Genomic DNA, 115,343 nt, shown 5'->3' on the forward strand with positions numbered 1-115,343 from the left:
GTAAACGCAGTTTTTGTTCATCAGTAACTAATGAAGACGCATTAATATCCCAATAACCCTCCACCATGGTCTCCACCTTATTTACATTCTGACCACCCTTTCCACCACTTCTGGCAGTTTTAAATCTTATTTCTAACGAGATATCCATAACCAAATTTAGCAATATTCGCTATTTCAGTGCGTTAAAAGCCTGATGTTTAGTATCTTTAATTTTAATAAAAGCAAAAAAAGCCACATTTTTGCAAGGACGTTAATAAGTATTGATGACAAAAGGTATATACAATTCATTAGTAGAGCGGAAAAGAACAGGCAAAAAATCGTTTGCCGTACTAATTGACCCCGATAAGGTGAACAGTACCAATATGGAACAACTGATCGATCTGTCTGTTTCAGCGAAGGTCGATTACTTTTTGGTAGGCGGTAGCTTGGTTATCTCTACTTATTTAGATGAATGTTTACAATTGATCAAACGCAGTTGTAATATCCCAACAATATTATTTCCCGGAAGCCCGTCGCAGGTAAGTAAGTATGCAGATGCATTATTGTACCTGTCGCTTATCAGCGGACGTAACCCTGAATTACTCATCGGTCAGCATGTAGTATCAGCGCCATTTGTAAAAAAGAGCGGACTGGAAATTATGCCAACCGGTTATATGGTGGTAGATGGCGGAGCACCAACAACCGTTTCTTACATTTCTAATGCAAGCCCTTTACCTGCCGACAAAAATGATATAGCTATGTGTACAGCCATGGCCGGCGAAATGCTGGGCATGAAATTAATTTATATGGATGCCGGTAGCGGAGCCAAACGAGCTATCCCCGAAAGCATGATACAAAAAGTAGCACAGTCTATAGAAGTGCCTTTAATTATTGGTGGTGGTATCATCGAACCCGAAAAAGCTTACCTCAATTGCAAGGCCGGTGCCGATGTAATTGTTGTTGGTAACGCTATTGAAAAAGATGCTTCTCTTATTAAAGAAATGGCTGCTGCGGTACATAGTGTACCGGTGAACGTTGGGTAGATTTTTTTGAATACCAGCTTCAGTTTTTCATGGCGTCATCGTTGCGTCGCAATCCTTTCATCTTTAGTACTACTATTTAACTTTTCTCTAAACGTATAAGGTGTATAAGAAGTGTCGCCTATATTTGTGTTATACATAATTGAGATACAATATGTCAATTTTCAAAAAATTATTTGGAAAAAAATCGATTGAGTTGAGCAACTTTATTGATAATAATGAATCTGAGCAAGCAGTTATTATTTACTTCGACTATAAAAAAGATAATTTAGAACCACTCCATTCATTGGAAAAACAGTTGGAGAAAATAATCAATGATACTATGGTTGGGGAATATGATGGGCACGAAATCCGCACAGATTATAATGATGGAATACTTTATATGTATGGACCCAATGCGGAAGTTCTATATAAAACAATAAAACCGATATTGGAAGCAACAGATTTTATGATCGGCGCTACTGCAAATATTCGTTTCGGTCCGCCAAGTGCAGGGGTAAAAGAAATAGAAGTTAGAATAGGAGAAGATTAATCATATCCTTCTGCATGTTCGGTGAAGACACCAACCTCGAGGGAAATATTCAATCTACAATATTCCATATTAAATACCTACAAACTCATCATCTCTTTAAACTTCACCGCCTGTCTTCTACTCACTTCAACTTTTTCACCGCCTTGTAAGTCTAAAAGAAGTCCGCCATTAAAATAAGGTTCGATCTTTTCGATCATTCGCATATTCACAATATGCTTACGGTTGGCACGGAAAAATATTTTTTCATCCAAACGTTCTTCCAAAGCGTTTAAAGATTTTAAGATGAGCGGTTTGTTACCTGCAAAGAAAACTTTTGCGTAGTTACCAACGCTTTCGAATAAACGCACTTCAGATAGTTTTACAAACCAGCAACGTTCGCCATCTTTCACAAAAACCTGATCGTTTTCGCTCAGCATACCACGACCAAAAGCTTGTTGTGCAGCCAGTTCTTTTTCTTCTGCCAGTTTTAATTTATGTAGAGCATCACCCAATCTTTTAGGTTCAATGGGTTTCATTAAATAATCCAACGCATTTACTTCAAAAGCTTTTAAAGCATATTCATCATAGGCCGTAGTAAAGATCACATGCGGAGCTTTATCCAATTCCATCAGCATATCAAAGCCGGTCTTACCGGGCATTTGAATATCCAGGAAAATAAGATCCGGGTTTAGGTTGTCTATCTTTTCAATACCCTCAGCAGCATTTGCAGCTTCGTCTATCACTTCAATTTCAGGAAAATCCTGCAATAGTTTTCTTAATTCATTTCTTGCAAGTCTTTCGTCATCGATAATAATTGCTTTTGGCATAACACTATATTTTATAAAATATTTTTTGGCATAATGATCCTCGATTCAACAGTATCTGCATCTAAATTCTTAATATCAAAAGTAGCTTTACCCTGGTATAAAAGATTCAATCTGTTTTGAGTGCTCTTTACACCAAATCCGTCTTCACTTATCAAAGTACTCAATTGTCCGGAGTTTTGCACTACCAATTCGTGGTGATCATTTACAAAATCGGAGATCACTTTTATTTTTCCACCGTTTATTTTTTTGCTGATGCCGTGTTTGATCGCATTCTCAACCAGTGTTTGCAACATCATCGGGGGTACAGGTTGCTCCAATGTGTTTTCGTCAATATCTAATTCAATGGTGAGTCTTTCTTCAAAACGCATTTTTTCCAGCGCAAGATAATCTTTCACAATATTCAACTCTCTCACCAAAGGAACGGTCTCCAATTTCTCCGCATGCATGCTGCTGCGTAAAATATTACTTAACTCAGTAATGGCATTTCTGGCACGTTGAGGATTTTCATCTACCAATGCCCTGATACTATTTAATGCATTAAAAATAAAATGCGGATTGATATGCGATTTGATCGTCTTCAATTCCAGTTCTTTTACCAGCGATTGAAGTTTCAACGTATCTACCTGCTGTTTGCGGTTACGTTCCACATAATGGTAAGTATAGTAAATGAGGTTCCAGATAAACAAAATAAAAAAACTGTTAATAATACTTCTTATCAGTTCATTCAACAAAGAGATACTTGGATCCACATATCCTCTCAAGCCAAACAATTTTTCAGCTCCTACATCAGCACAGGCATAGATGATCGAAAAAACGATGGTGATCAGAATAAATGAAATGATCTGATTACGGATGGGTTTTTCTAAAAATTTATAATGTTTGATCACAATTCTCATAAGGTGAGTTGAAAGCAAACCCAGCACAACACTGATGAGTATGATCAGGTAAAAATGCTCTACTTTACGAATAGAGAGGGTAAGATAGAAGAATACGGTAATAGCGGCATTTAGCCCCCATCCGCCCAATTGGCACATCCAGTATCTCGATAATTGCTTAAACATTGTACACAAATTTACAGTTAGCCAACTTAAATGCAACCCTTGCATATGATTAGTGGCGAAATGCTGTGCTGGGAGGCGATATATCAGATTTTTTTTGTCCGTGCAACCATTATTGTCACGAATCAATCTTAATATAATCCTGATAAGCTATTATATAACTAACAATCAAAATTTACGAGGATGTCATTCAATTTATTAGATGCTGCAAAAGGGTTAATTACCAACGATTTGATAAGTAAAGCAAGTGCTTTTTTAGGTGAAAGTGAAACTGGAATAGCAAAAGCATTTAGCGGTATTTTGCCTGCATTGATAACAGGCATTACAGAAAAAGCTTCAAATAACGGCGGTGCCAATACTGTTTCTAATTTGGCATTGCAAGCGAATAGTGCCGATTTTGTTGGAAATATAAACGGCTTTTTTGAGAATGATAGTGGAGGCGGATTACTGAATAAAGGAGCCCGATTATTGGCTGGATTGTTTGATGAACATAAAACCAATACGCTTACGAATATCATTGCAAATTTCTCTGGAATAAAAAAATCTTCATCAACTTCTTTACTAAGTATGGTTACTCCTGTAGTTTTGGGGCTTTTGGGTAAGCAAGCTGCAGCAGATCATTTGAACGGAAGTGGACTGGCATCTCTTTTGAAAGAACAAAAAGGAAACCTGCTAAAAGCCTTGCCTTCCGGGTTGAACTTGGGAGATCTTTTCAGCGGAGCAACTAGTAACTTAAATCATTCGACCGATCGTGTAAAATATGCTGCTTTAGAAACCCACGAAAAAACTGAGACCGGATTAAAATGGTTGCTTCCTTTATTATTGTTGGCATTGGCACTTCTGACGGCGTTGTTTTTTTTAGGAAAAGGATCTAATAAGGGGAGCGAAGCGGCCAATGAACTTGATTCAGTAAGGTCTAGAACAGAAGACTCTGCTGACGCTTATAAAAATAGCACTTCCGGAAGACTAGATACACTAACGCAGGAGTGGTTATATGATTCAGGTAAACAAATAACGATCGACCTTCCTAATAACACAGGCAAGTTGCTGGTTGGTGAAAACTCTACCGAAAATAAATTGTTTAAATTTTTGATGAACACCAATGCAAAAATTGATACAATAAAAGGTAATTGGTTTGAGTTAACGAATGTTCATTTTAAATCAGGCGGAACTCAATTAGATTCGACCTCGATGGCACAACTTGGAAATATTGTTGCCATTATAAAAGCTTTTCCGACAGCAGAATTTAAGCTGGGAGGTTATACAGATAATTCAGGAGATTCTCTAGCAAATGTTCAATTGTCTCAAAAAAGAGCAGATGCCGTAGCTACTCAGCTAAAAAAAATGGGAACATCGGCTACAGCTATTACAGGGGCTGAAGGCTATGGCCCTCAGATACCCATAGCAGATAATACAACACCAGAAGGCAGGGCACAAAACCGTCGTGTGGCTGTAAGGGTTAAAGCAAAATAGTTTTAGTTTTTAGGTTGGAATTGTTACTTCCCCTCACTTAGTGAGGGGATTTTTGTAAACAACATATTTAAAGATTAATGTTTAGTTTTACAGGGTTGATAAAAATCATTCATGCCCAATCCAAATTTAAATACGGAAGGATCTTCTTTAAGTGCTGCGGATAAAGAATTCGAGAACAATATTCGGCCAAGCGAAATGGCCGACTTTACAGGTCAGGCACAAACCATAGAAAATCTGAGGGTTTTTATCAAAGCTGCTAAGATCAGAGGAGAGGCGTTGGATCATACTTTGTTTCATGGTCCGCCGGGGTTGGGTAAAACAACACTCAGCAGAATCATTGCAAATGAATTAGGTGTTAATATCAAAGAAACCAGCGGGCCGGTAATTGAAAAGCCCGGTGATCTTGCAGGCCTACTTACTAATTTAGAGCCGAATGATGTATTGTTTATTGATGAGATACATCGGTTGAGCAATGTGGTGGAAGAATATCTATATGCGGCTATGGAAGATTTCAGGATCGATATTATGATCGATAGCGGACCTAATGCAAGAAGTGTGCAGATCAATTTAAACCCTTTTACCTTGGTTGGTGCAACAACAAGAAGTGGTTTATTAACTGCACCGTTACTTTCCAGATTCGGAATAAAATCAAGATTAGAATATTACAATGCAGAAACATTACAGAAAATTATTTTGCGTTCTGCTGGTATATTGAATACTTCTATAACGGTAGATGCAGCTAAAGAAATTGCCGGACGTAGCAGGGGTACACCACGTATTGCAAATGGACTGTTGCGTAGGGTAAGGGATTTTGCTCAGGTATTGAACGATGGGGCAATAGATATAGGCATTACCCAACATTCTTTAAAAGCATTGAATGTAGATGAGCATGGGCTCGATGATATGGATAACAGAATTCTTTCTACGATCATTGATAAATTCAAAGGTGGCCCAGTAGGTATTACAACCATTGCAACGGCAGTAGGCGAAGAAGCAGGTACATTGGAAGAAGTATATGAGCCTTTTTTAATTCAGGAAGGATTTATACAACGCACTGCCCGAGGAAGAGAAGCTACCGAAAAAGCGTATACGCATTTGGGTAAGACAATGCCAAAGTTTGGCGGGCCGGGTAATTTATTTTCATAGAATTTAGAAACGCTGATTTAGCTGATAAAAAAATGCCGCAGATTTTATCTGCGGCATTTGTATAAATTCTTTTGAACTATATTACTATTTTACGAAGCAACCAATCTAAATCCATTGCCATGAATATTTACAATTTCAATAGCAGGATCTTCTTTTAAATATTTACGAAGCTTAGCAATATATACATCCATGCTTCTTCCATTAAAGTAGGTGTCGCTACCCCATATTTTTTTCAACGCAACTTCTCTTGGCAATAGGTCATTTTTGTATTCGCAAAGCATTTTAAGTAATTCGCTTTCTTTGGGAGAAAGCGTGATCAGTTTCCCGTCAAAACCCAATTCACGTAGGCGTGGATTGAAATGATATTTACCCATATCAAATTCTGCGTTCACTTCTTCTTTATGCAATTCTTCATTGCGTTTTAAGATAGCTTTTATTTTATGCAATAAAACTTCACTATCGAATGGCTTGGTGATATAATCATCCGCACCCAATTTGTATCCCTGAATAATATCTTCCTTCATTGTTTTTGCACTAAGGAAAAATAAAGGAACATCCGGATTGATATCACGAATTTCTTCTGCCAATGTAAACCCATCCATATTTGGCATCATCACATCCAAAAGGCAAAGATCGAATTTCTCTCTTTGAAAGGCAGCCAAACCAAGTCTGCCATCTCTTTCTAATGTAATGTCATAATCATTTAATTCAAGATAATTTTTTAAGACCATGCCAAGATTTGCATCATCTTCGCATAAGAGTACCTTGGGTTTTATCGGTTCCATGTTGTTATAGTTTAAAGGCAAATAAAGTAAATGTTATTTGCTACCACGAATATAATGCCTAATTTTTTTATAAAATCGATTTAACGAAATTGTAACGTTTTATCAATACTTCAATATTGTTAAATTTTACACAGTTAATTTCAGCAAGCTTTGTACCTTTCAGTAAATAAATTTTACAATGGCAAATCAGGAACTTTTTTTACAAGTAATAAAAGACGGATATACTTTTAAAGGAGAATCTGTTAAAATAGGTGCGGCGGTATTGGATGGAGTTGTGGTGGCTGATGCAGGTATTTATCTTCCACTCAAAACCATGAACAGGCATGGTCTGATTGCCGGGGCTACAGGTACAGGTAAAACCAAAACACTACAAATGATCAGCGAATACCTGAGTGATGCAAGTGTACCGGTTTTATTGATGGATATAAAAGGTGACCTGAGTGGTATCGCTGCAATGGGGTCAAGTAATGATAAAGTAGTTGACAGATACCAAAAGTTGAATATTGAGTATAAACCAACACAATTTCCGGCAGAACTTTTAACGCTCAGCGATCAGAAAGGTGTTCGATTAAGGGCAACCGTTAGTGAGTTTGGTCCGGTTTTATTAAGTAAGATATTAGGGCTGAATGATACACAAGGTGGGGTAGTGGCAATGATATTTAAATATTGCGATGATACAAAGCTGCCACTGTTGGATCTGAAAGATTTTATAAAGGTATTACAGTATGTTGGCGAAGAAGGAAAAGACGAACTTGAAAAGTCATATGGCAAGATATCCACCACAAGTACGGGCACCATTTTGAGAAAGGTGATTGAATTGCAGCAGCAAGGCGCTGATATATTTTTTGGCGAAAAAAGTTTTGAAGTAGAAGACCTGATGAGAATTGATGATAAAGGCTGTGGTATCATCAATGTTTTAAGGGTTACTGACCTTCAGGACAGACCTAAATTATTCTCTACATTTATGTTGCAACTATTGGCAGAATTATACGCCAGTTGCCCTGAAGAAGGTGATCTCGATAAACCTAAACTGGTAATGTTTATTGATGAGGCTCACTTGATCTTTAATGAGGCAAGCGATGCACTATTACAACAAATTGAAACCATTATTAAACTAATACGAAGCAAGGGTATTGGTATTTTCTTTTGCACACAAAATCCAATGGATGTGCCGGCAAGTATTCTCGGACAACTTGGTTTAAAAGTACAACATGCGCTTAGGGCTTTTACGGCAGCAGATAGAAAAGTGATCAAACAAACAGCAGAGAATTATCCAGAAACAGATTTTTATAAAACCGAAGATCTTATTACACAATTGGGAATTGGAGAAGCTTTGGTTACCATGTTAAATGAAAAAGGTATACCAACACCATTGGCGCATGTCATGCTTTGCTCACCCCGTAGCCGTATGGATGTATTAACTGACAGCGAGATCGATGCAATTGTCGGCAAGTCTAAACTTGTTGCTAAATACAACCAGATAATTGATTCTGAAAGTGCGTATGAAATATTAACAGCTAAACTGGAAGAAGCTGCTGAAAGATCAAAAGCTGAAGAAGAAGAAAAGCCGGGTAAAAAAGAAGAAAAATCCACTTTGGAAAAAGTAGCCAATAATACTATTGTTAAAAGTATGGTTAGAACTGCCGGCACAACCATTGTACGCTCTTTGCTAGGTGCTCTGGGACTAGGCGGCAGAAGCAGATCAAAAAAAAGCAGCTGGTTTTAGCCTGTAGTACTACTAATGACTTTTACGAAGCCTGTATCGTAAATAACTAATTGATTTTTATAAGATTGTCTGATGCAGACAGAAAAAAGCCGTATTCAATTATCATTTGACCACCTATTGACAAATATCAAATAGTTCAGAATATTTCAGCCATACTAAATTGTTGTTAAATTAATAATTTAGTAAACCGTACATAGCTTATAATCAATAAGATAATAAAAATTAATGTGTAAAAAATACACACTTAAATAAAAAAATGTAAAATATTTCATAAAAAACTTGCACGATAGTATTTTCCGTATTATCTTCGTCTTGGTTTTTCATAGGATATTGGATTTTAAAGCGGGACTAGATTTCTATCTTGGTCCCTTTTTTTTGTCCTTACTTTATTAGTGTTTAAACATTAAGTATCAACACTTTCTATATAGATATATTTCCTTCCTTGGTAATTATGAGTTTGTTTTCAGATTGCAGAAAGTCGATCACCTTCCAAATCTTTTCCTTTTTGGTCGGAGCTAAATGCTGTATCAATGTCTTTAACGCAATCGATTGCGTAGAAATAATATTGGTAATTTTTTCAGTGATCTGTTCAAACTCTTCCTTTGTAATGACTAACTCTTTTTGATTAATGCAATTGTCGCAGATCCCACATTTTTTTACGGAAGGGTCATTAAAGTAATGAGCAATTTCTTTGGAGCGACAGTTAATGGTATTGTTGATATAATTGATCATTGCTTTTACACGAATGTCGAACTGTTTTTTTCTTAGCAAATGATTGTCCAAATTGATCAAGAAACTATCTGCATACATTCTGTTTAGCAACAATGTAATTTGTGGTTTATCTTTTTGTTGTACGTAATCAACAATGCCCAAATATTTTAATTGCAATAATTCTTTTTCTATATCTTCTCTTTTCCTCTGAATGAATCTGGCCAACTGGTTCTCATAAATAGTAGCCGGATAATCGAAGATGCCTTCATAACTGCGTAGTAAACCTTTTATAATAGCTGAATATTGCGGATTGTGAATCTCGAAGTCATTCAATGTTTCTTTACTGCAGTTAAAAACCAATGTTGACGGTTTAAAGAACACTTCATTAAAGCTTAGTATGCTTTCCTGTTCCAATGTTTTAATAGCATAGGTTGCTGTAAGAATATTTTGTTTGAAAGCGGAGCTGAAAATTGCAATGTCAAAATCGTAGCTACTATATGCTCCGCTACCCGCCGGAATTTGCAAATGGTTCATTAGATCGATATAAACTTTTTTTATTTCTTCCTGACTAGGGTAGCGAATATTGCTTTGCTTTTGCAGGTCATCCAGTTCCCTGTCGTTATACAACAATACAGCATACGATCTCTTTCCGTCCCGACCGGCTCTACCTGCTTCCTGATAATAATTCTCCAAACAATCCGGTACCTCATAATGTACTACAACTCTTACATCGGGTTTATCTATTCCCATACCAAATGCATTGGTGCAAACAATAACAGTAGTTTGATTATTGATCCAGCTTTCCTGCTTTATATTTCTTTCATCATTACTTAATCCTGCATGATAAAAATCTGCATTGATCTTATTCAATTTTAAAAGATCGGAAATGTCTTTTGTGTGTTTTCTGCTTTTGCAATAAACAATAGCACTGCCTTTTACATTGTTTAATATCTCTAATAATTTATTTTGTTTGGATGATACGTTGAAAGCGCTATATGATAAGTTTGGTCTGTCGAATGATTGCTGAAAACGTTCGCTTGTTTTTTTGAATAACAATTTTTCACAAATGTCATCCTGCACTTCTTTAGTGGCCGATGCTGTTAAAGCCAATACGGGCACAGAAGGGATGTATTCTCGTAAAGCAGCAATACGTAAGTAAGATGGTCTGAAATCATAGCCCCACTGACTGATACAATGCGATTCATCAACAGCAATCAAATTAATATGCATTGCCGGTAAAAACTCCAGAAATAAATTTGTTTCTAATCGTTCAGGCGATACGTATAAGAATTTATAATTGCCGTGTACAGCATTTTGTAAAGTTTTTTTTACTTCAATAAAACTCATGCCGGAGTAAATGGATAATGCAGGTATGCCTTTATTCTTTAAATTTTGAACTTGATCTTTTATTAATGCAATGAGTGGACTAATAACAAGACATATACCATTTGATGCCATTGCCGGTACCTGAAAACAAATGGATTTGCCGCCACCGGTGGGTAACAGAGCTAGTACATCTTTTTTATCTAATACAGCATTAATGATATCTTCCTGTAAAGGACGGAAAACATCATAGCCCCAATATTCTTTTAGTATTTCCTGAGTTGTCAAAAGAATGAAATTATCGACCTGAAATTAAACTACTTTCCTGTAATTTAAACGAATAGAATTAATGGCCAGCACCACATCACTGAATCCCATTGCCAATGCAGCAATGCCGGGTTGAAGAAAACCCATGGCAGCAATAGGAATGGCAACAACATTATAAATAAATGCCCAAAAGAGATTTCCTTTTATAGTAGAAAAAGTATGTTTCCCTAAACCCAAAGCCATTGGAAGATGTTGAATACCGTTATTCATTAAAACAACCTGTGCTGTTTGCATTGCCAGATGTGATGCATCACTCATGGAGATGCCGATGGTAGCTTTTGCCAAAGCAGGTGCATCGTTAATGCCATCACCTACCATTGCCACAGGAGATTTTTTATTTAATTCTTCTATGATGGCCAACTTTTCTTCCGGAGATTTTTCGGCATACACTTCTTCAATGCCAATTTCGGCAGCAACCTTTTTTGCTTTATCAATATTATCGCCGCTTAATAAAATAGTATGAATATTTTTTGAATGTAAATAAGCAACAACTGCTTTTGCTTCTTCTCTTATTTCATCTTCCATATCAAACCAACCGATCAAAGAGTCATTTTTTAGAAGATAAGCAGTATGTGTATTGTCTTCAGTAAGTTTAGGGGCTACTTTATAAGATCCGAGCAAATAAATATTTCCTTCATTGTCTTCTGCTTTTATTCCAAGACCTTTTATTTCCTCTATTTTTTTCCAGTTAATGGCATTGCTAATTTTTAATTCGCTAACGATCGCCTTTGCAATTGGGTGATTAGAATATTTTTCTAAAGAAAAAATAATTTGCTTGAATTCATCTTCATGAATGGTGCTGTAAATTTTGCTTATTACAAATTGCCCTTTTGTAAGCGTACCTGTTTTATCGAATACAACTGTAGAAATATTTTTAAATAGCTCAAGGCTTTTTGCATTGCGAAAAAGTATTCCCTTTTTTGCTGCTCTTCCCAGTCCTACTGCAATAGCTGCAGGTGTTGCAAGTCCCATGGCGCAAGGACAACTAATTACTAATACAGCAATGCTTCTCATTAAAGATGATGTGCCGGAAATATTGAAAGCAAAATAGTTGACTAAAAAAGTAAGGATTGAAATAGCTATTACTACAGGTACAAATACAGCACTGATTTTATCTGCCATTTGCTGTATAGGTGGTTTCTCACTTTGTGCTTGTTTTACAAGATTCAAAATATTACTCAACACTGTGTCTTTACCTACAGAGGTAACCTGAGCTTTTACAGTACCGTCAATAACAAGACTACCGCCTATCAATCCATCTTTCTTTTGTTTGTGAATGGGTTTACTCTCACCCGTCAATAACGCTTCATTCACTTGTACATCACCCCATAAAATTTTGCAGTCTGTTGGAACCTGCTCACCGGTTTTTATAAGGATAAGATCACCAACTCGTAATTGTGTGTTCTCAACAGGAAATATTTGCTCTTTATGTTCGTCATCAAAAGCGATCATATTGGCCATTACTTTTTGCTGAGCCGATAATTTGTTCAGTTCTTTTTGTGTAATGGTTACCGATTTATGTTCAACCCATTCACCTAAAAAAACCAATGTGATAATGGTTGCGGCTGTTTCATAAAAAATATAATCCATACCGAAATTTCCCAATGTTCCTATCAGACTATATACAAAGGCAGCAGTGGCACCGATTGCGATCAAGACATTCATGTTGGGGATACCACGACGTAAACTTTTAAATGCACTTACGCCAAAATATCCCATTCCAACTATGTAAACAGGCAAACAGATCGCAAACTGTATCCATGGGTTCATCAAAAAATGAATATGCCAGGGAAGCATGTGTAGCATCAATACTAACGTAAATGGTAAGCAGAAGAGAAAGCGTTGAAGATGATTGTTGAATGACCATCGCCTATGGACCATGATCCATGGCCGATGATTATGAGTAGTACTTCCGTGGTCCATTGTTTGTTGCCAGTTGTCCGAAACAACCTTATACCCTAAGTCCTTAATGCCTGCTGCTAATGTTTCCTTCGATTTATTTCCGGTTAGTTCAAAACTCACATCCCCGCCTATGAAATTAACTTTCACATCTTGCTGCCCTTCTTTTTGAAGATACTTTGTAATGGTAAGGGCACAATTGGTGCAATCCATTCCTTCTACTTTCCAGTCAATCTTTTCCATAATACAAAATTAGTTTATAGGAGTTTGCACACTTTACCATTTGAGTAAAATATCTTTGCAACATGGAGGTAATTTTTTCATTAAATGACATAGGTATTGCTGCCCAAAAGATCATTGATATGGGCTTGAACAATAAGGTTGTTGCTTTGCATGGAGATATGGGTGCAGGCAAGACAACACTTGTGCATACTATTTGTGAACGATTGGGTGTGCAAGGCAATACTTCTAGTCCTACATTTTCAATTATAAATCAATATAAAACGGATAAGGGTAGTTCAATTTATCATATTGATCTATACCGTTTGAAAGGTGAGGCAGAAGCAATACAAGCCGGAGTAGAAGACTGTCTTTTTTCAGGAGATATTTGCTTTGTCGAATGGCCCGATCGGGCACCGGGGATCTTGCCGGATGAAACATTGCATCTGAAAATTTCTATTGGGGAAAATAATAGCAGAAAAATTGAATGGTAAATGCTGCGTATTCATTTTTAATTATTAATTTTTCATTCTCAATCATTATATGGCAACTTCAAAACCGTTCATATCTCCATCATTTACTTACGAAACACTGGAAGAAACACTGGATGTAAAACCAAAGGGGGCGGTATTATTTATTGGAATACCAAGAGAGAGTTCCTATAACGAAAACAGGATCACCCTAACTCCTGAAGCAATCGGCGTATTGGTAGCCAATGGTCATAGAGTGATCATGGAAACAAAGGCCGGTAACGGTGCCAGCTATAGCGATAAAGATTACAGTGAAGCCGGTGCTCAGATAGCATACGATAAGAAAGCGGTTTTTGAATGCGATATTCTTGTAAAAAGCGCACCTGTAAGTGAAGAAGAATGCGAATTGTTGAAACCGAATCAATACATCATTTCTCCTATACACATTACCGTAATGAAGAGGGAGATATTGCAAAAAATGATGGAAAAGAAGATCACTGCGTTGAGCTTTGAGAATTTGAAAGATGCAAGCGGTCATAACCCAATTGTACGTAGTATGAGTGAGATAGCCGGAAGTGCTGTTATGCTGATCGCAGGACAATATCTAAGCAATGCCAATCAGGGTAAAGGCGTATTGGTAGGAGGTATCAGCGGTATTCCGCCAACTAAAGTAATTATCATTGGCGCTGGTATTGTTGGCGAATATGCTGCTCGTACAGCTTTGGCAATGGGAGCCAGTGTAAAAATATTTGATAATAGCATCTACAAATTAAAACGTTTGCAAAACAATATCGGTGGTCGTTTGTGGACCTCCGTTATAGAGCCAAAAATTCTTGCTAAACAATTAAAGACTTGTGATGTGGCCGTAGGTGCATTAAATAGCTCGGGAGGAAGAACGCCACTTGTTGTTACTGAAGAAATGGTAAGTAATATGCGGCCGGGAACAGTGATTGTTGATGTTAGCATCGATCGTGGAGGTTGTTTTGAAACCAGCGATGTAACTACGCATGAAAAGCCCGTCTTCAGAAAATATGATGTCATACATTATTGCGTTCCGAATATACCAAGTGGCTTTGCCCGTACGGCGAGCCAGGCTATCAGCAATGTATTGATGCCTTTGCTCCTGGAAACTGCGGAAAATGGTGGCATTGAAAATCTTATATGGCGGAAAGAGAATATACGAGCCGGTATATATATGTTCAAAGGGGCATTGACCAACTACTACTTAAGCGAAAGATTTAATTTGAAATACACTGATCTGGCTTTGCTTGTAGCCAGTAAGCGCTAAGACAGCATGAATATATTAGATTTGGAAAAAATACTTGCTTTTTAACAATAGCTATATTACCTTAGTAGTCAATCCCAAGAATACCTGTTCATCCGACCCTACCTAATACCTCTACAATTGTTCTTTTTATAGTGTTGCACTTGCGTAACATTTAGTTGGTACGTCAATATCCTTCCGAAACATACCGCATTCGTCCATATCAGAAATGCCGAAACCCCTTTTTCGTTAACTACAAATTTAAGTTATGAGAACTTTTTCCCTTACACGGACTCCCTTACACAAGAGTTATTTAAAAAATCCGTGGTTATTGCCGTATTTTAAAAGCATACGAAATTCGATATTGCTTTTTTTGCTAACCTTTTTTTCTTTTAGTTCTTTTAGTCAGGGCATAGCGCCTGTATTGACACCGACCGGTGGTTTTCATATAGATGGAAACTTAGTTGCCAATAGTCCTGCTGCCAATGTTGGTGACTGGGTTGCTGGTGCAGGTGGTACCGGTGGCTTCGTTATCAATAACGATGGGTCGGTTTTAAATTCAGCTACTACGTTCAATATTTTTGATCCGTATGATGATAAAACAAATGATGTCATTTTTACGGAAGGTAGTAAGGGTTATATGAGTCCAGCCGAATGGTCATGGGTTGAAGGATCTCCACCAAATAAAAATGAGATCAACCGTGCATTATTACATATTGCCCAAGCTGCTAATGGTGATGTGTGGTTAATGATGGGAGGAGATAGGAGTGATGTAGAAGGAACGGCTTATATAGATTTTGAATTATTACAAAATACTGTAACAAGAGCGCCGGGAGGTGGTTTTACTACAGCCGGTCCTCATGGAGGCAGAACAATAAATGATCTATTGATCACTATTGAATACAATAATGGCGGCGGTGTAAGTAGTATTATTTATTTTAGATGGTTACCGGATGGTAATAATAAATATTCTTATCATGAAATCACTCCGGGGCCGCTTGGGTTTGCTGTTACAAATAACTTAGATGGCGTAAGTGTGCCTTTTTTGGCTTTTGGTAATCCTACTTACGACGGCCTTCAATTTGTTGAAGCTGGTGTTAATGTAAGTCAGGTGATTAACTTCCAAAATGAAGATCCTTGTATAGGCTTTAATGTAAAAACGGTTTTTATAAAAACAAAAGCATCCTCTTCACTATCAGCTGCTTTGAAAGATCTGGTAGAACCAATACAGGTTGGTTTCAATATTAATGAAGCAACACTTGATGCTGTTGGACCTTTGTGTGCAAGTGGCGGAGCTGTTTCACTTTTGGGTAGCCCCGCCGGTGGTACATATAGCGGTGTCGGGGTTAGCGGAAATTCTTTCGATCCTTCAATTGCAGGCCCGGGAGATCACGTTGTTACATATACAAAACAATTTAGTGAGCTATGTTCTAAACAGGCTCAGATCACAATACATGTAGATGCATCTTCAGTAGCCGGAACGGTTAACGGTGCTGCAACCGTGTGCTCAGGATCTAACGGAGGCTCAGTGTCTGTAACCGGTAAAACGGGTAATGTGGTCCGATGGGAAATTATGTCGCAGGGTGGAAACTGGACAACCATTCCTAATGCTGCAGGTCTATCATCAATTAATTACAGTAATCTTACTACAACAACTTCTTACAGAGTAGTTGTAAAAAGCGGTGTATGTCCGGAAGCTACTTCAGCTCCTGCTACCATTACGGTAACGGCTCCATCTGTAGCGGGTGTAGTTGCCGGCGCTGCAACTGTATGTTCCGGATCGAATGGAGGGTCGGTTTCAGTAAGCGATAAAACGGGTGATGTAGTTAGATGGGAAATGATGCCGCAAGGCGGTAGCTGGTCAACTGTTCCAAATTCCGCAGGACTTATATCTATTAATTATAGTAATCTCACAGCAACGACATCATACAGAGTAGTTGTAAAAAATGGCGTATGCCCTGAAGCTACTTCTGCTCCTGCTGTAATTACAGTAAATGCAGCTTCAGTTGCAGGTACTGTTGGTGATGCAGCAACAGTTTGTACAGGTTCTAACGGTGGTTCAATATCTGTGACCGGTAAAGTAGGCGATGTGGTTAGATGGGAAATGATGCCGCAAGGTGGAAGTTGGTCAACGGTAACAAACTCGGCTGGTCTGACATCTATCAATTATAGTAATCTTACAATAACAACCTCGTACAGGGTAGTTGTAAAAAGCGGAGTATGTCCGGAAGCAACTTCAGCTCCGGTTACTATTACTGTAAATGCAGGTTCTGTTGCTGGTACAGTAGGTAACGCCGCAACAGTTTGTTCCGGTTCTAATGGTGGTTCAGTTTCTGTAACCGGTAAAGTAGGCGATGTGGTTAGATGGGAAATGATGCCGCAAGGTGGTAGCTGGTCAACTGTTCCTGGTTCAGCCGGATTGACTTCTATCAATTATAGCAATTTAACAATAACAACCTCATATAGAGTAGTAGTTAAGAGTGGTACTTGTCCTGAAGTGACTTCTGCTCCTGTTACAATAACAATCACTACTCCTACTGTAGCCGGTACCGTTAGTGGCGCCGCATCTGTATGCTCAGGATCAAATAGTGGTTCGGTATCTGTAAGTGGTCAGGTAGGTAGTATAGTTAAATGGCAGAGAATGCCGCAGGGAGGCAGCTGGACAGATATTGCTGGTTCAGCCGGTCTTACTTCTATCAGCTATAGCAATCTTGCAGTTACAACATCGTACAGAGTAGTAGTTAAAAACGGGGTTTGTCCTGAAGCTACTTCTGCTCCAGTTACAATTACTGTTACGCCTCCTGCTGTTGGCGGTAGTGTTACGGGAAGAACATTACAATGTGATAATAATACAGGAGGAACGTTAACGTTGACAGGTTATTCCGGAACAATAGTACGGTGGGAAAAATCTTCCAATAATGGTGCTACCTGGATTCCGATCGCTAATACAACCAATACACTTACGTATGGTTTACTGACTCAAAAAACCATATTCAGAGCAGTTGTACAACAAGGAGATTGCCCTATCGTTTATTCTAACCCACTAACGGTAGTGGTTATATCCTGCGGACCGGTTGGTAATCATTGCACCTATACCCAAGGATTCTATGGTAATGTTGGTGGCTTAGGATGTAGCGGAGGTTTGGAAACAGGTAATGTGATGGAAGCTGCATTACCAAAAATGATCAAAGCATTTGATTATATCGGGCAAACCAAATTTGTGTTTGGTCGTGCCGACATTGGAGGTGTATCAACAGACGATAGAGCTTTTACTTTGTTTAAAGAAGATGTAACGAATATGAATATCTTCAAAATGTTGCCTGGTGGTGGTACAGCGGGTGCATTGGGTAGCAAGCCGGGAGGTACAACATATGGTGATACTTATGAAGGTTCAACTTATAGCGTTGCAAGTACCTGGGATGGTGTTCCTATCTCACCAAACGGATCTACCAAAGGCAAGATCAGAAATGTATTGCTGGCACAAACCATTACTTTGTTCTTCAATATGAATAATGGCACCAATCTTTCAGCATTCGCATTGCATGACACATTATATGTGCAAAATTTTGATTGCTTATCAGGTAATGCAATTGAAACAGCTCCGGTGCTGCAATTTGGAATACCACATAATGTCATTACTTATTTGACTTATAACGGTGGTACTTATTCGAAAGATGTTGCCGGTTTATTCAAATTAGCTAACGACATTTTAGGAGGTGTAACCATTAGCGGCATAACCGCAGCTGATGTAAATAAAGCTGTTGATCAAATCAATAATGCATTTGATGGTTGTCGTTCAATGGTGGGTTTTTATGATATACCTATTCCGCCAACACAAGTGAATGGAAGAACAATGCCTGTTACTTACAATAGCATGATAGATTCAAAATCAACATTGAAAGTTGCAGCGTATCCTAATCCATACAGAGATCGTGTGAAGTTTACAGTGAGATCTGCTGTAGCGGGTAATGCTACTTTGGATGTCTATAATATGCTGGGACAAAAAGTTGCAAATCTTTATAAAGGATATGTGTTTGCCGATAAATATTTGTACATCGATTACGAGGTATTACCAAGTAATAGAGAAAACCTGATTTATATTTTCAAAGTGGGAAACCAACAGATCAGCGGTAAATTAATAAATCCGCAATAATAAAGTGTTTCATCGCTTTATAAAGGTTGTTTCATATTATTTGAAACAACCTTTTTTATTGTTTATAATTTGAGATATTGATCACTTCGTCACAAAAGTCATACTCGTGTTTATCATTACTGCTAATGATAACGAGTTTGTCTGTTGTGTAATTGTCGATTAAAGATCGATAGAGCGATATACCTTCCGCATCTAAGTTTGTGGTGGGTTCATCTAAAAGAAGAATAGGTGCTTTAGTAAAGAAAGCCTGCGCCAGTTTTAATCGTTGTTTCATGCCGCTACTGAAATAGCGTATTTGTTTGTTGGCGGCATGCTTTAACCCGATAATCTCAAGAATTGCTATTTCGTTCAAACTTAATTGTTTAAAGCTATGGTGGAATTTTAAAAATTCAACAGCCGTCATTTCTTCAATGAGTTCAAGATAAGGAGCAGCAATAGACACGTAATTGTATTCTTCAGCAGTTGCTATTATTTTGCCGTTGAGCGAATATTGAATTTTACCCTGATTGTATGAAACCGCTCCGCTGATGACTTGCAATAAAGTCGATTTTCCGGAACCATTAGGGCCTGTGATCGCATACTTTTTGCCGAGATCAAATTGAAGATTGATTTGCCTGAAGATCCATTCTCTGTTAAAGCGTTTGCCTGTATTGGTAAGTTGTATTTGCATCTGTCAGCGATAATGAATTTTAAAACTATTCATCATCTAAACTACCTTTTGTGAATTTTTTGATGATGCCTCTGCCGCTTTCACGAATAAAAGTTACAATTTCATCTCTTTCGTCGGTTGCAGTAATTTCTTCTTCGATGAAATTAAGGGCCTGAGATGTATTCATACCCTTGTTGAAGATGATTCTGTATATATCCAATATCTGGTTGATACTGTCCAAAGAAAATCCACGACGTTTCAGTCCGATAGAATTTACGCCGGCATAACTTAATGGCGTACGACCGGCTTTTATATAAGGTGGTACATCTTTACTCACCAACGATCCCCCACTGATAAAAGTGTGTTGGCCGATTGCAACAAACTGGTGTATGGCACACATGCCGCCAATGATAGCAAAATCGCCAACTACAACATGGCCTGCAACTTGTGTATTGTTACTCATGATACAGTTGTTGCCGATCAAACAATCGTGAGCTATATGGCTATAAGCCATGATCAAACAATTGTTCCCAACTTTCGTTGTCCACCTGTCTTTACTACCACGATTAATGGTTACAAATTCACGTATAGTTGTATTGTCACCAATTTCAACAGTAGTACTTTCTCCGTCAAACTTAAGGTCTTGTGGAATAGCGGCTATAACAGCACCCGGAAATATTCTGCAATTTTTACCGATTCTTGCACCCTCCATAATGGTAACATTACTGCCGATCCAAGTGCCTTCACCAATTTCTACATTTTGATGAATTACACTGAACGGATCAACTTTTACATTGGGGGCAAGTTTAGCGTTCGGGTGAATGTACGTGTGTGGGTGAATCATTTATACCAGGTTAAATTTTATTGCATCTGCAAAAATAGGCGAATCTCTTTATTAGAATCAATGTTTTATATAAAAGTCAAATAAGTTGGATGAGTTGCTGCATTTGAGGATATTTTTTTTGATAAAAGGCTTGTCTTACTCAACCATTATCTTTTTTGCCGCTTCGGCACTTAAATACACTTCTTTTTTGCCTTTCAGTTCTACCAGCAATGATTTGTCGAAATCCTGCACTTCTTTTACTGTAATATGATCTGCCAATGCAATGCCTTGTTTGTCCAAATATTTTAAAAAAGAAGCCGTATTGTCTCCAACCTTTACCACTTTTACTTTTTTCCCGATGGCAGTTTCTGAAAGTAGCCTGCTTTTAATAACGGGCATTTTCCCTTTTTTATCAGGAATTGGGTCGCCATGAGGATCAAAACCCGGGTTGCCTAAAAAGGTTGCCAGCTCATCGAGTAATTTGTCAGATTGTATATGTTCCAATTGTTCAGCTACTTCATGCACTTCATCCCAGGTAAAATTCAAGTGATCTACAAGAAAGGTTTCCCAGAGCCTGTGCTTACGTATAACTTTTACGGCTGCCATCCAGCCATCCTTTGTAAGCTTTGCTCCATTGGTACGATTGTATTCAATCAGTTTTTTTTCATCCAGCTTTCTGAGCATTTCGGTAACAGAGGCAGGGTTAATAGCCAGACTTTCAGCTATTAATTGATTACCGACCCTGTTTTCTGATTGGTAGGTGGCTGAAAAAATAGCTTTGAGGTAATTTTCTTCTGTAACTGATATGTTCATACTTACCGCAAAAATAACCTTCTTAGCGTAAGTAAAACACATCATAGCTAATTTTTTATATAATATTATCCTAATAAATTAAATTTGGGTACCCTAAATTATTGAGTATATTTGCCGGGTACAAATTTTGGCATACATGAAGAAGAGTTTTTTTGTCATTGCATGTATTGCAGCAGTGGTAATTGTTTCCTGTTCAAAATTGGAACCCGGAACTCCTGCTGATGATACATTGCTGGATGGTCCAGTTGATGGTTTAACAACTGCACAGTCGGCACAATTCCTTTCAGGAGATATTGCATTCAATGATGAGGTTTTTACAAAAGAAACAGGGCTTGGTTCTATATTCGTAGCAACCAGTTGTGGCAGTTGCCATGCCGGCGATGGTAAAGGGCACCCTTTTACAACACTGATCAGATTCGGACAAGTTGATAGTACAGGTAACAAGTTTTTACATTTAGGTGGGCCACAGTTGCAGAATAGGTCTTTACCGGGCTTTGTGCCTGAGCAAATTCCTGCAGGAGCCACTTCATCAAGGTTTATGCCGCCGGCCAATACAGGGTTAGGTTTTATAGAACTGGTGTCTGATGCCGATATCATTGCAATGAGTGATCCGAACGATTTGAACGGAGATGGGATAAAAGGAGTGCCGAACTGGAATGAATTGCCGGCATTCATAACACCCGGGCCTGATGCAGCAACAAGAAACGGAAAATATATTTGCCGTTTTGGTAAGAAAGCGAGTGCCTTCAATTTGTTGCACCAAACTGTGAATGCATACAATCAGGATATAGGTATCACTTCTTCTTTTTCTCCAAAAGATGTTTACTCCGGTTTGGATGTTGATCCTGAGGTTGCTAACAAAACAGTGCATGATGTGGTGTTTTATCTGCAAACACTGAAAGCGCCAATTCAACGAAATCAAAATGATGCAGATGTAATTGCAGGTAAACAGCTTTTTATCAGCAGTAATTGTTCAGGCTGTCATAAAACTGAATTAAAAACAGGCTATTCGCCGATTGCTGCCTTGAGTAATAAAACATTTGCGCCTTATACCGATCTGCTGGTGCATGATATGGGCCCTGGTTTGGATGATGGTTATACAGAAGGTACAGCCAAAACAAGTGAGTGGAGAACCCCGCCATTGTGGGGTTTGGGTCTTTCACCAAATTCGCAGGGAGGGCAATATTTTTTAATGCACGATGGCAGAGCAAAATCTATTGAAGAAGCCATTCAGTTGCATGGTGGAGAAGCAACCAATTCTAAAAATAGTTTTAACGCACTTACAGAACTTGAAAAACAGCAATTGATCAAATTTTTAAAAAGTTTATAATGGACAGAAGAAAATTTATTAAAACTGGTTGTATCAGTTGTATCAGCGGCGGATTGATATTGGGTATGCTGGAAAGTTGTAGCAGTACAAAAATTGCCAATGCAAAAATTTTAGGTTCTGATATGATCGTACCATTAACCGATTTTGAAATAAGAAAAGGAAATAAAAAGGAATTCAAAAAATATCTTGTCGTGCAAAATGAAATATTGCAGTATCCTATTTGCGTTTATCGTTTTGATGAAAATAACTACGAAGCCTTGTTGATGAAATGCACACACCAGGGAGCAGAGCTGCAGGTATTTGGAGATAAGCTGCAATGCCCTGCACATGGCAGCGAATTCAATAATCATGGTTTGGCTGAAACAGGCCCGGCCAATACAGCATTGAGAACATTCCCCATCACTATTGTAGATAATCAATTAAAAATATCTTTGAAATGAGATTGAACATATTTGCATTTATTCTTTTTACCCTTGTTGGTTTTTCTTCGCAGGCTCAGATAGATCCTACACTTTTAAGAAGAGCACCTAAAGACACATCCAAGCCTTTAATGAATATGGATGCCATGTATAACCGACCGGCTTTACAGGTAGGCAAACTGCCTGTTTCTTTGGGCGGTTATGTAGAAACGAATTGGCAACATTTGGGTACAGATGGTATTTCTGAAGGGCATCAATTTCAATTCAGGAGATTGACACTTTTTGTATCATCAACCATTACTAAAAGAATTAAATTTTTATCGGAGATAGAATTCGAACCTGCTGAAAAAGAAATTGCTGTTGAATTTGCAGCGGTGGACGTAGAGTTTCATCCTTTGTTGAATTTAAGAGGAGGGATGATCGTTAATCCGATCGGCGCATTCAATCAAAATCACGATGGCCCTAAATGGGAATTTATAGATAGGCCAATTGCTGCTACACAAATGCTGCCGGCTACCTGGAGCAATGCTGGCTTTGGTTTATATGGAAAGTACTATAAAAAGAACTGGATGTTTGGCTATGAATTGTATGCAACAAGTGGTTTTGATAATTCCATCATTGAAAACAATCTCAATAAAACATATTTACCGGCAGCTAAGAACAACGCAGAACGTTTTGAAGAATCTGCCAGCGGTGAACCTTTACTAACGGGTAAGCTTGCCCTAAGAAATACAAAAGTCGGAGAGATCGGGTTATCGTATATGGGTGGTATTTATAATAAATGGAAAGATGATGGACTGATCATAGACACAAAAAGAAGATGCGATGTATTGGCTGTTGATCTCAATACAACCATTAAAAAAACAAATACAACTATTATTGGTGAATGGGCATGGATCTTCGTTGATGTGCCATCAACCTATTCGCAACAATTCGGTAATAAGCAGCGTGGTGGTTTTATAGATATAGTGCAACCGCTTATTAAAAAAAGAATGTTGGGATGGAATGATGCAGTATTGAATCTTTCCTGCAGAGCAGAATATGTAGATTGGAATGTTGGAAAATTTAAAGAAACCGATACCAATATTGCAGATGAGCTATGGAGTATAATGCCTGCCGTTAGTTTCAGGCCCGGATCGCAAACAGTATTTCGGATAAACTATCGTTTTCAAAAACAAAATGACCTGCTGGGAAATCCTGCAGCAAAGACTGCAGGATTTAGTTTTGGAATTGCTACCTATTTTTAATGCTTATTTCTTTTTATCAAATATTGCATAAGACGCATAAAATAAAAAGTTTTTACTTTTTATATAAGCACCGTTTGATATCCTATCTTTTGGGATAAGGTTAACCACACCAATGTTATACTGTATGCCAAGGTTTAGTTTTTTTGCTCTTACAGAAGCTTTAAAAGTAAGCCCGGCATCCATACTTTTTCTGTTGTCTTCAGTGCCATTACCAAAACTCATTTTCTTAAAGTCATCAATGGCCAATACTTTAAATTTACCCGATGCAGCAATGCCTACAAATGGTCCTGCTCCAAATGCTAAGCCCATTTCATCCCTTGAGCCGGGTGAATGAACTACTATTGATAAAGGCGCAGCAAGCGTAAGGTAATTAACAATTACTTTGCCTCCGGTAGTGGATTCATAGCCTGTTTTTAAATAAGATAAAACAGGATTCACTGCAAGTTCAACTTCATCTTTATGTTGTATATGAAGGTAAGTTTCGAGCCCTATACCAAAAGCAAAATTACCATTGCCTTTACCGTTATTGGTTTTTACATTGCTGGAGCCAAAATCTAACTTGGCATATATCGGACTGTTTTGTGCGGTTGCAAAAACAGTAGTAAAGGTCAGGAAAAGTAGAAGTGTTGTTTTCATTGTTTAAATTTTTGTAAACTTAAACAAGGTGTTGAATGAATGGTGTACCCAATGAAGGGTATTTTGTGTGGAGTGTTTAACTAATAGTTACGTTGAGTCCCTTTCTTAAAGTATTGTGTATCTCTGCAACTTTGTCTGTGTGTTCGATCAACGCTTTAATTTCTTCAGTTGTTGCATCTGCTATCACATTTGCTTTGTATTGAAAATTTGAACCGGGTTCACCTTCTCCACCAAAATCACCCGTTACAATAACTTCCACATCGGAAACAACCATATTTCTCTTTGCCGCCTCACGGTAAATGTCATTGCAAAAACAAGTTGCTAACGAGAGCAGTAAGAGCTCCCCACCATTTATAGATGAGCCATAACCTGAAGACTTCGGCGCAATGGCTATTTCTTTTATTGAATCATTTGTTTGAACAGTTGTTTCCAGTTGATTCAATTTACTTTTAATGCTTGCTGAAATTTTCATTGTTTTATAATTGAAATTCGAAAGTGGTTGATGGAAAGAACGAACAGGGCTTGCTGCTGTGCTGGAATTTTATAACGTCCAGCACGGAACTGAAGCCCAATAAAATTACTGATGATGAAGATAGCAACAAAAGCTGATAGAATTACGTCTGACCAAACCGCTGCTGATACTGAACAAAAGATGAGGAGTTATTCTTCAGCCAGCATAGCAGCAAACCGATTGTTGTGCGTTCGTGTTGTCAGTCAATGAACTTAAAACTTGATATTAGTCTGGCTATAACTTTGTCATCAAGAGCCCGTCCATTAGTTTGAATTTCAACAGTCCTGTCTGCTTTGCAGAAATAGAAAAATTGGCATTCACCTGCTGCTGCATGAAAACCATTTTCCTTACAACTAATACCACAGATATTGTCGTGCCGAATACCTTTCCAATTTTTCCCTTTGATAAATTTAACTGGAACGTCATGCCTTACTCTGTCACTCGTCACGTAGTCGTCACCATTTTTGTCGAATTGCTGAAATAAAAGTGTGTCCAAGCCATAGTTGTCAAAGTCCATTCTAAACACAATTCCTTCAAAGCAATCCCTGTAAATGTCCTTTTGAACTTTTGTCGTCGGAATGCAAATAAACCCTTCTTGTTCTTTGCTGTACTTAATTGTCCAATATGTTGGTATGTCAAATGAAATTTTGTGAGCTGTGTCTCTGTACGTCTTGAATGCAATGGTCTGCCCGAAAGAGTTTGTACAAAAGGCAAGCAATATCCAGATAAAATGTGTCAGTTTAACCATGTAAGTTTTGAAGTTGAGAGCTGCTCGAACATGACGCACAACGGCCCGGGTATTTACGAAGGCCGGGAATTAGTATTCCGTCCGCCCATAACCGATGCTGATTGAAAATATTTTGTTGAAGTTAAGAATTGCTGTTCAACGTTGCTCGTCAAGCCCGAACTGAAATTGATCAGTGATTCGCTGCTGATTGTAATTCCGTCTGCCCGGCTTTCGTAATATACCCATGTTGGTGGCAGTTTTTATGAACTCCAACCAAAATGCAGTATGAAGTAAGATTCATTTCCTTCAATTAGGATGTCGTCATTTACATGGTCTTGACCAAAACAGTAGTGAGTGTCAACGCCACTTAGCAAATAAATATTGACCAAACCAATTTTGTCCAAAAAGCAAGTTAGGTTTAGTTTAAACTGACTTTCAAGTGGTTTATACAATTCAGTTACTTGTTCTCGTATGTCCAAACTTGTTTTATGGTTACTCCAGTAATTAAGCTTTTCTTCTAAAATAAATTCAAAATCATCAACAAGTTTTAGAACTAAATTTTCAGGGTCTCGGTCGGTAACATAAATTTCTTTTTTTTGGCTTTCACTAAAAAAATAGGGGTGCTTGTATTTTTCATATTGTCGCAGATAGCTTTTCAATTTATCTACGATACTGCTGCCTGAGGGCAATTCTATTTTTGTAAAATGATATTGCCCACCGCAATTCGATGTTTCGCCTTGCAGTTGTTGCAGTAATAAGTTCAATCGTTCTTCGTCTGTCATAGTAGAGGGTTTCAAAATTGCCACCAACACATAAATATATGACACTATAACCTATTATCAAAAATTGCAGCTAATTAAAAATCAATGGTTTAATGTTATACATTTTGTATTGTTCATTACGCCAATGACATTAGCTCAAAAAATGAAAACAAATTAATGCAACAACAACTCACAAGGTTTAATACCTGTGTGCTTTTTAAAAGCAGTGCTAAAGTGGGAGATAGATGAGTAGCCAAGCATTGCAGAAACCTCGGTTACGCTCAGGCCTTTATCGTACAATAAATATTTAGCATGTTCCATTCTTTGGCTTTGGTAAAAATCAAAGATGGTAGTACCAAACATTTCTTTAAATCCTTTTTTAAGATAACATTCGTTGATAGCCACTTTACGGCTTAATGCTTTAATCGTTAAAGGCTCACCGATATGTTGTAGTAAAACTTCTCTTGCTTTGGTGATCTTGTCTCTATCAGCTTCGTTGGCAAGGAATTTACAATTGAATACTTCTATTTTTTCACCCATCATACAATCCATACTGTACAACAACAGGATCTGCGTTTGAGCATTCACGAAAATATTTTCTAAAGTATCGGTGTAGGTATGATTCAATAAAGCTTCAATGGCCAGTCTGGTTTTACCACATAAAGGCAATTGCTTACTGAAAGAAGTAGTATGTTTAAAAGCCAATACATCGTCCGATATATCCATTTGCTTTTTACCTTTTACAAACTGAGTAAGGTAAGATGGTTTAAAGGTGAAACTTAAAACATCCACACTATTTACCTTTTCAATACAGGTTTTAGATTCACTGTGTTTACAAAAATCACACTCTGTTTGTTTTTCTCTGCAATACACATTGCCGGTAACACAAAATTTTAGCTCGAGGTAATTGGCCTCAGGGTTATTTTTCTCGTAATGATATACCAGCATACCCATATCGTCCACATTCCAGTCAGACATCTGCCTGTAACGTCTGATAGAATACTGAACCGATCCCGGAACGGTACGGTCAATATCCTGCAAAACGTCCAGTTCGTCTAAAGCGAAAGGCTGTTTTTGAGCCAAGGTTAATATGTCTTTGTATTGATACATTGATAAACTTCGATGCAAATATACGTACAAATAGTCAAAAATTTTGTCACATTCACGTAAACGTTATCGATCGATAAGTTATTAGAACACGGAAGACATGGATTGGTATAGATTAGCACTGATTTCTTAGTAAAATTCGTAAACGGTTATTCTAGCCGTAAGCATAAAAATATCCGTTTCTATCCATCTGATCAGTGTCATCCGTGTTCTAATATCCACCGTGTTCCGCATGTGGAAATCTTTGTAAAAAACAGCCTAAATAAGACCATTTAAATTCCCTCAAACACTTGTTTTTACTTATATTTGCAGGAATACAGATTTTGAAAATTTCAAAGAGAATTTACCTTAAATATGAGTACAGAAATTGATGAAGTAATAGCTCCTTCCAATGGCAGCTATGGTGCAGATAGTATCCAGGTTTTAGAAGGTTTAGAAGCAGTCCGTAAACGTCCCGCCATGTACATTGGTGATATCGGCGTAAAAGGCCTGCATCACCTTGTTTATGAAGTGGTCGATAACTCAATTGATGAGGCGTTGGCCGGTCATTGTAAAACCATTTCAGTAACCATTAACGAAGACAATTCTATCACCGTTGAAGATGATGGTCGTGGTATTCCTACCGCCATGCACACAAAAGAAAAACGTAGTGCACTGGAAGTAGTTATGACCGTGTTACACGCCGGTGGTAAATTCGATAAGGATTCTTATAAGGTTTCCGGTGGTTTACATGGTGTGGGGGTGAGTTGTGTGAATGCGTTAAGTACCAAATTACATGTAACGGTTAACAGAGATGGTAAGATATTTGAACAGGAATATGCCATCGGTGTTCCAAAATATCCGGTAAGGGAAATAGGTACTTCCGATAAGCATGGTACCAGGGTGCAATTCTGGCCCGATCTAACCATTTTCACATCTGGCATTTACAATAGAGAAATTCTTGAAGGTCGTTTACGTGAATTGGCTTTCCTGAACAGAAAGATCAGCATTACGATCACCGATCTTAGAGAAAAAGATGATGACGGCAATACATACACGAAGAATTTTTACAGCGAAGGCGGTATTGTTGAGTTTGTAGAAATGCTTGATAAAAATGCCAATCGTCAAACATTATTGCCAACCGTTATTTATTGCGAAGGAAGAGATGAAGCTACGAATGTGGCGGTGGAAGTAGCCATGTTATATAATACAGGTTATCAGGAACATTTGTTCAGTTATGTAAATAACATCAATACCATTGAAGGTGGTACACATGTGGCAGGTTTCCGTCGTTCTATTACAAGAGTATTTAAAAGCTATGGCGAAAAAGAAGGAATGTTCGAAAAAGCCAAAGTAGAAATTGAAGGAGATGATTTCAGAGAAGGGTTGAGTGCGATCATTTCTGTGAAAGTACCTGAGCCGCAATTTGAAGGTCAGACAAAAACTAAATTAGGAAACAGTGAAGTGATGGGTGTTGTAGATACAACGTTGAGTCGTGTGTTATCTGCATTTTTAGAGGAAAATCCTAAAGATGCAAAAACCATCATTCAAAAAGTAATATTAGCAGCACAGGCAAGAGCCGCAGCAAAAAAAGCCCGTGAAATGGTACAACGTAAGAGTGTACTAACGGGTGGTGGTTTGCCGGGTAAACTGGCCGACTGTTCCGATAAAGATCCTCATCGTTGTGAGTTATACCTGGTGGAAGGGGACTCGGCAGGTGGTACGGCCAAACAAGGTCGTGACAGAAGTTATCAGGCTATCTTACCATTAAGAGGTAAAATATTGAACGTAGAAAAAGCTATGGAGCATAAGATCTACGACAATGAAGAGATCAGAAATATCTTCACTGCATTGGGTGTAAAAATTGGTACGCCAGAAGATCCCAAAGCATTGGACGTTTCTAAACTGCGTTATCATAAATTGATCATTATGACCGATGCCGATGTGGACGGAAGTCATATTGCTACATTGATATTGACTTTTATTTTCAGGTATATGGCACCGTTAGTTGAACAAGGATTTGTTTACATTGCTCAACCACCTTTATATCTTGTTAAGAAAGGGAAAGATCAGGATTATGCTTGGACGGATGAAGAACGCAAGGGCTTGATCCAATTATTCGGACAAGGAAAAGATGACAGCGTAACAACACAACGTTATAAAGGTTTGGGAGAAATGAATGCAGAGCAATTATGGGAAACAACTATGAACCCTGCTACACGTACTTTAAAACAAGTAACCATTGAAAGTGCTGCAGAAGCGGATCGTGTGTTTAGTATGTTAATGGGAGATGAAGTGCCTCCACGTAGAGAATTCATCGAGTCTCATGCTAAGTATGCTAAGATCGATGTGTAATTGATTGTTTCTGAATAATAATAATTTAAAAGGGTTAGCTTAGCTAGCCCTTTTTTGTTAAACCACTCATCAAACAAAATAATCTAGGTAACTTACATGATGTATTTTTATTGATCGTTTTATTGTTCAATATAAGCGACTTACCAAAATATCTTTCTGTGTCTGTAATCGGGAAAAATACCATTCGATCTTTTTTGCTGATAATTTTTGTTGTTATCACCTTCAATTGTTTTTCTCAGGCAAAAGAGTTTTTTATTAAACATGGTAATAATATTACCAGCCTAAGTTGTGGCGAAATGATATTTGCACCCATTACAACTGCAGAAAACAGAAAGACACAAGGAGCTGGATCGATATGGATAAAAAATCCGATCGACCTCACTCAGCCTTTTGATATAAGCTTTGTTGTAAATTTTAATAGATTGATCGGAGCCGATGGAGGCGCTTTTGTTTTAACTGCCGATACGGCAAGTGTTGGTAACAGTAATGATGGACTTGGTTTTGAAGGAATCGATCGATCGCTTGCAGTAACCATCGATCCTGTAAATAATGGTGAAGATGCTGATCCCGGGTTTAGTCATATTGCCATTCAATCTAACGGAGATGTAAACCACAGTACAGCCAATAATTTGGCAGGACCGGTTTCTATAGAAAATTTATACATTGCCGGTTCGAGACCACTAACGTTTAGCCGTATTGTAAAAGTTAAGTGGGAACCAATAGCAAAAAAACTTTCAGTATTTATTGACGGCAATCTATATCTAAGTATTACTGAAGATATTGTTCAAAAAATATTCATGGGTAAGCCAATCGTTTATTTTGGTTTTACGGCATCCAATACTCAATTGCAATATTTTCCGCCAAGAACTGAAATTGAATTCGGGTTTATGCGTTTCTCTTTTGGAACAGTAGTGCCACGTTATAGTACCTCACCCGACTTAGACACCTGCTTTTCAAAACCAATTCTTTTTACAGATAACTCTCGTTATTTTTCAGAAAATATTTATGACAATACAGATATGTTTAAATGGTATTGGGATTTTGGAGATGGTACAAGGTCATCTTTACAGAATCCACCACCGCATACTTATCCCGGTCCCGGTTCATACAAATTTCAATATACCGTTACCAATCAAATAGGTTGTACTGCAGATACCTTTCGTAGGCTAATTACACTGGGATCTATGCCCGTGGTTGATTTTAGTACTTCGCCGGCCTGTTCTAAGGCAGTAACAAGTTTTATAGATATGTCTACCTCTACAGTTGGTGCACCCGTTGTATGGGAATGGGATTTTGATAACGGAATAAAAGGGAATAAAAAAAATGATCAGACAATTTACAACAGCACCGGAGCCAGATCGGTTAGTGTAAAGATCCGAACAGAGTATGGTTGTGAAGCAACCGTTACCAAACAGATCAATATTGCGGAAAGGCCTTCATTGAATTTCAGTTATCAAAAAGATTGCGTTGGTAATGTGCAGTATCTTCCGGCAGTTCAGAACAATACACTGATCGATACATGGGCATGGAATTTTGGCGATCACAGATCATCGGATAAAAAAGAACCCACACATTTCTTTGCTGCAAACGGCGTATATCTGTCATCGTTATATGCTGTGTCTGATAAAGGATGTGTATCCGACACAATTACCAAACCCGTTGCTATTAATACGCTTTATCCGTTTGCCGGTAATGATACTGCTGTTGCTATAGGGCAACCGCTGCGTTTGCAGGGCCGGGGCGGATCTTCTTTTTCATGGGCTCCGTCAACAGGGTTGAGTAATTCAACAATTGCTGATCCTGTAGTTACGATCAATAGAGATCAAACCTATTATCTCACTGTAAAAAATGATATTGGCTGTACTGCAACAGATACCATTAATATTAAAGTGTATGATAGCGTTGCTGTTTTTGTGCCAAGCGCATTCAGTCCGAACAATGATGGATTGAATGATGTGTTACGTGCAGTAACACCCGGTTATACAGTGAACTATTTTGCAGTGTACGACAGGCATGGCAAAATGGTTTTTCAAACCAATAATGCTTCTAAAGGTTGGGATGGAACATTCAATGGAACTCCCCAATACGTAGGAGCCTATGTGTGGATCGTAAGAGCAACCAATTACCGAGGTATAACATTGGTAAAAAAAGGAACGGTGGTATTGGTGAGATGATCTTATCAAAATAAATATTCCCGATCAATTTATGCAAAAAAACCAAAGGCTGCATCAGGTATAAATATTGCTCACCTTAAATGCAGTTTATGACCCACACAATACTCAAAAACATCCGAATACAAAGGACTTTTATCGGAGCCCTTTTTTCAGCATTCATAATGCTGTTGTCTTTCACCAGTCCAACAGAATATAAAGTAACGGTAAAAGGAAAAGTGATTGATGAAAAAGGAGAGGCCTTAGTTGGAGTAAGCGTATTCTCCAAGGATCGTAAAATAGGTACACGTACCGATGAAAATGGAACCTTTGTACTAAAGCTAGAATCTGCTCCTTCAAAGATGATGTTTTCAAAAGTTGGATATCAAACACTTGAAAAAAAAGTCAGTAAAAAAGATCTGAAGGATTCGGTAATTGTAATGAATGTAACATTAAAAACGGCCGTAGCTAAACTGGAAGAAGTGGTTGTAGTTGGTTATGCTGCTACAAAAGCGAAAAAGAATACCACTAAGTCAGTGGCGGTGATGGATGCTGCAACTTATTTGGCAGGAAAGCCGGCGGGGAGCGTAACATTTGCAACAGACAAGGAGGTAGGCGTGAAAGTAAGAGGCGCTTCGTCTGTAGCCGAAGTATACGACGCCATCGATATACCAACAACCAAAAAACCGGAAGTATCTGTAAAAGAAAAAGATCCGGTTAAGCAAAGCAGTTTACTTACGGCCGGAGAAGTGAATGATTTTAAAAAATGGAAAATGTGGGAAGACTATAATGAATCGGAATTTAAAACACACAGTGAAAGATGGGGGTTGTATGCAACAGATCGGTACAGCGTTCAGTTACAGAATAAGGCATTTAAGGCGGTAGTTGGACAAGCCATTTACCTGATCAACCGAACAAACGGAGATACTTTGTGGACAGCTGTTTCAGACAATACCGGTAAAGCTGAATTGTGGAATGGATTTGACAAAAAGACAAAAGAAAAAGATCTTTTTATTGCATTACAAAATGAAAAAACGGAATACCCTGCGGTACCGTTCGAACAAGGGGTTAATCGTATTGTAATAGACAGGCCATGTGCTGTATCCAACAAAGTTGAAATTGCTTTTTTGGTAGATGCTACAGGAAGTATGTCTGATGAAATTTCTTATTTGAAAGAAGAGCTGGAAGATATTATTACAAAAATATCGACCAAAAATAAATTGATCGATCTGCATACGGGATCCGTTTTTTACAGAGATAACGGAGATGCGTATGTTACAAAGAAGCAAGCATTTTCAAAAGGTATTTCAAGTACAATTGATTTTATCAGAGAACAGTCTGCCGGTGGTGGTGGCGATTATCCGGAAGCACTAAAAGAAGGATTGGAAGAAACCATTGAAAAAATGAACTGGAGTGCAGATGCAAGAACGAAAATTATTTTTTTGCTGATGGATGCCCCACCGCATGACGAAGCAAAAACAGCCATGACAAAATTGACCGCAGACGCTGCTGCAAAAGGTATACGCATTGTGCCCGTTGCTTGCAGTGGAACCGATAAAGGAACAGAATTCATCATGCGTTCGATGGCATTAGCAACCAACGGTACTTATTTGTTTTTAACCGACGATAGTGGCATTGGCGATACACATATTAAACCTACTACCGATGAATTTAAAGTAGAGTTGCTAAACGACTTGCTGCAACGTGTAATTGAGCAAATGTGTTATGTAAATACCTGCGATGCAAAATCTGAATCACCTGCACCAATGGCGATCATCACCAATACTGAAAAAGTAAAAGTATATCCTAACCCAACCAATGGGCCTGTTACATTAGAAACGAATAAAGCATTGAAAGAAGTTTTTGTGACTGATTTTACAGGAAAGATATTGATACATAAAGATGCAAAAGCGATAAAAGGAAATATCAGTTTTGATCTTACGGGATTTCCCTCTGCAACTTATCTCATCAAATATGTAACAACAGAAGGAAAACAGGGAGCAGAAAAAGTTGTGTTGATTAGGTAGATGCCTTGGTAGTGTGTTTGACTTAGATAAATTCCTGGCGCAGGTCTCTGACCTGTGCTTTTCCTTTACTTGATTTCAAATTTGTAAAACGTTGATTATTTATTGGAAAGCGACGTATCGGCACAGGCCCGGAGGCCTCTGCCAGATGGGCAACATTGAGCAACTGGCAGTGTGCATGTGAAAGAATTAAAAACACGCCATTGCCTATGAATTATCAATATTTCACCAAACTTTTTCTATATGTTTTTATCTTTGTTTTGCCCAATTGTTTAATTGGCGATTTCGCAAAACTGAATATTTCTGTTTTGGTTATTCTCGTGAGTTTTATTATTTGTTTTGTGTTTGCAGTAATGAACAGAGTAGGGGAAATCAATGAAAATCCGTTTGAAAATCAAACCTCCGATATTCCTATGACGGCACTTTGTAATACAATAGAACGTGATTTAAAAGAAATGTTGAACGAAACCTTGCCTCAAAGATCAGAACCACAAGATGGTTATTTACTATAACGATTAAAACAAATTATACATGAACATTGCAATAATAGGAACCGGAAATGTTGGTGGAGCATTAGCCACCAACTGGTCAAAAAAAGGACACAACATCAATTTAGGTGTGCAAGATGTAAACCGTTTCAAAGGTCAGGAACTTTTGAAAAATGAAAACACAAAAGTTTTTTCAATTAAAGAAGCTGTTGAAAGATCGGAAGTTATTTTGATTGCGACGCCACCAACTGCCATTTTTGAAATTTTAGAACAAATGGGTGATGTAACAAACAAAATAATTATTGATGCTAGCAATGCAATCATGAAAAGTCCTGAGCCATACAAAACAGTGTATCATGCATTAGCAGATAAGACCCGTGCAGAAATTGTTAAGTGTTTCAACAGCACAGGTTTTGAAAATATGCTAGACCCAAATTACAACGGCGAGGCAATAGATATGTTTATGGCAGGTGAAAGTGAAAAGGCTAAGACTGTCGCCAAACAATTAGCATTAGATTGTGGTTTTGGTTCTTGTATTGATTTTGGCAAGTCAGACAAGGTAGAACTGTTAGAAAAATTTGCATTGTCATGGATAAATTTGGCAATTATGCAAGGTCATGGTAGAAATATGGCATTTAAAGTTGTTCGTAGATAGTTGTGCCGCTAATGCCATACTTGGCTAGTAGCTGCAGTTAGCCACATCATGTGTTCAAGTACCCCTGAATGATCTGTTCTTTTTGGTCCATTTTTGGTTGTTTTTTAGACAACCTATTTCAGGACGAGACAATATGAAGATGAAAATATATTCTAAAGCTGGGCTTTATTCGTTAGTTGGATATGTCGCTGAGTAGTGTTATATCGATCAGGATATATTCGTTAAGCCGCCATGACGCCAAACCCCATGTTATAGGCAGGCTTTCAAATAGTTTTCAAGTCTCTTTGAAGCTCTGTTAGTAATTCCAAAATCAATAATACCTTTTAAAGCCGACGAATCTCCCCCCATAACATTAAACAAAATTTTATCTTCACCCAAATAGACTCTTAGATCTACAATCATGAAATATTTGTTTCTATATCGGTAGCTATAATAATTTTTGTCTTTAGATCGAAATAAAACCTTAACATTCGATAAATATTCCTCAATTACCTCGCTTTTCCTATCAATAGTGGCGTTACTGTATACTACCTTAACTATGTAATCTTGCCTAATCCTCCAGATTCCATAACTGCCAATTAGAATCGGAATTGCCGGAGCTAAAATATGCCATACTGTCCCAGAACTCTGATTGCCATTGTATCTGTCTTGGAAGACCTTAAACAGAAAAAACAGTCCTCCAAGAATGACGATAATACATGTCACATAATTAGCGACATTATCGGTCTTGTAGAAACCATTTATTTTATTTCGAAACGATTGTTGTGTCACGATTAAGCTTGCCTATAACGAACAGGTATTGCCGATGGTGGGGAATTTTATATTCGTCCGCCGGAACCGCTGCCTGGCTTTTTGATAAAGTTAAATATTAAGAACTAAAGCTGGGCTTTATTCGTCGAGCCCCGAACCTCAGTACAGCAGAATTACCGCTGCTGATTGTTTCAATGTCAAGCCCCACTATTGGCAATACCAATGTTGTGTGTAGTGCTTTAAAAACCATCAGCTATTAGTTTGTCCTTTGTACCGATAAACATTTTTCTTTTTGAAAGAAGTTCTTCGATTTCTGTTTCCGAACAGTTTATTTTTAGAATGTCGATTACTTCCTTTATTTCACTTTCTTCTTTTAATAGTATAACAGATATTTCAGGTATTTTAAAAGTTAGTCTATATTCTTCCTGATGAAAATGTGGTTTTTTTTGTTTTATCCAATGTTGAAATTCATCACTATCTTCAACATGAAAATCTAAATCTAAAAACGTTTTTCGCCATTCTCTATCATTGTAGGCGACTTTTTGCTCGCCCTCCTTATTCAATACTAAATAGGGTTTAGTCAAAAATATTATTGGTTTTGAAGCCTGATAAATTGAATTAGCATAGCTAGATAAGTGTTCAACTAATTCTTCGTTGTATTTCAGGCTTACATAGTCGGCCAGAGCTAATGCTTCCTTGGAAGTATTTGTTAAAGATATTGATGATGAAAATGTACCACATTTGCATTCTGTCCATTTCTTGAAATATTCTTTAAAATGGCTCAACCTACTTACGAAAACAGAATTGTCTAGGTAGCTGCTTAAAGAAACTTGGGCTTCCCCTTTTTCATATGTATATATAACAGGATTAATATTCTTTGAGATAGCCCAATTTCTTGAAAATCCAACTCCATATTCGCCATATGAGATAACTTCATTTTCACCAATATCCCGAAGTAGAATATTGCTAAATGAAACCATTGGTATGAGTACCTTTCGTTGACCCAAATATTCTACAGCATAAGAAGGTTTGAACCCTTCTTTTAAAATGATTTTTAAATCATCAAAGTTTGTGATATGATATAATGTGTCAATTTGATTCATGTGACTGTAGTAATTAACAAGTCGTTTTATTATTCTAGTCGTTTGACTAAATTTTTTAAGTTAGTCAAGAGCTCATCGTATAGGATTATTTCAATGTTTTTATGTGAATTGGCAAGTAATCTAAAATCATTCTGCTTTTTTTCTTCAGCCAACTGATTACTGTGTCCTACAATGATGTAACCTCTGGGGCGAACTACCTTAATTTCAATTCCCTTTTCCTTTAAATCGTCTTTAAAAGAGGTTGCATTTTTGGTTAATTGATGTATATAATTTTCTGTCTGAGAAATTGCCTTTGAAACTTCTTTATGCCAATAATAGTTATTTCGACTGTCATCATACTCTAATAGTTCGGTATAAGGCTTTTTAATTTCATAAATGTCAATAAAGTTGTAGATGTCAATAAGCATGAAATCAGGGTATTTTCCCGCAAGACTTACACTCATTTTTTCAAGCACTTTTACATACGAAGTATTGAATAATAATATAAATTGGGATAAAAATGTTTGCCAATGGCTTTCAGAGAGTGTCTTTTTAGTTATGTCTTCCTCAAATTTTTCTATAACTTTTTGAAGATATAGCTTTTCATTTTGGTCTTTTGTTTTACCGATTACTTTTAAATCCTGTGGTTTACTGCTCAATTTATTTTTTGTAAGCAATTGATGATATAGTTCTGCTATTGAAGTAATGTCATTTTTGCTTAAGGTATCAATAAGGTTAGGGTTTACATGAATGATTTTAGAAATTCTATCTTCTTGATAATTATTTGTGTCGTCAAAAGGCTTCGTAGGTTTTTCATAATATTCAGTCAATAGCGTACCAAGCTTGTAAGTAACAAAATTTCTTAGCACATCATTTTTTTCTTTTCGTATATCTTTCAGCCCTTCTTGAATTTGTAAGTAATCGGAATATTTAAGTACTACCTTGAAGCCTCTTCCAATTTTTTTTATACTTGTTGGTTGGTCTTTATTAATCTCAAATTGGAATTTTATATTTATCGTATCCCTTAATGAATTGACAAGAAAAGTCCCCGCTGGCGCATCTAAGCCAGCCCCTTTTTTATAGAAACCTTTTGGCAATTCAGTAAAACCAACAATTTTTATTGATTGAAATACTTTGTGCTGAGCTGAATCTTTATCGATATTATAAATTATCGTTTTGGCTTTCTTGTCAATAACAAGAGTTTTGGGCTTAGCCGTTCGTGTCGTTGCCATTTTGTTGATTTATCGAAATTAAAGTTAGTTCCTCCAGAAGAAATGAGGATTCAGTTGGAATTAGAGCAGTCGGTCTTTCGTCACCGTTTAAGTCTTTGTCTAAGAGATAATAAACACAAATAGCGTAATCTCCTTCTATGTCTATAACTTTTAAGGCTCCAAATAGCCTGTCAATTTTATTTTTTGATTTAACAGCGTCGCCAATTTGAATTTTCATCTTTTGAAGTTTGGGGTGTCTCGTAGCATTACACACAACACGTAAATTTATGATATTCTACACTACTCTCAAAAAATCTACTTAATTACAAATCAATACTTTAGTATTATACATTTTGTATTGTTTGTTGCGCCAATGACATTTTACGTAAACCGATTTTGTAAAGGGCTACCAATTCCTGTCGATAAATTTATTTCTACCGCAAGTCTTCCACCCATGCTTTTCCGTTACTTAATTTCAAATTTTAAAAAAGTTATTTTTTTGTAGCACAAAACCTATTCCCAATACGTCCGGGATAGATGCGATTAGGTTGTGCAAGGCATTCGCTATAAGTACACTAACCTAATAGTTACTGGTTGCCCAACCTATTCAGTACAGGTCTTTTATAAGGTACCATTAGGTATACTAACCTAATCGTTACCACTTCGCTAACCTATAACTATCAATTACCCAACCTATTCTGCATAGGTCTTTTACGTGGTAACAATAGGTGTACCAACCTAATGCCCACCACTATAATAACGTATTCGAATAGGTTGCCCTACCTATTCAGATAGGTTATTTAAACTCTAAGTGGGAAAAGTATTCTATTATTCTTGCCAAATTGGTAATTAAGTGGGAAACTATATAGAAATGCATTTAAGTGAGTGGTAAGCCGCAATCTTTGTTGATCAATATTCTATCGCCGATGGGCTGAGGGATGGCAGCGGTAGCTCTCGCCTTTGGCGAGACTACAAGCGTACAGCCCTGTCCAAAGCTCAATATTGGTATACAGTTCACAGCCCCCAATCATCAAATCTCCAAATCATCATATCTTCAAATCAACCTGTTACTATCATTTTTTTGACAAAACCAATAATTTTAGTAGCTTGTACTATGAAGCAGAGCTTCAGACCCATTATTTACTAACCATAAATTCAACAACGATGTCACAAATGCTTACAGCTTATTGCATGAAAACAAAGGAAAAAAATGTTCCGATGCAGGATGCAGTAATTACTAAAACAGCCCGTGGAGGCTACATGGCTCAAGGCCACGACGGGAAAGGGAATAAAATGACCACTATGCTGGGTGAAGCAACAGCTTTAGAAGCTGTGAAAAACGGTGTAGCTAAAAAAGCCTGGTAATATGTAAATGTATTAAAGCAGAAGCCCCGCTCTAATAGGCGGGGCTTCTGCTTTTTGCTCAATAATACTACCACACATTCTTCGGACAGGTATCGTCTGAATATTTATTGCCGAGAATGAAACCTACTATTACCTCATGCGTACCATTGCTCACCGTATGTATAGCGGTGGTTGAATAATCGTATGAATAGGAAACAGTGAATCTGTTCAATACATTTAATCCTGCCATAGCTGCAAAACCATATTTGCCACGGTAACTGGCACCCAACCAGTAAGCATTTCTAAACATAGCTTTTACATTCAGATCAACCTGTGTTGGTACCGGCGAAACACTTTTTACCATTACCGACGGCAATACATTGATATCTTCATTTAACATAAACCTGTAGCCGGCAGTCATAAAAAAGTGCGGTACTTTTTTTCCTTGTTCTAATGTATCCAATGCTCCATCTGAAAAATCTATTTTCTGTCCGGTTAATTGTGCGGCTGATGCACCAACAAAATATCTGTCGGAGTACAACCAAAGTCCGGCACTCATATCCAGCTTAGCGGTTCCAATATCATCGGTTGTATTGAGTATAGATGGATCGACAGGGTTATCGGGTCCCCAGAATAATTTAGTTGGGTCGATGGAATATTTATTCATACCAACACCAATACCGGCAGATAAATTTGTTTTATCGTTGATACCGATATGGTAGGCATAAGTACCCATTATTGAAAATGAATTGAATGGTCCGGCCTTGTCATTAACGATCTGCAAGCCAATACCGTGGTGTGGTGCAGAGGCACCGTAATTATCCCAATACCCTTTGCCAATAGGGTTTTCGCCATCCATTTCAAATAGAGTAGTGGCATTCGTCTTATAATCTTTTTTACCTAACGGCCCCTGAATAGAAAGATAAGTTGTAACCGGGGCATCGTTAATGCCTACCCATTGGTGTCGGTGACTGATTTTTACATCTGTATAGTTTTCTATACCCGACAATGCAGGGTTTAGAATATAATTGTTGAGAATGTATTGTGTGTAATGTGGCTTTTGCTGGGCAAATAAATTTGTTACAATGCATAGCATTGCAACAAACGGTACTATTTTTTTTGTACCCGGCAGCAAACCTTTGTGCGTCCGCATTGGCGTCGCACTCTTGTACAGTAGTAATTTTATTGAACTTCTTATAATCATAAAAACTTATTTCAAAAATAACATCTATTCATTTTCAAATCTCCAAATCTCCAAATCAAAACTATCTAACAACAGAGATCGTTCCACTCATCGGCTTACTTTCCGGTCTTAATTTAATGATCCAGTAATACGGCCCAACCGGTACCGGCTGACCTTTAAATTTACCATCCCATCTAATTGTATATCCAACCGAACCAAAAATAAATTGTCCGTATCTGTTGAATACTTCCACCGAAGCATTCGGATAATCTTCTATGTTAGTGATCTTCCAGGTGTCGTTGGTGCCATCGCCATTTGGAGAGAACACATTTGGTATGATCACATCTTTTAAAAATCTCACAGTCACATTGTCGGTAGCAGTACAGCCGTCAATAGAACGTACGGTCATAGTATACACCTGATCCTGTGTAGGCGAAACGATCGGGTTCTCAGTAGTAGCACCTGTGATATTACTATTGGGTGTCCATTGAATGGTGATATTGTCTCCAGTAGCTACACCATCTAATTGAACTGATTCTCCCATGGCCACAACTTTATCAGATCCTGCATTGGCGGTAGGGGCTTTCGGTTGTGCTTTGATCGTTCCCACGGTTGCCGGAGAAATACAACCGGCACTGTTTTTTGCAGTAATGCTGTATGCACTACCTGCACTGATGCTATTAAATATGCCTGTTGTGTTTGAATAATCGGTTCCATCATTACTGAAACTCAATCCAGTGGTTGATGAACTAACGGAAACGGTAACAGTAGCAATGTTACAAGTAGGCTGTGTTGTAACAACCGTAGGTGCAGCTGGTATTGCCGGTTGTGCAGGAACTGTTCCGGTATTAGGCGATGAGATGCAACCTGCAGCATCTTTCAATGTAATGCTATAGTTGGAATTTGCCGGTACATTGTTGAATACGCCTGTTGTATTTGTATAATTAACACCATCATTACTAAATGTAACACCTGTTGTTGACGATGTTACTGTTATGGTTGCTGTAGCAACGGTACAGGTTGGCGGAGTAACGGTAACGGTTGGTCCTGCCGGAGCTCCCGGTACAGTGCCTACTGTTCCTGTTGCTGCTTGAGAGATACAGCCGTTACTGTTCTTAGCAGTAATACTGTACGACGAGCCTGCAACGATACCGGTAAAAATGCCTGTGGTATTGGTATAGTTAACACCATCGTTGCTGAATGTCAATCCTGTTCGTGTACTTGTTACTGTTATGGTTGCAGTAGGCGATGTACAGGTTGGGGTTGTTACATTTACTGTTGGTGTTGCCGGAAGATCAACAATTGTTATTGTAGTTGAACTACTTTTAGCTACAGAGCAACTTGTTGCTGCTACACTATATGTAATGGTATATACATTTGGTAAACTGCCGGCAATAGTAATGGCTCCCGTACTTGCATTGATATTAAGACCGGCTGGTGTAGCCGAGTAAGTGCCGCCAGTTGCAAAACCTGCTGCTGTTGTTAATGTTGGGTTTGTTCCGTTTACACAAATTGTATTTGGTGTATAACTGAAATCGGTAACAGGTGTTGTAAGTCCTGTTATGGAGAGATTAGTTGTACTGCTACCAGCAGGCGAACAACCTGATGCCGCAACAGTATAAGTAACAGTATAAGTATTTGATACACTTCCTCCAAGATTAATGACTCCGGTATTTGCATCAACGCTAAGACCTGCCGGTGTTGCAGTGAATATACCTCCGGTTGTAAATCCTGCAGCCGGAACAAAAGTAGGGGCTGTGCCATTTAAGCAAACAGTATTGGGAGAATAACTAAAACCTGTAACCGGTGTGATAGCAGGATTAATAGATACAACTGCTGAACTACTTACCGCTTGTGTACAAACAGTTGGCCCTGCAGTAGCAACACTCACTAATGCATAAGTAGTAGGGCTGTTTAAGGAGGGTGTTGTTAGAGATGCAGCACCTGTAGCATCTAATGTGATCGTTTGATTTGCTCCTCCATTCACAGTGTATGTAACAATTGCATTAGCTGTTCCGGTAAATGTGATGTTTGTTGTTGTGTTCGGACAAATAGAAGTTGTTCCTGAAATAGAAGCTGTTGGCATTGGAATAATATTTACCAATGCATTCCCTGATGAAGTTCCTGTACAAGTTGCATCTGATACTGATGTTACAACATATGTACCTGCTACATCTGTTTGGAATGTGTAAGGCGATGTAAGAATATTATTTACAGGAGTAGAGGTCGTTCCATTTGTATAAACAATATTCCACGGTGCAGTGCCGGATAATGCAATGCTTACTGTCAACTTGGTACCGTCTGCACAAGCAGATCCACCACCACTTACAACTGCTTTAGCAGGGCAGGTACAATCCGGAGCTGTACCGGCTACGGTTACGGTATTGCAAGCATTTACATCTTGCACATTAATAGAATAATTTGCTCCTGCTGCAATGATGCCGCTTGTCCATGTATTACCCACCCATATACCCGGAGCGCCTGAGCCTGTAGCAGTGTATGCAGCATTACCGGCAGTGGCAGTGAAGCTGACTCTATAACCAACATTGCCGGGTTCACAGGTTTTTGTTTCGGCACTTAGCGCTAATAATGGATTTACAGTAATGGTTCTTGTTGCAGAGGCATCACTACAACCACCCGTTCCCGTTATAGTGTAGGTTATGGTAGCAGAACTAACAGTGTTTCCGGTTATTACACCGGTTGTAGAGTTGATAGATGCTTTTGTAATATCTGAAGAACTCCATACTCCTCCCGGAATTGTTGAGCTGAAAGTAGTATTGCCACCTACACAAACGTTCTGATTGCCGCTCAATGTTCCTGCAGTTGGGGTAGAGGCGATAATAACATTTCTTGTTGCCGTAGCATTACTACAACCGCCTGTTCCAACAACGGTGTATGTCATTGCAATTGTTCCTGCTGCTATGGCCGTTACTAAACCGGTCGATGGATTGATGGTTGCTTTGGTAATATCTGCACTGGTCCAAGTACCTCCGGCAACAGTAGAACTGAATGTCGTCGTTCCTGAAATACAAATATTTTGATTGCCACTTAAGGTTCCTGCAATTGGTGCGGCTGTAACTGTTACACTTCTGGTTGCTGTTGCATTGCTGCAACCACCTGAACCTGTTATCGTATATGTCATGGTAACCGTACCTGCAGCTATAGCATTTATTACACCTGTTGAAGCATTGATGGTTGCTTTTGTAATGTCGCTGCTGCTCCATGTACCACCAGAAACAGTAGAGCTGAATGTTGAAGAACCACCAACACAAATATTCTGGTTGCCGCTTAATGTTCCGGCAGTAGGGATTGCTGATATGATAACATCTCTTGTTGCGTCCACATTGCTGCAACCACCTGTTCCGGTTACTGTATACGTCATAGTAACGGTACCGGTTGCAAGCGGTGTTATTGTTCCTGTGGAAGCATTGATAGTTGCTTTGGTAATATCCCCGCTTGTCCATATACCACCGGCAACAGTGGAACTAAATGTTGTTGTTCCGGTGATACAAATATTCTGGTTGCCGCTAAGCGTGCCTGCAACAGGCGCAGCTGTAACAGTCACATCTCTTGTCGCTGTTGCATTGCTGCACCCACCCGTACCTGTTACTGTGTAAGTCATTGTTACATTACCTGCTGCAATACCAGTAATTGCACCTGTTGATGAGTTGATGGTAGCTTTTGTAATATCGCTGCTGCTCCATGAACCACCAGCGACGGTAGAATTAAATGTTGTGTTTCCACCAACACAAATAGATTGATTGCCACTTAACGTTCCTGCTATCGGCGCAGCTGTAACGGTTACATCTCTTGTTGCCGTTGCATTACTGCACCCACCCGTACCTGTTACTGTATAAGTCATTGTAACAGTACCAGCTGCAATACCCGTAATTGCACCTGTTGATGAGTTGATGGTAGCTTTGGTGATATCGGCACTGCTCCATGTTCCGCCTGCAATGGTAGAACTAAATGTTGTGTTTCCACCAACACAAATAGATTGATTGCCACTTAACGTTCCTGCTATCGGTGCAGTTGTAACGGTTACATCTCTTGTTGCTGTTGCATTACTGCAGCCACCCGTTCCTGTTACTGTATAAGTCATTGTAACAGTACCTGCTGCAATACCCGTAATTGCACCTGTTGATGAGTTGATGGTAGCTTTGGTGATATCGGCACTGCTCCATGTTCCGCCTGCAATGGTAGAACTAAATGTTGTACTTCCACCCACACAAATAGATTGGTTGCCACTTAATGTTCCTGCAACAGGTGCAGCTGTAACGGTTACATCTCTTGTTGCCGTTGCATTACTGCAGCCACCCGTTCCTGTTACTGTATAAGTCATTGTAACAGTACCTGCTGCAATACCTGTAATTGCACCTGTTGATGAGTTGATGGTAGCTTTGGTGATATCGGCACTGCTCCATGTTCCGCCTGCAACGGTGGAACTGAATGTTGTATTTCCACCCACACAAATATTTTGATTGCCACTTAATGTACCTGCAACAGGCGCAGGATTGATGGTAATGTTTGCCGTACTGCTTGCTAATGGATTACATCCGGATGCCGCATAAGTATAAGTAACGGTATAAGTATTTGGTGTACTTGTTGCAAGATCAATAACTCCTGTTGAAGCGTTAATTGATAAACCTGCTGTTGAAGAGAATACACCTCCGTTAGAAAATCCCGGATCTTTTGTTGGAGAAGGATTGGTGCCATTCTTACAAACCGGAGATGCGTATGAAAAACCTGTTACAGGAGTTCCGGCAGGGTTTACAGTTATTTTTATACTGTCTGTCAGCGGACAAATAGAAGTTGTATAGAAAGAAAGGTCATCTAATGCAAAATCGTTGCCTGCCGCAGCAGTGTTTCTGTCTATCAGCGCAATAGTTGCTAATGATGCAGCACCGGAGTTCCATGTATAGGTTACATTACTCCAGTTACATGCGGTAGCAACTGACGTAAATCTGCTTGTAACTGCTACGCCGGTAATAGGGCTTCCATTTATCTGTGTTTCTATTTGTGCAGGACTACTGCCTGATACGGTCTGTACATAATAAGAAAACGTGTAAGTAGTGCCCGGTGTTACCGGTACTGTTTGTGACCATACCTTATCGTTTGCAACTGTAGAGCCATCTACCACCATTTGATTACCGCTTCCGGTTGTATGATCGGGGCAAAGCGAAAAACCTGATTCGAATGTTTTTGGATTTACCTGAATGCCAAATGCTTTTTGAACTTTGTTGGCATCATTATTCGGAATATTAGCATAATCGGAATTAAAACCAAGATTTGTACTATTGTCAAAATGACCATTATAAATTAATTCTTTTATGGTGGTATGATTGGTAGTAACGTAGTAAGTTGTAGTTGTTGTTGGATTTGCAGTTGGATTAGAACCTGTGGCACCTAAAGTAGGGTCAACCGGGCTGGATGTCCAATTGTAGATACCGGATGAACCTCCATTTGCAGACAGATTTGCCGATGCACCTGCACAGATCGGTGTATTACCGGTAACTGTTAATGGATCTGTCGGATTTGTTAGTGTGATGCCTGAAACGGTTTTTGTAGCAGGGGTAGAAGCAGCATCAGTTACTACTATTGTATTTCCTGTAGAAGCTGATAATCCTGTAAATACACCATTGCTATTCGTTGTTGTTCCATTAAGTGTATAGCTATATGGAGGAACACCGCCTGCAGGATAAGCAGTAATAAAACCATCAGAACCATTCGGACAAGTTGGATTTACTGCTGCATACGTTACCGTTAGTGGGTCAGGAACTTTGGTTAAAGAAAGGTTATCCAGCGCAAAATCATTTCCGGTTCCGGATGTTTGTTTATCAAATAGCCATATCTGTGCAAAACCACTGGGTGCTACAAATGTATACGTAACCTGTGTCCAACCGCAAAGTGTAGCAGGGCAAACTGTACTTCCACTGGTTGGTGTAAGTACGGTATTATTTAATCTTACTTCAATGTCTGCTAAATTTCCCGGAGCATTGGTAACAGAGATAGATTGTATCCAGTAACTGAAAATATATGTTGCACCGGTAATGATGGGTATACCTCCTCCGGGTTGTTGTTCCCATACTTTATCGGAAGCAGAAGTTCCTCCATCAACCACCATCATCTTTCCGCTACCTCCCATGCCTGTACAGGAGCTGCTGAAATTTGGGTTGATCGTAGCAGGGTTGCTTACCACTGCATATTCTCTTTGATTGCTGTTTGGTCCGGCGGTAATGAAATAATTTGAAGTAAATCCACCGGAGGTTTCAAAATCGCCATTTGTGATCAGGTTTTGTGCGTAACCTTTATCACAAGCAACAAGAATGATGAATAAGACAAAACAGTTTTTTGCCCATATTGGAAACAGAGAAAACTGTCGGATAAATTTTTTCATGAACAAGCTATTATGCATATTATTTCTATGTTCGATTTTTCAGATTTGTTTTAAACGCTTATGTAAAAAATACACATTGTTGAAAATTAAAGACTTTGGATACACAACAGATCCTTTAATCAAGATTTATTCAGGTAACAAAAAAATCATCTTTTCCAACCAATTGAGAAAAGAGATCATATCAACCGATTATCGTTCTGACCTATCCAAAGGGTCTACAAAATACACATTAATCAACAATCCGACACATTCTCAAACAAAAAAACACCCCTATCAGATGCGCTTTATTGGCGAAATGCTGTTTACTGATTTGATCAATTTAACAAATAACAGCAGTGGTTTGATCTTTAAGAACGTTACTGCTGTTACAGTATTTTATATTAATTACTTCTCTTAATAATTACTTTTCCGTTTTCAGTGCGATTATCCTTATAGATCACTGCATATACATATACTCCCGATGAAAGGTTACTAAGGTTTATTCTTCTTGAATTATTTATTTCTTCTTTTGCAGCATATATTTTTCTTCCGATAGCGTCGTATACTATGAATGCTTTTATTGGTTGTCCGTTCGACAAATAAATAATACCTGTTGTAGGATTTGGTGAAATAGTGATACGTCCGATGTTTGGATTTCTTTTGATCGAAACAACACGACTGTAAGAGATATTTCCGTTAACATCTACTTCTTTCAATCTATAATAAAAAATAGTTGACAGGGTTGAAAGATCATTGTCTGTTAGTTTGTAATTCAAAGCTGTATTGCTATTGCCTGCTCCGGCCTGTGTTCCTGCATTAGTAAAATGAATCCCATCTGTACTTCTTTCAACAACAAAATAACTGGTGCCGATCTCTGTAACGGTTTGCCATCTTACAATAGCATTGGTTTGGCTATTGTCTTGCCATTCTGCTGACAGACTAACTAATTCAACAGGTGCAATATCATTCACTGTTACTACAACAGATCTTGATAAACTACAGGCTACCGGCTTACTGAAAACAATATCATCTATTGCAAAATCATTGCCTGTTGCATCGGTTGTAAAATCATTCATGCTGATTACAGCAGTAGTGCTAGAGCCTGAGTTCCAATTATAACTTATCTGGCTCCAACCGGTTGGTGTAGCAGTTGCTGTAGCAATGCTTGTAAATAGATTGCCTGTGATGGGAGCTCCATTTATTAGTGTTTGTATCTGTGCCGGATTAGGTGTAGCAACGGTTTGCAACCAATAGCTAAATGTGTAATCTGTATTTTGTGTAACTGGAATAGTTTGCGACCAGAATATATCATTGCCACTGTTTTGTGTAGATCCATCAATCACCATCATATTACCTGTACCGCTATGATCTGTTGTTGACACAAAGAAATTATCGAATAATTGAGGATCGGTTGTTATGCCATATGCTTTTTGATTGGTTGTATTGGTATAGAATGTATAGCTGCTCGTAAAACCAACATTGCCACTTTCAAAACCCGGGTTGGCAATAAAATTTTGTACACTTGTATTTGGTGTAGTAACAGTATACGTTGTGGTTACTAAAGGGTTTACTGTAGGATTAGCAGTATTAGGCGATGTAAGTGTTGCATCTGCAGGTACGGCTACCCATGCATAACTGCCATTACTCCCTGTAGCATTTAAAATTACTGTGGCGCCTGCATCAATCGTTGTATCTGATCTAACGGTTAATGGATTGGTTGGTGCAACTACATTGATGGTGGCGCTACTGTTGACAGAAGTTGGTGTAGGGGAGGACGCATCTCTTACTGCAACAAAATTCCCTGTAGATGCTGCAAGCCCTGTAAATACTGAGTTTGAAGAAAAAACCCCATTGTTTAAACTATATGTATAGGGAGGCACTCCACCTGTTGCATAAACAGAAATTACACCATCGCTGCTATTAGGGCAAGATGGGTCGATAACAGCATAACTTACCGCTAAAGGGGGTGGTGTCGCAACAAGAGATAGATCATCTAATGCAAAATCATTACCTGTTGCAACAGTTGTTTTATCATACAACCATATTTGTGCAAAGCCCGATGTGGCTGTCCATTTATAGGTCACCTTTGTCCATCCGCATAATGTTTCAGGACAAATAGTACTTCCCGTAGTTGGTGTCATTACAGTATTATTAACCCTTACCTCTATGTTAGCCAGGTTAGCAGTTGCGTTTGTTGTAGAGATAGATTGTATCCAGTAACTGAATGTATATTCTGTACCGGATGTAACCGGAATACCGCCACCGGGTTGTTGTTCCCATATTTTGTCACCCGAACTTGAAGCTCCATCAACCACCATCATTTTGCCTGTTCCCGATGTATGATCTACACAAGCGCTGCTCCATACCGGATTAATTGTATTAGGATTACTTACAATGGCATAATTTCTTTGTACCGATGGACCAGATGTAAGAAAATAATTTGTGGTAAATCCTGTACCGGCTCCGCCACTTTCAAAATCACCATTGGTAATTAAATTTTGTGCCGAAACGGATACGGCGATCAAAGAAAAAAGTAAGGAAAGAAGTGGTAATGTTTTTTTCATTGTAGGTGGCTTTATATTTAAGTTTCTGAATATATATGGAATCATTTCCGGTTTTCTATTCAGGATATTTATTGTGTAAATAATACACTTTAATAGTAGGTCTCAAATTATCTCTTCTTTGTACGATCAAAAACATCAATTCGTTAAAACACAGTAGTAGAGATAGTTTCAGGGATCCTTAAAAACTATTTTATCATTCTGTCAATGAAAAAAATTTCGGAGAAATTTTCATTCAAGCAATCGTCGCAATCAAAATACTGTGTCTAAAATACACATTAAAAATTGATTTCCTGATTTTTTTTTGAAAAAATTTTCTGTAACAAATGGTTGTTATTTCTTATTTGAAAATGGAGCAGCCATTTAGAGATACATCAAAACACAAAAACTATTTTAGACTTAGAGCGTTTTTATATGAAGGATCATCTTGCTTAAAAAACTGAACAACGCATTCATGTCAGTAATGTCATCAACGGTTAAAATTCCATTTTTGCCAACCTGTTTTAATTTGGCTTTATTGGTTCCTTTTTGAAGAAATTGGAGAAGGCCCATAAAAACTTCGCTCTGGAAATAAGGGCTATCGGGGTTGCTGACAAAGAAACATTTGAGTGCATCGTTTTTCAGCAGCATTTTTTCAAAACCTAACTCTATTGCAATTTTTCTGCATCTTACAGTTGTAAAAAGGTCTTCTACCTGGGTAGGAATGGGGCCGAATCTATCCTGCATTTCTTTGTGGAATTTTTCAAGATCTTCTTCTGTTTCACAATTATCCAATCTTGAATAAAGACTTAATCTCTCGGTAATGCTTTCAACATAACTGTCGGGGATCAGAATTTCCAGGTCAGTATCAATGGTACAATCGCTCACAAAGTCATCTTGCTGAGCAATTTCTTCTTTATAGAGATCTCTGAATTCACTGCGTTTTAATTCTCTGATGGCTTCGTCCAGAATTTTCTGATACATTTCAAAGCCTATTTCTGCAATGAATCCGCTTTGCTCACCTCCGAGCATATTGCCGGCACCACGAATGTCGAGATCTCTCATAGCTATTTGAAAGCCACTGCCCAGTTCGCTATGTTGCTCTAAAGTTGAAAGACGTTTTCTGCTGTCGGCAGGTAGTGTGCTCATTGGTGGTGCCAGTAAATAACAAAACGCTTTTTTATTACTTCGTCCAACTCGCCCTCTTAGCTGATGCAGGTCACTTAATCCGAACTGATGTGCATTGTTTACAATAATAGTATTTACATTAGGTATGTCTACACCACTTTCTACAATATTGGTACAAACCAATACATCATATTTTTTATCCATGAAATCGAGGATGGTATCTTCCAATTGATCGCCATCCATTTGGCCATGTGCAAATGCAATACTCAGATCGGGGCACAGCGATTGAATCAAAGCCTTCATTTCGGGCAAACCGTTTACCCTGTTGTGTATGAAGAAAACCTGTCCGCCTCTTTCTGTTTCATAATATATGGTATCTCTAATGGTATCTTCATTAAATACCATTACTTCGGTCTGTATCGGTTGTCTGTTCGGTGGTGGTGTATTAATGATGCTCAGGTCTCTTGCGCCCATCAAACTGAATTGTAATGTTCTTGGTATAGGCGTTGCCGTAAGTGTCAAAGAATCGACAGTGGCTCTTATCTGTTTTAATTTTTCTTTTGCAGCAACTCCAAACTTTTGTTCTTCATCAATGATCATTACACCAAGATCTTTGAACTTAACATCTTTACTTAGTAAGGCATGTGTGCCAATGATGATATCAATCTTTCCTTCGGCCAATTTTTGCAAGGTTTCCTTTTTTTCTTTAGCAGATTTAAAACGATTGATGAAATCTACTTTAACAGGAAAATCTTTCAATCTTTCGCCAAATGTTTTATAATGCTGATAAGCCAAAATGGTTGTTGGAACAAGTACAGCAGCCTGTTTGTTGTCGCAACAACTTTTAAAAGCAGCTCTGATAGCAACTTCCGTTTTACCGAAACCTACATCACCACACACGAGTCTGTCCATCGGCGAAGCTTTTTCCATATCACGTTTTACATCTTCACTTGCTTTGGCCTGATCCGGAGTGTCTTCATAAATAAAACTTGCTTCCAACTCTGTTTGCATATAATTATCCGGACTGTGAGAGAAGCCTTCACGGCTTTTTCTCTCTGCATATAATTTTATCAGATCAGATGCAATGTCTTTTACTTGTTTTTTGGTTTTTTCTTTTAATTTATTCCATACATCACTACCAAGTTTATTCATTTTGGGAACACTGCCTTCCTTACCGCTATACTTGCTTATTTTATGTAGAGAAGAAATGTTTACATACAGCAGGTCGCCATCTTTGTATTGAATGCGAACTGCTTCCTGCATTTTGCCGTTCGCATCGATCTTCTGTAATCCGCTATAGATACCTACTCCGTGATCTATATGTGAAACAAAATCGCCGGGCTGAAGTTCCTTCAAGGTTTTTAAAGTAAGTGCTTTGTTCTTACTAAAAGCTTGTTTTACTTTATACTTATGGTAACGTTGAAAGATCTGGTGATCGGTATAACAAACAATTTTCAGGTCATGATCAACAAAACCTTCATGAATACTGGTTGCTATAGGAATAACATTGATCTCTGCTTTAAGATCGGTGAAAATGACATGAAGTCTTTCCAATTGTTTTGGATTTTCTGCAAAGAGATAAATGTTGTATTTCTTTGTTTCATAATCCTTAAGGTCTTTTATCAGCAGATCAAACTGTCTATTAAATGCAGGCTGTTCCTGAATTGAATATTGAATATTGGATCTTACAGATTGTGCATTTGTCTGAAAATTAGATTTACTTCCAAATTCAACAATATGTTTTTTACTAATAAGGTTTTCTAATTCAGTTGCAGTAGTAAAATCCTCAACATTGATCTCCTTTTTAATATGCAATGAATCTTCTTCTTCAATTTGTTGTGCATTATCTGTTGCCGATTGCTCATTTGCAATTGCCAGTTCTAAAAATCCTTCTTCCTGCTCGATCTTATCTTTAATATAATTCCAGTCATTTGTCCATACTACAGTGTTTTCCGGGAGAAATTCTAACAGCGAAACTTTTTCGCCGGTTTCATTTTGCAGTATATCAATATTCGGAATGATATTTACCTGTAACAACTTCCTTTCGCTTAATTGTGATTCCGGATCAAAGATTCTTATACTGTCAACTTCGTTTCCGAAAAGTTCTATCCTATAAGGTTTTTCATTTCCGAAAGAATAAATATCCAGAATTCCGCCTCTTACAGCAAACTGGCCCGGTTCATAAACAAAATCCGTTCTTTCAAAACCATAGTCAACAAATTTGCTAAGAATATTATTTACATCGATCGTATCATTTTGTTTTATTGAAATGATATTTTCCGAAAGTGTTTTTGATAGAACAACCTTTTCGAATAAGGCTTCGCCATAGGTAATGATCAGATTTCTATTTTTATGTGCAGCCAGTTTTGTCAATGCTTCCGTACGCAGCATAACATGGCTGCTGTTGAGTAGCCTGAAGTTTTTATTATTTTTAAAGGAAGACGGGAAATAAAATAGGTTTAAAGCCTTGGTGATATTTTCTAAACTATTATGAAAGTAAGCCGCTTCTTCTGCATCTCTTACAATGACCAGATGGTTCAATTGAGCCGATGCTTCATCATTGAATATAGCGGCTATGAGGAATTGAGCAGCACTTCCATGGACACCACTCAGGTGTATTTGCTGCGGTTGAGGTAATAGGAGTCTGTCCACTATTTGAAAACAGCGGGAGTCATTACCATACTCTTTCAACAACACCTCCAAATTCATCGGCTGCAAAGATAATTGATGCGTTCAAATTATCACTTCATAATATGAGCATTAAGTCAGGACGTCTGAAGACTGGCGGAAGTCCTAAAATTTCTGAATAATATATAAGTAATACAGGCAACAAAACATTTAACAATGCTGTCTTTTAAAAGGATTTATGTATAAATTTGACTTGTTATAAAGTCCGGTACATCCTGAGTAAATTCTTGTAATGAAAAAAATCTCTTTCACAACTGCTTTTATTGCCTTATCGACATTGCTTTTTGCACAGAAAGATAATAGTTTTATTATGCTCAAAACAGGAGCTGTTAAAACCGAAAGGAATATACTTCAAGGAAGTTTTAAAAGGGAAAGTATTTCCAAAATGATGTTTAGAGATAAGTATTATGTTTTGATCCAATTCTCATCCATCCCAACAGAAGCGCTTCTAGCCAAATTGAAATCAAACGGAATCAATTTAGATAACTACATATCGGGAACAACTTATCTGGCAAGTATAAAAAAAGGGTTCGATTTCTCATCTTCAAAAAACTATGCAATTGCTTCAATAGTTTCTTTGAGTGCGTCATACAAAGTTGATGAAAAGATCAGGACAAATGTTTTATTGAACGATAAAGAAGATCCGCTGTTTTATGCTGTAAGTCTTTATGGATCTATGGATAAAGCTATTGCCGAGAAAGAACTGATCAATGCAGGCGCAAAAATTCATTTTGCTAAACAAGCAACGGCTAATGTGATCTTTATCGAACAAGATAAATCTATTTTAGATTCGATTGCTGCAATGCCTTTTGTAAAATACATCAGCCTGCAATCGTTAAAAGATAAGCCGCTTAATTATAAAAATATAGGCGCTCATGGAATCAGTAGTCTAAATATAAGTGTTGGTAAAAACCTGAACGGACGAAATGTTACTATTGGAGTTGGCGACAATGCAGATATCTCATCTCACATTGATTTTTCCGGAAGATTGATCAACAGAACTCCCTGGATCTTTGAAGATCATGGTACGCATACATCTGCAACTGCAGCAGGTGCAGGTATTCTGAATGTGAAGAATCATGGCATGGCTCCTAAGTCAACTATTGTTAGTCAGTTTTTTAGTGATATCATCACCAATGCACCTACTTATGTGAATGACTACAATATGGTTATTACGAATAACTCTTATTATGCAGGCCAGAATGGATGTATTGGTGAAGGTGAGTATGATGAATTCAGCATTTTTGCAGATGAGCAGACAAATAATTTTCCGCAGTTATTGCATATTGTAGCGGCAGGTAATGATGGAGAGCTAACATGTTCTCCATATCCAAAATCTTTTGCAACGGTAAAATCTGGATGGCAATGTTCAAAGAATGCCTTAACAGTTGGTTCAATAAAAACCCTTGATTATACAGTTGCATCATTTAGCGGTAGAGGCCCTGTGCAAGACGGCCGAATTAAACCTGAGATATGTGCAGGAGGTTTTCAAATTATATCTGCAATGAAAAACAACAGATATGATTCTGCAAACGGTACCAGCATGTCTGCACCAACTGTGGCAGGAGCACTTGCATTGGTTTATGAACGATACCGTCAATTACATGCAGGGAGTGATCCTTCTGCTGCGTTAATAAAAGCGATTGCTTGTAACACTGCTGAAGATATTGGAAATCCAGGCCCGGATTATACATTCGGATTTGGGATGTTAAATGCAAGAAGGGCTGTGGAAGCGATAGACAGCAGCAGATATATTATTGATAGTATCAGCAATGGAGAAAATAAATTGCATACAATCAGTCTGGCACAGTCGGCAAACAAATTGAAAATTTTACTTTATTGGAATGATAAAGAAGCAGCAGTTAATGCTACCAATTCATTGGTGAATGATCTCGATCTGACAGTTACAACACCTGGTTCAGTTTTATACAAACCGCTCATTTTAAATCCTGCTGCAGCAAATGTTAATGCGAATGCTGTGCAAGGAATTGACCATGTAAATAATATTGAACAAATTGTAATTGATAACCCGACCGCAGGAAATTATTCGGTTAATATAAATGGATTTGCTCTGCCCTTTGGCAAACGTTCATATACATTGACCTATGAAATTGTAAAACCTGCAATTGTGGTTGAGTATCCGGCGGGTGGCGAAACACTTGTTCCCGGAGAACAAGAATATATTCGCTGGAATGCACATGGTAATACCGGAAATAATTTTACAGTTGAATATTCAACTAATAACGGTGCTGCATGGACGACGATAAGTAATGCAGTTCCTTCCACAACAACTATATATCCATGGACGGTACCATCCACAGTTACAAATACAGCTTTAATAAAAGTATCGGAAAATAATACTGCAAGTGTTGATCAAACAGATTTTAATTTTACGATATTAGGTCAGCCGGTAGTTACCGCTACAAATGTTTGTGAAGGGGCTGTTAGGTTGCTGTGGCAAACTATAGCCGGGGCTACAACATATGATGTTTTGAAATTGGTAGGTGATAGTATGCAGGTGATCAGCAATACAACGGACACTTTTGCTTTAATTACCGATTTGGATAAACACGGAAGTTATTGGTTTGGCGTAAGGGCAAAGAATGGAGCTAATCCAGGAAGACGCTCGGTATCAGTTAATGTTACACCTAACGACGGTGTTTGTGTGCTAGCTGTTTTCAATAACGATATTAAGGTAGATAGTATTCTTGAGCCGACTACGGCCAGAAAGTTTTTTGTTGATGCAGGTAATGCTGTGAAACCGGTGAAAGTGCGTATTAAAAACAACGGCAGTATTAATGTAACCACACCTTTTGATGTTTCGTATAGTGTTGACGGTGTATTGATTGCTAATGAAACGGTAAATACACCAATACCTGCAGGGGCGTCGATAAACTATACTTTTTCAACTATGTATCCGATTTTGCCAAACGGGTTTAGTTATGATTTTAAAGCATGGACAAATAATTATACTCCCGATCTTATAAATAACAATGATACAGCATTTAAAGTTGTAAAGCTGATTATGAATGATACCATTCATACATTACCTGTTTTTGAAGGGTTCGAAACAATGCCCGCCGGCAGTTTTATTAACGGAACAATGGCAATAGGCGATAATCAGCGACTTGATTTTTCAGCTAATTCAACTAAGGGAAGAGCAAGATCTTTTGTAAACACCGGCTTTGCAAAAACCGGTATCAAAGCTATGACACTTGATCAGACTCCTTTGAGTGAGAGCACAACAGTCGATTCACTGACCTTCAGTTACAATCTGGTAACACAGGTGGGCACACAGTTGCGGTATGATTTTTATTATCGAAATCATGGACAGTCAAATAATCCCTCAAATAAAGTATGGGTAAGGGGTAGTGAAAATGATGCATGGGTAGAAGCATATGACCTTTATACGAATCAGGCCGAACTGGGGCAATGGGCTCATGCAGTGATCAATATCAATGAGGTATTGGATAATGCAATTCCTTCGCAGATCGTCAGTGCCACAACACAGGTCAGGTTTGGTCAGGAGGGTTATACATCGGCTAATTCAGTTGCTCCGGAAATTGATATTGACGATGGTTATACTTTCGATGATATAACATTGAAGTCTGCTGTAAATGATGTGGTCATGAAAAAAATTGTAACCCCTGCGGCGAGTTCATGTAGTTTGTCATCGTCAGAACCGATAACGGTTCAGATAAAAAATTATAATAACAACACATTCAATAATCTTGAAGTGAGTTATCAGATCAATGATGAACCGGTAGTTACAGAGGTCATTAAAGAGATCGAACCTTTGCAATCGCTGGATTATGTTTTTTCACAAACTGCAGATCTATCAGCATTTGAAGATTATTCAATTAAAGTATGGGTAAACTATAGTGGAGATAATTATCCTGAAAATGATAGTCTTTTAAATTTTAAGATCAGAAGTAGTCCGGTTATAAACAGTTATCCTTATCTAGAAGGATTTGAAAATAACGATGGATATTTTTACGCTAAAGGCACCAATACATCATGGCAATGGGGAGCACCAGCAAAAACGGTTATTAATAAAGCTGCCAATGGTAATAAAGCATGGGTAACTAACTTGATAGGAAATTACAGTAATAACGAAACCTCTTATTTATATTCTCCATGTTTTGATCTTACAGGACTTGTGCAACCTGTGCTGGCATTCAGCCACATTTATTCTATAGAGTTTGCCTATGATTACACTTGGGTTGAATACTCAACAGATGGAACAACATGGCAAAAACTTGGAGAGGTTGGTAGTGGAACGAACTGGTATGATGGTACGGCATTAAATGTATGGAAAACATCAAAACTAAAATGGCATGCAACAAGTATTGGTATTCCTGTAACGGCATCTGTTGTACGATTTAGATTTGTATTGAGCAGCGATGCCGGTGTTACTGAAGCCGGAATTGGTATTGATGATGTTCATGTATTTGATAAAGCTGCGATCTATTCAGGAATACCGCTTAATAATATTACTCAAAATGTAAGTGGTAATGATTGGGTAAATTTTACTGCAGTGGGAAGAAGGGTAGCAGCGATCAATCCCAATGGTAATAATCTTGGATCAACTACCATACAAGTTTATCCGTATACGGCCATTGTCAGAAACAGCAACAATCAATATTATGCAAACAGAAATATTGTAATACAAAGCAGCAATCCTCCAAGCGGAAATATTGGTATCCGTATGTATTTTACTATAGCTGAAGCTGATAGTTTGATCAATGCAATTGGTTGCGGTACTTGTATAAGGCCAACCGACCCATACGAACTGGGAGTAACCAAATTCAGTGGTAATACTGCAAATGAAAATGGAACCATTGCAGATAATTTTTCAGGTTATTACTCTTTTATTTTGCCCGACAATACTACCATTATTCCGTACGACAGTGGTTACTACGCTGAATTTACAGTTAATAGTTTAAGTGAGTTCTGGTTGAGTAAGGCTACTATTGCTCCGGCTGCAGTTAGTGCTTGTATCGGAAATACTTTAACTTTTAAAGCATCAAATTATGGCAGTTCATTTCAATGGCAGGTAAATAACGGTACAGGTTATACGAATATTATTAATGGTGCAAATTATTCCGGCGCAACAACAAACACCCTGCAATTGATCAATTTGCCCGGTTCTAATGCCGGATATAAATACCGATGTGTAGTAAACGGTGTAAATGGTCCGGATAATGTGCTTCATTTCACTTCTGTATGGACAGGTACAACGAACAATGACTGGTTTACAGCAACTAACTGGAGTTGCGGCGTAGTGCCTGATCAATATACCGATGTTGTCATTCCTTCCGGCCTAAGTGTTTATCCCACGGTAACCGCTAATGCAACTGTTAAAAGTATTCGGGTGAATACGAATGCAACACTGACCGTTTTACCAACTTATAAACTAGATGTTTTAGGCAATTGATCTAACTTGTATTACTCAGCTAAACGGCAACGTTTGCATAAATATCAGTAAGGCTAATATGCAAAAGTGTTTTTTCTTTTGAGTTTCTTTGTATTATTGCCAAACTAAAAATAACGATTATGCCTGTTGAACCATGGCGTGTAGGTAAGGTTATCAAAATTGAACAACAAACTTACAACACACGTCGATTTTTTATTCAAGTGCCGGAACTTACATCATTCGATTTTAAACCCGGACAATTTGTTACACTTGATCTTCCCATACACGAAAAGCCGAATAAACGCTGGCGCAGTTACTCTATTTCCAGTTGGCCCGACGGCACTAATGTTTTCGAGCTTTGCATTGTATTGCTCGAAGGCGGTGCAGGAACTACCTATTTATTTAATGAAGTGAAAGAAGGAAGTGAGTTAACACTACGTGGCCCTGTTGGTGTTTTTACATTACACGAAGAAAATTTTGCTAAAGATATTTTCCTAATTGCAACCGGTACCGGAATTGCTCCTTTCCGTAGCATGGTAAATAATATCAAGCTTAAAAATATTGAACACAAAAATGTTCATTTGATATTTGGCTGTCGTACACAAAAAGACCTGTTGTATTACGATGAGTTGCGTCAACTCGAAAAAGAATTGCCGGGTTTCCATTATCATCCTGTTTTATCGAGAGAAGACTGGGAGGGTGCTGGGAAAGGGTATGTGCATGCAGTATATAAAGAATTATGCAAGGATAAGCAGGAAGCTTGCTTCTTCTTGTGTGGATGGAAAGCGATGATCGATGAAGCTAAACAAACCATTCAGGCAATTGGCTATGATAGAAAAGCTATTCATCAGGAATTGTACGGATAAGATCGATAATGTTTTTTATATAAGTCTGATATTTTTTATCAGACTTTTTTATTGTCCATCAAATAAAATATGTATTGCAGGAGAATAACCGTTAATAGGGAATAACCATTTATTATAAGTGGTGTTTTCTCTTTTATACTCACCTTGTCTTGTATAAACAGCTATGGCACCTCCGTCGCTGCCGCCGCCCGATCCACCAAAGAAAGGAGGAGGGAATGCTTTGATAATAGCGATGTCTGTAACGGGCATACTCAATAATTGATCTATGTCTACATTTATTTCATCGATATAAAACGCCGATACATTCTTTCCTCGCCAACGTAAAACAGTTTCACCAAACCTGCTAACATTTGAAGTGAGCCCCGGAATTTTTGTGTTTAAAAAAGATAAGCAATCAGAATAACCTAATATAGCGTTGTTGTCAAGACAGTCGATCACTCTTTCATTTATATCACTAAATAATGGAGTAACAAATTCCTCACTATACTTTTCTACTTTAGACTTTTTAGTGCTTGTAACAACTACTTCCTGCATTGTTACCGATTTATTTTGCTTGTTTTTTACAGCTTGATTTTTATTTGAAGTAATAGTCTGTACGGTATCTACATATCTCTCTTCAGATAAAGGAATTTCACCAGCATAAACAATAGCTGTAAAATCTTCTACCGAAGGACTTTGTTGAATGATAATATTTGGTTTCTCTTTTTTTTTGGTAAGATTATAATTAAAAATAAGACTGGCTTTTCCTTCAAATATGAGGCCCGGCAGTTGAAACTGCCTGTCATCTGTAAGTTTGAGTTCTTTGTTATAAAGTTTTTTATTTTTTGTGATGACGAGAGCTTTTATTGTTTCATCATTAATATTATTTAAAACCATACCGCTTATTTCAAATATTTTCGGATAAAAGAAGGCGGTGATCTTTAATCTGCCATCCTGATAATTTTTTGGAATTACCAATGCAAAGTAATTCAGTGTATCTATCATTGGGAGAAAGATACTATCTGTAAGGTCGGATTTTATATGTAAAGCAGTAATAAGTAGGGTGCCCGGATTTTGTGTGATAGGTTCTTTTGCAACGATCCATATAGTGTCGCCGGAAATATTTTTTTCACAGGTTACGCTTACATCGTTGTATATTGTTTGTTGTGCAAAAAGATTTGCATATAAAAAGAAGTTAATTACCAATACGAACAATGTTTTTTTTATTGACATGGTATGCAATGTAAAAAATTATTGATGTACCATTCGTTAATTAGGTGTTACATCAAATTAGAATTATGGTTTTTCTGCGTATAGTTTTTTTAGTAATGATGCAATGAGCTGACTTCCCTTACCTAATTTTTCTAGGCCATTTTGATATATTTCAAGTCTTCCTAAACATCTTTTTTTTGAATAAAAACTTTTTATCGCTTCGGGTTTTTTGTATGCATCGTATATCCATTGAGCATCTGTTTCATATACTTTTTTCGCAAGTGCGATATTTTCTGTCATCATAAACAATGGCCCTAAGCTCCTAACAGAAGCTATATTGTTTGTTGAAACCTCAGGAAAATATTGCTTCAATGAATCTGTCCACCGTTTAGCTGTGATCATATCTCCAATAGATATGTAATGAGTAGCGACATCTATATACATGTCAATGCATCTTGTATCCCCATCATATGATTCAAATTTTTTAGCACTTTTGTAATCACTGGTAATAGGGATGTACTTTTCGGTAATGTATTTTTCTCTGTTTTTTGTAATGGTGGTCTCGTCAGGAATTTTTGTAGTTGATTTTAATTTATATACTATACCCTCAGGAACCAAATAATCATCAAAATAAACCTCATAGCTCTGAGTAAAATAAATTGGTCGTTTGCCATAGTTAGATTCAACGATGTCAAACATGACGAGGTCATTTAAGTACAAATAATTACTAAGATCGATCAAGAGTTTTTCGTCAATTGATGATGGAGTTGGCAGGGTTACTTTTTTTGTGGTATAGCAATATCTTTCTATGCCCGATACATCGTAAAAAGTAGATTTTTTAAGATATATGTAGTCTAGCAATTCACGTAAAGTAAGTGTTGAATCAATGATAGATTCATCTTCTTTCTCCGATTTATAGTAGGTTGCATCCGACGCCTCATTTCTAAGAAAATCTTCCGGGATTGCAAAACTGATAATTCCTTTTTTCTTCAATAATACCGGATAGGTAGGCAAGGCTAGTAAACTTGTATTGATCACAGCAATATCTTTTCTAAATCCATATTTCTCCTGTACATACCAAAGCTGGTAGGTATCATTGTCGCCATAGGTAAATAAGATCGCATTACTATCGCAAGAGTTTAGGTAGTTTTTCGCCTGATTTTCATATCTGATGTCCGGGTTAGCTTTTTGTAAATATTCTTTGGCTGATTTATCATCACCGGATCTATACATCTGATCGTAAGCATGCATATATTCATTAAATAATTTCAAATTTGCATTGCCTATCATTGTTTTATAATTATGATTTAATATGTTCAGTTTTTCAAATTGTTTGATGCTGTTGTCGAGGTTTACTTTTACTTTTTCAACTCTTTGAGCTGAAGGAAATTCCAGGCGAGCTAATTTTCTTCGAAGTGAGTCTTTGCCATTATTTGAACCCCCTTGTTGATACCACAAATAACCCAGGGCATTATTGTTATAAGCTCTACCCAATCCATCCAAAAGCGTATCTGAAAGATTTGATGCATTGCCGAAATCTTTGATCATATCCTCATACCAGTTTGCATAACCGTAATATCGGATATGATCATAATTGTACCAGTCGTATTGTAAATAGGGCTCAATCCTTTCTTCAAAGTTCTCATCCATCACACGTTCATCATAAGAGCCGTAGAGGTCAATGTATTTGTTGTTTTTCCAGAATAATTTTTCACTTATCAGGCTGTCGTTGTTTGTTCGATCGATCTGCTGCACATACCAGCCATTTTTTTTCTTTGCAAAATTGGTATAGTTCTCATAATCTTCGGAAGTAATATAGCTGGTGAAGAATTTTTTCAATACTTCATAATAAGTAGGCATGTGGTCTTGTGAGAATGCATAGGACGAATGGATCAGGATAAAAATAAACAGCAATATTTTTTTCATAATAAAAAAGAGGAATCATGAACGATTCCTCTAAATTAAAAGTATTTGGTTGAAACTAATTGATTTTCCCTAATACCAGTTGCTTAACATCTGCTAAAGCAATACGTTCCTGCGTCATCGTATCTCTGTATCTGATCGTAACAGTATTGTCTTCTTTGGTTTGATGATCGATGGTTACGCAGAATGGTGTACCAACGGCATCCATTCTTCTGTACCTTTTACCAATAGCATCTTTTTCTTCGTAAAAACAATGGAAAGCTTCTTTACAACTGTCGAACAATTCTCTGGCAATTTCCGGCAGGCCATCTTTTTTAACCAACGGCAAAATAGCTAATTTGGTAGGAGCAATTTTTGCAGGAATTTTTAAAACAACCCTGCTGTCTTCGGTTCCATCTTCTTTTAACCATTTTTCTTCAGCATATGCTAAACTGATGATGGTTAAAAAAAGCCTGTCTAAACCAACAGATGTTTCCAGTACGTATGGAACATAGTTGCCATAAGCTTTTCCTGTTGCAGGGTCGATATCATTATCGAAATACTGTATTTTCTTTTTGCTGTATGTTTGGTGCTGGCTCAGGTCAAAATCGGTACGGCTATGAATGCCTTCCAACTCTTTCCAGCCAAACGGGAATTCAAATTCTATATCCAACGCAGCATCTGCATAGTGTGCTAATTTAACATGATCGTGATAACGCAATTTTTCTGAAGGAATACCAAGGCTTTCATGCCATTTCTTTCTGGTTTCTTTCCAGTAATTGTACCATTCCATTTGTGAGCCGGGGCGAATGAAGAATTGCATTTCCATTTGTTCAAACTCCCTCATTCTGAAAATAAATTGACGGGCAACTATTTCATTTCTGAAAGCTTTACCGGTTTGGGCAATACCAAAAGGTATTTTCATGCGGCCGGTTTTTTGTACGTTCAAGAAGTTTACAAAAATACCTTGAGCTGTTTCCGGACGCAGATACACTTTATTATCATCCGGATTATCAGAAGCTACTGCACCAAACTCTGTAGAGAACATCAGATTAAACTGACGAACATCTGTCCAGTTAGCTGTTTTGCTGATGGCACATTTTATTTTATTGTCTTCAATTAATTTTTTCAAACCTGCATAATCATCTTTAGCCAACAACGCATCCATATTAGCTATCAATTCATCTGCTTCTCCCTTGCGGCTTGCAGCTATTAGCTCATCAGCATAGCCTTCTATCAAATGATCAACCCTGTATCTTTTTTTACTGTCTTTATTATCGATCATTGGGTCGCTGAAATTATCAACGTGCCCACTTGCTTTCCAAACGGTTGGGTGCATAAAAATTGCCGCATCAATTCCAACGATATTGTCGTGCAATTGGGTCATGCTTTTCCACCAATAATCACGGATGTTCTTTTTTAACTGGGCTCCGTTTTGGCCATAGTCATATACTGCACTCAATCCATCATATATTTCTGATGATTGAAATATGTAACCGTATTCTTTACAATGTGAGATTAACTCCTGAAAATTATTTGCTTCGTTTGCCATAATGGCTGCAAAGATAAGTAGCTGTAGTGAAATCTTTTCACTAAAAAGTGGACTTATGTTTTATTGTAATTTTTCATTATTCCGGTGTCTGTCCACATCTCTGAGATTCTTTTTTTCAAAATTTTTTTGCAATGCTTCGGTAAGATTAACACCTGTTTGGTTGGCTATACAGATCAATACAAATAATACATCCGCCATTTCATCGCCTAATTCTTTTCCTTTATCGCTTTCTTTAAAAGATTGTTCGCCATATTGCCGAACCATCAATCTTGATAATTCGCCAACTTCTTCCATCAATATTCCAAGGTTGGTTAACTCATTAAAATACCGAACACCAATGGTTTTAATCCATTCATCAACCTGTTGCTGAGTTTGTTTAATAGTCATAATAACACGAATTTAATGCACGAATTACATGAATTGATATTTTAAAATACAACTCTTTTTGATGTAAATGATTTTTCTCCAAAATTGGCAATAATTCCTAATTGCAATCCAGATGCTTTTAGATAATTAACTGTTTGTGTTACAAAGTTATTGACTATCATGTATGATGCTTTTACTTCTAATATGATTGAATCATGTATAACGAAATCCGCATAGTATCTATGTGGTAGTATTATGTCTTTGTATTGAATCTTAAACTCCTTTTCTCTTATAAACTCAATTTCTCTTGACTTAAATTCGTATTCTAAAGCGTCCTTGTACACGATTTCTTTGAATCCCATCCCTAGTTCTCTGTGTATTTCCATGCAAATTCCAACTAGTTCGTATGACTCTTCTTTTAAAATTAATTGTGCCATAAATATTTTAGGTTACGTAATTCGCCTGCAGTATGTTGTTTGCATACAATTACTATAGTCTGCTAAAATATCTAAATGATTGCTTTTGTTAAAATTTTAAAATAATTAGTGTAATTCGTGAATAAAATTAGTGTAACCAATTATTCTTTGTCCTTCGTGTCTATCCAGATAGTTACCGGTCCATCATTCAATAATTCTACTTTCATATCTGATCCAAATTCACCTGTGCCGATCTCTTTTCCAAGATCGATTTCTAATTGAGAGATCATCTTCTCATACATTGGCTTTGCAAAGTCTGGCTTACTGGCACGTATGTACGAAGGCCGATTTCCTTTTTTTGTGTTGGCATGTAAGGTAAATTGACTAACCAGCAAAATATCGCCACCATTATCTTTTACTGAAATGTTTGGCACTTTATTTTCGTCATCAAAAATACGAAGGTTGATAATTTTGTTACTTAACCATTCAATATCTTCTGTTGTATCAGCATCTTCAATGCCGATAAAAATAAGTAAGCCTTTTTGTATTTCAGATATTCGTTTGTTCGATACCGTTACGCTTGCTTTTGAAACTCTTTGTATTAATGCTCTCATAATTTTATGCTTTCGAAATTCAAATTTTCTACTTTTTTTAATCAGACGGTAAAGTACAAAATCTTATACAATGCTTATCAGGCAAAGCTTTTATAATGTTTGTAATAGTACATGAATGGTTTCACAAAAGTTCAAATTACAATTTATTTATATTATTAATTTACGTTATTTGATTAAAAGCCAGCAGTAGAGCAATTCTTCAACATAAAAAAATCGTAAACCCTTTACCGTAAAGGGTTTTAAATATTGTAAATGACTAAAACCACGTCACTGCTGCTTGTTGAAATTTTATCGAAAAAAACAAGAATTTAAACAAACATTTTACCCCTTTTGGTGGGGAAAAGTAAGCGGATTCAATACCATGCTGCATTGTAAATTTTTTACACATCCCTTTTCCACATTCTGTTAATATCAAAAATGTGAAATGTCATCATCAAAAAATATTTTCGTTAACCTTAATTCCTTAACAATTACTTAACCCATTTAACGACCTTACAAATATGCCAACAAAGAAACAAGCAGCTAAAGGAATGCAGTTTAGCAGGCAGTTCACTAAAGACGGAGTGAGCCCTTATGATATGTTTGAGTACGACTATCGTACATCAGTTATCAAGAATCCGTCGGGTGAAGTTGTCTTTCAAATGGATGACGTAGAAGTTCCAAAACAATGGAGTCAGATCGCTACAGATATTTTGGCACAAAAATATTTTCGTAAAGCGGGTGTACCAAAAGCAGATGGTACTACAGGTAGAGAAACAACCGTAAAACAGGTTGCACATCGTATGGCACATTGCTGGCGTGTGTGGGGAGAAAGATACGGTTACTTTGCTTCTGAAAAAGATGCACAGATATTTTATGATGAGTTGGTATACTCTATTTTAAATCAGGGATGCGTACCTAACAGTCCGCAATGGTTTAATACAGGCTTATATGAGGTATATGGTATTGCAGGGAAACCACAGGGGCATTATTATGTTGATGCAAAAGATGGCCAGTTAAAAAAATCCACTTCGGCGTACGAACGTCCTCAGCCGCATGCTTGTTTTATTTTAAGTGTAGATGATGATCTGGTGAATGAAGGTGGTATCATGGATCTTTGGGTTAGAGAAGCAAGAATATTTAAATATGGCAGCGGCGTAGGTACAAACTATAGCAGCATTCGTGGCGAAGGCGAAAAATTAAGCGGAGGTGGTACATCGTCGGGTTTGATGAGTTTCTTAAAGATTGGGGATAGAGCAGCAGGTGCTATCAAAAGTGGAGGCACTACACGTAGAGCAGCTAAAATGGTTTGTCTTGATTTAGACCATCCTGAAATTGTAAATTTTGTAAACTGGAAAGTTGAAGAAGAAAATAAAGTGGCTGCCTTGATCGCTGCAGGTTATGCAAGTGATTATGAAGGTGAAGCATATAGAACGGTTAGCGGACAAAACAGCAATAACTCAGTTCGTATCCCTAACTCATTTTTTAAAGTATTGGATGAAGATGGCGATTGGGAACTAAAAGCAAGAAGCACCGGCGAAACCATGAAAACGGTGAAAGCCCAAAAGCTTTGGAAAGATATTAATTATGCAGCATGGAAATGTGCTGATCCGGGAACGCAATATGATACTACCATCAACGAATGGCACACTTGCCCTGAAGGTGGTCCCATCAGAGCGTCTAACCCTTGCAGTGAGTATATGTTCTTAGACAACACTGCTTGTAATTTAGCATCAGTGAATCTTCGTCGTTTCTTTGATGAAAGCACGAATACTTTTGATGTAAAAGGTTTCGAACATACTTGTCGTTTATGGACAGTTGTTTTGGAAATATCTGTTTTAATGGCACAGTTCCCTTCTAAAGAAGTAGCACAATTGAGTTATGATTACAGAACATTGGGTCTTGGTTATGCAAACCTAGGTTCTATGTTAATGGTAAGTGGTATAGCTTACGATAGTGAAGAAGCAAGAGCAATTGCTGGTGCTATCACAGCGATCATGACCGGAGTTACGTACAAAACATCCGCAGAAATGGCTTCATTCTTAGGTGCTTTTGCCAGATATGAAGAAAATAAAAAGCACATGTTACGTGTAATGCGTAATCACAGAGCTGCTGCTTATGATGCACAGGAAGCTTACGAAGGCATCGAAATTAAACCACAAGGTATCAATGCAAAATATTGTCCTGATTATTTATTGACTGCTGCAACCAACGCATGGAATGATGCAGTTCAATTAGGAGAAAAATATGGCTACCGCAATGCACAAACAACTGTAATTGCACCAACAGGTACAATTGGTTTGGTAATGGATTGCGATACAACCGGTGTTGAACCAGATTTTGCTTTGGTTAAATTTAAAAAACTGAGTGGTGGTGGTTATTTCAAGATCATCAACCAAAGTGTACCGCAGGCATTACGTAATTTGAAATATACTGAAAAGGAAATTGAAGAGATCGTAAACTATGCAAAAGGTCATGCTACATTAAACGGAGCTCCGGGCATTAATACTGAAGTGTTATTAGCAAAAGGATTTACTAAAGAAGAGTTGGCAAGAGTTGAAAAATCTTTAGGTAGTGCTTTTGAAATTGGGTTTGTATTCAATGTTTACACACTTGGTGAAGAATGTTTACAGCGCTTAGGATTCAAAGAAGAACAATATAGAGATTTCGGTTGGAGCTTGTTAGAAGCTTTAGGATTTACCGATGATGAAATTGAAGCTGCAAATACTTATGTATGTGGTACCATGACTGTTGAAGGTGCTCCGTATTTGAAAGATGAACATCTTTCTGTATTTGATTGTGCTAATAAATGCGGACAAAAAGGCGAACGTTATATTCATGCCCACGGACATATTCGTATGATGGGTGCTGCACAACCTTTCTTAAGTGGCGCTATTAGCAAAACGATCAATCTGCCAAATGAAGCAACAGAAGCAGAAATTGCAGATGCTTACAGAATGAGCTGGGAGCTTGGTTTGAAAGCATGTGCTTTATATCGTGACGGTTCTAAATTGTCTCAACCGCTTAGCAATAAATCTGATAAGAAAAAGAAAACAGATGTTGTTGCCGAAGAAGAAGTTGAAACACCGGCAGAAGAAGTTTCTAATATCGTTGATATGAGTAAACTAACTGTTGATGAATTGTTGGATGAAGTGAGTAAAAGAATGCAAAGTAGCCCCGATACTGTATTGAAAGGACGCCTTGCAAAAATCGTAGAACGCAAAACATTGCCTGCAAAACGTAGAGGCTTCACGCAAAAAGCTAAAATAAACGGACAGGCATTGTTCTTAAGAACAGGCGAATACGGAGATGGAACTGTTGGTGAAATATTTATTGACATGGCTAAAGAAGGAGCAACAGTACGCAGTATGTTGAACTGTTTCGCCATCTCAATATCTATCGGTTTACAATATGGTGTGCCTTTAGAGGAATTCGTAGAAAAATTTGTGTTTACCCGTTTCGAACCGGCCGGAATGGTAGATCATCCGAATATCAAAACAACTACATCGATCATCGATTTCATTTTCCGTTCATTGGCGTATGAATATTTGGGCAGAAACGATTTAGTTCATGTATTGGATAAACCTGAAGTTGAAAATTTAGGCAACGATGATTGGGATGTTACAACGCCTACCATTGGCGACAGGGTTCCTGAATTAAGTGAAATAAGAATTGTAGGAAATAATAATAATACACAAGCGCATAAAACTCAGGCTTCAGCAAAACCTGCAGCTTATCAACCATTAGATCCGATGAGTGCTGCTGCTAAAAGCCGTCAAAGTGATGCCCCGGCATGTACCAATTGCGGAAGTATAACAACTCGTAGCGGTGCATGTTACAAATGTGAAAACTGTGGAACTCAGGGAGGTTGTGGCTAATTATTTGAAACAATCCCGACCATAAAAACAAAAATGAAGCCCCTCGACGTAGTCCCGGGGCTTTTTTAATGGTCGAAATTGAAGATTAGACCATTGATTATAGTATCTTATTTCTTCCCAACAAAATCTCTCAGATAACTGCAACTATTAAACGCTTCTGCATAGAATGCGGTGCCTTTATAATCTTTTACAAACTGAGGGAAATAACGATTTCTTTTAAAACTGATCTCATACTCCTTTCTGGCTGTATCCATTTTGTCCCAATCGTTGTAACCGTATTCTTCGTATTGTGGTTGATGCTCTTGCTTTTGAGAACATTTTGCCATCATGAATAAGCATCTTGCTTTAAAATTTTTATCTGAAGATGCATTTAGTGCCTTTTTAAAATTTTCTTCAGCGGCAAAACAGCCATAGTATTGTTTTTCAAATGCATTGGCATCTTTCGGAATGTAGTAGCCATCACTACCGCTACGATTGTATTCAACCAACTTCCATGCATGACCGTAATAAGTCATATTGTACATCCCTGTAGCGATCTTGTAATAATATTTAGCTGCATTTTTTTTGTCGGTAGATATCAGTTTGGTTAAACGAAGCATCTCTTCTGCAAAAGCTAATTTAGTAGTGCTGAATTTAGCTTCGTGTGCCAACGCTTCTTCCTGGTCATATAGCAGATCAATAAACGGATCGGTTGTTATTTTTAATGATTCCTTATCAGTACATTTTTTATACCAAGCAATAGCGTTTGTATAATCGTATTCTCTTAAATAAGCTGTGCCTAAGTGGTCAACTACAGTCTCCTTTTTGATCGAATTATGCGAAAGCAAATATTTTTCAAAAGCATTTTGTTTAGAGGAAATAAATAGAGTAAATAGTTTCTCAGCTTCGGTACTGTTCAAACTACCACGAACAAAATCGATTCCGTTGCCATAATTGATTACCTGATCGTTACCATAAGTCATTCTATCAGCTGCACCAATACATAGTGCTTCTTTTCCCAGATCGTTCTGAGCATGATATTTTCTTGCTAAGATTTCACACATCAGATCTCGGTAAAATTTTTTCCATTGCCCCAATTCATAATAATCTATCTGAATTGGTTTTTCTGCTTTGGCTTTTTTGGCAAGCCATTCAATAGAAGGTAAAAGTTGCTCTTCAAATGCAGCATCAATGGTTTGTTTTTCGCTGATGGTAACGAGCAGGTTGGTCAATGCTAACTGATCTTTTACTTTCTCGGTACAATTCAATTTTTGTGCTGCCGATAAATACTCTTTTGCATTGGCATACTCTTTTGTAATGTATGCAGCGTGGGCTGCCGCAGCTTCAAATAAACCACGGTTCTTTACCTTCGGATTTTGTGCTGCTTCGTGTAAGAATTTACTGAGTAAGATCGCTTCTGTTCCCTTCTTGTCAACATTAATTTTTGTTTCATCTGATGTATAGTAATAGTAAAAAGTTTTGCCACCTTTTTCCAATTGTATATTCGGGGTAAAATATTTGTCTTCAAGTTTATTGATCTCACGAACAACCAAAACTTCCAATGCTGTTGATGCCGGGTTCAGTGTATAGATTGTTTGAATTGTTTTCAGTTCATCATCATAAGAACTGCTCATGGCAAACAATGCAAGCATATCTGCTTTTTCCTTGTCATTTTTACAAAAGCTGAGATAATCATTTCTATTATCCTCACTGTTAATACTCCATTTAAATCCCAAATAATTTGAAATTCGTTTAACAGTTGATCCGCTGAAAGCTTTACTGTAAAAATAGGCTGCCTCTTTTTGTCGGCCGGTTCTAAATAGGCCCCCTGCTTTAAGTGCTATGCAAAGTTGTTGTAATACTGATTCCGATTTTGTAACACTTACATAATCATCATAGAATTTTATAGCATCTTCATTTCTCCCACTGTAAAGTGCAAGCCTTTGAATTTGATAAGCATATTTTAATTTAAAGAATGTTTTTTTGGATGCGTTGTACAATTGCGTTCCATTTTTAATAAGCTTGGCCATTTTTACACTATCTCTTTCAATGGGTTCCCAGTAATCGTAACTGCCCACTACAAAGGGTTCTACTTGTCTTGCATATAATATATAGCCTAGTCCCTCGAGGTCTTTGGTTTTGATAAAATAATTACTCATCGAATTTTTCAAAACAGAATCCGGGATTATATTTTTTGTATTTTTTTCAATCTTGTTATAAAGGGTAGCAATGACATCTCTTGAAAATTTATTTACAAACCGTTTTGCATCATCATTTTTTACTCCATTGCCGCAATAGTTAGCCCACTCATCTGCAAGTACATCGCTTACATCTGTTGGTTCGGTTTCGTCAAATAGAAAATTGATACCTGTATAATAAAATGGTTTATACCCGGCAGCATCCGGTAAGTTTTGATGGAAGAAAGATGTATAATAGTCGTAAGGGTCATCGCCTCCGCCGCAACCAATAATGTTTTGTGGAAATGACACAAAAAATGCACTAACGCAAACTGTTATAAATGCTTTCCAGTTCATAAATTGAGTATTTACTTAAAGTTAAAGAATCGAGATGGAAGAAAGAAAGTTTTAAGTTCCTGGTTTGCAATTGCTCACTCACAATTTTCGCTGCTGAAATGATCTCCTTGTATTCACTTTGCTCATAGCGAATAATATCATCTTTTCTGAACTGCAGGCCATTAAATAGGGTGTCTTTCAAAAAGGTATAGCTTGTTTCATTAGTTTTTTTAACGGCCGAATTATTTGTTAGAGTAATATCTTCGATCAGGCCTTCATATCTATTATTTCGAAATAATACATGCCAATCAAATAAGGGTAGTGCTACATCTAGCTGTAATGGATAACTGCCTAAGTTGCCAATGTACTTTTTCATCTCCGATATATCCAGAATAGAGTTTTTTGTAGCCGGATTTTTTAAATTACCCATATTGTAACACATCAATAATCCTTTGTCTACAGGCGGTACACCACTTTTCGAAATATATTTTATTTGATGAAGCCGAATGGTGGCAGAAATAGGTATTGCGATATTTTTCCAATGTTCTTTTATCTTTCTTAATAGAGAAAAATAATTATCTTTTGTTGTACTTGTCCAATCGCAATCTATTTGAACTTCGTTAATAGAGTTAAATCCATTTATATTAAGGACTTTACTGATTAGATTATTAATATTATTAGAAAGTTCTGTTAACTGCGACGAATCGATTTTCTGCATACATTCATTCGTAATGAATACAGTAGGAATAACGATGAATTCTTCCGGTAGCTTTTGCTTAGATCCGTCTATAATAGCTGTAGGATTGGGTTGTTTCTTAAACTCATCCCAGGTTACGTCAAAAAATTTAATGTACAGAGTTTTTATATCAAGACTATCTAATTTCTTTTTTTCAAAATCTGTCAGTGTAAAGACTGATTTCCAATAGTAAAAACTACGATCAATCTTTCTTTCGGCACGTTCTTTACAGCCTATCAAGAACAACAAAAAAACTGAAGGAAAAAGAATTTTTAAATGATATGCGAAAAATGTAGGACTCATATTTACGAGGGTAATGGTACAACAATTTCTATTGGTTCGGAATACCCATATGAAGGTATTTGATTCGCCATAATATTGTCAATAAATTATAGGATATCTTTGCAGTATGACATCACAGTATTTTACGTACGAAAAAGGAAAAGTAATTCAGGCTTTGCGTTATCATTTCATCAGCCGCAAAGAAATTAAATTAATGATGATCCTGATAAATGTTTTTGCCATTGTATCGGCAGCACTTTTTTTTGCAAAAAAAATATCACCCCTTGCTTTCCTGATCAGTTCTGTTTTATGGGTAGGACTTATGATCGTATTCTGGTATCTATTACCACTGACAATTTATAAAAGATCTGCTACGTTTAAGGATAGGTTCAGAGCAACAGCCGGTAATCAATCTTTTACTATAGAAAATGAAAAGGGTAGCAAGAGCTGGGATTGGAGCGAATTTTCGACAATGATGGAAAGTCCGCATTTTTATCATTTATATTTTGATGCCCGGTCTTTCTTCATAATACCTAAAGAAGCGTTCGAAGGCGATGATGTACATGAGGTGAGGAAGATATTTGCTCAGAAAATAAACAAGACCCCCCTCGCCCCCTAAAGGGGGAACTTGGAAGCAGAATAATTAATAGTTTCGGTCAATATGAAAAGGCGGCTTAACAAATTTTGAGATCCAACAAAGAAAAGCCCCCTTTAGGATTTTGGGGGGTGGTATTATCTCAACCGCTTCTCCATCACATGATGTGGAGTTTTTACCTCAATAAATTGTGTCCCTTTTATTTTGTACCCAAATTTTTCGTAGAAACCGATTACATTATCCCGGGCATGCATCATCATATTTTTATAGCCCTTATCTCTTGCAAGGTTTTCAGCAAAGATCATAATTGACTCACCAATGCCTTTTCCCTGCAACTTTTTTTGAACTGCCATTTGCCTAAGTCGGATATTGCCGTTATCTAGTGGAGTCAGTATGCAGCAACCCAGCATCTCATCCTCATCAAAGGAAGCAATGAGTATATCATTGGCATCCTGATCCAGATATTCCTGTCTGAATTCCAAGCCAAGCGGTTTTCGCAATATTTCATGGCGAAGGGCAACCATTTGCTTGTATTCTTTTGTCCCGTGGTCTATTTGTTTTAGCCCCATAAATGCTGTTTTTTATGAATACTTGTGATAACCTGTCGCTGAAAGTATGTTCAATATACAGAAATTCCGCCTCCCTGCCAAGGGAAAATACAAGATTATTTAACTCTCTGATTTATACACATTAAATTGCTCTTTTTCAACTTCTCGACAAATTCTTTGTATTTGTTACAAAAAGTATATTTTTGCACCTGATTAACTAAATAATACAATTATGTCAGACATTGCAACAAGAGTAAAGAAAATTATTGTTGACAAATTAGGTGTAGATGAAGGCGAAGTAACTACTGAGGCTTCTTTCACTAACGATCTAGGTGCAGATAGCTTAGACACCGTTGAATTGATTATGGAATTTGAAAAAGAATTCAATATTTCTATTCCTGATGAACAAGCTGAAACCATCACTACAGTTGGACAAGCAGTTACTTATTTAGAAGAACATTCTAAGTAAGGGAACTTTAAAATTTTTTCACCACATAGCATACCCTGGGAAATAAATTAATTATTTAGTATCTTAGGTATGGCTATGTGGTTGTTTTATCTAATCATTACTCACCAAACTTTATGGAGCTAAAAAGAGTAGTCGTAACCGGATTGGGAGCCCTTACACCGTTAGGGAAAACTGTTGCCGATTATTGGCAGGGATTGGCCGAAGGTGCAAATGGCTGCGATTTTATTCAGCAATTCGATGCATCAAAATTCAAAACCAGGTTTGCCTGTGAAGTGAAGGATTTTGATCCTACGGTTTATTTAGATAAAAAAGAAGCCCGTAAAATCGATCGCTTTAGTCAGTTTGCATTAATAGCAAGTGATGAAGCGGTGAAAGATGCTGGTATTACTGCAGATAATGTTGACCCGGACAGGGTTGGTGTTATTTTCGGTAGCGGTATCGGAGGGTTGATCACCTTTCAGGAAGAAGTAATGAATTTTGCTTCCGGAGATGGTACTCCACGTTTCAATCCTTTCTTTATTCCAAAAATGATATTGGATATTGCCGCTGGGCATATCTCCATGCGTCATACTTTCCGTGGGCCAAACTATGCAGTAGTTAGTGCTTGTGCATCCAGCACAAACGCCATCATTGATGCATTTGATAATATACGTGTAGGAAAATCAGACATCATTATCACCGGTGGTAGCGAAGCGGTTGTTAGCGCAGCAGGTGTAGGTGGTTTCAATGCAATGAAAGCATTGAGTGAAAGAAATGATGATCCTAAATCCGCCAGCCGTCCATTCGACAAAGACCGTGATGGTTTTGTAATGGGAGAGGGTGCCGGCGTATTGGTGTTGGAAAGTCTTGATCATGCCCTTGCAAGAGGTGCAAAAATTTATTGCGAAATAGCAGGTGGTGGCGCTACTGCCGATGCTCATCATATCACTGCACCACATCCGGAAGGATTAGGGGCAAACAACGTAATGAAAGCGGCTTTAAGAGATGCCGGTTTAAAACCGGAAGACATTGATTACATCAACGTACACGGAACTTCTACACCTTTAGGTGATATTGCTGAAACAAAAGCGATCAAGAATGTTTTTGGAGATCATGCCTACAAATTAAATATCAGCAGTACAAAAAGTATGACAGGTCACTGTCTTGGTGCTGCAGGTGCATTAGAGGCACTGGCTTGTATCATGGCTGTTACAAAAGATATCATTCCTCCAACCATCAATCATTTTACCGATGATCCGGAATTGGATTCTAAATTGAATTTCACTTTCAACAAAGCACAACACAAAACCGTGAATGCAGCGCTCAGCAATACATTTGGTTTCGGTGGCCACAATGCTTCTGTTATTGTAAAAAAATATAAACCTTAGTACCCCATCCCCTAAAGGGGAGTTATTATGTTTTGCACTTAAAATATTCGCTTCAAAAAGCCCCCTTTAGGGGATGGGGGCTTTTTGTCCCAGCATTCTTTTTTCATAGCATCATCCTTGCGTCGCCCTCTTGTACTGCATACCAATGTTGAACATTTTTCTTACTTTTATACAATCTTATCATGTATATTTAACCAAAATATATTCATCGTCTTTTGGCACTATTAACTAACCTGTTCAGTGGATCAACTAAACGAAAAGAGTTTAAAAAACAACTCACCAATGTGTTGGGCTTTGCTCCCGGCAAATTGGATTTATACACTACCGCATTAAGCCATCGTTCGGTAAGGGAAGGAGCAGATGAAAACAATGAACGCCTCGAATTTTTAGGCGATGCTGTGTTGAGTTCTATTGTTGCACACTATCTGTTTATGAAATATCCTTACAAAGGCGAGGGCTTTTTAACCGAGATGAGAAGTAAAATGGTTAACCGTCAGCAATTGAACGATGTAGGCGTAAAAATGGGACTCAAAAAAATCACCATCTACAATAAACATGATAGCTCATTAAAAATATCTCAGATCTTCGGTAATACGTTAGAAGCGTTGATAGGAGCGGTTTACCTAGATAAAGGTTACAAGAAAACGCAAAAATGGGTAGAGAAAAATATTATCTATACCCATATGTTTATTGACGATCTGGAGGGAGTTGAAATAAATATTAAGAATCGTTTATACGGGTGGGCCAATAAAAATGGTAAAGTGTTGGATTTTGAAACCCTTGAAGAGGTTTTTCAAAATGGCAGACGTTTATTTACGATCGGTGCCACTGTTGATGGAGAATTGGTTGCACAGGGGAAGGGGTATAATAAAAAAGATGCCAGCCAGATTGCGGCGCAGTTGGCGGTAGAGAAGTTAGGACTGTAAATCAGTTCTTAGTTTTTAGTTCTTAGTTGAGCAACTCTTGCTGATACATAACTACGAACTCCTAACTATGAACTATGAACTAAAAACTATGAACTTTGGAGTAATAGGTAGTGGTAGCTGGGGAACAGCCTTGGCAAAAATCTTAACCGACAACGGACAAACGATCCATTGGTATAACAGAAGTGAAAAATCGATTGAACAGTTCAAAAAACGTAAACACAATCCTCATTATTTAAGTACTGCCTATTTCGATCTAAATAAGATCAAACTCACAACAGATGTTACCGAAGTAATTACACATTCGGATTGTATTGTAATTGCAGTGCCTTCTGCTTATGCAATAAATACTTTAAAAGATCTGGATAAAAATATCTTTACCGGCAAAAAAATAATCAGTGCCATCAAAGGAATTTTACCCGAGCATAATCTATTGTTGAATGACTATTTGAAAGATGAATTCAATGTTCCGCTGGCGAATTATTTTGCGGTATTGGGGCCTTGTCATTCTGAAGAAGTAGCTGCAGAAAAATTATCTTACTTGACTTTTTCAGGAACAGATAAGGATGCTACGCATGAAATAACTAATTACTTCAAAACAGATTATTTAAACACTGTTGAGAATAATGATATCTATGGTGTGCAATATGCTGCCATCTTAAAAAACATTTACGCAGTGGGTGCCGGTATTGCACATGGGTTGGAGTATGGCGATAATTTTTTAAGTGTACTCATTGCTAATAGTGCAGATGAGATGGTAGGCTTCTTAAAAAAGTCCACATTAATACCTCATGCTGAACTCCCCACAAAGAACCTAGAACTAAAAACTAATTACTCCGCCTCCGTTTATCTTGGCGATCTTTTAGTAACCTGCTATTCACTTTTCAGTCGTAACCGAACTTTTGGTAATATGATCGGCAAAGGCTATTCCGTTAAAACAGCACAGTTAGAAATGAGTATGGTAGCCGAAGGTTATAATGCCAGTAAGTGTATGTATCTTATCAACCAATCCGTTGCTGCGCCTATGCCCATTGCAGAAACAGTTTATAAAATTTTATGGGAAGGACTTTCGCCTGAAGAAGGGTTTAAGCAGATCGAAGAAACCTTAATTTAACAATTTTATTTTGCATCATTCGGGTATTTGGAGTAGATTTATATCGTAAATAATTTTCGTCTATCCTTAAACGATACATTATAGATAAAAATTCTATAACTAACTAAATACCGCTGCATGAAAAAATTTCTACCCCTCATTCTATTCCTGTGTCTGTTTGCCAATTCTAAAGCTCAATTTGTTGATATTCCCGATGCTAATTTTAGAACGTTTTTAAAAAGTAAATACCCCACTTGCTTTAACGCATCTGATCAGTTAGATACAGTTTGTGCTGCAACCGCAATTGATAGTAATATTAATTGTTCAAATAAAAATATAAGTTCATTAGAAGGAATTCAGTATTTCAAAAGGCTAGCTTATTTGAATTGTGATAAGAATAATTTGACAAGCATACCACCTTTGTCAAATGTGCTTATTTCGCTTTCCTGTGCTGAAAATCAACTGACTGAAATTTCCTCCTTTACTACTAATAAATTAACAAGTTTAATTTGTAGTCATAATCAATTGACTAATCTACCTTCCCTAGCGGGTGTACGAAATAGTACAGGAGGTGTTAATGGAGTAGCAGGCTTTGAGTATTTCAATTGTTCTTATAACTTGCTTACGGAATTGCCACCTATGCCGATAGGAGCTTATTTGGTGTCAATGTCCTTTGATCACAATAACATTACCTGCTTGCCGTCGGTGATGCCGAGAGTACATTATTTTTCTATGGATTCAACGATTAGATGTATTAGTGATGATGCGTATTATAATATTGCTTGGGCTTCAATTTATGGATCAAACTCCGGTAGTTTTATGATTGGCTGGGGAGCTAGTAATACAATGCCCTGCTACGACTGCCCTTCAGGACCTCCTTCTTATCCTATTTGTAATCCAACCAATAATGTTAATGGCTGTGTTTCCACGACAACAAAAGTTGAGGGCAGTGTTTTTTATGATGATAATTTAAATGGAATAAAGGATGCAGATGAAATAGCTGCAAGTAATATAAAAGTAGCTTTGAAAAAAGCTGGTAACAATGTTTATACCTACAATGATGGTGGTTATTCAATTAAATTCGGCAAATATCTTGCCGATACTATAATAGTTTCACCACCAAATTACTTTGTTTCAGAGCCCAGCACTATACCAATTCCATATACCGTCAATGATACTCTGATTAAACAAGACTTTGCTTTGCAAGTAATTCAAAATATAGATAGCATTGATATTAGTATTACATCTTTTCAAAGAGCAAGGCCTGGATTTGGATTACCTTATTTTGTCAGCTATAAAAATGTTGGTACAACAATACTTACATCTAATATTGCGGTACAATATGATGCAACAAAACTGCAATATGATAGTAGTAGTAATCACTCTGTAACCAGTGGTGTTGGTTCTTTAAATCTTGCCTCAGTTACTTTAAGGCCGGGAGAAACAAAAAGCTTCATGGCATACTTCAGGGTAAAACCATCAGTTGTAATAAATGATACAATCAGAACTTACGCTTCTATTTCTGATGGAGCAGTTTCAGATACAGATAGTAGTAAATTAGCTGTTACAGGTTCTTATGATCCCAATGATAAACAAGCTACTCCTATACTTACACCTCAGGAAGTCATTAACGGTGAATATATAAATTATACTATTCGTTTTCAAAATACAGGGAATGATACTGCGTTCAATATTGTTGTAGCAGATACATTGAATAGCAAGTTGCAAACATCAACCTTTGAACTGATCAATACTTCTCATAACTGTAATGTTTCATTGGTGGGAAATGTTTTATACTTTGAGTTTTTGAACATTCTATTGCCAGATAGTAATGTGAATGAACCGGCGAGCCATGGTTTTATTACATTCAGGATCCGTGCATTAAAAAATGTTCAGCTCAATGATGTAATACCAAATAAAGCATATATCTATTTTGATTATAACGCTCCGATAATTACTAATACGGCTACCACAACTATTTACATTGCACCTCCACAACCTGTTGGTCTTTTAAATTTCACAGCCGGTTCTTTGTTTGATGGTCGTCTTCAGTTGAACTGGAGCATTACAAATGAATTGAATTGTAAAAATTATGAGATACAGGAAAGTATGGACGGAAATAATTTTGTTAGTGTTGGAACGGTAAATGCACAGAATTTGGGAGAGTACGATCTTATTGTAGCGGCTCCTGTAGCAGCAATCATGTACTATCGTTTAAAAATAAATGATATTGATGGTAAAAGCAGTTATTCAAACATCGTAAAAATTCAACAACAAAAAAACAACATTGGTTTGATGGTGATGAATCCTGGAAGAAACAACTTAACGCTAAATGTTACAGATAAGGACTTGATTAATACAGAGGCGTTATTTGTAAATAGTAACGGACAGCTCATTAAAAAGATCATATTGAAGCAAGGCTTGCAGCACACAGATATCAATAATGTTTCAAAAGGAATCTATTACTTGCAAACAAAACAAGGTAATAAAAAGGTAATAGTATTATAAAGAATATTCAGCAGCGGATCTGTAATTAAAAAAACAAATCCGCTGCTATTCCATCAGCAAATAGTTTTCCTTCCCTCGTTAATAGCAGGGCATTGTCAACAACTTTAATTTTGCAAGAATCTTGCCATTTCTTACTTCCAACTTCCAACTTCCAACTTTTATCTTTTCCAAACCTATTAGAAACAACATCTAACCTCAATCCTTCCATCGTTCTCAAAGAAGTCATGATATATTCATTCAACATTTGTGTTTCAGTTAGTATCTCTTCTTCAAAATTTAAAGTGTTGTTTTGTAAAGATTGAATATATAGAGCATTGTTGGCAATATTCCATCTTCTGCTTTTACCATCGAATGAATGTGCAGATGGTCCAAATCCATAATATTGTTTACTCTGCCAATAACTGCTGTTGTGTTTACTGCGTTTGCCGGGTTTTGCATAATTACTTATCTCATAATGTTCATATCCTGCCCGTTGCATCCAGTCCATCAATAATAAAAATTGCTGTGCCTGCTTTTCCGAATCAACAGATGCTGCTTTATGTTGAGCAATTAATTTATCAAGAGCTGTCTTAGGTTCTACGGTCAAGGCATAGCAACTGATATGAGGAATGTTTTTTTCAATCACCATATCAACATTTCTTTTCCAATCATCATCATTTAAAATCGGAGAGCCGTAGATTAAGTCCACAGAAAAATTGTCAAAGCCGGCTTCTTGTACTTTATCAATACATTGTAAAGATTCTTCAGCGGTATGTGCCCTGTTCATCCAAACCAATTCTTTATTTAAGAATGATTGTATACCGATACTAAACCGATTGATGCCAATCGTTTTCCATAGTTTTAATTTTTCTGGAGTGATATCGTCGGGATTTGCTTCCAGTGTGATCTCAATATCATTTGCAAATTCAAAACGTTTATGCAGGGCATCAAAAATCAATTGCAAATCGTCAATAGTTAAGATGCTGGGAGTGCCACCTCCGAAATACAGTGTTTCAATCGGTTCTCTATTTCGTTCGGATAGCATGATCTCATTTATCAATGCCTTTATCAGTTCATCTTTCTGCTGTAATGAAGTAGAAAAATGAAAATTACAATAGTGGCAAGCCTGCTTACAAAAGGGAATATGAATGTAAATTCCGGGCAATATAATGCTTGATTTAATATTTAATATCTAATATTGACAATCGTACAAAAATGCTAAACCGCTCAAAAAAATATTCAATATTCAATATTCAATATTCAATTGCTATAATTGCATGCATTTTTGTTTGTAATGTTACCGTTGCTCAATATACTTTAAAAGTAAATTTTGTTGACAAAGATACTTCCTTCAATCCGCAGTTACTGAAATTAAGCTATCGCTTTCCTGATATAGTTCGATGTGCATCATACATAAACGGGTTGCCTACCTTGCTTGCCGGCGAGGGCTATCCTTTGGCATCTGTGGACAGCGTTCGGTACGATTCTACTTTTGCAACCATACAATTGTATCTTGGAAAAGGCTATGAAACAATTCAACTTATTACTAATACGCCTGATAAGAAATTACTTTCAGCAATCGGCTTTACCAATAAATCATTAACGGTGTTACAGGTACAACAACTGCAGGAGGCAATTATACATTATTGTGAAAATACCGGTTACCCTTTCGCAAACACTTTTTTAGACAGCATAGAGTTTTCAGATAATGGCACTAAGGCGAAACTTACAATCGATAAAGGCGTATTATATCATGTAGATAGTATAAGAGTTTATGGCAAAGCAAAGATCTCCAATGTTTTTTTACGGAAATATCTGAATATAGAGAATAAGAGTATTTACAGTAAGGTGAAATTGCAGGAAATAAGTAAACGCTTATTGAATTTGCCATATTTACAGGAGCTGCAACCATGGGATATTAGTTTGCTTGGTACAGGAGCTATTCTTAATCTTTATTTAAAACCTAAGCCAAGCAGTCAAATAAATTTTCTTGTGGGGATATTACCGGCAGATAATCAGTTGGATAAATTACGTTTAACCGGCGACGTTAATCTGAATTTAAAAAATGCACTGGCACATGGAGAAAGTATCTTGCTCAATTGGCAGCAATTGCAAAATAAATCTCCCCGTTTAAATATCGGGTTTCAACAACCCTATATTTTCAAATCCAATTTTGGAATAGACTTTTCGTTCGATCTCTTTAAAAAAGATTCTACTTTCTTACAAATGAATGCACAGCTCGGGATTCAATATCTTTTGTCTTCCGAACAATCGGGGAAAATATTTTTTCAAAAACAAAGTGCGGTATTGCTTTCATCGGGGGTAGATACCGTTCAGGTAAAAGCAACAAAAACATTGCCTGCAAATATCGATATCAGTGCTACCAATATTGGAATAGATTATGAATGGAATAACACTAATTACAGGCTCAATCCTGTAAAAGGGAATGAAGTAAGGATAGTTGCCACCGCCGGTATCAAAAACATCAAGAAAAATTTTGATATCATCAATCTTTATGATCCTATGTTCAACTATCAATCCTTGTACGACTCGATCAAATTAAAAGCCTATCAGTTCAGGATCAAACTGATGGCGGCTCATTTTTTTCGGGTCAACAAGTTGAGTACGGTAAAGCTATCGATCAATACCGGTTTATATAGTAGTGAAAGTATTTTCAGGAATGACCTTTTTCAAATTGGCGGCTATAAACTCCTGCGTGGGTTCGATGAAGAAAGTATTTATGCTACACAATATGCTGTAACAACGGCAGAGTATCGCTATTTACTTGGGTTGAATTCGTATTTATTTGCCTTTACAGATGCAGGGTTGGTAAAAAATAGGTATCAATCAATCGATTTGAATAATCGATTCATATCCATTGGGGCCGGTCTGTCGTTTGAAACAAAATTAGGGCTGCTCAATATCAGTTTTGCGGCCGGTAACAGAAGCGATACAAAGTTTGATCTCCGTAGAGCTTCTAAAATTCATTTTGGATATATTAATTATTTCTAAAAATATTTTGCGGCATCATTTCAATCATCTCTATTTTTGCAGCATAAATTATTCATGTTGAAACAGGTAGTATTTTTAATAATTCTTTTTATGTTGCCTGTTTTCATGTTTTCCCAAACAACAGATACGGCAACAATTGTACAGCAAGATTCTCCCCTTGTTGCTACCAATCTATCTTATAATGCAAAATTGAACGCTTTCTTGGGTAGAAATAAACTCTTGAACATAAGTGCGGCACCCGGCTCTGCACATCATACCATTGTTAGCCGAAATGATACACAGGCTATTTATTTTTATATTATAGCAGGAATGGCGCTATTTCTTGGTTTTTTTAAGTTTTTCTATGCAAAATATTTTAATAACCTTTTCAGAGTATTCTTTAATACTTCATTAAGACAGAGCCAGCTCACCGATCAGTTACTTCAGGCAAAATTGCCGTCTTTGTTCTTTAATATCTTCTTTGTGTTATCGGGTGGCATATATGTATATTTTTTACTGGAACATTTTAATTGGATGCCGCATAAAAATAAGCTGCTTACAATGACCACTTGTATTCTTGCAGTTGCAGTGATATATTTTGTAAAATTTCTTACCTTAAAGTTTACCGGTTGGCTTACATCATACAAAGAGCCGGTGAATACCTATGTATTTGTTGTTTTTTTGATCAACAAAATATTAGGTATTTTTTTGTTGCCCTTTATTATAATGATGGCCTTCTCAAGCGAATCAATTGCAAAACCAGCCATGTTGACCTCATTATTTTTGATTGTTTTATTTCTTCTGCTTCGATTTATAAGATCTTACGGGTTATTACAAACAAGGTTAAGGGTGAGCAAATTGCATTTCTTTCTTTACATAGCCGGTATTGAAGTAATACCACTTTTACTCATTTACAAAGGCTTGATGATTTTATTAAATAAAAATCTCTAACTTTGCAGAACCGTAGGAAAACTACACATTGCACATGGTTAAAAACGGAGAAAAAAACAACACAACGAAGGCTGTCTCGATTAAGAAAGTATTGATTACTCAACCTAAGCCCGAAGGCGAAAAGTCTCCGTATTTTGATTTGGCTAAAAAGCACAATATCGAATTAGATTTTCATCCATTTATAGTTATCGAAGGAATACCGGCAAAGGAATTCAGAAAACAAAAAGTTGATATGGTCAACTTTACCGCCGTTATTTTTACAAGTCGGCATGCCATTGATCATTTTTTTCGTATTTGCGAAGAAATGAAAATATCTGTATCGCAAGACACAAAGTATTATTGTATAACCGAAGCAATAGCCCTGTATCTTCAAAAATTTATTTTGTACCGAAAGCGCAAGGTTTTTTATGGCGCTGACGGAACCAATAAAAGTTTATTTGATGTTATCAACAAGCATAAGGACAACGAAAAGTTTCTTTACCCTTGTTCCCAATCTTTCGATAGTGAGATCACTAACTGGTTAAAATCCAACAATTGCGAATACGCAACACCGGTATTATATAATGTTGTAAGTAATAATATCAAGGATGTTGTTGGACGTAATTACGATGTAATTTGTTTCTTTACTCCCGGCGGTGTAAAAAGCTTATTAGAGAATTTTCCCAAATACAAACAGAACGGCACCAAGATCGGAACGTTTGGTGCAAACACAACCAAAGCAGCAGAAGAAGCCGGTTTGGTGTTGGATATCAAGGCTCCACAACCACAGGCGCCTAGTATGGTGAGCGCTTTAGAGATGTTCTTGTCTACGCAGAAAAAGAAATAATTCCCCTTTCAATCTCAATTATGTTATTGGTACATTTGTGCCAATTCTATTGATATGCCCCAACAGTTTTCCAACAGATTGATCAACGAAACAAGTCCGTATCTTTTACAACATGCTCACAATCCTGTAGATTGGTATGCTTGGGGAGATGAAGCCCTGCAAAAAGCTAAAGATCAAAATAAACCGATCTTGGTTAGTATTGGTTACTCGGCCTGCCATTGGTGTCATGTAATGGAGAAAGAAAGTTTTGAAAATGTTGAGGTGGCCAAGGTAATGAACGAAAACTTCATCAATATTAAGATCGATCGGGAAGAAAGACCTGATCTGGATGCGATATATATGGATGCTGTGCAGGCAATATCTGGTAGTGGCGGCTGGCCATTAAATGTCTTTCTTACTCCGGATAAAAAACCGTTTTATGGCGGCACTTACTTTCCTCCGGTTGCTGCTTTCAACAGGTCATCCTGGACAGATACATTGCTCGGTATTGCAAACGCCTGGAATGAAAGAAAACATGAAATAGAATCTCAGGCAGATAATCTGATCGATTATATGCTCAAAACCAATGATATAACCGGTAAAAGGGCTGCAATAAATCCGGAAATCGCACAATCAACAAATCCGGAAAATTGTCATATAATATTTAAAAATATACTTAATTCAGCTGACAAAGTTTGGGGTGGTTTTGGTAAAGCACCCAAGTTCCCTCAAACATTTACCATCCATTATTTACTCCAATATTACCATTTCACTAAAAATAAGGAATCTCTTGATCAGGCATTATTGTCAATAGATAAAATGTTGCAGGGAGGTATTTATGACCATATTGCCGGGGGATTGGCCAGATATAGTACAGATAATGAGTGGCTTGCCCCACATTTTGAAAAAATGTTATATGACAATGCCTTGTTGGTAAATATTTTAACCGATGCTTTTCAAATTACCGGGGATGAAAAATACCGAAACGCCATTATTAAAACCATCAATTTTGTTGAATTAGAATTGATGAGTGAAGAAGGCGGTTTTTATGCAGCATTGGATGCAGACAGTGAAGGTGAAGAAGGCAAATATTATGTTTGGCAGAAGGAAGAGATCGATCATATTTTAGGAAAAGATGCAGATATGTTTTGTGCATTTTTTGATGTAACTGAAAGTGGAAACTGGGAGCATAAAAATATTTTGAGAACACTGTTGCCGTTAGATGAGTTTGTGATAAAATTTAATTTGGATAAAATCGAATTTGAAGAAACGGTGCAAAGCTGTTTAAAAAAATTATCTGAAGTAAGAAGTAAAAGAGTAAAACCATCATTGGACGATAAGATCATTTTAAGTTGGAATGCTTTGATGTTACATGCAATTTGTAAAGCGTCGGCGGCATTACAAGACGATGCTTACATGGAATTGGCTAAACGAAATTTTAATTTTATCATCAGCAGGTTTAGGCAAGAGGCAGCTACTCCTGCACTGTATCATACTTATAAGAATGGTCAGGCTAAATATCCGGCCTTTTTAGAAGACTATGCCTATCTGATACAGGCCTGTATTGGATTGTATGAAATTACCTTCGACGAGAAATATTATACTTTAGCTAAACAATATTGCGAATATGTGATTGAACATTACAGCGATGAGGAGAAACTGTTTTTCTATTTTACCCATGCCGACCAAAAAGATATTGTTGTAAGAAAGAAAGAAATTTATGATGGAGCAATGCCTTCGGCTAACGCCATCATGGCAAAAAATCTTTCCATGCTTTCCATTACAAATGTAACAAGTGAATGGAAAATGAGAGCAACACAAATGTGTGAATACATTAGAATGATGGCTGTAAAATATCCAACATCTTTTGCCAATTGGGCAATGCAGTTACTTCATCAAACAGTAGGCGTAAACGAAATAAAAATAGAAGGAAGAAGAACAAGAGAGTTGGCAAGGATTTTCAACAAAGCGTATATTCCAAATAAAGTGTTGCTTCAATCAACAGAAGAAAATAACGCAACGGTTTCACAGGCAAAAAGTCTATCTGATCATTCAACCTTTATCTATTTGTGTAAGAACAATGTTTGCCTAGAACCGGTTACCGATATTCAAAAGGCTTTAGAAACCATAAAAAAGAGAGATTATCTTAACTAAATTGGCACAATATTTTCCGCTAAAAGCCGTTTTTGGAGAAATCCAATTTCAGAGTGTAGTGGTTTTAAATGCAAACGTTATCATAAAAAAATGCTAATAAACAGGGCAAAATTGTTTGCAAATCAAAATAATCATTACATTTGTTCATTACTCTAATGTTATAACAATGAAGAATCGGTTCCTATTTCTTGTAACGATTGCATCAATCGCTTCCTTCTCGAGCTGTAAAATGCTGGGCAAAAATAAGAAGGGTAAGGGTTTACCCAATGACGGACAGGTACATGGCGTTGCTCCTGCTGGAAAGTGGGGTATGTCTAAACCTTTCGGAATGATCTATGTACCACCTGGAACTTTTCATATGGGCCCAAGTGATGAAGACGTAAACTACGCCTACACTGCACGTAACAAACAAGTATCAATAAGTGGCTTCTGGATGGATGCTACTGAGGTTACAAATAACGAATACCGTCAATTTACTTACTGGGTAAGAGACTCTATTGCTGCTAAGCAAATGGGGTATATCAAACAAGGTCAGGATGGTATTGAATATATAGATTGGAAAAAAGCTTCAACCATTAAATGGAACGATAAGTCTACTCTAGAAAAGATAGATGCAATGATCGTTACTCCAGATAACAGAATCTTCGGTAAAAAGGAATTGGATCCTACCAAAATTGTGTATCATTCAGAAATCTTCGATTATAAAGAAGCTGCAAAAAGAGAAAATGCTTCTCAACCTCGTTCAAAATATATTGTAAAGAAAGACGTACCGGTTTATCCTGATACACTTTCATGGGTTAGAGATTTCTCTTACTCATACAATGAGCCAATGGCTAAAAAGTATTACAGTCACCCTGCCTTCGGATTATATCCTGTTGTTGGGGTTTCTTGGAAACAAGCAACAGCCTATTGCGAATGGAGAACTCATTACTTGAATTCTTATCTTGAAAGTAAAAAGCGTTCTGCTGAATCTGATTTCAGATTACCAACAGAAGCACAATGGGAATATGCAGCACGTGGAGGCCGTTCACAAGCTCAGTTTCCTTGGGGTGGTCCTTATTTAAGAAACAGAAAAGGTTGTTTATTAGCTAACTTCAAACCAGGTCGTGGTAACTATCCTGAAGATGGTGGTTTTTACACTGTAAGAGCTGATGCATACTGGCCTAATGACTTTGGTTTATACAATATGGCGGGTAACGTTGCGGAATGGACATCATCTTTGTACTATGAAGGTGGTTACAATTTCCAACATGATATGAACCCAGATATTCGCTGGAATGCAAAAGAAACAGATCCTCCACGTATGAAACGTAAAGTGGTTCGTGGCGGTAGTTGGAAAGACGTTGGATACTTTTTGCAAACTAGTACTCGTAACTATGAGTATCAGGACACATCAAAATGTTACATCGGTTTCCGTTGTGTAATTGATTTACCTCCTTCTGCTAAGGGTCACTAATTAGGAGGTGCCTTTTTCCGAAACTAACTATGTAAAATGTTAAGCTTATGACAATGTTCATTTGCGGGGGTACGATTATGTGTGTAATGTAGTAGTTTAGTTCAACGATTTGCTTTTTAAATTAAAACTATAATAACTCTCAAAACAAAATCTAAAATTTTAAAACTATGGCAGCTGCTGGTCAATCTCGTCCAATCGATCGTCTACTTAACATTTTGGTATCTGCTGCGGCGGTACCGGTATTATTAGGAGCACTTTTCAAAATCACCCACGCTCCGGGTGCGGATGTGTGGTTAAAAATTGGTCTTTACACTGAGGCTGCTATCTTCTTAGGATACGCTTTATTATATGTATTTGCTCCTCCTCCAGAAGGACATGCTGCTCCGGCTCCTGCTGCAGAAACTGGTAACCCTGCTTTAAAAAGCATGGACAAAATGTTACAAGAAGCTGATATTACTCCAGCTAACATGAAAAAATTAAGCGAAGGTTTCCAAAAATTGGGTGCTACAGTTGGTGGTATCACTGAAATTGGAGACGTTGTAAAATCTACAAGCGATTTTGGTGCAAAAACAAAAGAAGCTACAGCTGCTATTGGTTCTATGTCAACAGCATTTACCAACAGTGCTAATACAATGGCTTCATTCAACAATGCATCTGAAAGTGCAAGAGGTTTCCACGAACAAGTACAGGTATTAACTAAGAACTTAGGTTCATTGAATACTATTTATGAGTTGGAATTGAAAGAAAGCAATAACCACTTAAAAGCATTAAACGGATTCTACGGTAAAATGGCAGAAGCTAGTCAAGCTATGATGAGTAGTGTTGATGATGCTAACAAAGCAAAAGAACAAATCGGTGCTTTGGCTAATAACCTTGGTAAATTGAATGCAGTTTACGGTAACATGCTAAGTGCAATGCAAGGAAGATAATATTGTCAATTGGCTTTTGTCAATTTTCAAACAAGATTTAACAATTTTCAATTAACAATATCAAAATATTAACTAGTTATGGCTTTACCTAAAGAGCCCCGGCAGAAGATGATCAACTTGATGTACCTGGTATTAACAGCCTTGTTAGCCATGAACGTATCAAGTGAGATTCTTAATGCCTTTAAAGTGGTAGATAAAAGTTTGACTAATTCAAATACCAACCTTGACAAATCAAGTGCAACTTTATATGGTTCACTAAAAGAAAAGTTGGATGACCCTAAGTCTGCTGAAATGGCAAAAATCTGGCAACCAAAAGCAGAACAAGCTCATAAATTGGCAGACGATATGAATAAATATTTGGAAGATCTTAAAAAAGAACTTAAAAAAGAGGCCGGTTTACAAATGGTGGACGGGAAAGAAAGTTTTAAGGAAGATGATCTGGATGCAGCTACCCGTTTATTCGGTGATGGCGAACATGGCAAAAAGAAAGGGCCGGAATTACTTAAAAGATTGATCGATTTCAAAGCTGCTATTTTAGCAATTGATCCTGAGATCAAATTGGAATTTGAAAAAAAGCTTCCGGTAGAAACTGATCCTCCAACTGGACAAGACGGAACTAAAAAAGAATTTACTGAAGGTTATTTCCACATGGTACCAACTGTTGCGGCTTTAACTATTATCAGTAAATTTCAAAACAACATAAAAAATGCTGAAAACCAAGTTGCTACTTTTTGTCACGCTAAAATAGGTGAAGTAAAAGTTAGATTTGATAAATTCGGTGTTTTGGTTGGACAAAGTTCTAATTACCTGATGCCGGGTGATGAATTAGAAGTAACTGCAGGTGTTGGTGCGTATAGCTCTGCTGCTGCTCCTTCTGTTTCAATTGCCGGATCTACAGTTCCTGTAGTTGATGGTAAAGGTTCTTACAAAACAACTGCAAGCGGACAAGGCGAAAGATCTATTCCTGTAACAATCCGCTATAAAGATCAAAATGGTGTAGATCAGGTTGCTAACTCAGAAGTTAAATATACAGTAGGTGTACCGGGTGGTTCAGCTATCATGTTAGATAAGATGAATGTGTTTTACATAGGTGTTCCAAATCCTGTTACAATTTCATCCGGTTCAGGTTGGGATAAAACTTCTGTTTCAATGACAGGTGGTAGTATCACTTCAGGAACTTCTAACAGAATTGTAACTGTATCAACTCCTGGTAAAGCTACTATTACTGTAACAGCAAATGGTAAATCAACTCCATTTGAATTCAGAGTAAAAGAAATTCCTAACCCTGTATTTAAAGTTGGTCCGGGTGGTACAAGAATGTCTGCAGGTCAGTTCAAAAGTCAACAATTCTGTCGTGCAGAGTTAGAGAACTTCGATTTTGCTGCAAACTTCAGTGTTGTAAGTGCAACTGTGTACTTCTCAGGCGCTAATTTCAGTAACGTACAAACCACAACTTTAAATGGTAATAGCTTAGCGCCTTTGAGCAGCTATATGCAACGTTGTGGCCCGGGTTCTGCAATTACATTTGATAACGTAAAAGTACAAGGGCCGGACGGTAAACAACGTACGATCCAAGGTGTGGGTATTGTGTTATATTAATATTGAAATAAAATTCGTGCTATGAAGAAGCATTTTGTAAAATATCTTTTAATTTCCTTTGTTCTGTGCTTGTTTGTAAACATTGCATCAGCACAAAAGAAGAAAACTGTACGTTCGGGAACCAAACGTCCTAATACGTCCAGTACTAAAAAGACCAAAGGAAAAACTAAGACCAATATTGCCAAAACCGGTGGTATTGACTCTTTATCTATGCCGACTGCAGCAGTAACTGCTCCACCGCCGCCACCGCCGGCTCCGAAAATTGATAGCTTGCCTATTAAAAAGGTATTGCCATCTTTACGTAAAGACGAGGCTGTAGATACAAAAGAGATCAAAGACAGAATTCCTTTAGATTACGAACATTTACGTGTTGATGATGCGGTATATCGTCAGAAATTATGGAGAGAAATTGATGCTCGTGAAAAGATCAATCTTCCTTTCATGTATGCTGCTGACGAGAATAACGGTAATCAGCGTTTCATTTCAATTTTAATGAAAGCAATTCAGGACAGTGCTGTTACGGTTTTCAGTAATATAGATGATAGATTTACAACTCCAATGACAATAGCTCAAGTTGCTGAAGCAATATCAGGCGGTACGGAAGTAGTAGATATCTACGATTCTTTAGGAAATAAAATTGGAACAAAAGAAGTAGTAAGAGAAGTTAACCTGGATTCATTCTACAAATTCAGAATTAAAGAAGAAGTTGTTTTCGATAAAGAAGCTTCTCGTTTATTCTGGAGAATACTTGGAATTGCTCCTGTAAAGAATGTAATTACATCTGCAGGTGTTGCATTAGGTGAAACCGAATTATTTTGGGTGTACTATCCTGATATGAGACCGGTATTTGCTAAGTATGAAATTTACAACGGTAAAAACTTCGGTGCAAGAATGAGTTGGGAAGAATTGTTCGAAAGCCGTATGTTCAGCGGAAGAATTATTAAAAGCACAATTGACAATCCTTTTGATAAACAGTTTAAAGAAATGAAAGGACTTGCTGAAAATGGTGTATTTCAATTGCTGGAAGGCGAGCGTATTAAAGAGAAGATCTTTAATTACGAACAAGATCTTTGGAGTTACTAACTCTTGAACAGAATATTATTTGCAGCCCGTTCATTTATTTGAACGGGCTGTTTTTTTATTCAGGAGTTTTCTGATATAGGGGTCAGGACGTTTTTAAACTTTCAGAACCCTGAAAGAAATTTGATAAGATAGCTGCTTTTTGTTTTCCAACTGCTTCAATTAACTCTGCCTCACTTAATGCCTTGATCTTTTTTACAGATTTATATTTTTTCATCAATAGGGTGATGGTAGCTTTTCCGATGCCTTCTATGCCTTCCAATTCATTTTTAAAAACACCTTTACTACGCTGATTTCGATGAAATGTAATTACAAAACGATGCACTTCATCTCGTATTCTTCTTATCAATTTTAACCCTTCATTATCCCAGGGCAATTTTATAGATTCACTGTCTTCCGGAAAAAATATTTCTTCTTCATTTTTAGCAAGGCCAACAACTGTTGTTTTGCCCTTTAACCCGAGTTCCTTAATACTTTCCATTGCTGAACTTAATTGTCCTTTACCGCCATCAATGATAATTAACTGAGGTAGTTCCCTTTCTTCTTCCAAAAGCCTTTTATAATGCCTGTAAACAACTTCTTTCATGGTAGCAAAGTCATTGATGCCTTTTACCGTTTTTACATTGAATTTCCGATAATCCTTCTTGCTGGGCAATCCGTTTTTAAAACAAACCATTGCCGAAACAGGAAAGCTGCCTTGAAAATTTGAATTATCAAAACATTCAATGTGTGTAGGTATTTCGTTTAGATGAAGACCTGTTTGTATTTGCCGCAATATATCCGTTACTTCATCCGATGTTTTGTTTTCGGCATACAGAATTTTCTTTCTTCTCAGTTCATCTTTAAAATAGTTCACATTTTTTTCGGAGAGATCGAGTAGTTTTTTTTTGTCACCTGCCTTCGGTACTGTAATCGTGATATCTTTTTCCGGGTAGGCAATTGTAAATGGAACAATGATCTCTTTATTGGTACTGTTGAATACGTTTCTAATTTGGGCAATCGCAAATATCAAAACATCTTCAGGTGTTTCATCTAATTGCTTTTTTAGTGTTGTAGTTTTTGTTTGTACAATGGTACCATTATTAAGTGACAAATAGTTTACATATGCAGTATCATTTTCTTCCAAAATGCTGAATACATCAACATTGCCTATTTTATCATTTACAATGGTAGATCTTACCTTGTACTGATGCAGATAATTCAACCTGTTCTTTATTTGTTCAGCTTTTTCAAATTCCAACGCCTGCGCATGTTGTTGCATACTGTTTTTGTAGTATTGAATAACCGGTTGAAGGTTTCCTTTTAAAATGCTTCGAAGTCTGTCAATACCTTCAGCATAATCTTCTGTTGTTTGTAAACCTTCGCAAGGCCCTTTGCAATTTCCTAGATGATACTCCAAACAAACCTTGAACTTTTTTGCTGCTATATTTTTTTGTGTGAGATTTAGTTTGCAGGTACGCAGCAAAACATTTTGTTTTATAAATGCCAGTAACTCCTTTGCATTGTCAACAGAAGTGTATGGGCCAAAATATTCCGATCCGTCGTTAATTCTTTTTCGGGTAAAAAAAACTCTTGGAAATGGTTCATTCTTAACAACAATGTATGGGTATGTCTTGTCGTCTTTTAAATTAATATTAAATGGCGGTTGAAAATTTTTGATCAACGAATTCTCTAGTAGAAATGCATCCTGCTCATCATTTACAATTGTAAATTCTATCTTATGTATTCGTTTTACAAGCTCTTTTGTCTTGTTGTTATAGGTTTTGGAAAAGTAAGAACTGACTCTTTTTCTCAAACTTTTAGCCTTGCCTACATATAATAAAGTATTTTCAGCATCATAATATTTATAAATTCCGGGTTGCAACGGAATGCTGGCGGAGATAGCTGAAAATTCTTTTTGGGTCATAATTGTAGCATTGAGATGCGTTAGAAACTCCAGACAAACTTATCTTCTTTCACAAAACCTGTTTTAGCTTCGGGGTCAATTAGAACAATTTTAGCAAACTTATCTACCTGCCATGTTAATTGTTGAGTGTATGTTTTATCGGCTAATTTCAGCGATTTTACCATATACACCCTTGTTATTTTTTCTGTTTCAGGATTTACATAAATATCCCAATGCAATAAGTTCAATGAGTCGGGAAGTGCTTTTGTAGGGTCATGAGTGTATGTAAGAGAATTTATGCTTAGATCATTAAAGGAACTTTTTTGGTAAAATCCGGTAAGGTTTGTAGCTGTGATTTCGGGAGAGAAAAAAGGAGATAAAAAGCTTTTTAATTCTTCTTTTTTCATCCATACCGAATCTGTTTTTTCTTTTGTTATGCTATAATGGAGCGGTGTAATAGGTGTAGAATCTATTAGTGCCATTTGTCCTTTTAAAAAAGAGGTAAGCGGAAAGAAAGAGTCAATTTTGGGTTGCTCGGTATCTGTAGTTGTTATCGGATTTTTTTTATTTTGATTACAACTAATGATTGTAATAATAACGGCAAGTAAGAATGCTGATTTGATTTTCATTCTTCAAAATTAATAGGAAAGCTTGGGGAAAACAAAAAAGCCACTGCAGGGTACGAAGCAGCGGCCTTTAAATATTAACTACTATGAGATAATATATTAACGACATAGTAACCCTAAAATTGTGTTTTACCGGAAATTTATTTAACGAATTTTTAATGTAATATCTTACTCACGCCAAGCTTAACGCCATAATTGGCCAGATTCTCGTTAAATCTATTTGTTTTATCGTACGTAGATATCAACTGATAACGCAGTTGAGGACCCAATTGCCACGTAAGACCGTTAATTTTGTAGGTAATAAAAGTTTCAAATCCTGCATTTAAATTCCAGTTATTGATCGATGATGCATCAGTAATGTTATTATTATTGCCATTCATAATATAGGTTGGTTGTATGGTGGCACCCACATCCCAATGCAATCTGTCTTTCCCGAGTAATTTAAACTCAACGCCTACCGGCAATGAAACCTGATAAGTTTCACTACGGAAATTAACCGGGTACAAACCTGTTGTATTGGTAAGGCCGGAATTTTCAATTACTTGATTAGGTTGGCTTTGCTTAATGAGTGAATTGGTAGTAGTAGCACCACTTAAATAACCCAACGAATTATAGCTAATATAATTCAATTGAAGGCCGGTTGTTACTTTCAATTTCTTAAATAAAGCATATTTCATAGCAGCACCTACCTCCAATCCTACAGAAGGTTTATTAACCTCGTTAGTTGAAATATTATCTGACGCATTCGGATAAACAACCGATGGAGATGCATATACTTGCAAACCGAATTTACCGACAGTTTTTTTGTCAATCAACTTATCAACGGCAACAATGTTTTCTGTAAGTGTATTATCATCTACAGGAATTGTGCGTTTCGTTAAAGGAAGCAGTTTGGGCTCAATATTATCCGTAATATTATTAGTATTTTGTTCAGGCAGTATACTTATTCTGTTATCAGCGATACTCAAAAGTGCCACTTCAGTTGTATTTATACTTGCACGCTGTTTTGTATGATTGATTGCCCCACTGTTTTTTGCCAACTGTTGAACGGAATTACCAAAACCGGAATTTTTGCCGGCTAAACTTGTAACTGATTTTGTATGTAAAATATTTAGTTCAGTTGGGATTGTATTTTTTGATGATACAGACTTAATAGCACCTAACGAAACATTTGCGTCGATCGCTGTAATTGGTTTAGTTGTGTTTTTTTCAGAATTTGTATAGCCGATCAACAATAAAAGACCTATCAATACTATACTCATTGCCGTTGACGGCCAGCGGCGTCCGGGATGAATATTATTGTATATACTATGCCAAACCCTTGCAGATGGGTACATTCTAAACTCATCTGCCTTTTCACGAAGCATTCGTTCAAAACTATCATTAAACATATTTCTTTCCATCAGCAATGTATAGGTTTGTTAAGTAAGTTTATTTGGCAATAGCTGTTGTGTATTTTTTTTCTTTTGGCTTCGGTAAAATTTTTCTCTTTACAAGAATATCTTCCAGCATCACTTTTGCACGGGTGTATTGAGAACGACTGGTGCTTTCTTCAATATCAAGTAAATGGCCTATCTCCTTATGCGAATAGCCCTCAATTGCATAGAGGTTCAACACGGTTCTGTAACCAATCGGCAATAAACGAATGCATTCAATTACTTGTTTAGCATGTATGATAGACGAAACGCTTTCCTCTCTTACGTGTATATTACTTGCATGAGAAATATCAACACAGTCGGAAAATTTTTTATTTTTCTTTAGAACATTGATACAAGTGTGTACGATTATTCTACGTATCCAGCCTTCCAACGCACCTTCGTTTCTATATTGATGTATTTGAGAAAAGATTTTAATAAACCCCTCTTGTAGCATATCTTCTGCATCTTCTCTGTTTTTTGCAAAGCGATAGCAAACACCTAACATACGTGGGCTAAAACGTGTATAAAGCGCCTCTTGAGAAGAAGCATTATTATTAATACATCCGGCAAGCATCAGCTCTTCGGTCATAAAGAATATTTTATTGGACTATAAATATAGACAAAATAGTGCAATAAACCACCGTCTTCCGAAACTGTTAACATGTTTCCGGTAATTAATGATTTGTTAATTAATAATTTGTTAATCAGTAAATTATATATAAACGAGATTTATTTTTTCAATAAACTGTCGGCAGGGTATTTTGCCTTGATACTATCTCTTAATGAGGAGGCCCAGTTCATCAATAATTTTTTTTGAGCATCATCTAATTTTGCTTCACTATGCATTAGCGTGTAAGAAGATAAAGGCATTTCATTTTCTTTCACTTCATCTACGATCTCTTCTAGTTTTTTAAACTGTCTGTTTATTCTGTAAGATGTAAACTCGTTGAAATTAAGATGCTTTTTGCCATCTGTTACATGGTGATTGAGCCACCAGGCAACCGGCTGAAAATTTGAATACCATGGGTAGGTAGTATTATTGCTATGACAATCATAGCAACTTGTTTGCAGAATTTTTTTTACATCATTCGGAACAGGATATAACGTTGCAATATCATTTTTTAATACGTCAGATGCTTCGCTGATATTTTTTTCCGGACGAAAGAACTGAATAATTACAAATGCTGCTATCAAAAACAGAAGGATTTTTTTCATAAACAGAAAATTATATCAGGATATTACCACTCATTTCTTTTGGAATTGGTAAGTCCATCATTTTTAAAATACTCGGAGCAACGTCACCTAGTTTTCCGGGTTTTACTTCACCTCTCCATTCTTTGTCAATAACAAAGAAAGGAACAAGGTTGGTAGTATGTGCGGTATTAGGTGTACCATCTTCATTGATCTCATAATCGGCATTGCCATGATCTGCTAAAAGAAAAACAGCATAATCACTTTTTAATGCTGCTGTTACAACTTTTTCTACACATGCATCAACAGTTTCTACTGCTTTTATTACGGCTTCCCAAACACCTGTATGTCCCACCATGTCTGCATTTGCAAAATTCAGACAAATGAAATCCGCCGATCCTTTTTCTATTTCCGGAACAATAGCAGCAGTTACTTCATTGGCGCTCATTTCGGGTTGAAGATCGTATGTGGCAACTTTTGGAGAAGGTATCATGATCCTGCTTTCGCCTATAAAAGGTTTTTCTCTCCCACCACTGAAGAAAAAACTTACATGCGGATATTTTTCCGTCTCAGCAATACGTATCTGTGTTTTATTATTTTGTTCTAAAATTTCACCAAGTGTATTTTTCAGATCATCATTTTCGAACATTACGTTCACTTTTTTGAATGAGTGATCGTATTGAGTCATTGTAGTATAATGAAGCTCTAATGTTTTCATCCCAAAATCTGGCATATCTGTTTGCGTCAACACTTCTGTAATTTCTCTGCAACGATCTGTTCTGAAATTGAAAGCAAGCACAGCATCACCACTTTGTATTTTTGTATTTTCAATAGATGCGTTGATGATCGGTTTAATGAATTCATCTGTTGTACCTGCTTCGTAAGATTTTTTTACTGTATTCAACAGATCGTTAGTTTTCTCACCAATACCATTTACTAAACCGTCGTAAGCAAGTTTTACTCTTTCCCATCTCTTATCTCTATCCATTGCATAATATCTTCCGGTAATGGTAGCGATCTTTCCTGTAGAAAGATTCAAGTGATTATCAAGGTCGGTTAAATAACCCAACCCGCTTTTTGGATCTGTATCCCTGCCATCTGTAAAAGCATGTATGAGCAAGTTGTCAAATCCTTCGGCTTTACAAACATCTGCAATGGCTTTAATGTGATTGATATGTGAGTGTACGCCGCCATCGCTAACCAAGCCGATCAGGTGCAATGCTTTATTATTAGTTTTTGCATAGTTGATAGCCTCCAATAGTTTTTCATTTTTTTGAAACTCTCCACTACGAATTGCAACATTAATACGTTGTAATTCCTGATAAACAATTCTGCCGGCCCCTAAATTCAGGTGACCAACTTCGCTGTTGCCCATTTGGCCTTCGGGCAAGCCCACATCTTCGCCACAGGTAACAAGGGTGGTATTCGGGTATTGATTGTATAAAGAACTTACAAATGGTGTGTTGGCATTTTGTATGGCATCGCTACTTTTAATGGTACCAAGCCCCCAGCCATCCATAATAACTAGTATTGTTTTTTTCGATTTCATGGTGCAAAATTAACTTTTTTTGGCTCGTTTAAAGAAAGCTTCTTATCTTTTATGCAGAATTATGAACTTAAAATCACGGTTTTAACACAGCTTGGCACGTTTTTAGTAAAATAATTTAGTACGAAAACGATCTTTATGAAACGAATATTTACTTTTCTCTCTTTACTGATAATATTATCATCTTTTACCATTCTTTCCGGATTGGATGAAGTTGTAAACGCAATGAAAACCGGTAACTTCAACGTTATATCTAAATATTTTGATAATAACGTTGAAATAAGCATGCCGGATAAGACAAACAGCTATAGTAAGAGTCAGGCCGCCCTTGTATTAAAAGATTTTTTTACCACCAACAGTGTAAATGGCTTTGATATCATTCACAAGGGTGAAAATGCCGGGTCTCAATATTGTATTGGTACCTTGAAATCTAAAAACGGGGTTTATCGTACCACTATTTTTATGAAACAGAAAGCAGATGTGCAAGTGTTGCAAGAATTAAGATTTGAAAACAGGTGATCTAAATAGATATTCACATTCAGCCGACAGAGATATTCTGTCGGCTTTTTATTTTTTATAGATTTGCATACAATGAATTACGAGAAACAATTAAATGAGCTTATTGAGAATGCATTGGCAGAGGATATTGGAGATGGAGATCACTCCACCTTATCAAGTATTGATGCGACTGCAGCCGGCAAGGCTGTTTTGAAGATCAAGGAAGATGGTATTCTTGCAGGTGTAACAGTTGCCGAAAAAATATTTCGATATATGCAGCCTGACGTTATTTTTTCAGGGTTTAAAAAAGACGGCGAGCAAATGAAATATGGGGAGGTGGCATTTGAGGTGCAGGCTCGAATACATACTATTTTACAATGTGAAAGGTTAGTGCTTAATACCATGCAACGCATGAGCGGAATAGCTACTTTAACAAAAGTGTATACCGATAAATTAAAAGGCTACAAAACAAAACTGCTTGATACCAGAAAGACAACACCTAATTTCAGACTGCTGGAGAAAGAAGCGGTGAAGATTGGCGGTGGAGAAAATCATCGCTTTGGATTGTATGATATGATCATGTTGAAAGATAACCATATTGATTATTGCGGCGGCATAGAAAAGGCGATCGACAAAGCTTACGCTTATGTACAAACGAAAAAGAACGGATTAAAAATTGAAGTGGAGACAAGGTCGATAGAAGATGTGAAAAAGGTAATGTCTGTTGGAAAAATTGATCGTATTATGCTGGATAATTTTAAACCAGAGCAGATTGCGGAAGCTTTAAAAATTATTGGAGGAAGGTATGAAACCGAGGCCAGTGGCGGTATCAACCTAAATAATATTGAAGCGTATGCTGCAACTGGAGTGGATTATATCAGCAGTGGAGCGGTTATTCATCAGGCAAGAAGCTTGGATTTGAGTTTGAAAGCAGTGCCTCTGAAATGATGTGCTGATGTGCCAATATGCAAATGGGCAAATTGTTAGAGTGAAATGCTTAATATTTTTTAAATTATTGTAGGAATGGCAGCAAAAAAAATAAATTCTTTGGGAGGATTGGTTTATTCAACCGATCCGAATTTTAAACCTTCATCGGAGCAGGAAGAAGAGCAGGAAAGTTTATTGCCTGCTCAGCAAAAATTAAAAGTGAGGTTAGACACTAAACACAGAGCAGGTAAAGCAGTAACACTAATAGATAATTTTATTGGTACAACTGCTGATGCAGAAGAACTGGGTAAGAAACTGAAATCTTTTTGTGGTACAGGTGGTTCGGTGAAAGATGGTGAAATTATTGTGCAGGGAGATAACAGGGATAAAGTGTTACAATGGTTGTTGAAGAATGGGTATCAGCAAACCAGAAAGATTTAAATCGTTACTGGTTTAACACGTTGCCTACTTTATTACACAAACCATTAAACGACTTGAGCGTTAAATGTTCACTAAACTTTATGGCCCTGTTCCAAAATACTCAAAGCCCCACTGGGACATTTTTTAACTTGCTCTATAATTGTTTGCGTATCTGCCTGACTCATATCAATCCAGGGTTTTCTATTTGGATTAAAAACCTCAAACAACCCTCTGGCACATATTCCGGAATGGGTGCAAATGTCTGGTTTCCAAAGAACGGTTATTTCTCCGTTCGTATATTTCATTGATGATATAGGCATAACACAGTGTTTAACAAAATTGATTTTCAAAATTACGGAAAAGACAAGTTTTTTGAACTATTTTTACAGTAAACCTTCCTTTAAATGATCTCACAAATATCCGAAGGCATAAAAGTAAGCGTAGAAGTGTTCTATCAACCTGATTACAGTAATATTGTAAACAGCGAGTATATGTTTGCCTATAGGATAACGATCGTCAATAACAATGCTTATCCCGTAAAATTATTAAGAAGATGCTGGTACATTTATGACGCCAACGGAAGTATGAGAGAGGTTGAAGGAGAAGGTGTTATCGGTGTTCAACCACAGATCAATCCCGGAGAAAATTATCAGTATATAAGTGGTTGTAATTTGCGTACCGAAATGGGTAAAATGCATGGCACTTACACCATGGAAAATATCAGTAATCAGAAGCAATTCAGCGTTACCATTCCTGCCTTCGAAATGATGGTTCCTTTCAAAATGAATTAGGTGTTTTTCTTAACATATTTTGGCGTATCTTCACGCCTATTGGTTGAGACAATATCATCAATTTTCATTCATTTTCAACGAAATATCTCTTGTATGGCCAAAGTAACTTTTGACAACCGAAACAATGAATTCTATCAAAGCCTGAAAGCAGCAGTAGATAAATATTTCGAAGACAAGAAAATCAAAAAAACAGGCGACTACAGACTTTATCTGAAATCATTCATTTTGATCGGTACGGCAATAGCAGCTTACTCCGCTTTGATGTTAACGGATGTATCTACATTAACAGCAATTTTGCTTTGCGCACTTTCAGGATTTACTTTCGCTTGTATAGGTTTTAGTGTGATGCATGATGCAAATCATGGAAGTTATAGTACTAAACCATGGTTGAACGATGCTATCGGTTTATCAGCTAATTTCTTAGGCGCTAATTCTTATTTCTGGAAACAAAAACACAATATCATTCACCACACTTATACAAACGTAGATGGTATTGATGATGATATTGCAAAGAGCCCGATCATTCGTCAATGTGAAACACAGAAATGGGTGCCGGCGCATAAAGTTCAGCATTTATATTTGGTGCCGATCTATGCAATGTCTTCTATTTTTTGGATATTTTTTATGGATTTTACAAAATATTTTTCTCGTAAAATCTATACAACAGATGCCTGGAAGATGTCTGCAAAAAACAAATTGGTTTTCTGGCTAACTAAACTTGGATATCTTACTTTTTACATTGTTTTACCAATTCTTAAATTCAGTTTCTTACCATGGCTGGCAGGGTTCTTTATTACACATGCTGTAATGGGACTTACTTTATCGTTGGTATTTCAATTGGCCCATGTGGTTGAAATTACTGAGTTTGAAAATGTTGCTTTAGATGAAACAAAACATTTGGAAACAGCCTGGGCTGAACATGAATTAAAAACAACTGCTAATTTTTCAATGAATAACAAAATTATTTCTTGGTTTGTTGGTGGATTGAATTTTCAAATAGAACATCATTTGTTTCCACGAGTAAGTCATGTGCATTATCCGGCTATCAGTAAAATAGTTATGGAAAAATGCAAAGAGTACAATCTTCCATACAACAAATACGACAGTTTTTTTGAAGCATTGGCTTCACATTTCAGAGTAATGAAATCACTTGGGAAAAAACCTGTTGAAATGGTCAAACTGCAAGCTGCTTAAGGCTTGTATTTAGCTTCCTGAAAAATAGTTTCGTCATCGGTACTCATAAGTTGCGATAAACTTATATCTTTTTTTTGCTGCATGTATTTTTTTACAATTTGCCATCCGCAAAAAGAACCGATATTTCCAGGTGATCCTTCTCCAAGTTCTTGCGTTTTTGGCCCTTCATCAATATAGCTTTTGGTAGCCAGCAAATCTGTTTGTTGTAACAAAGAATTACGTACAAACAGATCCCATATTTTGTCTTCATCTTTATACGATGCTTCTAATTGCTTTTCAGTATAACCGATCAATTGATACTCTTTCTTGGCAGGAAGTAACTTACTTAATATATACAGTCGCTTACCTTTTTCTATCATTTTGTTTACAAGTGTAAAGTCATCAGATCTATCCGGATACATATCTTCAATAATGCTTTTCATACAATTGATGCTGATGTATTCAGGCTCAAAACGACGTGATATATATTCAGGATAAATAGTTTGGACTTCGGCGGTTTTGTATAAAGGAAAATCTTTTCCTAAATAATTTTGCAGCCCTATCAATATTGTGTTAGATGCTACTGCTGTGGCTACACCATCGGCAGGTCCAATAAACGTAGTTATTTTTTCCGGTAATTTATAGTCGGGGAAATAGTATTTGGTAAATTGTAACCCTTTTTTTATTTCATTTTCGTATGGGGTAAAGTCACTGTATTTTTTTTCAGATTCGTTATAAATATCTCTGTACGCTCTAATAACATTGTTCATTATCGGGGCAAGTGTATCGGCACGCCATCTATGATCCAGCCCTAAAATTGTATCAATATACAAAGTAGTAAAACCGGAGTTTAATTTTTGAAGATATTCAGTCAAACTTGCAGCGGTTGTATCAAACAATTTTTTTTCATATCGTTCAGTAGTAATGTTTACTTTAATATTCGATACATCCGGAGTATTGCTGCTATTACAACTCACAAATAGAATGGCTGCGGCAAAAACGATCAATAATCTCATTTTAATAATGGCTTTAATAAGTAACTTTACAAAGTAAGACAATCATTTCTAAAAAATAATACAAATAATTTCAGGTATAGCAAGATGAAAATTTTTTTAGCACAACAAAATTATCATATCGGCAATTTTGAGAGCAATACAGAAAAAATATGCTGTGCAATTGATCTTGCAAAAAAAGACGGTGCCGATCTGATCGTATTCAGCGAATTAAGTGTATGCGGTTATCCGCCAAGAGATTTTTTAGAGTTCAATGATTTTATCAATAAGTGTAATGAAGCCATTGATATTATCAGGAAACATGCAGATACGATCGGTGTTATCGTTGGAGCACCCGACAGAAATACGGTAAAAGAAGGGAAAGATCTTTTTAATGCGGCCTATTTCTTATACAATAAAGAAATTAAAGGCATTGCACATAAAACATGTTTGCCTACTTACGATGTGTTTGATGAATACCGGTATTTTGAGCCGGCTTATCATTGGAATGTAATTGAATTCAAAGGCAAGAAATTAGCCATTACTATTTGTGAAGATATCTGGAATTTGGGTGATAATCCTTTGTACCGAATTTGTCCGATGGATAAATTGATGGAACAGCAACCGGATTTAATGATCAATATTTCTGCATCGCCATTTGATTATACACATGAACAAGACAGAAAGGCCATCATCAAAGCAAATGTTGTAAAATATAAGCTACCGATGTTCTATTGCAATGGTGTAGGTAGTCAAACAGAAATTGTTTTTGATGGAGCCTCACTTGTATTTGATAAGAATGCAAATCTCTGCGGACAGTTGCCAATGTTTCAATCAAAGCTTGAAGGGTTTGTTTTGAATGATGATGGGAGTATTGATGGTCCGATCATCACACAAGCCAAAGATGTTCCTGATACTGACTTAAATCCAATCGGTTTAGATGAACATTTAAATATTGCTGATATACATGATGCATTAGTAATGGGCATAAAGGATTATTTTGGCAAGATGGGTTTTTCGAAAGCAATTTTAGGCAGCAGCGGTGGTATTGATAGTGCAGTTACATTGGCTCTGGCTTGTACTGCGTTGGGCAGCGAAAATGTAAGAGCAATCTTAATGCCTTCTCAATACAGCACCGGCCATAGTGTTAGTGATGCTGAACAATTGAGTAAGAACCTGAATAATCCTTACGATATCGTTCCAATAAAAAATATTTACGATAGTTTTTTAAGTGAGCTAAAACCAATTTTTAAAGACCTGCCGTTTAGTTTAGCTGAAGAAAATATTCAAAGCAGAAGCAGAGGAAATTTGTTGATGGCGATAGCCAACAAATTTGGATACATATTATTGAATACATCTAACAAAAGCGAATTGGCAACCGGTTATGGTACGCTTTATGGCGATATGGCCGGCGGTATCGGCGTATTGGGAGATTGTTATAAAATGCAAGTGTATGCATTAGCAGCATACATAAATCGTGATAAAGAGATCATACCAACCAATATCATTACCAAAGCACCGAGCGCAGAATTAAGACCTGGACAAAAAGATGCAGACTCTTTACCTGACTATGCTATACTTGATAAAATCTTGTACCAATACATTGAAAGAAGGCAAGGTCCGAATGAAATTAAAGCACAGGGCTTCGATGCTGCTTTGGTAGACAGGGTTTTGAAAATGGTCAATTTGAATGAGTATAAACGAAACCAATTTTGTCCGATCATTAGAGTGTCACCTAAAGCATTTGGTGTTGGTAGAAGGGTACCAATTGTAGGAAAATATCTTTCTTAAATTTTTACATGAAAGCAATAGTTTATAAAAGTACAGGTAGCTGGTATTCCGTGAAGAATGAAGAGGGTGTATTTTGCAATGCCCGTATAAAAGGAAAATTGAAAATGGATGGTATTACCTCTACCAATCCGATTGCAGTAGGAGATGTAGTACTTGTTGAAATGGAAAATGAAACAGAAAATACATTGACCATTACCGGTATTGAGAAGAGAAGCAATTATATTACCAGGATTTCTCCGCACAATAAAAATCAGCATCATATCATAGCATCTAATTTAGATCAGAGTTTGCTGTTTGCAACTTTGAAGGATCCTAAGACATCACAGGGTTTTATCGATCGATTTTTAATTACTTCCGAAGCTTATCACATTCCAACGATCATTGTTTTTAATAAATCAGATCTGTACGGAGAGAAAGAAAAGGAAAAATTTGCCGAGGTAAAAAGTATCTATGAAAACATTGGTTACAAGGTAGTTTCAATGAGTATTGAAACGGGTGATGGGGTAGAAGAAGTGAAAAACATAATAGCAAATAAAACGACTTTGCTGAGTGGCCATTCCGGGGTAGGTAAATCAACTTTTATCAACACCATCTTTCCTGAATTAAATTTAAAAACCCTTGAAGTAAGTGACTGGAGCGGTAAAGGAATGCACACTACTACCTTTGCCGAAATGTTTGATATAGCTTTGGGAGGAAGAATTATAGATACACCGGGTATCAGAGAGTTAGGATTGGTAGATATTCCAAAGCAAGAACTGTCACACTATTTTCCTGAGATGAGAACGTTGATCAATGATTGTCAGTTCAATAATTGCATGCATACCAACGAAAAAAATTGTGCTGTAAAAAAAGCTGTTGAAGACGGTACCATACATATGGATCGGTACATCAGCTATTGTAATATTCTTGATAAAATTGAAGAGAAGAGTTATTGATACAAAAAAGCAACATCAACTTTTACCTATTGTAAAAACCAATGTTGCTTCAAAATATTTATTAAAATTAATAAGCTCTTCTTTCTAAAAACTTAGCCACTTCCATCACTGCATTATTTTCTCTCTTGATACTTTTAATGTGTTGAGGATAAATAGACACACCATTGAACATATTATAATGAAGTGTAAGAATCTGTTTTTTGTAAGAGAAATCCCAGTTCAATGTTTCAGCATCATCAACCTGGTTTAAGAAATTTACTTTAAGAGCGCTGGATAAAACATCAGCGATTGCGTAGAATTTGGAAATGCCACAGCTATCATCAATAACAGCTTCAGTATTACCTAATTGGTTTTTCAGTTGGTAGCACATATATTTGGATTTTAGGGTTTCGATTTTCATCCAAGTGTCAACACAAACTGCTCACTTACTTATCCTCTGAACTTGGCTTTCTTACTTTTTTTCATCGCTTTCTCATCTCCGGATGCAATTTTTTCAGCTCCAACATTTCTTCCATCACTAGGACAGCCATATTTTTCTTTTTTTCTAAAAAGAGAACAGCTACTTCCTAAAAATGACACACAAACTAAAGCAATAATAATTTTTTTCATAGCATAAAAATACATAAAAACTGCAGACTACTAAGCTATTTAACATTTACTCTACATCCTTAAACCACGATGAATACATCAAATAATTATTAGCTATCCGGTTTATTTCGCCATTTATCAACTCTTGAGAAATATCTTTTACCTTTCTGGCAGGTACACCTGCGTAGATCGTTCCGGGCTCAACTATTGTATTTTCAAGCACTACGGCCCCGGCGGCAATGATACTATTGGTTCCAACTCTCACATTATCCATTACAATTGCCCCCATTCCAATCAGCACATTCTCTTCTATAACGCATCCATGTACCAATGCATTGTGTCCGATGCTAACATTATTTCCAATAATTGCCTTGGTTTTTTCATAAGTACAGTGAATTACGGCTCCATCCTGTACATTTACCTTATTGCCAAGGCGTATACTGTTCACATCACCACGTATCACTGCATTGAACCATACGCTGCAATCATCACCCATGATCACATCACCAACAATTGTAGCATTTGGAGCCACAAAACAGTTATTACCAATCTGAGGCAGTATGCCTTTTACGGGAAGAATCAAAGCCATAGTTTTTATTTTTTTGTTACAAACATTTGTTTTTCATCCCCAACTGGTTGGGGATCGTTGTGTCACTTGCCGATCTTATCGGCATCCCGATGTTACACTTGGAATCGGGATTTGTACAACATACCTATTGTCAACAAGCTCAAAAGTAAAAATTCAAAACCTCAAACTGATACAACTTTTTGTTTTTGCCTTTTAACTTTTGACTTATCTCACAAATATCAAACTTTCTTTACGAAATTTGTTACTTATGAATCAAAGGCAGTTATTTATTAATCACGTGGGACAAACTTCACCTTCACCTATGGCTTTAGAAATTGCGAAAGCCCAAGGCAGTCGTATGTGGGATGTTGATGGTAAAGAGTTTATTGATCTGATAGGAGGTATCAGTGTTTGTAATGTTGGTCACCGACATCCCAAAGTTGTTGAAGCAATAAAAAAGCAACTGGATGATTACATGCATATTATGGTGTATGGCGAATTGGTGCAAAGTCCGCAGGTGCAATATGCAAAATTGCTGACCGATCATCTACCAAAAACATTGAACTCAGTTTTTTATACAGCCAGTGGCAGCGAAGCAACAGAAGGTGCCATGAAATTAGCAAAACGATATACCGGCCGAACGCAGATGATCTCTTTCAAAAACAGTTACCACGGGAGCACTCAAGGTGCTTTAAGCATCATGGGAGACGAATATTGGCGCAATGCATTCCGTCCATTATTGCCGGATATTTTACAACTGAATTACAATTCTTTTGATGATCTGGAACAAATAACAGAAAGAACTGCTTGTGTTATTGCAGAAACAATTCAATCTGAGGCAGGCGTGATAACTCCGGAAAAAGATTGGATAACAGCATTGCGTAAACGCTGTACTGAAAAAAGAGTATTGCTGGTGCTGGATGAAATTCAATGTGGTTTTGGTAGAAATGGGTCTCTATGGGCATTTGAACAATTTAATATTGTGCCCGATATTTTATTGCTTGGAAAAGCACTTGGAGGTGGTATGCCATTGGGCGCATTTATAGCAGATAAAAAAATAATGAATTCACTTACGCATGATCCTGTGTTAGGGCATATCAATACTTTTGGTGGTCATCCGGTTTGTTGTGCTGCCGGTATGTCGGCAATGAATGTTTTGCTGGAAGAAAATTTAATAGCAGGTGTAAAACAAAAAGAACAATTGTTTCTTTCTTTATTAAAACACCCTTCTATAAAAGCTGTACGTAGTTGCGGATTAATGATTGCTGTTGAATTTGAAAATTTCGAGATAAATAAAAAGGTAATTGATGCGTTGGTTGAGCAAGGTGTTTTCACAGATTGGTTTTTATTTGCATCCAATTGTTTACGCATAGTGCCACCATTAGTTATTACAGAAGAAGAAATTAAAATTGCTTGCAAAAAAATTATAGAAATTATTTAGGTGTATTGACGGTTCACAAACATTTGACACCTGTGAAAAAATTACCATGAAGAAATTAAAAAAGGCAAGTATTCGTATTTTTCTTTCACTAAGTATTCTTTATTTGATCTTACTCATTCCTGATCCAAAAGATACAGGTAACATCATTCAGTCATCAAAAAAATCATTCGAATGGAATAGTGATGCCCTTTGGCAAAGTCTTGAAAAAACTTTCAAAGCTGCAAAATCAGATTCTCCGGTAACACTTAGTTCATCCATTGCAGTACTCCATTCAATTTTAAATGAAAAATTTACATTGCTGCAAACAAAAAATATTACGGCAACTGATAATGATCTGCAAATAATTGAAAGTGCTTTTTTTTCTTTGGCACCGTTAGTTGCTGCAAAGCAAGATTCCATACCTGCATTTATAGATTTCTACAATCAATTCAGAGGATATATCAAACTGCAATCGCAGCAGTGGAATATGAATGATCCGGCTTCAAAAAATACGATCTATTCTTTATTATATGGAATGCGACAAGCAATAGAAGAAGTTTTATTGCAAGCAGATAGTAAGCAATTTCCATCTACCATGTTGGTTACAGCTGAAAAATCGAATACACCTTCTACAACAATTTTTGGAATAGAAGTACATAGTGGTGATATGTTAGTATCCCGAGGCGGAGCAGAGGTTTCTGCATTAATATCGAGAGGTAATGATTATCCGGGTAATTTTTCTCATGTAGCATTGATCTATATTGAAGAAAAAACGAACAAACCATATTTGATAGAAGCACATATAGAAAAAGGTGTTGCAGTTTCTTCCGTAGACGATTATGTAAAAGATAAAAAATTACGCTTTATGGTAATGCGGTTAAGAGCTGATCATCCTGCAATGAAAAAAGATAGTATGTTGCCTCAAAAAGCAGCGAAACAAATGTATGAGCTTGCATTATCTAAGCATATACCTTACGATTTTAAAATGAATTATAAAGATTCATCAGCTTTGTTTTGTTCAGAAGTTGCATCTTACGGGTACCGAAAAAATGGAATACAACTATGGAAAGCAAGTTCTACAATTTCATCGCAGGGAGTGGTTAATTGGTTACATGATTTTGGAGTAGAAAATTTCATTACGCAAATGCCATCAGATCTGGAGTATGATCCACAACTTGCTGTTGTGGCTGAATGGAGAGATCCGGCAACCTTGTATAAAGATCATATTGATAATGCGGTGATGGATGCATTACTGGAAAAAGCGAATGCAGGAGAATCGATCGGATATACTATCTGGCAATTACCATTGGTGAGAATTGTGAAAGGGTATTGCTGGATAAAAAACCTATTTGGTAAAGAAGGAATCATACCCGAGGGAATGAGTGCAACCCAAGCACTCAAAAATCAAACCTTTGTTGCAATGCATATTTCAACGAAACAAAAGGTTGAAATCGATGCAGAAAATTTTGTACGGCAAAATGGGTATAAGCCTCCGTACTGGCAGCTGGTAAAATTTGCTGAGGCTGCTGTTTCCGAAAAATAAAATCGCCTTAACCAAAAAAAATCTTGGAATTTTGAGATTTAATTATTTACTTTGTTTTTCAAAGTGCTTTTTATGAGTGAACAACAAGAATCGCTAAAAGACTTGCAACACATTAAACAAATGATGGAACGCAGTAGTCGTTTCATTAGTTTGAGTGGTTGGAGTGGCATAGCTGCAGGGATTACGGCGTTAATAGCCGCCTTCGTGGCCAAAGATCAAATAGACCATTGGCTTCCCATGTTTCAAGATCCCTATCGAACCGATTGGGGTGAGTTGGAAAGAAATCTGATCATGATTGCTGCTACAACTTTTATTGTAGCTTTTGTGTCTGCCTTCTTTTTTACTTATTATCGTAGCAGAAAGCATGGTGTTGCAATTTGGGGAGCTGCATCAAGAAGGTTATTGTTTGCTGTAGCAGTTCCATTAGTAGCAGGTGGTTTATTTTTACTTAAAGAAATTGAGTTTGGCAATTATGCATTGATAGCACCGGGTTGTTTAATATTTTATGGTCTTGCGTTAGTAAATGCCAGTAAGTACACTTTGGGTGAAGTAAAATATTTAGGTTACTCACAGCTAATATTGGGTGTGATCAATTGTTGGATGGTTGGCTACGGTTTGTATTTTTGGGCAATTGGCTTTGGCGTTTTGCATATTGTTTACGGGGCGATTATGTGGAATAGATATGAAAGAACAGTTGACTAATTTGGGAGCATTAAAATTTTTAAAGTGGCAACTAATCCGATAGAACATTTAAATAAAGTTTTTGACAGCCGTATTCGGCTGGGCATAATGAGTGCGCTCATGGTGAATGAGGAAGTGAACTTTAATGATCTGAAAGAATTGCTGGAAATTACTGACGGAAATTTAGCCAGTCATCTTAAAAGTTTGGAAGAGAACGATGTGATAAAAGTTAAAAAGGGCTTTATTGGTAGAAAGACAAACACAACTTATTCAGTTACCAAAACAGGTGAAAGGGCTTTCAAAGCTCATATAGAGGCTTTGGAAAAAATGATCAGATCATCAAAATAATTTTTTTTTGTATTTATACTTTGAAAAACAAAGTGCTTTTAAAATATGTATAGTTTAAGAACCATCTTGTATAGTTTCACCATTTGGGTATTAGCAGCAATGATCAATGCTCTGTTAAGTGCCACCTTATTGATTTTTTCCGAAGCGGAGTATTTAGATAGTTGGCCGGGGGTATTCGTACTTGCGCTTGTTTTTTCATTGTTGTTCTCTGCCCCCGGCATTTTTATTTTTTGGCTGGTCTTTATTTCAAATACAAAAGATAAAAACCTTTTCAGGCTTTTGCTTCGTACAGGAATCATCTGTTCGGCAGCAAGCGGACTCCTTTTTGTGGTTTTGTTAGGGCATGAATTTAAAGGACAGGAAAATTATCTGGGATTCTTTGGTGTAGTCGCTGCTATTACAGCGATCATGATTCACCATCGACCCATCGTATCACTTAATACTAAAAGCAAGTAAATAACGAGAACAATAAAAATTAAATAAATGAAAAACGAGTCATTAAAAATCATCTTAGTAGCGGTAGGCGCTGTTTTATTCAATTGTATTTTCTGGCAGGAAAAACTTGCCTTAAATACGGTACTTTTCGCAGCGTTTATATTAACGTCGGTATTTTATCTGTATCCTGGTACTTTTTCAAAGCCATTGACAAAATGGTTGCTAGCGGCAAACATCATTACACTGGCGGCTGTAATTATTCATAACACTGTATTAAGCAAACTGGCATTTTGTACAACATTGTTGTTGGTAGTAATATTTGCCGAATACCTGCATCGTTCTGTTTGGTATGCAGCTGCCTCTGCTATTGCTAATTTTTTAATGATGTTGCCTTCTTTTTTCAACAACATTCAATCAATGAAACAAGGCGGTTTCAAATTAAGGGGTTCCGGCAAATTCTTTCGATTTCTTATCATTCCATTGATATTGACTTTTGCATTTTTTCTGATGTACAATTTTGCCAACGTTGTTTTTCAGAATCTGATGAATGATGTTGGAATGGCTATACAACATTTCTTTGCCCGTTTCTTTACTTGGTTTAGCTGGCAGCGATTTGGGTTTTTATTGGTTGGTCTGTTTGTTACCGGTGGACTTTTATTAAAAAGCGATATTGGATATTTCTCAACAGCAGATATCAGCCAAAAGAATGATCTATATAGAAAGAAAAATGATCTGAAAAAATGGAAAGAGACGCATTGGTTTGAATTACTTTCCATATTCATGGGGCGTTTTGCTAATGGAGTGATGGCCTTAAGAAACGAAAATATTACAGGAATCATTAGTCTGGTTTTATTAAATATTTTATTGCTGTTTATCAATTGCATTGATATTATGTATGTATGGTTTGGGTTCACTTATAATAACAATATCAATCTTTCTGAATATGTACATGAAGGTGCAGGAATGCTTATTTTTTCTATAATGGTAGCAATGGTGTTGCTGTTGTTTTTCTTCAGAGGTAATTTGAATTTTTACAAGAAGAATAAATGGTTACGTTATGGTGCTTATGCATGGTTATTTCAAAATGCTATATTGGTCATTTCTGTTTTGTTTCGAGATTATTATTATATAGCCCATATGGGCTTGGCCTACAAACGCATTGGAGTATTGGTTTTTCTGCTACTTGTATTGGTTGGTTTGATCACCGTTTTTATAAAGATCCAACAACATAAAACAAGTTATTATTTGCTTAGAGTAAATGCATGGTTTGCAATACTGATATTGGTTGTTTCATCTTGTTTTCATTGGGATGAAATGATCGCAAAATATAATCTTGCAAGAAAAGGTACGGTTCAGTTAGATGTTAAATTTTTACTTTCTCTTTCGGATAAAACCTTGCCTTTAATAGAAAAAAATGTTGGTGTGTTGCAGCAGGCATTGACGCCTATTAAAGGAGGTGAAGGTGAATATTTGTATCGTTCGCCACTTGATCCGAAACAAGTATTTGAAAACAGAAAAAAGGATTTTTTACAGGATCAAAATACATACTCGTGGCTTTCATGGAATATGTCTGATGATTATGTGAAAAAATATCTTTCCAAAACGAAGAATGGTTTATAGAATTGTAATTTATTAATTGAAATAAATTTAAGCGGTGAAAATATTTTTGAGTTTTGGCTATGCTTTAAATGGAATATGGCAGTGTTGTAAAAAGGAATTGAATTTTCGAATTCATTTATTTATGATGAGCATTGCTATATTATTGAGTATTTGCTTTTCAATTAGTAAAATTGAATGGGTACTAATTGTCATGTGTTGCATGTCGGTAGTGGTCACTGAAATGATCAATACTGCATTAGAAAATATAGGTGATCATATCAATAAAGCATTTCACCCAACCATAAAAATAATAAAAGATATTGCCGCAGGAGCTGTTCTGGTAAGTGCTATTGGTAGCAGTATAATTGGCTGTATAATTTTTATTCCTAAAATATTTAATTAATATGATACGGTTATCGACTTTTGAAAAATGGCTTGGAATCTTTGCTACTTTTATTATTGCAATGTTAGTCTGCCGGGTTTTATATGCCGACACAAAAACATATTTGTTTCTTTTGTGGAATTTATTTCTGGCCTGGATACCTTTTAAAGTAAGCTTGTTTCTAAAAACAAATCAGACAAAATTTATCTCTACTTTTCTTATAAGTATTTGGTTGTTATTTTTCCCTAATGCATTATACATTGTAACCGACCTTATTCATTTGGAACAGCGACAGAATATACCGATTTGGTATGATGCGGTATTATTATTTACAAGTTCTTTAGTGGGGTTGATAATGGCTTTTGCATCACTCTACAAGGTTGAAATATTCTTGAGGGCAAAGTTTACCCGGCCCCTGGTAAATGGTGTAGTATTTCTCTGTTTATTCGCCGGCTCATTCGGAGTTTATTTAGGCAGGTTTTTGCGTTGGAACAGTTGGGACATAGTTTCTGAGCCTCTGTTATTGGTAAAGCAAATTGCGATACGTTGTGTATATCCGGTG

The 115,343-nt window shown here is 37.0% G+C and carries 91 protein-coding genes and 1 pseudogene (2 of these 92 running past the window's edge); 50 read left to right on the plus strand and 42 right to left on the minus strand.

Annotated features, from left to right (window positions below; translation table 11 throughout):
* Positions 1-133: pseudogene (gene arfB / locus ACQ33O_RS05140) on the minus strand (alternative ribosome rescue aminoacyl-tRNA hydrolase ArfB) (its annotated part extends 245 nt beyond the left edge of the window); the annotation flags it as partial.
* 130 nt (positions 134-263) lie between these two features.
* Between arfB and ACQ33O_RS05145 the strand changes: the two are divergent.
* Together ACQ33O_RS05145 and ACQ33O_RS05150 are read left to right on the plus strand one after the other, a co-directional pair.
* Positions 264-1,022, plus strand: a complete 759-nt coding sequence (locus ACQ33O_RS05145; RefSeq protein WP_430994494.1) for a geranylgeranylglyceryl/heptaprenylglyceryl phosphate synthase — start codon at positions 264-266, stop codon at positions 1,020-1,022.
* Positions 1,023-1,173: 151 nt separating this feature from the next.
* Positions 1,174-1,551, plus strand: a complete 378-nt coding sequence (locus ACQ33O_RS05150) for a hypothetical protein (RefSeq protein ID WP_430994495.1) — start codon at positions 1,174-1,176, stop codon at positions 1,549-1,551.
* A gap of 77 nt (positions 1,552-1,628) precedes the next feature.
* Here ACQ33O_RS05150 and ACQ33O_RS05155 read toward each other — a convergent pair whose 3' ends face one another.
* Complete coding sequence (locus tag ACQ33O_RS05155) at positions 1,629-2,357, minus strand: LytR/AlgR family response regulator transcription factor (RefSeq protein WP_430994496.1); 729 nt, start codon at positions 2,355-2,357, stop codon at positions 1,629-1,631.
* Between the two features lie 11 nt (positions 2,358-2,368).
* Positions 2,369-3,418: a sensor histidine kinase gene (locus ACQ33O_RS05160; RefSeq protein ID WP_430994497.1), complete on the minus strand. Its 1,050-nt coding sequence runs from the start codon at positions 3,416-3,418 to the stop codon at positions 2,369-2,371.
* Positions 3,419-3,598: 180 nt separating this feature from the next.
* Here ACQ33O_RS05160 and ACQ33O_RS05165 point away from each other — a divergent pair, with 180 nt between their 5' ends.
* Both ACQ33O_RS05165 and ruvB read left to right on the plus strand, forming a co-directional pair.
* A complete protein-coding gene (locus tag ACQ33O_RS05165) occupies positions 3,599-4,888 on the plus strand; it encodes a DUF937 domain-containing protein (RefSeq protein ID WP_430994498.1) in 1,290 nt (429 codons plus the stop codon).
* Between the two features lie 111 nt (positions 4,889-4,999).
* The gene (gene ruvB, locus ACQ33O_RS05170; protein ID WP_430994499.1) at positions 5,000-6,034 is read left to right on the plus strand and encodes a Holliday junction branch migration DNA helicase RuvB; all 1,035 of its coding nucleotides are present in this window, start codon (positions 5,000-5,002) and stop codon (positions 6,032-6,034) included.
* An 89-nt stretch (positions 6,035-6,123) separates the two neighbouring features.
* Here ruvB and ACQ33O_RS05175 read toward each other — a convergent pair whose 3' ends face one another.
* Positions 6,124-6,819 carry a response regulator transcription factor gene (locus ACQ33O_RS05175; RefSeq protein ID WP_430994500.1) on the minus strand — a complete coding sequence of 232 codons (696 nt, stop codon included), beginning with the start codon at positions 6,817-6,819 and terminating at the stop codon, positions 6,124-6,126.
* A 178-nt stretch (positions 6,820-6,997) separates the two neighbouring features.
* On the opposite strand from ACQ33O_RS05175, the gene ACQ33O_RS05180 reads away from it, so the two are divergent.
* A complete protein-coding gene (locus ACQ33O_RS05180) occupies positions 6,998-8,545 on the plus strand; it encodes a helicase HerA-like domain-containing protein (protein ID WP_430994501.1) in 1,548 nt (515 codons plus the stop codon).
* Between the two features lie 420 nt (positions 8,546-8,965).
* Here ACQ33O_RS05180 and ACQ33O_RS05185 read toward each other — a convergent pair whose 3' ends face one another.
* Positions 8,966-10,867, minus strand: a complete 1,902-nt coding sequence (locus ACQ33O_RS05185; protein ID WP_430994502.1) for a RecQ family ATP-dependent DNA helicase — start codon at positions 10,865-10,867, stop codon at positions 8,966-8,968.
* A gap of 24 nt (positions 10,868-10,891) precedes the next feature.
* The gene (locus ACQ33O_RS05190) at positions 10,892-13,048 is read right to left on the minus strand and encodes a heavy metal translocating P-type ATPase (RefSeq protein ID WP_430994503.1); all 2,157 of its coding nucleotides are present in this window, start codon (positions 13,046-13,048) and stop codon (positions 10,892-10,894) included.
* A gap of 62 nt (positions 13,049-13,110) precedes the next feature.
* On the opposite strand from ACQ33O_RS05190, the gene tsaE reads away from it, so the two are divergent.
* The 3 genes from tsaE to ACQ33O_RS05205 all read left to right on the plus strand — a co-directional run bounded on the left by tsaE (position 13,111) and on the right by ACQ33O_RS05205 (position 18,911).
* Positions 13,111-13,518 (plus strand): tRNA (adenosine(37)-N6)-threonylcarbamoyltransferase complex ATPase subunit type 1 TsaE, encoded by a 408-nt coding sequence (tsaE, locus tag ACQ33O_RS05195; RefSeq protein ID WP_430994504.1) that lies wholly within the window; start codon positions 13,111-13,113, stop codon positions 13,516-13,518.
* 49 nt (positions 13,519-13,567) lie between these two features.
* A complete protein-coding gene (locus ACQ33O_RS05200) occupies positions 13,568-14,782 on the plus strand; it encodes an alanine dehydrogenase (RefSeq protein ID WP_430994505.1) in 1,215 nt (404 codons plus the stop codon).
* Positions 14,783-15,026: 244 nt separating this feature from the next.
* A complete protein-coding gene (locus ACQ33O_RS05205; RefSeq protein WP_430994506.1) occupies positions 15,027-18,911 on the plus strand; it encodes a hypothetical protein in 3,885 nt (1,294 codons plus the stop codon).
* A gap of 55 nt (positions 18,912-18,966) precedes the next feature.
* On the opposite strand, the gene ACQ33O_RS05210 is transcribed toward ACQ33O_RS05205, so the two are convergent.
* The 3 genes from ACQ33O_RS05210 to ACQ33O_RS05220 all read right to left on the minus strand — a co-directional run bounded on the left by ACQ33O_RS05210 (position 18,967) and on the right by ACQ33O_RS05220 (position 21,241).
* Positions 18,967-19,581, minus strand: a complete 615-nt coding sequence (locus ACQ33O_RS05210; protein WP_430994507.1) for an ABC transporter ATP-binding protein — start codon at positions 19,579-19,581, stop codon at positions 18,967-18,969.
* Positions 19,582-19,606: 25 nt separating this feature from the next.
* Positions 19,607-20,404 (minus strand): acyl-ACP--UDP-N-acetylglucosamine O-acyltransferase, encoded by a 798-nt coding sequence (gene lpxA, locus ACQ33O_RS05215; protein ID WP_430994508.1) that lies wholly within the window; start codon positions 20,402-20,404, stop codon positions 19,607-19,609.
* Between the two features lie 135 nt (positions 20,405-20,539).
* Positions 20,540-21,241, minus strand: a complete 702-nt coding sequence (locus ACQ33O_RS05220) for a metal-dependent transcriptional regulator (protein WP_430994509.1) — start codon at positions 21,239-21,241, stop codon at positions 20,540-20,542.
* A 91-nt stretch (positions 21,242-21,332) separates the two neighbouring features.
* Between ACQ33O_RS05220 and ACQ33O_RS05225 the strand changes: the two genes are divergently transcribed.
* From ACQ33O_RS05225 to ACQ33O_RS05235, 3 genes are read left to right on the plus strand one after another with little or no spacing between them, the layout of a single operon-like run.
* Positions 21,333-22,526: a di-heme oxidoredictase family protein gene (locus ACQ33O_RS05225; protein ID WP_430994510.1), complete on the plus strand. Its 1,194-nt coding sequence runs from the start codon at positions 21,333-21,335 to the stop codon at positions 22,524-22,526.
* Positions 22,526-22,966, plus strand: coding sequence for a Rieske (2Fe-2S) protein (locus tag ACQ33O_RS05230; RefSeq protein WP_430994511.1), 441 nt, complete (start codon positions 22,526-22,528; stop codon positions 22,964-22,966). The genes ACQ33O_RS05225 and ACQ33O_RS05230 overlap by 1 nt, the downstream gene beginning before the upstream one ends.
* Entirely contained in the window at positions 22,963-24,192 is a 1,230-nt protein-coding gene (locus ACQ33O_RS05235; RefSeq protein WP_430994512.1) for a hypothetical protein, read from the plus strand. Before ACQ33O_RS05230 ends, ACQ33O_RS05235 begins: the two co-directional genes overlap by 4 nt.
* Before the next feature lie 3 nt (positions 24,193-24,195).
* Here ACQ33O_RS05235 and ACQ33O_RS05240 read toward each other — a convergent pair whose 3' ends face one another.
* From ACQ33O_RS05240 to ACQ33O_RS05260, 5 genes are all read right to left on the minus strand, one after another.
* Positions 24,196-24,828: an outer membrane beta-barrel protein gene (locus ACQ33O_RS05240; RefSeq protein ID WP_430994513.1), complete on the minus strand. Its 633-nt coding sequence runs from the start codon at positions 24,826-24,828 to the stop codon at positions 24,196-24,198.
* 76 nt (positions 24,829-24,904) lie between these two features.
* Positions 24,905-25,300: an OsmC family protein gene (locus tag ACQ33O_RS05245; RefSeq protein WP_430994514.1), complete on the minus strand. Its 396-nt coding sequence runs from the start codon at positions 25,298-25,300 to the stop codon at positions 24,905-24,907.
* Positions 25,301-25,538: 238 nt separating this feature from the next.
* Complete coding sequence (locus ACQ33O_RS05250) at positions 25,539-26,087, minus strand: hypothetical protein (RefSeq protein ID WP_430994515.1); 549 nt, start codon at positions 26,085-26,087, stop codon at positions 25,539-25,541.
* 239 nt (positions 26,088-26,326) lie between these two features.
* Positions 26,327-26,848 (minus strand): hypothetical protein, encoded by a 522-nt coding sequence (locus tag ACQ33O_RS05255; RefSeq protein ID WP_430994516.1) that lies wholly within the window; start codon positions 26,846-26,848, stop codon positions 26,327-26,329.
* A 153-nt stretch (positions 26,849-27,001) separates the two neighbouring features.
* The gene (locus tag ACQ33O_RS05260; protein ID WP_430994517.1) at positions 27,002-27,937 is read right to left on the minus strand and encodes a helix-turn-helix domain-containing protein; all 936 of its coding nucleotides are present in this window, start codon (positions 27,935-27,937) and stop codon (positions 27,002-27,004) included.
* A 351-nt stretch (positions 27,938-28,288) separates the two neighbouring features.
* On the opposite strand from ACQ33O_RS05260, the gene gyrB reads away from it, so the two are divergent.
* The 5 genes from gyrB to ACQ33O_RS05285 all read left to right on the plus strand — a co-directional run bounded on the left by gyrB (position 28,289) and on the right by ACQ33O_RS05285 (position 35,585).
* Complete coding sequence (gene gyrB / locus ACQ33O_RS05265) at positions 28,289-30,268, plus strand: DNA topoisomerase (ATP-hydrolyzing) subunit B (RefSeq protein WP_430994518.1); 1,980 nt, start codon at positions 28,289-28,291, stop codon at positions 30,266-30,268.
* 194 nt (positions 30,269-30,462) lie between these two features.
* Positions 30,463-32,442 (plus strand): PKD domain-containing protein, encoded by a 1,980-nt coding sequence (locus ACQ33O_RS05270; RefSeq protein ID WP_430994519.1) that lies wholly within the window; start codon positions 30,463-30,465, stop codon positions 32,440-32,442.
* 161 nt (positions 32,443-32,603) lie between these two features.
* Complete coding sequence (locus ACQ33O_RS05275) at positions 32,604-34,445, plus strand: carboxypeptidase-like regulatory domain-containing protein (RefSeq protein ID WP_430994520.1); 1,842 nt, start codon at positions 32,604-32,606, stop codon at positions 34,443-34,445.
* A gap of 155 nt (positions 34,446-34,600) precedes the next feature.
* On the plus strand, positions 34,601-34,954 hold the full coding sequence (locus tag ACQ33O_RS05280; protein ID WP_430994521.1) for a bestrophin family ion channel: 354 nt from the start codon (positions 34,601-34,603) through the stop codon (positions 34,952-34,954).
* Between the two features lie 19 nt (positions 34,955-34,973).
* On the plus strand, positions 34,974-35,585 hold the full coding sequence (locus ACQ33O_RS05285; protein WP_430994522.1) for an NADPH-dependent F420 reductase: 612 nt from the start codon (positions 34,974-34,976) through the stop codon (positions 35,583-35,585).
* Between the two features lie 989 nt (positions 35,586-36,574).
* On the opposite strand, the gene ACQ33O_RS05290 is transcribed toward ACQ33O_RS05285, so the two are convergent.
* From ACQ33O_RS05290 to ACQ33O_RS05300, 3 genes are read right to left on the minus strand one after another with little or no spacing between them, the layout of a single operon-like run.
* A complete protein-coding gene (locus ACQ33O_RS05290) occupies positions 36,575-37,438 on the minus strand; it encodes an abortive infection system antitoxin AbiGi family protein (protein WP_430994523.1) in 864 nt (287 codons plus the stop codon).
* Positions 37,439-37,467: 29 nt separating this feature from the next.
* Positions 37,468-38,649, minus strand: coding sequence for a Shedu immune nuclease family protein (locus ACQ33O_RS05295; protein WP_430994524.1), 1,182 nt, complete (start codon positions 38,647-38,649; stop codon positions 37,468-37,470).
* On the minus strand, positions 38,627-38,866 hold the full coding sequence (locus ACQ33O_RS05300) for a hypothetical protein (protein ID WP_430994525.1): 240 nt from the start codon (positions 38,864-38,866) through the stop codon (positions 38,627-38,629). Before ACQ33O_RS05300 ends, ACQ33O_RS05295 begins: the two co-directional genes overlap by 23 nt.
* 953 nt (positions 38,867-39,819) lie before the next feature.
* Between ACQ33O_RS05300 and ACQ33O_RS05305 the strand changes: the two genes are divergently transcribed.
* Positions 39,820-39,993, plus strand: a complete 174-nt coding sequence (locus tag ACQ33O_RS05305; protein ID WP_430994526.1) for a hypothetical protein — start codon at positions 39,820-39,822, stop codon at positions 39,991-39,993.
* Positions 39,994-40,060: 67 nt separating this feature from the next.
* Here ACQ33O_RS05305 and ACQ33O_RS05310 read toward each other — a convergent pair whose 3' ends face one another.
* On the minus strand, positions 40,061-41,176 hold the full coding sequence (locus tag ACQ33O_RS05310; RefSeq protein ID WP_430994527.1) for a PorP/SprF family type IX secretion system membrane protein: 1,116 nt from the start codon (positions 41,174-41,176) through the stop codon (positions 40,061-40,063).
* Between the two features lie 61 nt (positions 41,177-41,237).
* Positions 41,238-47,552 carry a gliding motility-associated C-terminal domain-containing protein gene (locus tag ACQ33O_RS05315; RefSeq protein ID WP_430994528.1) on the minus strand — a complete coding sequence of 2,105 codons (6,315 nt, stop codon included), beginning with the start codon at positions 47,550-47,552 and terminating at the stop codon, positions 41,238-41,240.
* Positions 47,553-47,628: 76 nt separating this feature from the next.
* Between ACQ33O_RS05315 and ACQ33O_RS05320 the strand changes: the two genes are divergently transcribed.
* The gene (locus tag ACQ33O_RS05320) at positions 47,629-47,949 is read left to right on the plus strand and encodes a hypothetical protein (protein WP_430994529.1); all 321 of its coding nucleotides are present in this window, start codon (positions 47,629-47,631) and stop codon (positions 47,947-47,949) included.
* On the opposite strand, the gene ACQ33O_RS05325 is transcribed toward ACQ33O_RS05320, so the two are convergent.
* Entirely contained in the window at positions 47,933-50,095 is a 2,163-nt protein-coding gene (locus ACQ33O_RS05325; RefSeq protein ID WP_430994530.1) for a T9SS type A sorting domain-containing protein, read from the minus strand. The two genes, ACQ33O_RS05320 and ACQ33O_RS05325, sit on opposite strands and share 17 nt — an antisense overlap.
* 396 nt (positions 50,096-50,491) lie before the next feature.
* A complete protein-coding gene (gene mfd, locus ACQ33O_RS05330; protein ID WP_430994531.1) occupies positions 50,492-53,908 on the minus strand; it encodes a transcription-repair coupling factor in 3,417 nt (1,138 codons plus the stop codon).
* A gap of 211 nt (positions 53,909-54,119) precedes the next feature.
* Here mfd and ACQ33O_RS05335 point away from each other — a divergent pair, with 211 nt between their 5' ends.
* Entirely contained in the window at positions 54,120-59,324 is a 5,205-nt protein-coding gene (locus ACQ33O_RS05335; RefSeq protein WP_430994532.1) for a S8 family serine peptidase, read from the plus strand.
* Positions 59,325-59,443: 119 nt separating this feature from the next.
* Positions 59,444-60,169 carry a ferredoxin--NADP reductase gene (locus ACQ33O_RS05340; protein WP_430994533.1) on the plus strand — a complete coding sequence of 242 codons (726 nt, stop codon included), beginning with the start codon at positions 59,444-59,446 and terminating at the stop codon, positions 60,167-60,169.
* A 48-nt stretch (positions 60,170-60,217) separates the two neighbouring features.
* On the opposite strand, the gene ACQ33O_RS05345 is transcribed toward ACQ33O_RS05340, so the two are convergent.
* The 6 genes from ACQ33O_RS05345 to dtd form a co-directional block, all read right to left on the minus strand.
* On the minus strand, positions 60,218-61,381 hold the full coding sequence (locus ACQ33O_RS05345; RefSeq protein WP_430994534.1) for a hypothetical protein: 1,164 nt from the start codon (positions 61,379-61,381) through the stop codon (positions 60,218-60,220).
* A gap of 63 nt (positions 61,382-61,444) precedes the next feature.
* Positions 61,445-63,286 (minus strand): hypothetical protein, encoded by a 1,842-nt coding sequence (locus tag ACQ33O_RS05350; RefSeq protein ID WP_430994535.1) that lies wholly within the window; start codon positions 63,284-63,286, stop codon positions 61,445-61,447.
* A gap of 55 nt (positions 63,287-63,341) precedes the next feature.
* On the minus strand, positions 63,342-64,814 hold the full coding sequence (locus ACQ33O_RS05355) for a glycine--tRNA ligase (protein ID WP_430994536.1): 1,473 nt from the start codon (positions 64,812-64,814) through the stop codon (positions 63,342-63,344).
* A 60-nt stretch (positions 64,815-64,874) separates the two neighbouring features.
* Positions 64,875-65,201 carry a nucleotide pyrophosphohydrolase gene (locus ACQ33O_RS05360; protein ID WP_430994537.1) on the minus strand — a complete coding sequence of 109 codons (327 nt, stop codon included), beginning with the start codon at positions 65,199-65,201 and terminating at the stop codon, positions 64,875-64,877.
* Between the two features lie 41 nt (positions 65,202-65,242).
* Positions 65,243-65,617, minus strand: coding sequence for a GxxExxY protein (locus ACQ33O_RS05365; protein WP_430994538.1), 375 nt, complete (start codon positions 65,615-65,617; stop codon positions 65,243-65,245).
* A gap of 140 nt (positions 65,618-65,757) precedes the next feature.
* A complete protein-coding gene (dtd, locus tag ACQ33O_RS05370) occupies positions 65,758-66,210 on the minus strand; it encodes a D-aminoacyl-tRNA deacylase (protein WP_430994539.1) in 453 nt (150 codons plus the stop codon).
* 500 nt (positions 66,211-66,710) lie between these two features.
* Between dtd and ACQ33O_RS05375 the strand changes: the two genes are divergently transcribed.
* Positions 66,711-70,067, plus strand: a complete 3,357-nt coding sequence (locus tag ACQ33O_RS05375; RefSeq protein WP_430994540.1) for a vitamin B12-dependent ribonucleotide reductase — start codon at positions 66,711-66,713, stop codon at positions 70,065-70,067.
* A gap of 107 nt (positions 70,068-70,174) precedes the next feature.
* Here ACQ33O_RS05375 and ACQ33O_RS05380 read toward each other — a convergent pair whose 3' ends face one another.
* Together ACQ33O_RS05380 and ACQ33O_RS05385 are read right to left on the minus strand one after the other, a co-directional pair.
* Positions 70,175-72,580: a hypothetical protein gene (locus tag ACQ33O_RS05380; protein WP_430994541.1), complete on the minus strand. Its 2,406-nt coding sequence runs from the start codon at positions 72,578-72,580 to the stop codon at positions 70,175-70,177.
* Positions 72,546-73,598 carry a hypothetical protein gene (locus tag ACQ33O_RS05385; protein WP_430994542.1) on the minus strand — a complete coding sequence of 351 codons (1,053 nt, stop codon included), beginning with the start codon at positions 73,596-73,598 and terminating at the stop codon, positions 72,546-72,548. Before ACQ33O_RS05385 ends, ACQ33O_RS05380 begins: the two co-directional genes overlap by 35 nt.
* A 106-nt stretch (positions 73,599-73,704) precedes the next feature.
* Here ACQ33O_RS05385 and ACQ33O_RS05390 point away from each other — a divergent pair, with 106 nt between their 5' ends.
* Positions 73,705-74,196 carry a YcxB family protein gene (locus ACQ33O_RS05390; protein ID WP_430994543.1) on the plus strand — a complete coding sequence of 164 codons (492 nt, stop codon included), beginning with the start codon at positions 73,705-73,707 and terminating at the stop codon, positions 74,194-74,196.
* A 113-nt stretch (positions 74,197-74,309) separates the two neighbouring features.
* Here the strand turns inward: ACQ33O_RS05390 and ACQ33O_RS05395 are convergent, their stop codons facing one another.
* On the minus strand, positions 74,310-74,741 hold the full coding sequence (locus tag ACQ33O_RS05395; RefSeq protein ID WP_430994544.1) for a GNAT family N-acetyltransferase: 432 nt from the start codon (positions 74,739-74,741) through the stop codon (positions 74,310-74,312).
* Between the two features lie 211 nt (positions 74,742-74,952).
* On the opposite strand from ACQ33O_RS05395, the gene ACQ33O_RS05400 reads away from it, so the two are divergent.
* From ACQ33O_RS05400 to ACQ33O_RS05420, 5 genes are all read left to right on the plus strand, one after another.
* Positions 74,953-75,189, plus strand: coding sequence for an acyl carrier protein (locus tag ACQ33O_RS05400; protein WP_229762106.1), 237 nt, complete (start codon positions 74,953-74,955; stop codon positions 75,187-75,189).
* 113 nt (positions 75,190-75,302) lie between these two features.
* Positions 75,303-76,556 (plus strand): beta-ketoacyl-ACP synthase II, encoded by a 1,254-nt coding sequence (fabF, locus tag ACQ33O_RS05405; protein WP_430994545.1) that lies wholly within the window; start codon positions 75,303-75,305, stop codon positions 76,554-76,556.
* Positions 76,557-76,771: 215 nt separating this feature from the next.
* Positions 76,772-77,482, plus strand: a complete 711-nt coding sequence (rnc, locus tag ACQ33O_RS05410) for a ribonuclease III (RefSeq protein WP_430994546.1) — start codon at positions 76,772-76,774, stop codon at positions 77,480-77,482.
* Positions 77,483-77,549: 67 nt separating this feature from the next.
* Entirely contained in the window at positions 77,550-78,593 is a 1,044-nt protein-coding gene (locus ACQ33O_RS05415; RefSeq protein ID WP_430994547.1) for an NAD(P)H-dependent glycerol-3-phosphate dehydrogenase, read from the plus strand.
* A gap of 117 nt (positions 78,594-78,710) precedes the next feature.
* Entirely contained in the window at positions 78,711-81,080 is a 2,370-nt protein-coding gene (locus ACQ33O_RS05420; protein WP_430994548.1) for a DUF7619 domain-containing protein, read from the plus strand.
* A 25-nt stretch (positions 81,081-81,105) separates the two neighbouring features.
* On the opposite strand, the gene hemW is transcribed toward ACQ33O_RS05420, so the two are convergent.
* Positions 81,106-82,224: a radical SAM family heme chaperone HemW gene (hemW, locus tag ACQ33O_RS05425; RefSeq protein ID WP_430994549.1), complete on the minus strand. Its 1,119-nt coding sequence runs from the start codon at positions 82,222-82,224 to the stop codon at positions 81,106-81,108.
* Positions 82,225-82,274: 50 nt separating this feature from the next.
* Here hemW and ACQ33O_RS05430 point away from each other — a divergent pair, with 50 nt between their 5' ends.
* The 8 genes from ACQ33O_RS05430 to gldN all read left to right on the plus strand — a co-directional run bounded on the left by ACQ33O_RS05430 (position 82,275) and on the right by gldN (position 93,027).
* Positions 82,275-84,071: a BamA/TamA family outer membrane protein gene (locus ACQ33O_RS05430; RefSeq protein ID WP_430994550.1), complete on the plus strand. Its 1,797-nt coding sequence runs from the start codon at positions 82,275-82,277 to the stop codon at positions 84,069-84,071.
* Positions 84,072-84,125: 54 nt separating this feature from the next.
* Entirely contained in the window at positions 84,126-85,001 is an 876-nt protein-coding gene (locus ACQ33O_RS05435) for a DUF4271 domain-containing protein (RefSeq protein WP_430994551.1), read from the plus strand.
* 34 nt (positions 85,002-85,035) lie between these two features.
* On the plus strand, positions 85,036-85,827 hold the full coding sequence (locus ACQ33O_RS05440; RefSeq protein ID WP_430994552.1) for a uroporphyrinogen-III synthase: 792 nt from the start codon (positions 85,036-85,038) through the stop codon (positions 85,825-85,827).
* A 54-nt stretch (positions 85,828-85,881) separates the two neighbouring features.
* Positions 85,882-87,960: a thioredoxin domain-containing protein gene (locus ACQ33O_RS05445; RefSeq protein WP_430994553.1), complete on the plus strand. Its 2,079-nt coding sequence runs from the start codon at positions 85,882-85,884 to the stop codon at positions 87,958-87,960.
* A gap of 166 nt (positions 87,961-88,126) precedes the next feature.
* Positions 88,127-89,416 carry an SUMF1/EgtB/PvdO family nonheme iron enzyme gene (locus ACQ33O_RS05450; RefSeq protein ID WP_430994554.1) on the plus strand — a complete coding sequence of 430 codons (1,290 nt, stop codon included), beginning with the start codon at positions 88,127-88,129 and terminating at the stop codon, positions 89,414-89,416.
* Positions 89,417-89,583: 167 nt separating this feature from the next.
* Positions 89,584-90,345 (plus strand): gliding motility protein GldL, encoded by a 762-nt coding sequence (gene gldL, locus ACQ33O_RS05455; RefSeq protein ID WP_430994555.1) that lies wholly within the window; start codon positions 89,584-89,586, stop codon positions 90,343-90,345.
* Positions 90,346-90,423: 78 nt separating this feature from the next.
* The gene (gldM, locus tag ACQ33O_RS05460) at positions 90,424-91,944 is read left to right on the plus strand and encodes a gliding motility protein GldM (protein ID WP_430994556.1); all 1,521 of its coding nucleotides are present in this window, start codon (positions 90,424-90,426) and stop codon (positions 91,942-91,944) included.
* Positions 91,945-91,965: 21 nt separating this feature from the next.
* Positions 91,966-93,027 carry a gliding motility protein GldN gene (gldN, locus tag ACQ33O_RS05465; RefSeq protein ID WP_430994557.1) on the plus strand — a complete coding sequence of 354 codons (1,062 nt, stop codon included), beginning with the start codon at positions 91,966-91,968 and terminating at the stop codon, positions 93,025-93,027.
* 82 nt (positions 93,028-93,109) lie between these two features.
* Here the strand turns inward: gldN and uvrC are convergent, their stop codons facing one another.
* The 6 genes from uvrC to gpmI all read right to left on the minus strand — a co-directional run bounded on the left by uvrC (position 93,110) and on the right by gpmI (position 99,693).
* The gene (uvrC, locus tag ACQ33O_RS05470) at positions 93,110-94,930 is read right to left on the minus strand and encodes an excinuclease ABC subunit UvrC (protein ID WP_430994558.1); all 1,821 of its coding nucleotides are present in this window, start codon (positions 94,928-94,930) and stop codon (positions 93,110-93,112) included.
* 20 nt (positions 94,931-94,950) lie between these two features.
* Positions 94,951-95,538 carry a hypothetical protein gene (locus ACQ33O_RS05475; protein ID WP_430994559.1) on the minus strand — a complete coding sequence of 196 codons (588 nt, stop codon included), beginning with the start codon at positions 95,536-95,538 and terminating at the stop codon, positions 94,951-94,953.
* Positions 95,539-95,690: 152 nt separating this feature from the next.
* Positions 95,691-96,938 carry a hypothetical protein gene (locus tag ACQ33O_RS05480; protein WP_430994560.1) on the minus strand — a complete coding sequence of 416 codons (1,248 nt, stop codon included), beginning with the start codon at positions 96,936-96,938 and terminating at the stop codon, positions 95,691-95,693.
* Between the two features lie 28 nt (positions 96,939-96,966).
* Entirely contained in the window at positions 96,967-97,542 is a 576-nt protein-coding gene (locus tag ACQ33O_RS05485; RefSeq protein WP_430994561.1) for an RNA polymerase sigma factor, read from the minus strand.
* A 140-nt stretch (positions 97,543-97,682) separates the two neighbouring features.
* Complete coding sequence (locus ACQ33O_RS05490) at positions 97,683-98,168, minus strand: heme-binding domain-containing protein (protein WP_430994562.1); 486 nt, start codon at positions 98,166-98,168, stop codon at positions 97,683-97,685.
* A 10-nt stretch (positions 98,169-98,178) separates the two neighbouring features.
* Positions 98,179-99,693 (minus strand): 2,3-bisphosphoglycerate-independent phosphoglycerate mutase, encoded by a 1,515-nt coding sequence (gpmI, locus tag ACQ33O_RS05495; RefSeq protein WP_430994563.1) that lies wholly within the window; start codon positions 99,691-99,693, stop codon positions 98,179-98,181.
* A gap of 135 nt (positions 99,694-99,828) precedes the next feature.
* Here gpmI and ACQ33O_RS05500 point away from each other — a divergent pair, with 135 nt between their 5' ends.
* From ACQ33O_RS05500 to ACQ33O_RS05510, 3 genes are all read left to right on the plus strand, one after another.
* On the plus strand, positions 99,829-100,209 hold the full coding sequence (locus ACQ33O_RS05500) for a DUF4783 domain-containing protein (protein WP_430994564.1): 381 nt from the start codon (positions 99,829-99,831) through the stop codon (positions 100,207-100,209).
* Positions 100,210-100,281: 72 nt separating this feature from the next.
* On the plus strand, positions 100,282-101,136 hold the full coding sequence (nadC, locus tag ACQ33O_RS05505; protein ID WP_430994565.1) for a carboxylating nicotinate-nucleotide diphosphorylase: 855 nt from the start codon (positions 100,282-100,284) through the stop codon (positions 101,134-101,136).
* Between the two features lie 75 nt (positions 101,137-101,211).
* Positions 101,212-101,556: a translation initiation factor gene (locus ACQ33O_RS05510; RefSeq protein WP_430994566.1), complete on the plus strand. Its 345-nt coding sequence runs from the start codon at positions 101,212-101,214 to the stop codon at positions 101,554-101,556.
* A gap of 71 nt (positions 101,557-101,627) precedes the next feature.
* Here ACQ33O_RS05510 and ACQ33O_RS05515 read toward each other — a convergent pair whose 3' ends face one another.
* The gene (locus tag ACQ33O_RS05515; RefSeq protein WP_430994567.1) at positions 101,628-101,855 is read right to left on the minus strand and encodes a (4Fe-4S)-binding protein; all 228 of its coding nucleotides are present in this window, start codon (positions 101,853-101,855) and stop codon (positions 101,628-101,630) included.
* An 84-nt stretch (positions 101,856-101,939) separates the two neighbouring features.
* Here ACQ33O_RS05515 and apaG point away from each other — a divergent pair, with 84 nt between their 5' ends.
* Entirely contained in the window at positions 101,940-102,326 is a 387-nt protein-coding gene (gene apaG / locus ACQ33O_RS05520) for a Co2+/Mg2+ efflux protein ApaG (protein ID WP_430994568.1), read from the plus strand.
* Between the two features lie 93 nt (positions 102,327-102,419).
* Entirely contained in the window at positions 102,420-103,520 is a 1,101-nt protein-coding gene (locus tag ACQ33O_RS05525; RefSeq protein WP_430994569.1) for a fatty acid desaturase family protein, read from the plus strand.
* On the opposite strand, the gene ACQ33O_RS05530 is transcribed toward ACQ33O_RS05525, so the two are convergent.
* Positions 103,517-104,515 (minus strand): hypothetical protein, encoded by a 999-nt coding sequence (locus ACQ33O_RS05530; protein WP_430994570.1) that lies wholly within the window; start codon positions 104,513-104,515, stop codon positions 103,517-103,519. The genes ACQ33O_RS05525 and ACQ33O_RS05530 overlap by 4 nt on opposite strands.
* Positions 104,516-104,599: 84 nt before the next feature.
* Here ACQ33O_RS05530 and ACQ33O_RS05535 point away from each other — a divergent pair, with 84 nt between their 5' ends.
* Positions 104,600-106,282, plus strand: a complete 1,683-nt coding sequence (locus ACQ33O_RS05535; protein ID WP_430994571.1) for an NAD+ synthase — start codon at positions 104,600-104,602, stop codon at positions 106,280-106,282.
* Positions 106,283-106,290: 8 nt separating this feature from the next.
* Positions 106,291-107,217: a ribosome small subunit-dependent GTPase A gene (gene rsgA, locus ACQ33O_RS05540; RefSeq protein WP_430994572.1), complete on the plus strand. Its 927-nt coding sequence runs from the start codon at positions 106,291-106,293 to the stop codon at positions 107,215-107,217.
* Between the two features lie 67 nt (positions 107,218-107,284).
* Here the strand turns inward: rsgA and ACQ33O_RS05545 are convergent, their stop codons facing one another.
* The 3 genes from ACQ33O_RS05545 to ACQ33O_RS05555 are packed head-to-tail and all read right to left on the minus strand — an operon-like array spanning position 107,285 to position 108,394.
* Positions 107,285-107,587: a hypothetical protein gene (locus ACQ33O_RS05545; RefSeq protein ID WP_430994573.1), complete on the minus strand. Its 303-nt coding sequence runs from the start codon at positions 107,585-107,587 to the stop codon at positions 107,285-107,287.
* Between the two features lie 59 nt (positions 107,588-107,646).
* Entirely contained in the window at positions 107,647-107,826 is a 180-nt protein-coding gene (locus ACQ33O_RS05550; protein ID WP_430994574.1) for a hypothetical protein, read from the minus strand.
* Positions 107,827-107,872: 46 nt separating this feature from the next.
* Positions 107,873-108,394, minus strand: coding sequence for a gamma carbonic anhydrase family protein (locus tag ACQ33O_RS05555; RefSeq protein WP_430994575.1), 522 nt, complete (start codon positions 108,392-108,394; stop codon positions 107,873-107,875).
* Between the two features lie 301 nt (positions 108,395-108,695).
* On the opposite strand from ACQ33O_RS05555, the gene ACQ33O_RS05560 reads away from it, so the two are divergent.
* The 8 genes from ACQ33O_RS05560 to ACQ33O_RS05595 all read left to right on the plus strand — a co-directional run.
* Positions 108,696-109,814, plus strand: coding sequence for an aspartate aminotransferase family protein (locus ACQ33O_RS05560; RefSeq protein ID WP_430994576.1), 1,119 nt, complete (start codon positions 108,696-108,698; stop codon positions 109,812-109,814).
* Between the two features lie 46 nt (positions 109,815-109,860).
* Complete coding sequence (locus ACQ33O_RS05565; RefSeq protein ID WP_430994577.1) at positions 109,861-111,336, plus strand: YiiX/YebB-like N1pC/P60 family cysteine hydrolase; 1,476 nt, start codon at positions 109,861-109,863, stop codon at positions 111,334-111,336.
* Between the two features lie 72 nt (positions 111,337-111,408).
* Entirely contained in the window at positions 111,409-112,038 is a 630-nt protein-coding gene (locus ACQ33O_RS05570; protein WP_430994578.1) for a hypothetical protein, read from the plus strand.
* A 24-nt stretch (positions 112,039-112,062) separates the two neighbouring features.
* Complete coding sequence (locus ACQ33O_RS05575) at positions 112,063-112,365, plus strand: winged helix-turn-helix domain-containing protein (RefSeq protein ID WP_430994579.1); 303 nt, start codon at positions 112,063-112,065, stop codon at positions 112,363-112,365.
* 45 nt (positions 112,366-112,410) lie between these two features.
* A complete protein-coding gene (locus ACQ33O_RS05580) occupies positions 112,411-112,821 on the plus strand; it encodes a hypothetical protein (protein ID WP_430994580.1) in 411 nt (136 codons plus the stop codon).
* Positions 112,822-112,848: 27 nt separating this feature from the next.
* The gene (locus ACQ33O_RS05585) at positions 112,849-114,420 is read left to right on the plus strand and encodes a DUF4173 domain-containing protein (RefSeq protein WP_430994581.1); all 1,572 of its coding nucleotides are present in this window, start codon (positions 112,849-112,851) and stop codon (positions 114,418-114,420) included.
* 34 nt (positions 114,421-114,454) lie between these two features.
* Positions 114,455-114,802 carry a diacylglycerol kinase family protein gene (locus ACQ33O_RS05590; protein ID WP_430994582.1) on the plus strand — a complete coding sequence of 116 codons (348 nt, stop codon included), beginning with the start codon at positions 114,455-114,457 and terminating at the stop codon, positions 114,800-114,802.
* 61 nt (positions 114,803-114,863) lie between these two features.
* Positions 114,864-115,343: the 5' portion of a DUF1361 domain-containing protein gene (locus ACQ33O_RS05595; protein WP_430996152.1), read on the plus strand. 99 nt of this gene lie beyond the right edge of the window; only the first 480 of its 579 coding nucleotides appear in the window; the start codon lies at positions 114,864-114,866; the stop codon falls past the right edge of the window.

It is taken from the genome of Ferruginibacter sp. SUN002 (assembly GCF_050611725.1).
Taxonomy (GTDB): domain Bacteria; phylum Bacteroidota; class Bacteroidia; order Chitinophagales; family Chitinophagaceae; genus Ferruginibacter.

Bases quoted from the DNA above. Each gene is read 5' to 3' on its own strand.
- ACQ33O_RS05145 (WP_430994494.1), top strand. From the start codon at position 264: ATGACAAAAGGTATATACAATTCATTAGTAGAGCGGAAAAGAACAGGC.
- ACQ33O_RS05150 (WP_430994495.1), top strand. From the start codon at position 1,174: ATGTCAATTTTCAAAAAATTATTTGGAAAAAAATCGATTGAGTTGAGC.
- ACQ33O_RS05155 (WP_430994496.1), bottom strand. From the start codon at position 2,357: ATGCCAAAAGCAATTATTATCGATGACGAAAGACTTGCAAGAAATGAA.
- ACQ33O_RS05160 (WP_430994497.1), bottom strand. From the start codon at position 3,418: ATGTTTAAGCAATTATCGAGATACTGGATGTGCCAATTGGGCGGATGG.
- ACQ33O_RS05165 (WP_430994498.1), top strand. From the start codon at position 3,599: ATGTCATTCAATTTATTAGATGCTGCAAAAGGGTTAATTACCAACGAT.
- ruvB (WP_430994499.1), top strand. From the start codon at position 5,000: ATGCCCAATCCAAATTTAAATACGGAAGGATCTTCTTTAAGTGCTGCG.
- ACQ33O_RS05175 (WP_430994500.1), bottom strand. From the start codon at position 6,819: ATGGAACCGATAAAACCCAAGGTACTCTTATGCGAAGATGATGCAAAT.
- ACQ33O_RS05180 (WP_430994501.1), top strand. From the start codon at position 6,998: ATGGCAAATCAGGAACTTTTTTTACAAGTAATAAAAGACGGATATACT.
- ACQ33O_RS05190 (WP_430994503.1), bottom strand. From the start codon at position 13,048: ATGGAAAAGATTGACTGGAAAGTAGAAGGAATGGATTGCACCAATTGT.
- tsaE (WP_430994504.1), top strand. From the start codon at position 13,111: ATGGAGGTAATTTTTTCATTAAATGACATAGGTATTGCTGCCCAAAAG.
- ACQ33O_RS05200 (WP_430994505.1), top strand. From the start codon at position 13,568: ATGGCAACTTCAAAACCGTTCATATCTCCATCATTTACTTACGAAACA.
- ACQ33O_RS05205 (WP_430994506.1), top strand. From the start codon at position 15,027: ATGAGAACTTTTTCCCTTACACGGACTCCCTTACACAAGAGTTATTTA.
- ACQ33O_RS05210 (WP_430994507.1), bottom strand. From the start codon at position 19,581: ATGCAAATACAACTTACCAATACAGGCAAACGCTTTAACAGAGAATGG.
- lpxA (WP_430994508.1), bottom strand. From the start codon at position 20,404: ATGATTCACCCACACACGTACATTCACCCGAACGCTAAACTTGCCCCC.
- ACQ33O_RS05220 (WP_430994509.1), bottom strand. From the start codon at position 21,241: ATGATGTGTTTTACTTACGCTAAGAAGGTTATTTTTGCGGTAAGTATG.
- ACQ33O_RS05225 (WP_430994510.1), top strand. From the start codon at position 21,333: ATGAAGAAGAGTTTTTTTGTCATTGCATGTATTGCAGCAGTGGTAATT.
- ACQ33O_RS05230 (WP_430994511.1), top strand. From the start codon at position 22,526: ATGGACAGAAGAAAATTTATTAAAACTGGTTGTATCAGTTGTATCAGC.
- ACQ33O_RS05235 (WP_430994512.1), top strand. From the start codon at position 22,963: ATGAGATTGAACATATTTGCATTTATTCTTTTTACCCTTGTTGGTTTT.
- ACQ33O_RS05240 (WP_430994513.1), bottom strand. From the start codon at position 24,828: ATGAAAACAACACTTCTACTTTTCCTGACCTTTACTACTGTTTTTGCA.
- ACQ33O_RS05245 (WP_430994514.1), bottom strand. From the start codon at position 25,300: ATGAAAATTTCAGCAAGCATTAAAAGTAAATTGAATCAACTGGAAACA.
- ACQ33O_RS05250 (WP_430994515.1), bottom strand. From the start codon at position 26,087: ATGGTTAAACTGACACATTTTATCTGGATATTGCTTGCCTTTTGTACA.
- ACQ33O_RS05255 (WP_430994516.1), bottom strand. From the start codon at position 26,848: ATGACAGACGAAGAACGATTGAACTTATTACTGCAACAACTGCAAGGC.
- ACQ33O_RS05260 (WP_430994517.1), bottom strand. From the start codon at position 27,937: ATGTATCAATACAAAGACATATTAACCTTGGCTCAAAAACAGCCTTTC.
- gyrB (WP_430994518.1), top strand. From the start codon at position 28,289: ATGAGTACAGAAATTGATGAAGTAATAGCTCCTTCCAATGGCAGCTAT.
- ACQ33O_RS05275 (WP_430994520.1), top strand. From the start codon at position 32,604: ATGCTGTTGTCTTTCACCAGTCCAACAGAATATAAAGTAACGGTAAAA.
- ACQ33O_RS05285 (WP_430994522.1), top strand. From the start codon at position 34,974: ATGAACATTGCAATAATAGGAACCGGAAATGTTGGTGGAGCATTAGCC.
- ACQ33O_RS05290 (WP_430994523.1), bottom strand. From the start codon at position 37,438: ATGAATCAAATTGACACATTATATCATATCACAAACTTTGATGATTTA.
- ACQ33O_RS05295 (WP_430994524.1), bottom strand. From the start codon at position 38,649: ATGGCAACGACACGAACGGCTAAGCCCAAAACTCTTGTTATTGACAAG.
- ACQ33O_RS05300 (WP_430994525.1), bottom strand. From the start codon at position 38,866: ATGAAAATTCAAATTGGCGACGCTGTTAAATCAAAAAATAAAATTGAC.
- ACQ33O_RS05305 (WP_430994526.1), top strand. From the start codon at position 39,820: ATGAAAACAAAGGAAAAAAATGTTCCGATGCAGGATGCAGTAATTACT.
- ACQ33O_RS05310 (WP_430994527.1), bottom strand. From the start codon at position 41,176: ATGATTATAAGAAGTTCAATAAAATTACTACTGTACAAGAGTGCGACG.
- ACQ33O_RS05315 (WP_430994528.1), bottom strand. From the start codon at position 47,552: ATGAAAAAATTTATCCGACAGTTTTCTCTGTTTCCAATATGGGCAAAA.
- ACQ33O_RS05325 (WP_430994530.1), bottom strand. From the start codon at position 50,095: ATGAAAAAAACATTACCACTTCTTTCCTTACTTTTTTCTTTGATCGCC.
- mfd (WP_430994531.1), bottom strand. From the start codon at position 53,908: ATGAATTTGGAGGTGTTGTTGAAAGAGTATGGTAATGACTCCCGCTGT.
- ACQ33O_RS05335 (WP_430994532.1), top strand. From the start codon at position 54,120: ATGAAAAAAATCTCTTTCACAACTGCTTTTATTGCCTTATCGACATTG.
- ACQ33O_RS05340 (WP_430994533.1), top strand. From the start codon at position 59,444: ATGCCTGTTGAACCATGGCGTGTAGGTAAGGTTATCAAAATTGAACAA.
- ACQ33O_RS05345 (WP_430994534.1), bottom strand. From the start codon at position 61,381: ATGTCAATAAAAAAAACATTGTTCGTATTGGTAATTAACTTCTTTTTA.
- ACQ33O_RS05350 (WP_430994535.1), bottom strand. From the start codon at position 63,286: ATGAAAAAAATATTGCTGTTTATTTTTATCCTGATCCATTCGTCCTAT.
- ACQ33O_RS05355 (WP_430994536.1), bottom strand. From the start codon at position 64,814: ATGGCAAACGAAGCAAATAATTTTCAGGAGTTAATCTCACATTGTAAA.
- ACQ33O_RS05360 (WP_430994537.1), bottom strand. From the start codon at position 65,201: ATGACTATTAAACAAACTCAGCAACAGGTTGATGAATGGATTAAAACC.
- ACQ33O_RS05365 (WP_430994538.1), bottom strand. From the start codon at position 65,617: ATGGCACAATTAATTTTAAAAGAAGAGTCATACGAACTAGTTGGAATT.
- dtd (WP_430994539.1), bottom strand. From the start codon at position 66,210: ATGAGAGCATTAATACAAAGAGTTTCAAAAGCAAGCGTAACGGTATCG.
- ACQ33O_RS05375 (WP_430994540.1), top strand. From the start codon at position 66,711: ATGCCAACAAAGAAACAAGCAGCTAAAGGAATGCAGTTTAGCAGGCAG.
- ACQ33O_RS05380 (WP_430994541.1), bottom strand. From the start codon at position 72,580: ATGAACTGGAAAGCATTTATAACAGTTTGCGTTAGTGCATTTTTTGTG.
- ACQ33O_RS05385 (WP_430994542.1), bottom strand. From the start codon at position 73,598: ATGAGTCCTACATTTTTCGCATATCATTTAAAAATTCTTTTTCCTTCA.
- ACQ33O_RS05390 (WP_430994543.1), top strand. From the start codon at position 73,705: ATGACATCACAGTATTTTACGTACGAAAAAGGAAAAGTAATTCAGGCT.
- ACQ33O_RS05395 (WP_430994544.1), bottom strand. From the start codon at position 74,741: ATGGGGCTAAAACAAATAGACCACGGGACAAAAGAATACAAGCAAATG.
- ACQ33O_RS05400 (WP_229762106.1), top strand. From the start codon at position 74,953: ATGTCAGACATTGCAACAAGAGTAAAGAAAATTATTGTTGACAAATTA.
- fabF (WP_430994545.1), top strand. From the start codon at position 75,303: ATGGAGCTAAAAAGAGTAGTCGTAACCGGATTGGGAGCCCTTACACCG.
- ACQ33O_RS05415 (WP_430994547.1), top strand. From the start codon at position 77,550: ATGAACTATGAACTAAAAACTATGAACTTTGGAGTAATAGGTAGTGGT.
- ACQ33O_RS05420 (WP_430994548.1), top strand. From the start codon at position 78,711: ATGAAAAAATTTCTACCCCTCATTCTATTCCTGTGTCTGTTTGCCAAT.
- ACQ33O_RS05430 (WP_430994550.1), top strand. From the start codon at position 82,275: ATGCTAAACCGCTCAAAAAAATATTCAATATTCAATATTCAATATTCA.
- ACQ33O_RS05435 (WP_430994551.1), top strand. From the start codon at position 84,126: ATGTTGAAACAGGTAGTATTTTTAATAATTCTTTTTATGTTGCCTGTT.
- ACQ33O_RS05440 (WP_430994552.1), top strand. From the start codon at position 85,036: ATGGTTAAAAACGGAGAAAAAAACAACACAACGAAGGCTGTCTCGATT.
- ACQ33O_RS05445 (WP_430994553.1), top strand. From the start codon at position 85,882: ATGCCCCAACAGTTTTCCAACAGATTGATCAACGAAACAAGTCCGTAT.
- ACQ33O_RS05450 (WP_430994554.1), top strand. From the start codon at position 88,127: ATGAAGAATCGGTTCCTATTTCTTGTAACGATTGCATCAATCGCTTCC.
- gldL (WP_430994555.1), top strand. From the start codon at position 89,584: ATGGCAGCTGCTGGTCAATCTCGTCCAATCGATCGTCTACTTAACATT.
- gldM (WP_430994556.1), top strand. From the start codon at position 90,424: ATGGCTTTACCTAAAGAGCCCCGGCAGAAGATGATCAACTTGATGTAC.
- gldN (WP_430994557.1), top strand. From the start codon at position 91,966: ATGAAGAAGCATTTTGTAAAATATCTTTTAATTTCCTTTGTTCTGTGC.
- uvrC (WP_430994558.1), bottom strand. From the start codon at position 94,930: ATGACCCAAAAAGAATTTTCAGCTATCTCCGCCAGCATTCCGTTGCAA.
- ACQ33O_RS05475 (WP_430994559.1), bottom strand. From the start codon at position 95,538: ATGAAAATCAAATCAGCATTCTTACTTGCCGTTATTATTACAATCATT.
- ACQ33O_RS05480 (WP_430994560.1), bottom strand. From the start codon at position 96,938: ATGGAAAGAAATATGTTTAATGATAGTTTTGAACGAATGCTTCGTGAA.
- ACQ33O_RS05485 (WP_430994561.1), bottom strand. From the start codon at position 97,542: ATGACCGAAGAGCTGATGCTTGCCGGATGTATTAATAATAATGCTTCT.
- ACQ33O_RS05490 (WP_430994562.1), bottom strand. From the start codon at position 98,168: ATGAAAAAAATCCTTCTGTTTTTGATAGCAGCATTTGTAATTATTCAG.
- gpmI (WP_430994563.1), bottom strand. From the start codon at position 99,693: ATGAAATCGAAAAAAACAATACTAGTTATTATGGATGGCTGGGGGCTT.
- ACQ33O_RS05500 (WP_430994564.1), top strand. From the start codon at position 99,829: ATGAAACGAATATTTACTTTTCTCTCTTTACTGATAATATTATCATCT.
- nadC (WP_430994565.1), top strand. From the start codon at position 100,282: ATGAATTACGAGAAACAATTAAATGAGCTTATTGAGAATGCATTGGCA.
- ACQ33O_RS05510 (WP_430994566.1), top strand. From the start codon at position 101,212: ATGGCAGCAAAAAAAATAAATTCTTTGGGAGGATTGGTTTATTCAACC.
- ACQ33O_RS05515 (WP_430994567.1), bottom strand. From the start codon at position 101,855: ATGCCTATATCATCAATGAAATATACGAACGGAGAAATAACCGTTCTT.
- apaG (WP_430994568.1), top strand. From the start codon at position 101,940: ATGATCTCACAAATATCCGAAGGCATAAAAGTAAGCGTAGAAGTGTTC.
- ACQ33O_RS05525 (WP_430994569.1), top strand. From the start codon at position 102,420: ATGGCCAAAGTAACTTTTGACAACCGAAACAATGAATTCTATCAAAGC.
- ACQ33O_RS05530 (WP_430994570.1), bottom strand. From the start codon at position 104,515: ATGAGATTATTGATCGTTTTTGCCGCAGCCATTCTATTTGTGAGTTGT.
- ACQ33O_RS05535 (WP_430994571.1), top strand. From the start codon at position 104,600: ATGAAAATTTTTTTAGCACAACAAAATTATCATATCGGCAATTTTGAG.
- rsgA (WP_430994572.1), top strand. From the start codon at position 106,291: ATGAAAGCAATAGTTTATAAAAGTACAGGTAGCTGGTATTCCGTGAAG.
- ACQ33O_RS05545 (WP_430994573.1), bottom strand. From the start codon at position 107,587: ATGTGCTACCAACTGAAAAACCAATTAGGTAATACTGAAGCTGTTATT.
- ACQ33O_RS05550 (WP_430994574.1), bottom strand. From the start codon at position 107,826: ATGAAAAAAATTATTATTGCTTTAGTTTGTGTGTCATTTTTAGGAAGT.
- ACQ33O_RS05555 (WP_430994575.1), bottom strand. From the start codon at position 108,394: ATGGCTTTGATTCTTCCCGTAAAAGGCATACTGCCTCAGATTGGTAAT.
- ACQ33O_RS05560 (WP_430994576.1), top strand. From the start codon at position 108,696: ATGGCTTTAGAAATTGCGAAAGCCCAAGGCAGTCGTATGTGGGATGTT.
- ACQ33O_RS05565 (WP_430994577.1), top strand. From the start codon at position 109,861: ATGAAGAAATTAAAAAAGGCAAGTATTCGTATTTTTCTTTCACTAAGT.
- ACQ33O_RS05570 (WP_430994578.1), top strand. From the start codon at position 111,409: ATGAGTGAACAACAAGAATCGCTAAAAGACTTGCAACACATTAAACAA.
- ACQ33O_RS05580 (WP_430994580.1), top strand. From the start codon at position 112,411: ATGTATAGTTTAAGAACCATCTTGTATAGTTTCACCATTTGGGTATTA.
- ACQ33O_RS05585 (WP_430994581.1), top strand. From the start codon at position 112,849: ATGAAAAACGAGTCATTAAAAATCATCTTAGTAGCGGTAGGCGCTGTT.